Origin of the sequence: Pandoraea sp. E26, from assembly GCF_000681415.1 — a bacterium.
In the GTDB taxonomy this organism is placed as follows: domain Bacteria; phylum Pseudomonadota; class Gammaproteobacteria; order Burkholderiales; family Burkholderiaceae; genus Pandoraea; species Pandoraea pnomenusa.
The window spans coordinates 112902-222724 of sequence record NZ_AYXJ01000015.1; the positions used below are offsets into that span (position 1 = coordinate 112902).

Sequence of the window (109823 nt, forward strand, 5' to 3'; positions counted from 1 at the left end):
GGCCGCCGGCACGCCGGCCCAGCGGCTGGTGTTCGTGGGTACGGCCGCGAGCAACTGGGACGTGGCCGACGTGCCCGCAGACACGCTCGTCATTCACGGTGAAGTGGACGACACCGTGCCGCTGCAGTCGGTGCTCGACTGGGCGCGGCCGCAGAAGCTGCCCATCGTGGTCATCCCGGGCGGCGAGCACTTTTTCCACGGTCTGTTGCCCCTGCTGAAACAGATCGTGGTCGACGCGTGGCGTCATTGATACATCGCCGGCGAATTTTGCCGGATTTGGGGCGCCCGGGCGGTTGGCGCTGGGGTGTCGAAATCATGGCGGGTATAATTCGCCCCTGAACCTTGTCATGTCCCTCGGGGTCTATGTCCCCGACAGGCATGGCACCGGCACTTCGGTGTCGCTGTCTTCGTCGCCGTATCGCAGGCCCGCCGGAATGCCGGTGCAATGCCAACGCAATGCCAACGATGCGGCGCTTCTTCAAGCGCAGATGCTCCTGAGTCTCACTTCGTCCTCCTCTTCGCCCATGAAATTCAACGCTTCGCTGTCCCGTGCCGCCGCCGCTGCGGCGCTTGTCGTTTGCGGCTCGCTTGCAACGCTTCCCGCCCGTGCCCAACAGATCCCGCCGCCGCCGATGACGGCCAAGGCGTGGACGATCGTCGACGTGACCAGCGGTCAGGTGCTCGCGGCCGGAGACGCGGAGGCTCGCGTGGAACCGGCATCGCTCACGAAGATCATGACCTCGTACCTGATCTTCGAAGCCTTGCGCGACAAGCGCATTTCGATGGACCAGACGGTGATTCCAGGGGAGTCGGTCCGCAAGGTCGGTCGTGACGAATCGCGCACCTTCATCGAAGCCGGCAAGCCGGTCACGGTGCACGATCTGGTCTACGGCATGATCATCCAGTCGGGTAACGACGCCTCGATCGCGCTGGCCGAACTCGTCGGCGGCTCGCAGCCGGGCTTCGTCGAACTGATGAACCGTGCCGCGCAGCGCATGGGCCTGAAGAACACCCATTACACCAACGTCGACGGTCTGACCGACCCGCAGCACTACACGACCGTGGCCGACATTGCCACGCTGTCGACGCGTCTGATCCAGGACTTCCCCGAGTACTACAAGATTTACTCGGAGAAGAGCTTCACGTACAACAACATCCGCCAGCCGAACCGTAACCGTCTGCTGTATCTCGATCCGACCGTCGATGGTCTGAAGACCGGCCACACGAAGGAAGCCGGCTACTGCCTCGTGTCGACGGCGTCGCGTCCGATGCCCGGTGCCGCCGGCGTGAACCGCCGCGTGCTCTCGGTCGTCGTGGGTGAGCCCACCGAGCGTGCGCGCGTGCAGGACAGCCTCTCGGCGCTGAACTACGGCTATCAGAACTTCGACACGCTGCGCGTGTACGCCGCGAATCAGGTCGTGGCCACGCCCAAGGTGTGGAAGGGCAAGGAAAGCGAGCTGAAGATCGGTGTGAAGAAGGACACCTTCATTACCGTGCCCAAGGGCATGGCCGACAAGATCAAGCCGCAGCTCGAACTGCGCGAACCGCTGATCGCTCCGCTGGCGAACGGCGCGCAGGTGGGCACCGTCAAGGTCATGGCCGACGGCAAGCAACTGGCCGAGTTCCCGGTCGTGGCGCTGGCCGACGTGCCTCAGGCCAGTTTCATTGGCCGCGCATGGGATGCGCTGCGCTTGATGTTCGTGAAAAAGTAAGCCCCATGGACAACCCCACTGTCTGGCTCAACGGCGAGCTGATCGCGCTCGCCGATGCGAAGATTTCCGTACTCGATCGCGGTTTCCTGTTCGGCGACGGCATTTACGAAGTCGTGCCGGTCTATCACGGCAAGCCGTTCCGTCTTGCGCAGCACCTCGACCGGCTCGAGCGCAGCCTCGCGGAGATTCGCATCGCCAACCCGTACACGCGCGCCGAATGGGAGGCTTTGTTCGCGCGCCTGTCGGCCACGTGCGCCGCCGACCCGCACAGCATCTACGTTCAGGTTACGCGGGGCGTGGCACCGCGTCAGCATACGTTTCCAAAGGACATCGCTCCGACCGTGTTCGGCATCGCAACGCCGCTCACGCTGCCGGGGCGCGAAAAGGTGGAGCACGGCGTGGGGGCGGTCACGCACGAGGATCGCCGCTGGCTGAACTGCCACATCAAGTCGACCTCGCTGTTGGGGAACGTGCTGATGGCGCAGTACGCCGCCGATCACGAAGTGCAGGAAACGATCCAGTTCCGCGACGGCAATCTGACCGAGGCGTCGTCGAGCAACGTGTGGGTCGTCAAGGGCGGTGAAATGTTCGCCCCGCCGCGCGATAATCGAATCCTCGAGGGCATCCGTTACGGTGCGCTCGAGACGTTTGCGCGCGAGTGCGGCATTGCGTTCCATGAGCGTCCGGTCAGCGAGGCGGAAGTGCGTGACGCCGACGAACTGCTCATCACGTCGGCCACGAAGGAAGTGCTCGCCGTGGTCACGCTCGACGGCAAACCGGTGGGCGACGGCAAGCCGGGCCCCGTTTTCCGCGCGCTCTACGCGGCCTATCAGCGGGCCAAGGAGGCACTATGACGACGGAAAAGAAGGAAAGCCTGCTCGAATTTCCGTGCGACTTCCCGATCAAGGTCATGGGCGCGACGCAGGACGGTTTCGCCGACGCCATCGTGGCGCTGCTGCGCGAGTTTGATGCGCAGTTCGATTCCGCCACCGTGGAAATGCGTCCGTCGAGCTCGGGCAAGTACCTCGGCCTGACGGTCACGGTGCGCGCGCACTCGAAGGCGCATCTCGACGACATTTATCGTGCACTTACCGGCCATCCGATGGTCAAGGTCGTGCTGTAAGCGGCGTGGTCAGGGCGAGCCCGGCGCGTATGCGGGGCTCGCGCATCGGGATGTTGCGCCCGTGGCGCCTCGTGCGCGCAAGGTACCTTGGGTGCCTGCGGCGCCTGGGGTGTCTAATGTCCTCGCCGCGCCTGATGCGCCGATAAGCACTTCACGCGTGTGTGGGTGCGCCGTCGTCGGGCGGCAACGCGGGGGCGGCGTCGAGGCCCATTCGCCCGCCCGCCGTGGCGGCAATGTCGGCCGCCAGCGCCGCGGGAGTCGGCTGCGTCGGACGGCGCTGCATGTGCTTCACCGATTCGAACGCCGCCAATTCCTCCAGAAACCACGTCCGGAACGCCTGGACGCGCTGCGTTTCCAGCACCGCTGGCGGGCAGACGAAGTAGTAATCCCACTCGCACGGCGTGTCCACGTCGGAGAGCCGCACGAGCCGGCCCGCCATGATGTCGCCCACGGCGAGAGAGCGACGTACGAGCGCCACGCCCTGACCGACGATCGCCGCCTGCGACAACATCCCCGAGTCTTCGTACATCATGCCTTGCGTCGGTTCGGGCAGCTCGAACCCGGCGGCCGCGAACCAGGGCGCCCAGGGCTCTCCCTCGGAGCGAAGCAGTGTGCTGCGCCGGAACTCCTCGGCGGTGTGCGGCAACTGCCCCCCGTTGTAGACCGGGCTGCAAGCCGGAAAGAACACGTCGTCGAGCACCTTCTCGATGTGCAAGCCGGGCCAGTTGCCCTTGCCCATGCGCAGCGCGACGTCCACGTCGTCGCGTTCGAAGTCGATCAGGTGCGCGCTGCAACGCAATTCCACTTCCAGCTCGGGATGACGATCGATGAAGCGCCCGATGCGCGGCGTGAGCCATCGACTGGCGAACGACGGCATGGTCGTGAGCACCAGGCGCCGCTCGCTGCGCGTGCCCGCCTGCAATTTGCGCGTGGCTTGCGCGATATCGTCGAGCGCGGCGCGGATCGACGTGGCGTACTGGCGTCCCGCTGGCGTGATGCTGATGCGCTTGCCGTTGCGTGCGAAGAGCGTGGTGCCGAGCTCCTGCTCCAGCGCGCGGATCTGGTGGCTGATGGCGCCGTGTGTGACGAACAGCTCCTCCGCGGCGCGGGAGAAACTCTCCAGGCGGGCAGCCGCCTCGAAGGCGCGCAAGGCGCTCAGGTTGGGAAGTCTCCGAAGGTCCATGTGAGCCCTATTCGCAAGGCCGTGAAAATATGTCGTTTGGTACGGCGCTTGGCAGTCCCTATGATTCAGTCATTGTCTCGCACTGAGTGGGGGTCGTAAAATGCAAAACAATTTGACAAAGGTGCAGTACTTCTACGGTATTCGTCCGGGGGAAGTCATCGCCCTCGACCTGCACCACGAGCATACGCTGGTTGCGCGCGGATCGGCGGTTTGGGTCACTCGGGCAGGCGATCCGCGCGATTATTGGCTGATGCCCGGTCAGCGGCTTGCCGTCGAGCCCGGGCGCCGCTACTGGATCTCCGCCGATGCCGACGCCGAAGCGGCGCTCGAGCGCGAGGTAGCGCACCGCTTCCCGCTCGTTCGCGTGCTGCGCAAGTGGCTCGCCGGACGGCGTGCGGCGCGTGAGGCGAACTCCTGCACGGCGGCAGCCTGAAGCGTAGCGCACGTCGGTCCGTCGACGCCACGCGCTCCGAGGCGAAATTCGCCGGGGAGCGCGTTTTTCGTCTCAGGCACTGGTGCCGTCACGCCCGATATGTCAATCGAATTCACAACAAGGCGCGCAATAATCCGTTCGAAAGCCGTCTATAGCACGTCAAAATCAGAGAAGTCCCTGCCTGATGACCCGAGCTTCATCTCCCGCCCCCATGTCGTGCCCACCGCAGACCGACACGCCGTCCCGTCACGTTCAGGCCGACGAGCGCCTTGGCCGCCTTTTGATGATTGCCGCCATGGTGATCTCGGGGACGATCGGTTACTTCGTGCTGATGTCGGGGCAACCGGCGCTCAACGTCGTGTTTTTCCGGTGCCTGATCGGGGCGACCAGCCTGTGCGCCTGGTGCGCCTGGCGTGGCTACTGGCGCGGCCTGCGCATGGCGCGCTGGCAAATCGTGAATGTGACCCTGGGCGCCATTACGCTCGTGTCGAACTGGTATTTCCTGTTCACGGCGTACCGGCTGACCTCGGTCGGCATCACGACGGTCGTCTATAACGTCCAGCCGTTCCTGCTCGTGCTCGCGAGCGTGGTCGTGACCCGCGAGCGCCCGTCGATGGCGACCCTGGGATGTCTGGGCGTGGCGTTTGCCGGGCTGGTGATTCTGGCGGAGCCCGGCGGCGCGCACGGTCAGGGTTACCTGCTCGGCGTGGCCAGCGCGCTCGCCGCGGCGTCGCTTTATGCGGCGACCACGCTGTTTACCAAGAAACTGGCGGGCACGATCCGCCCGGAGATCATCGCGGCGCTGCATATGGTCATTGGCGCGGTCGTTTTCGTCTGGATGGCCGATTTCCGCCATCTGCCTTCGGCACCGCGCGAGATCGGGGCTATCGTGACGCTGGGGCTTTTCCACACGACCTTTATGTATTTGCTGCTCTACGGGGCGTTTCAGAAGGCGTCGACATCGAGTCTCGCGGTCTTCGGCTTCGTTTATCCGGTCGTGGCGGTGGCGGTCGACTTCCTGGCGTTCGGCATTGTGTTGCATCCGACGCAGTGGCTGGGCGGCGTGATGATTCTGCTCGCCGCCGGCGGATACGCTCGGGGGATCGGCGCGCCTGCGGTGCGAAAGGTCGCCTGACGGCGCGCGGAGCACGCCATCGGCCAGCGGGAAGGCCAATCGGCGCAAACGGGGCGGTGGACACCGTTGCGCCCGGGCAACACCGGCCGCGGACGCCCTTGTGGCGGGGCTGCGAGCAAGACTGTGCCGGTTTCGATAAAATTGCGGGCATGACCTCCCCGATCGAAGTGTGCTGGCGCGGCACCGAAGACTACGCCACATCGTTCGACGCCATGCGTGCCTACACCGACACGCGCGGCCCGCACGGCCCCGACCAGTTCTGGATCGTCCAGCATCCGCCGGTCTACACGCTCGGACTGGCCGGCGATCCGGCCCATCTGCTCGTCGCCGACACCGGCATTCCGCTCGTCAAAGTCGACCGTGGCGGCCAGATCACATATCACGGCCCCGGTCAGGTCGTTGTCTACCTGCTCGTGGACTTGCGTCGGCGCAAGCTCGGTGTGCGCGAAATGGTGCGTTTGATCGAGCAGGCAGTGATCGACACCCTCGGAGCGTATAATCTCGAGGTTGAGCGCCGGGCCGGCGCACCGGGCATCTATGTAAGTCCCGGTGACGGCACCGCAGCGCATGCCGGTGCGAAAATCGCCGCGCTTGGATTGAAGATCCGCAACGGATGCAGCTATCACGGCGTGTCGCTCAACGTCGCCATGGATCTGCGTCCGTTCGAGTGGATCAACCCGTGCGGCTACGCCGGTCTGCAAACCGTAGACATGGCCACGCTGGGCGTGGCACCCCGCTGGGACGAAGTGGCCGCGCGACTGGCGCAGCAACTCGGTCATCACCTCGAACAGCACACCGCGACGGCCGTCGCCGCGCCGACTTCCGGCGCAAACGCCGCCGCCTGAATGGACGTCTGGAAAGCCCCAACATGACCACCGTGACTCAGAACGACAACGCGAACAAGGAAGTTCGCACGATCGACGGCGAATACGACGCCACCGCCAAGCAGAAGTCGCAAGCCAAGACGGCGCGCATCCCGATCAAGATCGTGCCGGTCGAGCGTCTGAAGAAGCCGGAATGGATTCGTGTGAAGGCGGCCACGCATACGTCGCGCTTTTACGAAATCAAGCAGATCCTGCGCGAGCACAACCTTCACACGGTGTGCGAAGAGGCGAGCTGCCCGAACATCGGCGAGTGCTTCGGCAAGGGCACGGCCACGTTCATGATCATGGGCGACAAGTGCACGCGCCGCTGCCCGTTCTGCGACGTCGGCCATGGCCGCCCCGATCCGCTCGACGCCGATGAACCGCTGAACCTGGCGAAGACCATCGCGGCCATGCGTCTGAAATACGTGGTGATCACGAGCGTGGATCGCGACGATCTGCGCGACGGCGGCGCCCAGCATTTCGTCGACTGCATCCGCCACGTGCGAGAGCTCTCGCCGCAAACCCGCATCGAGATTCTGACGCCGGACTTCCGCGCCCGCCTCGATCGCGCGCTCGGCATTCTCAATGCCGCACCGCCCGATGTGATGAACCACAACCTCGAAACGGTGCCGCGCCTATACAAAGAAGCGCGTCCGGGTTCGGACTACCAGCATTCGCTCACGCTTCTGAAGGAATTCAAGGCGAAGCATCCCGACGTCTCGACCAAGTCGGGCCTCATGGTCGGCCTGGGCGAAACGGACGAAGAGATCCTCGACGTGATGCGCGATCTGCGTGCACACAACGTCGACATGCTGACCATCGGTCAATACCTCCAGCCGTCCGAGCACCATCTGCCGGTGCGCCGCTACGTCACGCCGGACACGTTCAAGATGTTCGAGGAAGAAGCCTACAAGATGGGCTTCACGCACGCAGCCGTGGGCGCGATGGTGCGTTCGAGCTATCACGCGGACGTGCAGGCACACGAAGCCGGGGTGGCCGACGCCATTTGAGCGGGCGCGCGGCCTGCTCGTTATTCGATCTTGCCCAGATCGGCCATCGTGAAGTCGCGCGATTCACCGTCCCAGTTTCGAAGATCGATGAATCCGAGCCCACCGGGCACCACGCCAAAATCCGGATGTTCGGTGTAGTGTGCGCCGCCATTGGTGTGGATGATCGTAGGCTTGCCCGGGGCGCTGATGCCCACGCCCTGTTGTAAAAGGACGTACTGACGCGACCTCACGGCTTGGATGAGTCGATCCTGATTTGCGCCCTCAATGGTCGGCATGAACATCAACGTCGGTCGGATTTCGTTGCCTTCGCCATGCACGAGTGGGCCGGCCGAAGTCAGTTGAAAGTACGCACCGAGCCCGACTCGATACTCGGTGGTCCAGAGGAGATTGATCCAGCGCTGGAAGCCTGGAACGCCGCTGAGCGTCTCCTCCAGAGCGGCGCCTGGCGGAATGCGCAGCCCCATGCGCTCGTACGAAAAGATCACGCGGTAGTCGTTATTGACGAGGTATTCCGGATACTTCTCAAAGAGACTTTTCGCGACCGCGATGGTCTTCTCGGCGCTCGCGCTCAGCATCGTCATCTCCAACGTCGCGCCCCAAAGACCTGGTGACAGTTCACTGACGTTCATCGACCCTTCGACGAACGATCCGGCAAACCGCGGCTCGTGTATCAGCTTCGCATTGTCATCCTCGATACCCGCCTTCGGTGGCGGACGTCCGGTCGACCGCGGAAACGAGAGATCCACAAGTGAGATCGCATTCGAAGTGCTGTGCATGGTCATGACGTTCTCCTGTTCGTGTGCGCCAGATCGGCGCGATGTGGTTCGAATCTATATGCCGAAGTCATATTGCGCACCTGTATACGTTGACAGGCACGTTGGCCCGGGCTCGGACTGCCATCTAAGCCCGGCGCTGCCTGCCGGTGGGTCAGTTGGTTTACGTGGCGTCACACGCCGCGCCCGCTTCATGACGTGATACGCGCCACGATGACATGGGTGCGAGGGCAAAAGCGTTTCAAATTGCCGCCATCTGCCGTGAACGCCGCGTAAATTTCGTTTCGCCGCCGACATCCCCGGCTTCGCGCTCCCGAAATATGTTGTAACAAGCCGTGCCTTGTCGATGCCTGCTGGTTGTTTCAAAATATTCGAACCTTGTTTTGCTTGGCAAAACAATGGGCTCGCCACGGGCTTCCGGCGAGGGGAAGTCACGGATGCACGCAAGGAGAGGGCATGTCCCGTCAGGTCACCGAGGGCCGGTATTTTGTGGAAGCACCGCAAAGGGGCTCGGCGGGCTGCGGAAAAGACCTGCCGCTGGTGATCGACGCGCCGCACAGCGGTCACGTGTTTCCACCGGATTTCGACACCATCGCGCCGACCGCGGCGATTCTCGCGTGTGGGGACGCCCACGTGGACGAACTGTGGTCGGTCGCCACCCATCACGGCGCGACGCTTGTCGCCGCCCTGTTTCCCCGGGCGTACATCGACCCGAATCGCGCCGAGCACGACATCGATCCCGAATTGCTCGCGAGCCTGTGGCCGCACGACGCGCGTCCGCAAGCCTACAGCGAACGCGGCGTCGGACTGCTGCACCGCTTCGCCGCACCCAATGTGCCGCTGTACGACCGGCGGCTGACGGTGGCCGAAGTCGAGCGCCGCATCCATGACTACTACCTGCCGTATCGACACGCGCTGCGCGATGCCCTTGATGCGGCCTGGCAGCGCCACGGCGTGGTCTGGCATCTGGACTGTCATTCGATGAGCTCGCGCGGCGGCGCGCTGGACCCTGACGCCGGCATGTCGCGCCCCGACATCGTGGTGAGCGACGGCGACGGCACCACGGCCGACCCGGCGTTCTCGCGCTGGGTCATTGCCGCATTGACGCGCCTGGGCTATCGGGTGGCCTACAACACGCCCTATCGCGGTGGCGATCTGGTGCGCCACTTCGGGCGCCCGGCCGAGCGGCGCCACAGTGTGCAGATCGAACTGAGCCAGGCGCTTTACCTGAACGAATCGCACGGCGAGAAGCATGACGGTTTCTCGACGCTGCAATCGCAACTGGGCCAATTCGCGGCGGCACTCGCCGCCTATGCCGAACAACATAGCGAGGAAGTTTGATGGACTACACAGTCGCTTCGGTCGACACGGCGCTCACGCTGCTGTCGCTGGTCGGGGAATGCCCCGGCCTGGGTGTGACGGAACTGGCGCAGCGCGCCGGTCTCAACAAATCACGGGCGTTTCGTCTGTTGGCGACGCTGGAACAACACCGCTGGGTGGTGCGCGAGGGGAGTCCGGTGACCTATGTGCTCGGCGCGCAGGCGCTGGTGCTCGGCGTGGCCGGGCACGAGCAGGTGAATCTCGTGAAGGTGGCGCATCGTCACCTCCAGTCCCTTAACCGGGCGCTCAACGAAAACATCCAACTGCGCGTGCGCGATGGCCTCGAATCGCTGTGCGTGGCGCGCGTCGAATCGACGCACGAACTGCGCGTGCACGGCGTGGTCGGCAATCGCCGACCGCTGTACGTCGGCGCCTCGGGACGCGTGTTGCTTGCGTTCGCCTCGGATGACGTGCGTGCGCAGGTGCTCGGCCGACCCCGCAAGCGATTCACGGCCGGCACGCTCATCGAGCGAGACGAACTGGCGGCCGAGTTGCTCAATGTGCGACGTCAGGATTGCGCCGTGAGCTTCGGCGAACTCGCCCCCGAGGCAGTGTCCGTGGCCGTGCCCGTGCGCGACGCCTCTGGTGAGGTCATCGCCTCCCTGTCGGCTTCGGGACCTTCGTCGCGCATGACGCGTGCCCTGCTGCCCGATATCTCGTCGCGCCTGTCGGCATGCGCCGCCGAAATCTCCGCTGCCCTCGGTTACCAGACGCCGGTGCCGGAAGCCCTTTCGGCCTGACGCCGGCAGCACGCCGCGTTACCGCGACACACCCCGGCCGCCGCCGGGGGGGGGGCTCCTCGTCGCGTCGCCCGATTTTCCGGAAATCCAGAATGACTGTCCGCCGGTTTTCTGGATTTCCGTATTGCTGACTATCGGGTTTTCCTCAGTTTGACACTTTAAAATCAATGACTTGTGTCATTGGCATAGGTTTTGCTTTATTGGTCGTGTGCTGCCGCGTTGTCCGGGGTGCCAACGGAAATCCGGAAAAATCAGGCAAGCCGATCCAATAAGAGAGGAGACCCTATGTTCAAGCAATGTCTTGCCGCCGCAGCGCTGTGCGCGGCCTCGCTACACGCTTTCGCCGCCGACGATCTGGTGCGTCTGGGCAACCTGAAGTTCGCTCACTACGGTGCGGTGTCGTACATGAAGGTGATCGGACCCAAGTACGGTCTGAAGATCGAGGAGCGCATGTTCGCCAAGGGCGTGGACATCATGCCGGCGATCGTGGCGGGGCAAATCGACGTGTCGGCAAGTGCGCTTGACGCCGCCATCGCGGGTCGTGCACAGGGCGCGCCGATCTATGCCGTGGCCGGCTTCGCGAAGGGCGGTGTGCGCCTCGTCGCGAAGAAGGGCGAATCGATCACCAAGGTGGCCGACCTCAAGGGCAAGAAGGTGGGCGTGGCCCGTGGCGGCGCTCAGGAACTGATTCTCTACGCCGAGCTGGCCAAGGCCGGTCTCACGTGGTCGGATCAGCCCGGCAAGGACGTGCAGATCATGTTCATGGCGTTCGCCGACCTGAACCAGGCGCTCGCCGCCGGCAGCATCGACGCCATGTGCCAGTCCGAGCCGCAAGCCTCGCAAGCCATCAACAAGGGCTTCGGTGTGGAAGTGCTCAAGCCGTACGACACGCCGATCGGCGAGCCGGTGCGCGCGCTCGTGATCACCGAGAAGCTCTACAAGGAAAAGCCGGACGTCGCCCAGCGCCTGATGTACGCGTTCGTGGAGGCGACCGACTACTTCATCAAGAATCCGCAAGCGGCCGAGAAGTACGTGCGTGAGGACATGTTCAAGAACCAGATCACGTCGCAGGATTTCACCGACGCGATCGGCAACTCGCCGTATAGCTACGACCTGAGCCTCTCGCATGTGCAGCTCACGACCGACCTCATGAAGAAGTACGGCGTGGGCAAGCTGCAGGATCCGGTGCCGAAGGCCAGCGACTGGGTCAAGCTCGACCTGCTCGCCAAGGCCAAGGCCAAGCTCAACATCAAGTAAGGCGGGGCGCACGGATGGCCGCTGTCCTTGCTAATTCGGGCGTCTCGCGCGCCACGCGAATCCTGCGTGGCGTGCTGATTCCGCTCGCGGTCCTGGCGCTCTGGCAGATCGTCACGGGCCTCGGGTGGATCAACCCGATCATTCTTCCGTCACCCCTGGCCGTGGTGGCCAAATGGTGGCAATACCTCAAACCGACCGTGACGATGGCCGAGGGCTTCGGCGCGTGGCTGCAATCGAGCGAGTTGCTCATGGACGCCACGCACAGCCTGTACCGCGTCGTCATGGGCTTTCTCGCGGGCACCGTGATCGCATTGCCGCTGGGGCTGCTCATGGGCACGAGCACGCGCGTCTACGGCTTGTTCAATCCGCTGGTGCAGGTGGTGCGGCCGATCCCGCCGATCGCCTACATTCCGCTGGCCATTCTCTGGTTCGGCCTGGGCAACCCGCCCGCGTTCTTCCTCATCGCGCTCGGGGCGTTCTTCCCGGTGCTGATGAACACGATCGCCGGCGTGCGTCATGTCGACGGCATCTACCTGCGTGCCGCGCGCAACCTCGGTGCGAACCAGTTCACGATCTTTCGCCGCGTGATCATGCCGGCGGCCACGCCTTACATTCTGTCGGGTGTTCGGATCGGCATCGGCACGGCTTTCATCGTCGTGATCGTGGCCGAGATGATCGCCGTGAACAACGGCCTGGGCTACCGCATTCTGGAAGCGCGCGAGTACATGTGGTCGGACAAGATCATCGCCGGCATGCTCACCATCGGTCTGCTCGGCCTGGTCATCGATCTGGGCATGGATCGCCTCAACAACCACCTGCTCAAGTGGCACCGTGGTCTCGAAACCAAGTGAGGCGAACGACATGCTCATCGAAATCGAACACGTCAACAAGCAGTTCCCCATTCCCGGCGGCGTCGTCGACGCGCTCAAGGACATCGACCTGAATATCGCCGCGGGCGAGTTCGTCTGCCTGCTTGGCCCCTCGGGTTGCGGCAAGTCGACGCTGCTCAACGCGCTGGCAGGCTTCGTGCAGCCGAGCTCGGGCACGATCCGCATCGACGGGCGCGCCGGTGCGGCCGCCGAGCCGGGCCCGGATCGCGGCATGGTGTTCCAGGAGTACGCGCTGTTCCCGTGGATGACCGTGGCGCAGAACATCGCGTTCGGGCTGGAGATCAAGGGCATGAAGCGCGCCGAGATCAACGAGCGCGTGGACCTGCTGCTGGGCAAGCTCAACCTGCGCGAATTCCGCGACCGGTTTCCGCGCGATCTGTCCGGCGGCATGCGCCAGCGCGTGGCGATTGCGCGCGTGCTCGCGCTCGACAGCCCGATCCTGCTCATGGACGAGCCGTTCGGTGCGCTCGACGCGCTCACGCGCCGCACGCTGCAGGACGAGCTGCTGCGCATCTGGGAGGAGTTCAGGAAGACGATCATTTTCGTCACGCACAGCATCGAGGAGTCGATCTATCTGGCCGACCGGGTCGTCGTCATGACGTACCGGCCGGGCACGGTCAAGCAAGACGTGGTCATCGAACTACCCCGTCCGCGCGACACGGCGGGCAGCGAATTCAACGAACTGAAGAAGACGTTGGCCCAGATGGTGATGGAGGAGCAAATGCGCTTTGCGCAAAGCGAGATTCGCGGCGTCACCGCGGATTGATAACAAGGGCGGTGGCTTGCCCCGCCGCCTGAAGAGGAAACGACATGCAAACCCAGACCAAGAAACCCTTTTACCGCATCCTGTACGTGCAGGTGCTCATCGCCATCGTCATCGGCGTGCTGCTTGGGCACTTCAAGCCCGACCTTGCCGTGCAGATGAAGCCGCTCGGCGATGCGTTCATCAAACTGATCAAGATGATCATCGGTCCGGTGATCTTCTGTACCGTCGTGACCGGCATCGCCGGCATGGAAGACATGAAGAAGGTCGGCCGCGTCGGCGGCAAGGCCCTGATCTACTTCGAGATCGTCTCGACGCTCGCGCTGATCATCGGTCTGGCCGCGACTCACATCCTTAAGCCGGGTGCGGGCTTCAACGTCGACATCAACTCGCTCGATCCGAAGGCGATCGCCGGCTATGCCGCGAAGGCGGCACATGGCGAGACGTTCGTCGACTTCCTGCTTCACCTGATTCCGAGCACGATCACCGACGCGTTCGCCAAGGGTGAAATTCTGCAGATCCTCGTGATCGCGATTCTGTTCGGCGCCGCGCTGGGCGCGATCGGCGAGCGTGGCCGCGTGGTCACGAACTGGATCGACAGCGTGTCGGGCGTGCTCTTCCGCGTGGTGCACATCATCACCAAGGTGGCGCCGCTGGGCGCCTTCGGTGCGATGGCCTTCACGATCGGCAAGTACGGTATCGCCTCGCTGGTGCCGCTGGCCAAGCTCATGGGCACGTTCTACCTCACGGCGTTCCTGTTCGTGATCGTGGTGCTCGGGCTGATTGCCAAGTTCACCGGCTTCTCGATCTTCCGCTACCTCGCTTATATCAAGGAGGAACTGTTGATCGTGCTGGGGACCAGCTCGTCGGAAGCCGCACTCCCGCACCTCATGGAAAAGATGGAGAAGGCCGGTTGCTCGAAGTCGGTGGTCGGTCTGGTGATTCCGACCGGCTACTCGTTCAACCTCGACGGCACGAACATCTACATGACGATGGCGGTGCTGTTCATCGCGCAGGCCACCAACATCGACCTGACCTGGGGCCAGCAGCTCACGCTGCTCGCCGTGGCGATGCTGACCTCGAAGGGCGCCTCGGGCGTGACCGGCGCCGGCTTCATCACGCTGGCCGCCACGCTCGCCGTGATTCCGACGATCCCGGTGGCCGGTATGGTGCTGATTCTCGGTATCGACCGCTTCATGAGCGAATGCCGCGCGCTGACGAACCTCGTCGGCAACGGCGTGGCCACGATCGTCGTGTCGGCCTGGGAGAAGGAGCTCGATCGCAAGAAGCTGGCCGACGCGATGGCTGGCAAGCAAGGTCCGGAGCTGGCCTGACGGCCGGCGGCAGCGGCGGCCAGTGCGGTGCGCGACTCGGTTCGCGCGCCGGCGCCGGCCGGACATGAAACCCGCTGCCACACCCACGTTCGCCACCGGGCGGCGCGGCACAGGCACAATAGCGCCTGAGCTTCGCCGCCCGGTGGTCCTTCGGTACCCAGCGCCCCAATGGCCACCCTGTACGACACCCTGATCCGCGCATGCCGCCGCGACTCGCCCGCGAGTGCCGCCGACGCGCGCGCGAGGTCACCGGATCGCCGGCGCGACGAAGTCCCCATCGAACTCGAGAGGACCGTGCCGATGCGCCGTTGGTCGTGGATCGTCGTCATGCTGTTGGCGAGCGTCCTGTTCTGCTGGTTGACTTACGCCCTGAGCTGGCAGCGCGGCGTGGCCGATCTGCGCGTGAATGCCGGCGCGCGCGTCGAGCGCTATGCCGGAAGCCTGCGCAGCACCGTCGACCGCTACGAATTCCTGCCCTACCTGTTGTCGCTGCACCCCTATGTGCACGATCTGCTGCGCAATCCCAAAGACCGCGCGGTCGTGCAACGCGCCAACGATTATCTGTTCGATGTGAACCACCGCGCCAAGGCCTCGGCCGCCTACGTGATCGATGCCAATGGCCTCGCCCTGGCAGCGAGCAACTGGCGCGAGAAGGCCACATTCGTCGGACAGGAGTACCGCTTCCGCCCGTATTTCATCGACGCTATCAAGGGCGCGCTCGGCCGGTTCTACGGCGTGGGCACCACCTCAGGCGAGCCGGGCTATTTCGTTTCCCAGCCGATCCTGGTGGATGGCGCGATTCGCGGCGTGGTCGTCGTCAAGTTGAATCTGGAATGGTTCCAGCGCGCGGGCGCCGACGCCTCCGAGCCGGTCGTGGTCGCCGACGATCACGGCGTGGTGTTCCTGTCGTCGGAGCCGCGCTGGCAGTACCGCTCGCTTGCACCGCTCTCTCCCGAGGTGACTGCGGCGCTCAACAGCACGCGCCAGTATTACAACCAGCACATCACGCCGCTGGCATGGCACGAGGATGAGCGGCTCGACGCCGACGGCGAGGTGGTGACCGTGCGCGACGGTCGCGGCGCGGGCAGAAGCCGGCGCTTTCTCGCCGTGCAGCGCAAGCTGGGAGAGCCGAACTGGACGCTCATGTACTTCGCCCCGCTCGATCAGGTGATCGCCAATGCACGGATCGCGGCGGTGGCCGCGGCGTGCCTGGCGGCGTTCACGTGCTTGCTGGGCGTGGCTTGGAATCAGCGTCGCCAGCGGGTGCGCGACATGCTCAAGAGCCGGGAACTGCTCCAGGCCGCGTACGCCGAGCTGGGCGAGCGGGTGGCCGAGCGCACGGCGGACCTGCAATCCGCGAACGAGCGATTGCAGACCGAAGTGCAGGAACGCTCGCGCACGGAGCACGAATTGCGCGAGGCGCAGAGCGAACTCGTGCAGGCGTCGAAACTCGTGGCGCTCGGACAGATGGCCGCCGGCATCACACACGAGCTCAACCAGCCGCTCTCGGCACTGCGCAGCTTCTCCGACAATACGCGCGTGCTGCTCGAGCGCGGTGAACACGACGCGGCGCGCGAGAACCTCGAGGCCATCGCGTCGCTGACCGATCGCATGGGCAAGATCACGGGACAACTGCGGCTGTTCGCCGGACGCGCGCGGCGCGGCGACTCGGAGGCATCGGTGCGGCGCGCGCTGGAAAATTCGCTGATGTTGCTGCGCGGGCGGCTGGCCGGCATCCAGGTCGCCACCATGTTCGCCGACGGTCTCGACGACGTGCAGGTCGCCTGTGAAGGCTTGCGTCTGGAGCAGGTGCTCATCAATTTGGTGGGCAATGCCATCGACGCCGTGCTGAGCGTGTCGGGCACGCATGCGCCGCCGTCGATCTGGATCGATGTCGACGCCGACGCGCAATGGGTGCGCATTTACGTGCGCGACAATGGGCCGGGCATTTCGGAGGCACATATGCCGCGTCTTTTCGAACCGTTTTTCAGTACCAAGGAGGGCGGGCAGGGCATGGGGCTCGGACTCGCCATTTCATCGTCCATCGCGCAGGAGAACGGCGGCCAGCTGGTGGCGCGCAATGTTCCCGGCGGCGGTGCCGAATTCCTCGTGACGCTGCGCCGCGTACAGCGCAGCACCAGTGCAACCCTCGCATGATGTACAAGAACCTCCAGATCCTTTTTGTCGAAGACGACGAACTCGTGCGGCGCGCCACGCTGCAAAGCCTGCAACTCGCCGGCCTCGACGCCTTCGGGCTCGCATCGGCCGAGGCGGCGCGCGAGCGCATCACGCCGGACTTCGCCGGTATCGTCGTGTCCGACATTCGCCTGATCGGCATGAGCGGGCTGGAGCTGCTCGCGCACCTGCGGCAGCACGCGCCGGAAGTGCCGGTGATCCTCGTGACGGGCCATGGCGACATTTCGATGGCGGTGCAGGCCATTCGCGACGGCGCGTACGACTTCATCGAAAAGCCCTTCGCGCCGGATCGTCTGATCGAGTCGGCCAAGCGCGCGCTCGAAACCCGCAAGCTGATGCTGGAGAACCAGGCCCTGCGTCGCGAACTGGCCGAGCAGGGCGGACGGGCGTCGCGCATCATCGGCCGCAGCCCGTCGATCGAGACGCTGCGCACGTTGATTGCCAATGTGGCGATGACCGACGCGCCGGTGCTCATCAACGGCGACACCGGAACCGGCAAGGAGCTGGTGGCGCGCAGCCTGCATGAATTGTCGCGTCGACGCGATGCGCCGTTCGTCGCACTCAACTGCGGGGCGTTGCCCGAAGCCATTTTCGAGAGCGAGATGTTCGGCCACGAGGTCGGCGCGTTCACCGGCGCGGCCAAGCGTCGTATTGGCAAGCTGGAGCATGCCTCGGGCGGCACGCTGTTTCTCGACGAGATCGAGAGCATGCCCGCCGCGTTGCAGGTCAAGCTGCTGCGCGTGCTGCAGGACGGCGTGCTGGAGCGACTCGGGTCGAATCAGTCGATTCGCGTCGACTGCCGCATCGTGGCGGCAGCCAAGGGCGACATGGAGGCGCTCGTGCGCGCGGGCACGTTCCGCCGCGACCTGTACTATCGGCTGAACGTGGTCACGCTCGCCTTGCCGCCGCTGCGCGAGCGCCGCGAGGACATCCTGCCGCTGTTCGAACACTTCCTGCTCGACGCCGCCGTGCGTTACGGCCGCCCCGCGCCGGTGGTCTCGGACCGGATGCGTCAGGAGTTGATGCAGGCGGACTGGCCCGGTAACGTGCGCGAGCTTCGCAATGCGGCCGACCGTCTCGTGCTGGGGGTGGCGAGCGCGCCCGAGGGCGATTCGCTCGCACCCTTGCCGCTCAAGGAGCAGGTGGAACGCTTCGAGCGTGCGGTGCTGCAAGAAGCGCTGGAACACAGCAAGGGAAATGTGGCCGCCACGGCCGAGGCGCTGCACGTTCCCAAGGCCACGCTCTACGAAAAGCTCAAGCGCTACGGGCTGCAAACGCGCGGGCAGGGCGACGGGAGCGAGGGCGTGCGCTGAGGCGCCCAAAACGAAAAAGCGCCCCGAAGGGCGCTATCTTTTCATGCTCGGTGACCTGACCGTGCGCGGGGCGTCAGGCCTGTTTGGCCAGCGCCTTCTCGATAAGCTTGTCGAGTTCCGCGTATTCCGGCTCGCCAACGTACTGCTTGAGCACCTTGCCGTCACGGTCCACCACGAAGGTCGTGGGCGTGAGCTGTACGTTCCCGTACTGCTTTGCCACGCTGCCGTCCGAGTCCATGGCGACCTTGAACGGCAACTGACGCGATTGCGCGTAATTCACCACATACATCGGCGGGTCGTAACTCATGGCCACCGCCACGAACTCCAGACCCCGGCCCTTGTACTTCTCGTACGTCTGCACCATCGTGGGCATTTCCTTCATGCAGGTCGTGCAGCTCGTCGCCCAGAAATTGACGAGGTAGACCTTGCCCTTGAGTTGCTCGGTGCCGAGCTTCTGGCCCGAGAGCAGCGTGAAGGTGGCGTCCGGGGCGCGCTTCTGACCGGCGAACGTGAAGTAGGCGGCAATCGCGACGACGGCGACGATCGCCACAGCGACGATCTTGCCAAGCGGAGACTTGCGGGAGGTCGAGGTGCTCATGACACAGCCGTTGGGATGAGGTTGTTCATTGGGTGACGTCGATTCTACTCTGATTCTCTGGGATCAATCTCGACGCGTAGCAGCGCCGGAATACCCATTTCCCCCGTGAAGGCGGGCTCGGCCGCGCGCGATGGCGTCGTCGAGGTAGGCGCCGTAGAAATCGGGCAGGCCAGCGCCGATCAAAGGCTCGGCAACGGGCCGTCCGTTCGTATCGAGGAACAAAACCGTCGGCGACACCTTGGCCCCGTGCGCGCGCGCCCAGGCAATACCGGTGGTGGTCGAGCCATCGAAGTCGCGCACCGCCGCCGTGCTGTCCATGCCGATCTCGCGCACTTCGTACTTGCCGCTGCGCACCAGCGGCGCGAGCTCACGTTGGCGGATGGGCCCGCAGTAGACGCAGTCGCGCAGCGACACCAGCACGATCAGCGGCACGTCGAGTGACTTGGCACGTTGTGCGTGTGCGGCGAAGTCCGTCGCCAGCGGCACAGCGGCGGACTCGCGCGCGGGCGCTTTGACGTCGCGCGAAAGGGGCGACGCGGGCGAAGCAGTCGAAGCAGTCGAAGCGGAAGACGACGAGACTGCGCGCGGAAACGTCACGCCGCCCAGCTGCGCCGATTCTCGCCCGGACGTGACCGAACGCAGGTCGTCGCCGGGAGTGGAGGCGGCGTTTGCCGCACCCGGGACACCGCCGAGCATCGACAGCACCGCGAGTGCCTTCGCCGCCAGGGTGACGGCCGGCATCAGACGCCCGGTGCGTGCGGCAAGGCCCGCACGGGCCGTATGGGCCTCATGGTCCTCATGGGCCGTATGGGTTGCATCGGCCGCACGTGGGGCGCGTGAGGCCGGAACGGCGTATCGAGGCCATGGCGTCCGCGTGGTCCCGGGGACGGGGCGAGCGGGAGCGAATGCGTTTTTCATGTCGCCGATGATACCGGGAACGGTGTGTATGCGTGAGCGCCTCAAGGCGCGATAGTGACGCGACATGACGGATAATGGCCGTTTCCCGGTCCTTCGAAAGTCTCCCGTCCATGAACCGTGTTGTCCGTGTCTGCGTGATGCTCGCCTCAGCGGTGGTACTCGCCGCCTGTTCCCCTCGCTACGACTGGCGTGAGGTGCACGACACGGACGGCGGCTATGCCGTGACGTATCCCGCCAAGCCGACGCAGGACGCCCGCGAAGTCAAATTCGCATCGGGTGCGTTGCCCATGCGCATGCAGGCCGCCCGTGTGGACGCCGCCTTGTTCGCCGTGGGCGTGGTGACATTGCCGTCCGACGACGCCACGTTGCGACAGACGGTGCTTGCCGAATTGCAGCAAGGATTGCTCGCTAACGTCAACGAAGCCGCGGCCAAACCGGCGCAGGTGATGGTGCGCCAGGCGGGCGACGCGCCGGCCGTGCCCGGACTGGCCGTCGCCGCGCAGGGCGTGGCAAGCGACAAGACACCGCGCTACGTCGCCGCCCGGTTTGTCGGGCGCGGCAATCACGTCTATCAGGTCGTGGTCCTCGCGACGAAAGCGCCCACACAGGACCAGGTCGACCAATTTCTCGACTCGTTCACTCTGGAGTGACGCCGTCCGGTCGCCGCCGTGTCGTCATGCGGTCAACTGGGGGCCTCTCGATATTGCACAGCTTCGGCGACGTGATGGGCATCGATGGCTTGGCATTGCGCAAGATCCGCGACGGTGCGCGCCACACGCAGCACGCGATGATAGGTGCGAGCCGACCAGTGGTGCTGCGCCACGGCCCGATGCAGGACCGCTTCGGCGTCGCGCGACAATGCGCATTGCATCTCCAGGGCCCGTCCGGACAGCGCGCAGTTCAATTGCCCCTGACGCGACAACTGCCACTCCCGCGCCTGCCTGACGCGCGATGCGACAACCTCACTCCGCTCGCCGTCGGCCTGGGCGGCGAACGTCTCGGCGCTCAGCGCCGGCACTTCCACGTGCAGGTCGATGCGATCGAGCAGCGGCCCTGAGAGCCGGTTGCGGTAGCGCGCCACCGCGTCGGCCGTGCAGCGACAGCGTCGCGACGGGTGCCCCAGATCGCCGCAGGGACACGGGTTCATTGCGGCGACCAACTGGAACGCGGCGGGGAACGTGGCATGTCCGCCGGCACGGGAGATGGTCACATGCCCCTGCTCGAGTGGTTCGCGCAGAACTTCGAGCACACGCCGCTGGAATTCGGGCAATTCGTCGAGAAAGAGCACCCCGCGATGGGCCAGGCTGATTTCGCCAGGGCGCGGCGTGCTGCCGCCGCCCACGAGTGCGGCAGCCGATGCCGTGTGATGCGGGGTGCGAACGGGGCGGCGTCCCCAGTGGCGCAAGTCGAACCCCTGCGCGCTGAGGCTCGCGAGCGTGGCGGATTCCACGGCATGTGCCTTGCTTAACGCGGGAAGCAGACCGGCGAGCCGCGTCGCCAGCATCGACTTGCCCGTGCCCGGCGGCCCATAGAAGAGAATGTGATGTCCGCCCGCGGCCGCCACTTCCAGTGCCCGTTTAGCCGGGGCCTGCCCCTTGATGTCCGACAGATCGGGCGCATCGGCCACCGGATCCGTGGGGATCGGCCGCTCGCCGGTGCAGGGCGACAACGCTGCGCCGTCCTGCCGCATCGACCCACCCGGCACGGTGGCACGCGGCAACGGCGTCGCAACGTCGGGTTCGGCAAGATGCGCACAGACATCGAGCAACGTGCGTGCGCCGAAGACGGTGGCGTCTTCGACCAGGGCCGCCTCCTGAGCGCTGTCCACGGGAAGCACCAGCGCGCGCGTCGACGCCTCGGCGGCGATGGCGCCCGCCATGGCGAGCCCCCCACGCACGCGGCGCAGCTCGCCCGTGAGCGACAATTCGCCCGCGAACTCGTGCGTCCGCAGTCCCGCCTCGGGCAACTGGCCACTGGCCGCGAGAATGCCGAGCGCAATCGGCAGGTCGAAACAACCGGATGCCTTCGGCAGGTCAGCGGGCGCCAGATTGACCGTGATGCGCCGCGTCGGAAATTCGAACCGGCTGTTCTGCAATGCCGAGCGTACCCGCTCCCGGCTTTCCTTGACTTCGGTGTCGGGCAGACCCACCAGCGACAGGCCAGGGAGCCCGTTCGCAAGATGGACTTCGACCGTCACCGGGCGCGCTGCCATGCCCGTAATCGCCCGGCTGCTCACGATGGCCAATGTCATGCCTTCCCCCCTTCGAACGTTGCGAAGCATCGCCTGAGCATCGATCGTCGGCCCGGAGCGCGGCGGGCGCAATGGCCGCACCGCGCAAATGTGGCCTGGGGGGCGGTTTTCGGAGAAGGGGTGCGGGGGTGTCGGAAGCGTCAGTGTCGAACCTAGGACGATTCCGACCGTCGAGGCGCAATTTCGGCGAATGTCCGGGGGGGCACCCGGCGGGAGCAGAGGCAGAGGCAGGGACGCGCAAACCGCTGGCCGACGCCTTGGCGCCGGGCCAGAAACGACAAGGGGCGCCGCAGCGCCCCGTTTCGGGTCGTCAGTCCTGCGCTTCGCCGCGCAGGCTTTCGAGTTCGGCCACGCGCTTCTCGAGCGCTTCGAGTTTCTCGCGCGTGCGCGCGAGCACCTGCGCCTGAACGTCGAACTCCTCCCGAGTCACCAGATCGAGACGGTTGAAGCCCTGATTGAGAAGGCTTTTGACGTTGCGCTCGATATCCTTCGCGGGCGATTGCCTGAGCAGGTCGCTCACCTTGGCTTGCATGTCTTGCAGGATCTCGTTCGGTTTCATAAGCCTTCCTCTCTCCATTTGTTCGCACCAACGTGGTGCCTGCACCGTCAGTGTGCTGCGTCGTGCCGGTCTGACCGGTGCAAGGTGGTGCATCGGAGACGGTCCATAACGCTGGCGCAACTCTAACACCGTTTATCGCGGCCAGCCAACGCAGCTGAGGCGTCCGATCGTTGCCCGGCAAGGGTTCGACACGATACCCCGCGCGGGGTTGCGGCAGGTGACGACATGGCCAAAGTGCGCTTCGCCGTGCGGACGGCACTGCAATTTTGCCCTTTTTTTATCCCGAAATTCGTATCTTGCGCGTCGCAGCAAACGCAGACGACGGATCTGGCACGGGAGTTGCTCTACCCAATCCGGAACCTGCCGCACGCTGTACCAAGACTTCAATACTCAACTTAGGGGAAAGTGATGAAAAAAGTGTCGACTGCGATGGCTGGCGTTGTGTTCTTCGGGGCGATGGCGGGATCCACGGGCGCTTTCGCGCAGGCAAGCGGCGACGCGTCCGCCGCCGGTGCGGCGCCGGCCGCCGCAGCTGCGGCTGAACCGTTCACCGTGACCGCCAACATCGGGTTGTTCTCGGACTACCGTTTCCGTGGCATCTCGCAAACGGCGAAGCGTCCGGCGGTCCAGGGCGGCTTCGACCTCGCGCATGAGTCCGGCCTCTACGCCGGCGTATGGGCATCGAACATCAGCTGGATTTCGGACGGAAATTCCGCGGTGAGCGCGCCCATCGAAATGGACTTCTACGGCGGCTGGAAGAAGGAAATCGTTCCGGACTGGACCATCGACTTCGGTGGCCTGCAGTACTACTACCCGGGCAGCTATCCGTCCGGCGCCTATTTCCCGCGTCCGCATACCTTCGAACTGTATGCCGCCGTGGGCTGGAAAACCATCACGCTGAAGTATTCGCACTCGCTGACCCGCCTGTTCGGCCTGGTGAGTCCGGACGGCCAGGACACGACCAACAGCGGCTACCTCGACCTGACGGGCACCTACGACATCGGCTTCTGGGGCTTGTCCGCCGTGGGTCACGTGGGTCACCAATGGGTGCACAACTTCAGTGCGGCAAGCTACACCGACTGGAAGATCGGCCTGCAGAAGGATCTTGGCAAGAACTTCACCGTGTCGGTCGCCTACATCGATACGAACGCAGACGAGAAGTACTACACGGCCGGGAACTCGGGCAAGGTACTCTCCAAGGCGACGGTCGTCGTAGGGTTGTCAAAGACATTCTAAGGAGCGACTCATCATGAAGCTGATTACCGCCATTGTGAAACCCTTCAAGCTCGACGAGGTGCGTGAAGCCCTCTCGAACATCGGTGTGGCAGGCATTACGGTGACCGAAGTCAAGGGCTTCGGTCGCCAAAAGGGGCACACCGAGTTGTATCGGGGTGCGGAATACGTCGTCGACTTCCTGCCGAAGGTGAAGATCGAGGCGGTCATCGGCGACGCGCTGCTCGATCAGGCGATCGACGCCATCGAGCAGGCGGCCCGCACCGGCAAGATCGGCGACGGCAAGATTTTTGTGTCGAACGTTGAGCATGTGGTCCGAATCCGTACGGGAGAGACCGGCGAAGACGCGCTGTAAAGGTCCTACATAAGAGACATCCATCATGAAAAAACTGTTTGCCAAACTCTTGCTCGCCGCCGCCTTCCTGGGCGTGACGGGTGCTGTCGGACTGGGTTCCGGCGCCGCATTCGCACAGGATGCGTCGGCTCCCGCCGCCGCCTCGGAAGCTGCCGCACCCGCGGCCGCCGCCGCGGCAGCACCTGCGGCATCCGCCGCCCCGGCAGCCCAGGCGGCCGCACCCGCGCCCGCCGCCGCAGCGACGCCCGTGCCGCCCAACAAGGGCGACACCGCGTGGCTGCTCACCTGCACCGCGCTCGTCATTCTCATGACGTTGCCTGGCCTGGGCCTGTTCTACGGCGGTCTCGTGCGCTCGAAGAACATGCTCTCGGTGCTGATGCAGTGCTTCATCATCTTCGCGTTGATCGTGGTGCTCTGGTCCATCTACGGATACAGCATTGCCTTTACCGAGGGCGGGGCGTTCTTCGGGGGCTTCGACCGCCTGTTCCTGAAGGGCATGACGCCGGATTCGGTGGCCGCGACCTTCAGCAAGGGCGTCAACGTGCCGGAGTACGCCTACATGGCCTTCCAGGCAGCGTTTGCCGCCATTACCTGCGCGCTGATCGTCGGCGCCTTCGCCGAGCGTGCCAAGTTCTCGGCCGTGCTGCTCTTCACCGTGATCTGGTTCACGTTCTCGTACCTGCCGATGGCGCACATGGTCTGGTTCTGGGCCGGTCCTGACGCGTACACCGATGCCGCCGCCGCGGACGCCGCCACGGCACACGCCGGCTGGCTGTTCCAGAAGGGCGCGCTCGATTACGCGGGCGGCACGGTGGTGCACATCAACGCGGCCATCGCGGGTCTGGTCGGCTCGTACATGGTCGGCAAGCGCGTGGGCTTCGGCAAGGAAGCCTTCAAGCCGCACTCGCTCACCATGACGATGATCGGCGCATCGCTGCTCTGGTTCGGCTGGTTCGGTTTCAACGCCGGGTCGGGTCTGGAAGCCAACGGCGGCGCGGCGCTCGCTTTCGTGAACACGCTGCTCGCCACGGCCGCCGCTACGCTGTCGTGGACGGCGGGTGAGTGGATCGGCAAGGGCAAGCCGTCGATGCTCGGCGGCGCCTCGGGTGCGGTGGCCGGCCTGGTGGCAGTGACTCCGGCGGCCGGCTTTGTCGGTCCGATGGGCTCGATCGTGCTCGGCCTGATTGCCGGTGTGGTCTGCCTGTGGGGCGTGAATGGCCTGAAGCGCCTGCTCAAGGCGGACGACGCGCTCGACGTGTTCGGCGTGCACGGCGTGGGCGGCATGCTCGGGGCGATTCTGACGGGCGTGTTCGCTGCGCCGTCGCTTGGCGGCACGGGTATCTACGACTACGTTGCCAACAAGGTCGCGCCGGACTATTCGATCGCCGGTCAGGTCTGGATTCAGTTCCAGGGCGTGGTGACCACGCTCGTGTGGTCGGGGGTGGTGGCGTTCATCGCCTTCAAGATCGCCGACATCGTGCTGGGACTGCGCGTGCCGGAGGACGAGGAGCGCGAGGGTCTGGATATCACGTCGCACGGCGAATCGGCCTATCACAACTGATCGCAGGCATTGCTGAGAGGCGTTTGGCTTTGACCCACGCGGGTTGAGCGAGAAGCGTCGCCGGTGTACCGGTCGGACAGCCGGTCCCGGCATTGTGCGGGCACCCCAGCGGGTGCCCGCTTTTTTTTCGATCCCGTTCGGCGCGACGCGGCGCCGTCGTGGCGGCGTGGCGTCGTGGCGTCGTGGCGTCGTGGCGGCGCGCAGGCGTGTCCCGCTTGTGATCCGCGGTTTTGCCCCCACCTTCGCTCATCGCGGCATTGCGCCACCCCACTCGATCGCACCACGCCCGGGCCTGACGGCAGGCGTCGCCTGGACCGCCGCCCGGCGCGGAGCCCCTTCCGGGGGCATGGCGAACGGCAAAGGGGCCGGGCGTATGCTCTACAATCGATATTCCATCTGGATATGAGAGAAGCATGGTTCCGCATCTCGTCACGGCCCTGAAAGGCCCCCTGCTCGACCTGGAAAAGAAGATCCTCGATGCGACGCCCGCCATCGAGCGCTGGTTCCGGCTCGAGTGGCAGGAACATACGCCGCCGTTCTATTGTTCGGTCGATCTGCGAAATGCCGGCTTCAAGCTTGCCCCCGTCGACACCAACCTCTTTCCGGGCGGCTTCAACAATCTCGCGCCGGAAGTGCTTCCCCTTGCCGTGCAGGCCGCCATGGCCGCCATCGAGAAGATCTGCCCCGACGCGAAGAATCTGCTCCTTATCCCCGAGCGGCACACGCGCAACTCGTTCTACCTGCAAAACATCGCGCGCCTGTCGACGATCATGCGTCATGCCGGACTGAACGTGCGGCTGGGCTCGCTCTCGGACGACATCAGCGAACCGACGACCATCGAGTTGCCCGACGGCCAGCACGTGGTGATCGAACCGCTCGAGCGCACGCCGCGCCGGCTGGGGCTCAAGAACTTCGATCCGTGCTCGATCCTGCTCAACAACGACCTGTCGGCGGGCATTCCGCCGATTCTGGAAGGCCTGCACGAGCAATACCTGTTGCCGCCGCTGCACGCGGGATGGGCCGTGCGCCGCAAGAGCCAGCACTTCTCTGCCTATGACGACATCGTCAAGAAGTTCGCCAAGATGATCGACGTCGACCAGTGGATGCTCAATCCGTACTTCGCGAAGTGCGAGGGCATCGACTTCGACGAACGCGTCGGGGAGGAGAAACTGGCGGACACCGTCGACGCGGTGCTCAAGAAGATCAACAAGAAGTATCGCGAGTACGGCATCACGGAGAAGCCGTTCGTCGTGATCAAGGCCGATGCCGGCACCTACGGCATGGGCGTGATGATGGTGCACGACGCCGCGGAGATCAAAAGCCTGAACCGGCGCGAACGCACCAAGATGAGCGTGGTCAAGGAAGGCCTCGAAGTGCACGACGTGATCGTGCAGGAGGGGGTGTACACGTTCGAGCGCATCAATGAGGCGGTAGCCGAACCGGTCGTATACATGATCGACCGGTACGTGGTGGGCGGGTTCTATCGCGTGCATACGGGACGCGGCACCGACGAGAATCTGAACGCCCCCGGCATGCACTTCGTTCCGCTGGCGTTCGAACACACCGCCTTGCCGGATGTCCACGCCAAGCCGGGCGCCGCGCCGCCCAACCGGTTCTACATGTACGGGGTGGTGGCGCGTCTGGCGCTCCTGGCCGCCTCCGTCGAACTCGAGCGCACGGACCCGGACCCGGAAACGTATTGACGACGAACGGTCAACGAATGAGAGACGAGTGAGCGAGTGACATCGACTCGCGCACTATCGGCCTCTGCGTCTGCTTGAGAAGATTCTGAATTCGTTATGAAGCCGAATCCGCGCGGCGGTGGCTTCGCGCGCGTCCGGTGCAGGTCGGCGCAAAGAAAAAGACGCCCGGCTGGCCCCCCGACTAGCCGGGCGTCACATTTACCGGCCGCCTCATGCAACGGCCGGAAATCGGGGCTTCCCTGAGCGAGTCCCCCCGCAAACTGGTTTTCCTGCGTTCCCCCTCGTCTGACGGATCGTGTACTTTTCCGGTCCGCCTTACGGTTCGTGTCAGCAGTAAGTGGATGATGCGACGGTTCGGCAAACCGGACATCCCCCGAATGGGGGATGGCGGTTCGTGACACAGCGGATTAAGAAATTTCCTTGGGACTGGCGGGGAGCTACATGGGAATGCATGGCGAGTTGCGGGCGTGCCTTCGTCAAATCCACCAATTGCCGGTGCCCACCCTCGGTTACCTGTCGCTATGGTTGGAGACCTTGCGCACCGGGCTGGCGGCCGACGGGGTGGTGGCGCTATGGTGTGAAGGGGGGGAGGTCGACGCGGCAGAAGATTCGACGTTTGCGCAGGCGAGCGGTGTCACCGAATGGTATGCCCCGCAGACTTCGCTTCTGGCGTGCGAGCAAATGGCGGTGAGCGGTGGGCCCGCCATGCCGGCCGCCGCCATATGGCCCCGCTCGCCCTCGCGCGACCGCCTGCTGCGCGCCCATGCGCGACGCGCCAGGGGCAAGGGTGCGGCGCAGGAGGCGATCTCGCTGCCTCGTCCCGCCGCGCTGGACCGCTGTTTGCCGGACGGCGACTTGCTCGACGTCTGTGTGCGGCCGGTCGCGGCGCCGCCAGCCGCGATGTTCGACGCGCCGTCTGCGAAGCCGATCGGCGCGCTCCGGCTGCTCGTCGGCCGCCATCGGTCGAAGCCGCGCTTCAACGCGCGGGACGTGACGACATTCGAGGCAGCGGCCTCTGAGTTCGCGGCGCCGCCCGGGCGTCCACTTTTCCCGCCGCTTCCGTCTTCTTCATCGCCCTCGTCGCCCTCGTCCGCTGCGACGCTCTCATCCTTCTCGGCCCTCCCGTTGCTTTCATCTGTCCCATCGCCCATGCCGGCTCCGCCGGCCATGCCGTCGACCTCGCGACCGGCGGCTTGGTGGGCCGTTGACGACGATGTCACGGGCACGCTCGTCTGGCATCGACACCAGCCAGAGTGGGCCGACCCGTCGGCGCTCGCCCTCATGCGCCGGGTTTGGCGGCCCGCGCCCGGCGGCGCATGGCCCGATGCCTGTGCCGTGGTGGACGTCTGCCGGTCGCTCGCGAATGCCCTGATGCTGCAACCGCCGATCGAGACCGGGGCGGGCCGCCAGGCGAGTCGTGCGGTGCTCGTTCCCGGAGGCACGCTGCATCTGCATGCCACGCATCTTTGCGGGATGGGAGGGCGCGCCACGGAGCGCGTGCGCATCGCGCTGCACCTTGCCGTGCCGCCGTCCATCCGATTGTTGCAACGCCTTCGTGCCACGGCGCTTACGCCAGTGCAACGCGAGATCGCGATGCGACTGCTCGCGGGCCAGTCCCGCGCGCAGACGCGCGAAGCCTGTGCGATCGGCGTGCAGACGCTCAAGACGCATCTGTCGCTCATGCGAGCGCGGCTGGATCCGGTGCGCGACGCGCCGCTGCTGGCGGGGTTGGGGCGGGCAGGGGCGGCATGCCGGTGCGAAGCGGCAAAATGACGGCTCGGCTAGAATAGTTGCCTGTCGCCGCTTGCCGCGGTGTTTGCATCCGAACCCCCTAAGACTCCCGCCGATCGATGCAGATTCTCTTTATCGCCGACCCGCTCGACCAGTTCAAGATCTACAAGGACACCACGTTCTCGATGATGCGCGAAGCCGCGCGTCGCGGGCACCGTATCTTCGCGTGCGAACCCCATGAGATGGCATGGCAGGGCGCCTCCGTCGACGCGCGCGTGCGCGAGATCCGCATGACGGGCGACGCGCAGGTCTGGTACGACGTGGTGGACACGCGCGTGGCCGCACTCACGGAGTTCGACGCCGTGCTCATGCGCAAGGATCCGCCGTTCGACATGGAATACATCAATTCCACGTGGCTGCTGGAGATCGCCGAGCGTGCGGGCGCGCGCGTGTTCAACAAGCCCGGCGCGATCCGCGATCATTCCGAAAAACTGGCCATTGCCGAGTTCGGGCAGTTCGTGGCGCCGACCCTGGTCACGCGCGACGCAGCGCGACTGCGGGCGTTCCACGCCGAGCACGGCGACGTGATCTACAAGCCGCTCGACGGCATGGGCGGCACGGGCGTGTTCCGCATCGGCCCGGACGGACGCAACCTGGGATCGGTTATCGAAATGCTCGGGGAAAACGGGGCGCGCTCGGTCATGGCGCAGCGCTTCATCCCGGACATCAAGCTGGGCGACAAGCGGGTGCTTGTCATCGGTGGCAAGGTCGTGCCGCATTCGCTCGCGCGTATCCCGCAAGGCAATGAAGTGCGCGGCAATCTCGCTGCGGGTGGACTGGGCGAAGCGCGCGACCTGTCCGCGCGCGACCGCGAGATCGCCGAGGCGCTCGCCCCGGTGCTCTGGCAGCGCGGCCTGCTGCTCGTGGGCCTGGACGTCATTGGCGATTACCTGACGGAAGTCAACGTCACGAGTCCGACGTGCTTCCAGGAAATCACCGACCAGACCGGTTTCGACGTGCCGAAGATGTTTATCGACGCGCTGGAACAGGCGGTCTGAAGCTCGACGGGAGCGTGCCAGGCATCGCTTGGGGTAGACGCTAAGACCATGAAAATTCGGGGTTTTTGCGCGCCTGCTAAAATAGGAATCCCAAAATCGACAGGCGCGCGTCCGTCGTTGTGTTTGTATCCCGAACACGCGCGGCGCATGGCGTGCCTAGCATCATGGCTGGAATTCTGATCATTGCCCATGCACCGCTCGCCTCCGCGCTGCGCGAGTGTGTTTCGCATATCTACGGGGGCTGCCCGTCGCGCATCGGCGCGATCGACGTCGTTCCCGACCAGGACACGGCGGCGCTCGTCGAAACGGCGCGCGAACGTCTGGTTGACCTGCACGAAGAGAATGGTGTGCTCGTGCTGACCGACTTGTTCGGCGCGACGCCGTCGAACGTGGCGGCGCAACTTGTCGGCCCCAAAGTGCGCGTGCTCGCCGGGGTGAACCTGTCGATGTTGATCAAGGCGGTGTGCTATCGCTCCGTGCCGCTCGACACGTTGGCGGAGAAGGTGCTTTCGGGCGGATCTAAAGGTATTCTGGAAGTCGGCGCGGGTGCGCCGGCCACACACACTACGTCACACTGAAACATGCTTCGACAAGAAACGACGATCGTAAATAAATTGGGCTTGCACGCCCGGGCATCCGCAAAGCTGACGCAACTGGCAGCGAAATTTCAGAGTGAGGTCTGGCTGACCCGGAACGGTCGGCGAATCAACGCAAAGAGCATCATGGGTGTCATGATGCTGGCGGCCGGGATCGGCTCGACGATCGAAGTCGAAACGGAAGGCGAGGACGAGCAGCAGGCCATGGACGAAATCCTGGCGCTCATCGCGAACAAGTTCGGCGAAGGGGAATAACACGCCATTGCGGCGATCGCGGTAAGTCACGGCGCTTTGCAGGCGCGCCGCCGCGCGCGGGGACATGGAAGCACACGTCGCCCCCGTTGCCGCCTACCGGGATACGGGCTCGATCCACGCGCAAAACACGCGCGAGACAGGCGCCGGATATGCCCCCAAAACGCCCCCGAAACGTAAAATAAACACAGAATACGGTCGTATCACCCGCCTCTGAACTGGGGAGACTTCCTTGTCTTTCACCCTGCACGGTATTCCCGTTTCCCGCGGCATCGCCATCGGGCGAGCGTATTTGCTCGCGCCCGCCACGCTCGATGTCCCGCATTATCTGCTCGATCCTTCGCAGATCGACGACGAAATTGCACGCTTTCACAGCGCGCAGGCGACGGTCCAGCACGAACTCGACACGCTCAAGGCCGAACTGCCCGACGACGCACCCGGCGAGATGGGCGCGTTCCTCGACGTTCACTCGCTGATTCTCAACGACACGCTGCTGGCCGACGCCGTCCTCAAGCTCATTCGTGAACGACGCTACAACGCGGAATGGGCGCTGACGACGCAACTCGAGGTCCTCGTCGCACGCTTCGAGGACATCGACGACGAGTACCTGCGCGAGCGCCGTGCCGACATCGAACAGGTGACGGAACGGGTGCTCAAGGCGCTCGCCGGCGCGCCCGGCATTCGACATGTGGTCGCCGAGACGCCGCGCGACGACATGATCGTCGTGGCCCGCGACATCGCGCCGGCCGACATGCTGCAATTCAAGTCGCAGACCTTCAAGGGCTTTGTCACGGACCTGGGCGGCAAGACGTCGCACACGGCCATCGTCGCCCGCAGTCTGGGCATTCCGGCGGCCGTTGGCGTGGCGCAGGCCAGTCTGCTCGTCAAGCAGGACGACGTGATCATCATCGATGGTGACAACGGCGTCGTCATCGTCGATCCGGCCCCGATCGTGCTCGAAGAGTACAGCTACCGACAGAGCGAACGCGCACTGGAAGAGCGTCGCCTGCAACGGTTGAAGCACTCCCCCGCCCAGACCATCGACGGCACGCCCATTGCCTTGCTGGCCAACATCGAATTGCCCGAAGATGCCAAGACGGCGGTCGAGGCGGGCGCCGTCGGTGTGGGACTGTTCCGCACGGAGTTCCTCTTCATGAACGAGGAGGAAGCGCCGGAGGAGGAAGCGCAGTTCGAAGCGTACAAGCGCGCCGTGGAAGCGATGCATGGGTTGCCGCTCACGATCCGCACCATCGACGTCGGGGCCGACAAACCGCTCGACAGTCACGAGACATACGAGACCGCACCGAACCCGGCGCTTGGCCTGCGGGCCATCCGCTGGAGCCTGTCGGAGCCACGCATGTTCCTCACGCAACTGCGGGCGATCCTGCGGGCCTCGGCATTCGGCAAGGTGCAGATTCTGTTCCCGATGCTCGCGCATGCGCAGGAAATCGATCAAACGCTCGAACTCGTGCGCGAGGCCAAGTCGCAGCTCGACGCCGCCGGCCTGCTCTATGACCCCGGCGTGAAGCTCGGCGCGATGATCGAGGTGCCCGCGGCGGCACTGACCGTGCCGATGTTCCTGAAACGGCTCGATTTCCTGTCCATCGGCACGAACGACCTGATCCAATACACGCTCGCAATCGACCGCGCGGACAACGCCGTGGCGCATCTGTACGACCCGCTGCATCCAGCCGTGCTGCGCCTGATTGCCATGACGATTCGCGAGGCGCACGCATTCGGCGTGCCGGTGGCGGTTTGCGGCGAAATGGCGGGCGATCCGACGGCAACGCGCTTGCTGCTGGGAATGGGATTGCGGGAGTTCTCCATGCATCCGAGCCAGTTGCTTCAGGTCAAGCAGGAGATCCTTCGGGCGCACCTGCCGGATCTGGAACGGCCCGTGCAGGAAATGCTGGCCGCCACCGAACCCGAGGAAATGCAGGCCGCGTTGGCGCGGCTGGCTATCGCCTGACAACGGCGGCCCTGCGTCGAGCGTCGACGGACGCATGAAAAAAGCGGACCCCGGTAAATGGGTGTCCGCTTTTTTTGCGTTCAGTCTCGCGTTTTGGCGTCGGTCCGACACGTGGGCGCCGGGGGCCTTCAGTGACGCTGCGCGCAGACCTTGCATTCCGGATTGCGCGCGCAGTGCATGGTGTGCCAGCTCATCCTGCGTCCGTCGAGCATCTGGAGGCGACCGACCAGTGGCGTGCCGATGCCCGTGATGATCTTGATCGCTTCGGCGGCCTGCATGCTGCCGATGATGCCCACGAGCGGCGCGAGTACGCCCATGGTGGCGCACGCCTGCTCCGGGAACGGCTCGTCAGCCGGAAAGATGCACTCGTAGCAGGGCGATGCGTCATTGCGGACGTCGAATACGCTGATCTGGCCGTCGAAGCGCAACGCGGCGCCCGAAACCAGCGGCACCCCTGCCGCCACGCAGGCGCGGTTCACCGCATGGCGCGTGGCGAAGTTGTCCGAGCCGTCAAGGACGACGCTGGCCTCGCGGGCCAGCGCCGTGAGCCGCGCTTCGTCAACGCGTTCGTTGACCACATCGACCACGACCCCCGGATTGATCCGAGCGATACGTTCGCGCCCGGAAATCACTTTGGGACGCCCTACACTCTGCGTGTCGTGAAGGATCTGGCGCTGCAGGTTGGTGAGATCGACCTCGTCGTCGTCGATCAAGGTGATGCGTCCGACGCCCGATGCCGCCAGATACAGTGCGGCCGGCGAGCCGAGACCGCCGGCGCCCACGATCACGGCGTGGGCGGCGAGCAAGCGCTCCTGCCCCTCGATACCGAGCTCGTCGAGCAGAATATGGCGGGAGTAGCGCAGCAACTGATCGTCGTTCATTGCAAAACGGGGATACGGAAAAGGAATAAAAAAACCGTGCCGGCTTTCGCTGGCACGGTTTGTAGTGTAAGGCCGAAGCTTACTTCTTGTCCGACGGCTTGGCCGGTGCGGCCGCAGCCGGCTTCGCATCGTTCCTGGCGCCGGCGGCGGAAGGCTTCGAGGCGTCGTTCGGCATCGGACCGGCGTTGGCTTCCAGGCGCGACTTCGTGCGCTGGACCGGCTCGCCCTTGAGCTGGTGGACGGCCTGCTGGAGCATGAAGTCGTCCGGGCTGCCCAGATCCGGCAGGCGCTGCTCGCGTTCCTTCTTGCGCTCTTCCGGCGTCTTCTTCGCGTTCTCTTCCTCGAGGCGGCGGAGCTCTTCGAGGCGACGGGCCTCGCGGGCGTCGATTTCCTTCTGCTCGTCAGGCGTTTGCGTGTTGTGCAGATGGTTCTGGTAATCGATTTCGCGCGTGACCAGCACGTCGTCCGGATCGCCCTTCGGATTCTGGTCGACCGGCACGTCCGGCTTGATGCCGATGGATTGGATCGAGCGACCGCTCGGCGTGTAGTAGTACGCCGTGGTCAGGCGCAGCGCCGTATCCGGCGAGAGCTGCTGCACCGTTTGCACCGAACCCTTGCCGAACGTCGTCTTGCCCATGATGAGCGCGCGCTTCGAATCCTGCAGCGCGCCGGCCACGATTTCCGAGGCCGAGGCGGAGTAGGCGTTCACCAGCACGACCATCGGTACCGTCTTCCAGATCGCGGCTTCACCCTTGAGCGGATCGTCCGGGCTGGCCGACAGGCGGTAGTTGTCGAACGTTGCCGTGTACTTCTGCTTGGCGTCTTCGATCTGACCGTTGGTCGTCACGACCGTGGCGCCTTCCTTCAGGAATGCAGCGGAAACGCCCACTGCGGACTGGAGAATACCGCCACCGTTGTTACGCAGGTCCAGGATGAGGCCCTTGACCGGTTGATCCTTGGCCAGCTCCTGGAGCTTCTTGGCCAGATCCGGCACGGTGCGTTCCTGGAAGCTCGTGATACGCACGTAGGCGATGCCCGAGTCGAGCATCTTGCCCTTTATGCTCTGCACCCGGATTTCGGCGCGAACGATCGTCACGGGGAAGGTGCGCTCTTCCGACTTGCGGAAGATCGTCAGCGTGACCTTGCTGCCGGGGGCGCCGCGCATGCGCTTGACCGCCTGGTCGAGCGTCATGCCGCGCACGGGCTTGTCGTCGATACGGGTGATGAGGTCGCCAGGCTTGAGACCAGCCTTGAACGCCGGGCTGTCCTCGATCGGCGAGATGACCTTCACGAGTCCGTCTTCCTGGGAGATCTCGATGCCCAGGCCCGCGAAGCGGCCGCGGGTCTGTTCCTGCAGTTCCTTGTACTCGTCCTTGTCGAGGTACGACGAGTGCGGGTCGAGGCTCGACACCATGCCCTTGATGGCCGCGGTCAGCAGCTTCTTGTCGTCGACCGGCTGCACGTACTCGCGCTTGATGCGGCCGAACACTTCGGCCAGCAGACGAAGCTGCTCGAGCGGCAGCGGCGTGGTAGCGCTTTGGGCGGAGGCCTGCGAGAACGCGAGGGTGGCCGCCGCACCGGTCGCGAGGCCCAGCACGATCAGGCCGATGTGTTTGAGGGTTTGGCGCATATAGGCGTGGAAATTCCGGGATTTTCGGGGCGCTAGCCAATGGGCGCGCGCGCTTTGGCGAAGTATAACCGTTTGCCCGCAGGCGGGACATTGCCCATTCGACAGGGACTTTTCCGGAGTGGTTCTACGAAAAGTGCCGTTTAAATCGCGCTCGGGACGGTTTTTTTGCCGGATGCCCCCTGGCGGGGGGGGACTTTTGCAGGCAAATCACGCGCCGGATGGGCGGGCATACGTGAGATGGGGTACGCAAAAGACGCCGGGCGTCGATTACCGCGTATTACCGGGCCCGGGGTGGGAGGGCGTTGCACGCCGCAAGGGTGCGACGTGCGACCCGAGGTCTCGGCGCCCGGCCGGATGGACCGGCGGGGTTCCGAGGCGCGAAAGCCTTACTTCGATTTGCCTTGTGCGGCCACGGCGGCCAGCGCGCCGGCGATCTTCTCCTGATCGCCCAGGTAGTAATGGCGGATCGGCTTGAGTTCGGCGTCGAGTTCATACACGAGCGGCGTGCCGTTCGGAATGTTCAGGCCAGCGATGTCGTCATCGGAGATGTTGTCGAGGTGCTTGATGAGGGCGCGAAGCGAATTGCCGTGTGCGGCGATGAGCACCTGCTTGCCGGCGCGCACCGTCGGCGCGATCGATTCGTTCCACAACGGCAGCACACGCGCCACCGTGTCCTTGAGGCACTCGGTCAGCGGAATTTCCTCGGGCTTGAGCTTCGCGTAGCGCGGATCGTTGAACGAGCTGCGCTCGTCGTCGGTGCTCAGCGGCGGCGGCGGGGTGTCGTAGCTGCGGCGCCAGACGTGCACCTGTTCGTCACCGTACTTGGCGGCGGTTTCGGCCTTGTTCAGGCCGGCGAGCGCGCCGTAGTGGCGCTCGTTCAGTCGCCAGCTGTGCACCACGGGGATCCACATGAGGTCCATGGCGTCCTGCACGTGCCAGAGGGTGCGGATCGCACGCTTGAGCACCGACGTGTAGGCGAGGTCGAACTTGAATCCCGCTTGCGCGAGCAACTCGCCGGCCTGGGCGGCTTCGGCAACGCCCTTCTCCGTGAGGTCGACGTCGACCCAGCCGGTGAAGCGATTTTCCTTGTTCCACGTCGATTCGCCGTGGCGGATGAGAACGAGCTTGTACATGAGCAGACTTCAAACAGAGTTGGAAAGCGGGGGCAGCCAAAGGGGGCGTCCGGTCGCTGCTGCCTCGCGCAGCCGCGCCCGGCAAGGGTTTGCGGCTGTCGTCGAGGGACGTCGGGGAGGGCGGCGAACAGGCCGCCGGCGTCCGGCGCAGCGATCGGCAACGAGACCCGTCGGCGCAATCACGGAATATTTTATAATGATCGGATTCTTTTGACCTTTTTCAGGTGGTTTGTGAAGTTCTTTGCCGATTACACCAACCTCGCGCTGATCGCCATCGCGCTCGTCTCCGGCGGCATGCTCGCATGGCCGGTCTTCAAGCGCGGCGGTCGCGGTCTGTCGACCACGGAAGCGACCCAGCTCATTAACCGCAAGGGCGCCGTGGTGCTCGACGTGCGAACCGGCGAGGAATTCGCCGCGGGCCACCTGCCGTCGGCGCGCAACGTGCCGCTCGACGACGTGGAACAAAAGGTCGCACAGGTCATCAAGAACAAGGCGGCGCCGGTGCTTATCGTGTGCAAGAGCGGCCAACGCTCGGCGCGCGCCCAGACGCTGCTTCGCAATCTTGGCTATGCTGAGGCGTTCAGCCTCCAGGGTGGCATTGCCGCCTGGCAGGAAGCCGGCCTGCCGGTCGTGAAGTAATCGAGGAGTTGCAAGTCATGCCGAAGATCGTGATGTACAGCACGCAAGTGTGTCCCTACTGCCAGATGGCGGAACGTCTGCTGCGCCAGCGTGGCGTCCAGGAAATCGAGAAGATCCTGATCGACAAGGAACCCGCCCGCCGCGAGGAAATGATGACGCGCACGGGGCGCCGCACCGTGCCGCAAATCTACATCGACGAACGCCACATTGGCGGTTACGACGATCTTTCGGCGCTGGATCGTGCCGGCGGCCTGGTGCCGCTCTTGCAAGCGGCCTGATACCGCCCGCAAAATAGTCGTTCGGCCGCGTGTCTGCGCGGCCGTCTCATACCCAAGGAAACGAACAAATGTCCGACCAGAATCAGCCGTTTTTCAGCATCCAGCGCGCTTACCTGAAAGATCTGTCGCTCGAGCAGCCGAATTCGCCCGCGATTTTCCTCGAGCAGGAGATGCCGACCGTCGAAGTGCAACTGGATGTCGCGGCGGAGCGTCTGAACGAGCACGTCTTCGAAGTGGCGGTGATCGCCACCGTGACGGCCAAGATCCAGGACAAGGTCGCGTTCCTGGTCGAAGGCAAGCAAGCCGGCATTTTCGAAATCCGCAACGTGCCGGTCGAGCAACTCGACCCGCTTATCGGCATCGCCTGCCCGACGATCGTCTACCCGTACCTGCGCGCGAACGTGGCCGACGCCATCAGCCGAGCCGGTTTCCAGCCGATCCATCTGGCCGAAGTGAACTTCCAGGCGCTGTACGAGCAACGTCTGGCCCAACTGGCCGAGCAGCAGGCGGCCAACGGCGAGACGCCGGCCCCGGGTATCGTGATGCCCGACGGCTCGTCCGCCCAGACCCACTAAGCGCTCGCGCTCCGTCGACGCGTCGGTCCGTCTGCCTCGGACCCGCGCGTCGGGGTCCATCTCATGAAGATTGCCGTATTCGGTGCGGGTGCCTGGGGCACCGCAATGGCGAGTCACATGGCGGCACGCCATGACGTTGTCCTGTGGGCGCGCGACGCGGCGCTGCTCCGGCAACTCGCCAGCGCCCACGAGAATTCCACTTATCTCCCCGGTTGTCCGCTGTCCCCACGCCTGCGATTCGAAGCCGATTTCGCGACGGCGCTGGCCCATGGTACGGGCGAGCGTGCGCTATGCGTGGCCGCTGTCCCGGTGGCCGGCCTGCGCGCGCTGGCGGGGCATATGGCACAGGCCGCCGACGCGCCGAAGCATCTGATCTGGCTGTGCAAGGGCTTCGAGGCCGATTCCGGACTGTTGCCGCACCAGATCGTGGCCGAGGTATTCCCCAAGGTCGCGGGTGGAGCGCTGTCGGGGCCGAGTTTCGCCCGAGAAGTCGCACAGGGCCTTCCGGCGGCGCTGACGATCGCGAGTGCGGTGCCGTCACTCTGCGAACTGACGATCGCCGCGTGTCATTTCGGCGCATTGCGCATCTATTCGAGCGACGACGTGGTCGGCGTGGAAGTGGGCGGCGCCGTCAAGAACGTACTGGCGATCGCCACGGGCGTGAGTGATGGGCTAGGCCTCGGCCTGAACGCGCGCGCCGCCTTGGTCACGCGAGGACTGGCCGAGATGACGCGTCTGGGCGTCGCGCTGGGCGGCAAACCCGAGACGTTCATGGGGCTGGCCGGCATGGGCGATTTGATTCTGACGGCGACCGGCGATCTGTCGCGCAACCGTACCGTGGGACTGCAACTCGCGTCGGGCAAATCGCTCGACGAGGTGCTGGCATCGCTCGGCCATGTGGCGGAAGGCGTACGATGTGCACGTGCGGTGCGCGATCTGGCGCATGCCCACGGCGTTCAGATGCCGATTACCGAAGCCGTGTGCGCGACGTTGTTCGATGGTTTGCCCGCCCGTGCCGCGGTGGAGGCGTTGTTGCGGCGCGACGCCCGCGCCGAGCGCGAGGACGACAGTCACTCAGGCTGACGTTTTCCGCGCCGAATCGCAAGGTTCGCCGGCGGTCCCCATGGATTGTCGGCACTTTGCTTCCCCGGCGACGGCATCCCGTCGCCGACACTCGCTGCAAGGGAGTCCCGCCCATGTCGCAAGTTGTCCATCTTCACGCTTCTCAAGGCGATATCACGCAATCTCCGGTCGACGCTATCGTGAATGCAGCGAACGAATCGCTGCTGGGCGGTGGCGGCGTCGACGGCGCCATTCGCCGTGCTGCCGGACCGGAGCTCGTCGACGCCTGTCGCAAGCTGCATGGCTGTCCGACAGGCCAGGCCAAGCTCACACCGGGATTTCACCTGAAGGCCAGGTACGTGATTCATGCAGTCGGCCCGATCTGGCATGGCGGCGCCAACGACGAGCCCGCGCTGCTCGCGAGTTGCTACCGCGAGAGCCTGCGCCTGGCGTCGGAACACGGATGTCGCAGTGTGGCGTTTCCCGCGATCAGTTGCGGCGTCTTCGGCTACCCCGCCGAGTTGGCGGTGCCTTTGGCGGTATTTACGGTGCGCGACGCGGTGGCACATTTCCCGACGATCCAACACGTGGAGTTCGTTTGCTTCGACAAGGCGATGCTCGCGCTTTATCGGAAGGAACTCGCCAGTCAGGACCCGCCCGCGTAGCCTTGCTGACGCCAGGCTTCGAAGACGACCACGGCCACCGTATTCGACAGGTTGAGGCTGCGATTGCCGGGGCGCATCGGCAGGCGCACGCGCTGCGCGGTCGCAAACGTGTCGAGTAACGCCGGGGCGAGGCCGCGGGTTTCCGAACCAAAAATGAACCAGTCGCCCGGCGCGAACGACAGTTCGCCGAAAGGGCGCGAGCCGCGGGTCGTGAGCGCGAACATGCGCGAGGGGTCGGGGGTTTCGGCGGCCAGAAACGCAGCCCAGTCCTTGTGCACCTTCATTTGCGCATACTCGTGATAGTCCAGGCCTGCGCGGCGCATGCGCGCATCGTCGAGCGGGAAGCCCAGCGGCTCGATCAGATGCAGCCGGGCGCCGGTGTTGGCGCACAGGCGGATCACATTCCCGGTGTTGGGCGGAATTTCGGGGCAGACGAGAACGACGTTGAACATGGTCTTGGGGGCAGGGTTATCGGGAAGGCGGCGTACGCAAGGCGACCGCGGCGAGCACATGCGTGGCACCCGCCAGTTTGAGCGCGGCTGCGGCCGCATCGCAAGTGGCGCCGGTCGTCATTACATCGTCGACCAGCACGACGCGACGTCCGCGAACGAGTGCGCTTGCCGTGAAGGCGTTGCGCAGGTTGCGTTGCCGCGCGTCACGCGTAAGTCGGCGCTGTGCGGTGGTCGTTCGTTCGCGATGCAGCGCACGGGCGCTGGCCGGCAGGCGCGCGCGCCGGGCGGCGACACGTGCGAGCTCCCACGCCTGATTGAAGCCGCGCGCCGCCAGCCGCGACGGTGCCAGCGGCACCGGCACCACCAGCGGAGCCTCGTCCCCAGCCTGCTCGAGAAGGGCGTCGCCGAGACGTTGTCCGAACTCGCGGGCGAACGGCAGGGCGCCATGGTATTTCAGACGAATCATTAGCGTGTCGAGTGGCGCCACGTAGTCCGCGAGGGTGATCGTCGCGTCGAAGGCCGGCCGGTACCGGAGGCATTGTCCGCAGATGACGTTTGGCATGGTGCGACAAATTGTCGCATGTGCGGGCGCGTCGGCGTCCGGATGGGGGTCGCGTGCCGTCGGCAGCGCGACGGCACATCGGGCGCAGCGTCGCGGCGGATCGCTGCGGTGGACGTCGAAGACGTTCGCGCAATCCGCGCAGAGCTGTCGCGCGGCGCGGCGATGGCAGAACGCGCAGTGATCGGGCAGTGCCAAGTGCAGCAGTGTCCCGGCAAACCCGGCAAGCGTCGATAGGGTGGCGCGAACGATGGTCACGGCGATAGCGGGAGTCAGTGGTGTGGCTGGTGTGGCTGGTGTGGCTGGTGTGGCTGGTGTGGCTGGTGTGGCGCGGCGGGGCGCTGTGCGGGAATTGCCGATCGACGCCGGTCGACGGAAGGCCGGACTTCGCCGTGGGCGAGCTTGCACAGGCGCCCACGCCCCGTGGCCGGGTGTGTTCGGCACGACGGGGCGCGGCGGTGCCCAATGCGCTCGGGCAGCAGCGAGTATACTGCCGACTCGCCTTTTCGCCTGTCCCATGAAGCCTTCTGCCGCCCCCCAAAATCCGTCTTCCGCGTTCAGCGCACGCTTCCTGCGCACCGCGTTCGATCGCCGTGCACCGAACTGGTCGGACGCCGATTTCCTCATGCGGGAGGTGGCGTCTCGACTCGCGAGCCGGCTTGACTACATCAAGCTCAACCCCGGGCGCGTGCTCGATGCCGGCTGCGGCACGGGCGGCGATCTGCTGGGTTTCGGCGAGCGCTATCCGGACGCCTATCGCGTGGGACTCGATGCTTCCTTCGCCATGGCGCGATCGGCCGCCGCAGCCGGTGCGGCGACAGGATGGCGGCGTTTGCTGCGCAGCGCGCCTCCGTACGGCGTGGTGCAGGCCGACTTTTCCGCATTGCCGTTCGCGGCGCGCTCGTTCGATCTGGTCTGGTCGAATCTGGCGCTGCACTGGTATCGCGAGCCGCATCGCGTCATTCCGGAATGGCACCGAGTGCTGAGTACCGACGGCTTGCTGATGTTCTCGGCCTACGGTCCCGATACGTTGCGCGAGCTGCGTGCCGCGTGGGCGGAGGTCGACGATCTGCCGCACGCGCTCGAACCGACGGACATGCACGATCTTGGCGACATGATGGTCGCCAGCGGCTTCGATACGCCGGTCACCGACATGGAGCGCCTCACGCTTACATTCGAGTCGCCGGACACGCTGTTGCGCGACGTGCGGCTGCTGGGGGTGAACCCCCGGCCGGAGCGCCGCACGGGCCTTACCGGACGCGGTCGTCTGGCCGCGTTGCGTGCGGCCCTGGATCGCCAGCGTGGCGCCGACGGCACGATCGCGCTGACGTTCGAACTCGTCTATGGTCACGCCTGGAAGATTCCGGAAAAGACGGACGCGGCGGGCAATGCCGTGGTTCGCATTCAGGATATCGGACGCGGCGGCCGACCGCGCTGAACGCGTTTGCGTTCACAACGTTTCCCCCACCAGGTTTCCCCCTTCCATCAAGTTTTCTGCCCGGCGGTGCCGGGCCGGCTAGTTCACCGCATCCTGCGTCCTACACGACCATGCAGGTGGCCGGCGCGCGTCTCGTTCGCTTAAATGACGCTTCACGGCGTGCATGAGCACGGCGCGTTCGGGAGCATCATTCCGCGATGCCGGCGCCATCCGGCTGCGGATTCCCTGCACTCGAATCGCTCGCGTCAGCATGTCATTGCGTCGCCTTCGGGCGCGATTTCGGGAGGTGATCCGTGGGGTATCAGCACGAAACGACGGCGACCGCTGCCATGGGTGCCAGTTCGCGAGACGGACTGACGCTTCACGTGAACGGCGCGTTTCTCCAGCCGTCGCTGCCGGCGTTTGCGAGCATCGACGGATTGTGTCGGGCCACCGTCCATCTCAAGCTAGAGGGCTTGAACGCGGCCGGGTCGATCAAGCTCAAGACGGCGCTGCAACTGATCGAAGAACTGGAGGCGACGGACCGACTTCGCGCCGATACGCAGATCGTCGAATCGTCTTCCGGCAACCTGGGCGTGGCGCTTGCGCTGATCTGCGCCAATCGCGGCTATCGCTTCACTTGCGTGACAGATCCCAATACTTCGCGCCAGGCGACCCGGGCGATGCAGGCCGCGGGCGCCCGGATCGTGCGTGTGGCGCGGCGCGATGCACAGGGCGGCTACCTCGGCACACGTATCGCCTGGATCCGCGAGACCGTGGCGCGCGATGCGCGATGGGTGTGGCTCAACCAATACGCGAATCCGGGAAACTGGCGCGCGCACTACCGGTGGACAGCGCCCGAGATCTTTGCAGCGCTGCCCCGCGTCGATCATCTGTTCGTGGGTGCGGGGACCACCGGCACATTGACGGGGTGCTTGCGATACGTGCGAGAGCATCGTCTGGCCACGCGCGTCGTGGCTGTCGACGCGACCGGTTCTGTCACGTTCGGCGGTTCGCCGGGGCCGCGGCGCATTCCCGGGCTGGGGGCCAGCTGCCGTCCGGCGCTGAGGGAGGGGCCGAATGCCGAACGGCCGGACGCCATCGTCCATGTCGACGAGCCGGACACGCTACGCATGTGCCATGCCCTTGCGCGGCGCGGGTTGCTCGCGGGCGGATCGACCGGCAGCGTGCTGCATGCCGTGCGAATGTCGGCTGCCGATATTGCCGCCGGCGACGCGGTCGTGGCACTCGCGCCCGACATGGGCGACAAGTATCTCGAAACGGTGTACGACCCCGATTGGGCCGCGTCATGTATCGATGGCAATGAAGAGGGACGCCGGCCCGTGTTTGATCCGGTGGACGTCGCGAGCTCGTCGCTGTCATGAACGCGCTTCCATCCCCGCCGCCATCGCCTCAATTTCGCGTGTTCACCGGCGAGCAGGTCGACGCTGCCATTCGCGCAGGCATGCCCGACATCCTGGCCGCGGTCGAGGCGGCGTACCGCGCGCACCACGCCGGGCGTACCGTGATTCCGCAAAGCCAGTTTCTCCGTTTCCCGGATGAGCGGTCCAACCGGATCATCGCGCTGCCCGCGCATATTCGCAATGGTGAAGGCGACGGCAAGGGCGTGACGGGAATCAAATGGATATCCAGCTTTCCCGGCAACGTCGAGCGGGGCATGCCGCGCGCGTCGGCGGTGCTCATTCTCAACGACGCGTCGACCGGTTATCCGATGGCTTGCATGGAGGCGAGCATCGTCAGCGCCGCGCGCACCGCGGCGAGCGCGATCAGCGCGCTGCGCCGTCTTGGCGCCAATCGAACGCCGGTCCGCGCTGGCGGTGTGCGCGTAGCACTTATCGGCGCGGGGGTGATTTCGCGCCATGTGGCGCAATGCCTGCCGCTTGGCGCCACGCCGATCGAGCGGGTGATCGTGCACGATCTGCGTCCCGATTCCGCGAAAGCGCTGGCCACGCACGTCGAAACGAAACTCGGCTACCCCGCGCATGGGGAGCCATCGCTCGAACGCGCTGTGCGGCACGCCGACGTGATTGTGTTCGCGACGACGGCGGCGGCGCCGTATGTCGACGATGTCGCGTGGTTTTCTCACTGCCCGCTCGTGCTTCACCTGTCGTTGCGCGATCTCGCGCCCGAGATCGTACGGGCGTCGTGCAACGTCGTCGACGATATCGATCATTGCCTGCGTGCTCAGACATCGCTGCACCTCGCCGAAATGGCGACCGGCCACCGCCGCTTCGTCACAACATCGCTGCCTCACCTGCTAAGTGGCGGCGAGCCTCCGACGTACGATCGTCCGGTCGTATTTTCCCCGTTCGGTCTCGGCATTCTGGACGTCGCCGTCGGCCACTGGGTCTACGAACGGCTGGCGGCTCGGCAAGCACCTGTCCCCCGTTTCTTCCTTGATATGCAACGCGCATGACCTCCGCAACCTGTAACACTGTCTCCCGCTGTTCCAACCACGCATCCAAGTGCGCAGCAGGCTATGCCGACGTCCTGGTCGGCCTGCAATATGGCGACGAAGGCAAAGCAAAAATCATCGACGCCCTGGCGCCGGACTACGACGTGATCGGCCGCTTCAATGGTGGCGCCAATGCGGGACACACCATCGACACGCCGTTCGGCAAGATTGCCCTGAAGCAATTGCCGTCCGGCGTGTTCCACCCGCATGCCGAGCTCTACATCGGCTCGGGCTGCGCCATCAATCCCTGGAAGCTGGCTGACGAAATCGAGCAGTTGCACGACATGGGGATCTCGCTGGAGGGACGGCTGCACATCAGTGCGAGAGCTGCGCTGGTTCAGCCTCATCACATTGCGCATGACCGTCGCGGCAGCGACACCATCGGCACGACCGGCAACGGTATCGGCCCGTGCTACGCCGATCGCGCCTTGCGCGTGCGCAACGATACGCGCGTCAATCTGATGTTCGGAGATTTGCTAGAACGGGAGGCGCAGACGGTGATGGCCATGCGCCGGGTGCTCACGGGCATGATCAACGCGGAGGGCGGCGCGTGCCCCTGGATGGCGGAGCTGTCGGACTTGTTGTTGAGCCTGCCGAAGGTCGCTCACACCCTGCGTCCCTATCTCGAGCCGGATCGGAGCTGGCTCACCCGTCGCGTGATGGCCGGCGGGCGCGTGTTGTTCGAAGGCGCCCAGTCGGTGTTGCTCGACGTCGTCGACGGCACGCAGCCCTTCGTCACGTCGAGTCACACGGTGCCGGCCTATGCGTATGTGGGCGGCGACCTGCCGCCGAAATTCCACCGCCGAACCATTGGGGTGGCCAAGGCCATCATGTCGCGCGTCGGGCGTGGTCCGTTCCCGTCGGAACTCGGCGGCGAGCGTTCCGCGCAGTATTGCCATGAGGCGTCGCAATCGCGGGTGGGGATCATTGAAGAGGCGCAACGTCATTCTCCCGACATGCTGTTGCGGTCCCAGGATCCGCTTGATGTCGGCACTGCGCTTCGCATGCTCACTGGCGAATATGGCACGGGCACGGGGCGGCCACGCCGTATCGGCATCCTGGATCTCGCCGCGCTGAACGACGTCGTCAGGATGCACGCCGTCGACTGTGTCTACCTCAACAAGGTGGACTGTCTGACGCACTATTTTCAGTCGACCTACCAAGGTGTGCCCGTCAGGGTGCAACGCGACGCCCTGTCCGGCGGTGGGGCGTCCGAACTGAAGATCTACACGGGGTTGACGGAAAGCGCCATCGCGCGCAGCAGAAACGGAACACTGGACACTGCCATGCGTGGCTTCATCGAGTTCGTCGAACGACATATCGGTGCGCCGCTGGCGGGTATCGGCCTCGGTCCCGAGCGCGCCGGTCTGGTGTCCCTTGCGTCGCATCCGCCAACACCAGCTCCAGTGGGGGAGGCGCATGGCTGATCCATCATCGATCGACGCCCCCGGATGCCGCCCCGAGCTGCGACCGTGGCGCGAGGTCGCGGCCGTCACGCGCTGCGCAACGGAGACGCCGTTCCCCGCGCTTCGGCCTGACGATCTGCTGTTCAACGTGTCGCTCATGCCGTATGCCATGCATCCGCTGGTGTGCGCGCGGGGACAAGCAACGCGACAACATCTGAGTGCGTTGCGTCTGGCCGATTATCTGAACCGGACGGAGCGCGTCGAGCTGCATATCGTCAATCGCGCCGTTGAACAAATGCTCGACATCCCGGGCATCCGGTCGGTGACCCGCGACGATCTCCTCGCCATCTATACAGATGAGGGATTTCATACGTGGATGATGGAGCGCTTTCGCCGCCATTGCCATGTGGCCACCGGATATGCGCTGACGCAATGTTCGTCGCTCAGCGTCACGCGGGTGATGGCGTTGTGCGAAGCCGCCCCCTTACCCTCTCGGGCGACGGCCGTCGTGGCAGCGGCGGCGATCACCGAGACGCTGATTACCGGCACGCTGCGTGAGGCGGGCGCAGGCGACAGCGTCTACGCGCCGGTGCGCACGTTGCTGGCCGAACATGGCGCGGACGAGATGCGACATCAAGCGGCCTTCGTGCGCTTCGTCGGCGAGTGGGTGCCCCTGCTGTCGCCGGATGAGCGCGCTTTTCTCGACGCGATCGTGCCGGAGTTGATGATGGCCTTTCTCGCGCCCGAGCTTCCCACGTGGCACGCGCATCTGTGTGCCGTGGGAGTGACGTCGCGCGATGCGGATCGGATTCTCCGGGACAGCGTCGATCCGCTGCAGGTCGGCGTGCAGATGATGGAGGCGGCATTGGTGCCGAGGCGCCTGTTCGAGCGGCTCGGCATGTCGTGCACGCAGCGGTTTGCGCATCGCGTGGGTCGCTGGCGGCCCCCCGAATGATGAGGATGAGGAGGCACCTGTGACTTGCCATTGGCTGGCGCCCGACATGACCATGCGCGCGGCGGACTATTGCGCGTTGCTTGAAGCCGCGCTTTCGTTCAAGCGACGCTATCCGATTCACACGGAAGCGGTGTTGCATGGCCGTACGATCTACTTCCTCTTCCACAACGCGTCGTTGCGTACGCGAAGCAGCTTCCAGACCGGGTTGTCGCGAATGGGTGGGCACGCGGTGGTGCTCGATCCGCGTCACGGCATCTATACGCCGGCGCTTCCGGACGCCGAAATTCCCTACGCGACGGAGCGCATCGCCGACGTCGCCCGAGTCCTCTCGTCGTACGGCGATGCCATCGCGATTCGCATGTACGGCGAGCCCGCAGGATGGGTATACGGCGCGGCGCATCGTCATCTCGAGGCGTTCGCGCAGTGGAGCGACGTGCCGCTCATCAATATGGAATGCGATCGATTTCATCCATGTCAGGCGCTGGCGGATGTGATGACGATGCGCGAAGCGCTGGGCGAACTCCCGGGCCGACGGCTATGCATTAGTTGGGCGTACTCGGGAAGCTGGCACAAGCCGGTGGCGGTGCCGCAGAGTTTGTTGCTCGCAGCGGTCAAAACGGGGATGGATGTGACGCTGGCGCACCCCCCCGCTTTCGCGCTCGATCCTCACGTAATGCAGGCGGCGGCGCAGATTGCCGGGCAGACCGGCGCATCCGTTCGCGTCACGCACGAATTGCCGGCCGGCGTGGACGGTGCGCATGTCGTCTACGCGAAGTCGTGGTGCAGTCTTGCGCATCTCCCGAAGCGACCTGGGGAATCCGTCGATGAAGCCGCGATGCGCGATGTCTTCGAGCGCCACCGCGACTGGCGCATCGATGCGCGGGTGATGCAAGGCGCGGCGCCGAGTGCGGGCTACATGCATTGCCTGCCGGCCGACCGCGGGCAGGAAGTCTCGGAAGACGTGATCGATGGGCTCTCGTCCTGGGTCTTCGCGCAGGCGGCGAATCGGCTTCATGCGCAGAACGCCGTGATGGCCCATTTGCTTAACCCGGGGTGTCTGGCATGACTTGCGCGTTTTCCTACCACTATGTCTGTGTGCGATGCGCGACGCCGCAACCGTGGGATGGCATTCGGTATCGTTGTCATGTGTGCGGCCAGAACCTGCGGGTCGAACGCAAAGCCGACAGCCATTCGCCCGCCGCGGCGGATCTTGTCCGTGCGTTCCGTGGCCAGGGCATGTGGCGCTACGCGGCTCTCTTGCCTGTCGAAGCCCGCTGGCGCAGCCGGTTGGCCGTTGGCGGAACGCCGCTGGTCGACTGCGGTGTCGAGCGCGGCGTGCACCTTTGGGTCAAGGACGAGGCGCGCAACCCGAGCGGTTCGCTCAAGGACCGGGCGACGGAGCTGGTGCTCGCCGCGGCGAGACGATCGGGATGCACGCGAGTCGTCACGGCGTCGACCGGCAACGCCGGTGCATCGCTCGCTTGCATCGCAGCGTCGCATGCCATGGGTGCGACCGTATTGGTGCCCGCCACGGCGCCGTCGGCGAAACTGGCGCAGATCCGCGCATATGGCGCGACGGTTCGATTGGTGGAGGGCGGGTATGACACCGCGTTCGATATTGCGGAGCGGATGGCCGACGACGCGCGGGTCTGCTGCCGAAACACCGGCGTCAATCCGTTCACTCGAGAGGGAAAGAAGACGTGTGCATTCGAAATTGCGGAGTCGCTCGATTGGCAAGTACCGGATTGGGTAATCGTCCCGACGGGAGACGGTAACCTGCTATCCGGGATCGCAACGGGATTCTTCGATCTGTTCTCCCTTGGCATCACGTCGTCCGTCCCCCGATTGCTCGCCGCGCAAGCCGAGCGCTCGAACAGCATTGCGCGAGACTGGCGGGTGCACGGGAGACACCGCGACATCGACCTGCCGGACGCGCCGGTTGCGGTGCATCCCGATTCGGTGGCCGACAGCCTCTGTGTCGAGCGTCCGCGCGATCACTTCGCTGCATTGAGCGCATTGCGGGCGACGCGTGGCGATTGCGTTGTGATCAGCGACGCACAGATCATGACGGCCTCGCGCGCCCTCGCGCAGCAGTTTGGCCTCTGGTTCGAGCCATCTTCGGCGGCAGGCTACGCCGCGCTGCGCGATTGTCTGGCAAGCGGGCTGATCGCACCGGGAGCGCGCGTGGTGGTGCTCGGCACGGGCAGCGGGCTCAAATCCGCACAGGCGTCGGAACACGCGCCATTGGATGGCGCCCCCGACATCCTGGACGTCGGGCCACACCATACGCAAGACAACCGGCGGCTCGCCGGGAAGGCGGATGCGCGACCATGACGCGTCGTCGACAGGTCGTCGTGCTCGGCGCAGGCGTCAGCGGACTGACCAGTGCCGTAGCGCTTTGCCTGGCAGGATGTGATGTCGAGGTGCATGCCGCCGAGGGGCCGTCGCAGACGACCTCGGCACTTGCCGCCGCGATCTGGCATCCGTTCTATCAGGCGCCGGACTTTGTTTATCTGGCTCGCGCCGGAAAAACCTACGCAACGATGGCCCGGCTCGCTGAGGATGCGTCATCGGGTATCCGCATGCGAGCGTTGACCGAGTACTTTCGTCACGACGCGGGAGCGCCATGGTGGGCCGAATGCGCTCGCCGCCTCAGCCGGGTCGCACCGCACAACGTTCCCGAAGGATTTGCATGTGCGTACCGGATGGACGTGCCCGTTGCCGACGCCGCCGTTTATCTGCGCTATCTCATGAATACCTTTCTCGACGCCGGCGGCCGGTGCGTGCTGACACGGGTCGACGACCCCATACCTCTGCTCGATCAGGCGGATTGGGTGGTGAATTGCTGTGGTTACGGCAGCCGACGTTTCGGCGACGACGACCTAGCGTTGTCGCGAGCCGTGGTGCTGCGCGCGGCGAGTGACCCGTGCGTGAAGGGCTGCTTCATCGACGATTCCGACCCGGTCGCACCATCCTATATCGTCGATCGCGGGCATGACGTCATTCTCGGTGGAACGGCCGACGCGGAACTCACATCGACGCTCGTTGGCAACGCGCGAATCGACGACATTGTCGAGCGTTGCTCGCGGTTGTGCGAGGGGGTGGCGCGACTTCGCGTCATCGAAGCGCGGGTCGGTTTCCGGCCCGTGCGGCGGACGGTGCGCGTGGCGCGCGACTCGCGGCATGCGAGGTTGCTCCACAACTACGGACACGGCGGCGGTGGATTCACGTTGTCATGGGGATGCGCCGACGATGTCGTGCGCATGGTCGAGGAGGATGGTTGACGGATTCACGTCGCTCAAACCCGTGCTCCTGACGGCCCGGAAACATCCGACACCTCAGACAGCGCAGATGTCTCGTTCACCACGAGCGTGCGAGCGCAGCAATCGTCCCTATCAATCGGCGCGATGCGCCAACCGGAGCGGCGACATGGAATTGGACCCAACTACCCTCGACGAGTCGAGTATCTACAACTTCATGATGAGCACGATCCTGCCGCGCCCCATTGCGTGGGTGAGTACGGTCGACGCCGAAGGGCGTCTGAATCTTGCGCCGTACGCATACTTCATGGGGGTGTGCTGTGTGCCGATGACCGTGTTGTTCTGCCCGGTGGTGCCGCCCCCGCCGAAGCGAAAGAAAGACACGCTCCGCAACATCGAGGCCGTGCCGGAGTTCGTTGTGAACGTGGCCAGCGCGTCGAATATCGACGCCGTGAATCTCTCCGCCGCGCCGTTGCCCCCGGGGGAGTCGGAGTTCGATCTGGCCGGTGTGACACCCGTCGCGTCGTCGCGCGTCCGGCCGCCGCGTGTTCGGGAGGCGGCCGTTGCATATGAGTGCCGGGTGCGCGACGTGATCGAAATCAGCGCGTCGCCCGGCGGCGGGTGGGTCGTGCTCGGGACCGTGCTGGCGGCGCACGTCGATGCTGCACTGCTCGATCCGGTCTCGCATCAAGTCGATCTTGCCGGGCTTCGCCCGATCGGACGGTTGGGCGGAGGATCGTTCGTGAATGCCGCAAGCGACACGTTCACGTTGACGCGGTACAGGACGCTCGCGGATCTGGCCACCCGAAAGTGACAAGCGACAGCGGGGGAGCGAGCGCCTGGACTTGCATGGACGGTGCCTCGGGCGGTGCGGCGGATGGCGCGCATGGCGAAGACCGCGAATGTGGCGAGGAAGACGAAGAGGGCGAAGAGGGCGAGGAGGGCGAGGAGGGCGAAGAGGGCGAGGGCGGCGAGGAGCGGCCCGGATCGTGTGACGACACGGTGGCCGGCCCGTCATCGAGCAGGCCGTAATCGCTGGCGAGCCTTGCCGCCCGATGTCGGCTCGAGACGTTGAATTTGCGCATGACACTGCGCAAATGGAAAACGACGCCGTGTTCGGAAATGGTGAGGATGCGCCCGATTTCCCACGACGTCTTGCCGCGTGCGACCCATTGCAGGCATTCGCGCTCCCGCGGCGTTAGAACCGGTGCATGCGCGCGCAGGGCGTCGCGTTGCACGATGCGCCAGACAGCTTCGTGCACGTGCATGGCCAGCATGGCACCCGCATGCAACACCCAGGCGTGGGGGCCGCTTGCACGAAGGCGTCGCGCCGGCGCATGAGGCGACGACAGACTCAACGTGCCGGATGCCCCGGAAGGGGTAAACACGGGGTACGTGATTCCAGCGCGCAAACCCGCGGCGCGCTGCTCTCGCAGCAGCTCACGCGCCTGAGGCGAGACATAGAGCGCGGGCGTCCATTCCACGGGCGTGAGTTGACGAGCGGCGAGCGCAAGCACCGGGTCGATCGCGGCGTATCGCCGCCGCTCGTATTGTGCCTCCCACGTTCGGGGCAGATTGCCGAGTCGTGGCAAGGCCACGCCATCGCCCGGCAATGGGAAATGGCCGCGATAGCTGAAGTAGCGTTGCCTGAGCGCGCGACACAGCGGCACCAGCGCGGCGCGTACGCCATCGACGTCGCTGGCCGCGTGCAGTGCGCTCAGATGGTCGGTGAACGAACGGGGTGTGGTGCAGCGCGTGGCACGCATGGCATGGCGATGTAGGGACGATGTTCGCTTGTAGCATGCGGATAAGGGATGCGCGTACGGCGTGTCGCCGCAGGTCGCGACATTGGGGGCGCATGGCGTCGACGGCTCACCGCCAGCAGGCGCGACATAACGTCGCATGTGAAATCGGGCGCAGCGTCTACTGTTGATGGATATCGGACGAATCCCGCATTGCAGCGACGCCGGCTCGACGGGATCGCGTCTCGCGCATTTGTGCGAGACGTGAATGCCGGAACGGGGGACACCGGCGATTACCGGTCGTCATGCGTGACTGTGGGCGCGCATCGCGGTGGACCGAAGGGTATTCAGGACACCGCAACGAGTGATTCCGTGCTGCATTGTGTCAAACGCGGGGCACATAGGGAGTATCCCGTAGATGCGTGGCAGCGATGTTTTTCTGCTAGGGGAATTACCGGATTTCCCTTTTGCATCAATGAGTTCAGGAGAATGCTATGGCGCGCCAAATACTCGGTATCAATGTTGTCGCTTCGAGAAGGCGCGTTCTATAATGCGGCAGTTTGTCGCGGCCCGGACGCAGTTGGTTCCCGGCCGTCGGACATGAAAGACCCAAAATGCCCCACGGGTGACGGCGATGCTCGCAGCCTCTTCTTCCGACGCCGGATCGGTGACGAAGGAATGGACGCACAAGCGCAACTGCGCGATATCGCCGCGCCAGTTTGTCCTGTTCTACCTGTCGTTGGCCGCCGTGTCGCTGGGTGTTGCCTTGATTGCGGCGTGGCGCGGTGGGTGGTTGGTCTTGCCGTTCACAGGCCTGGACTTGCTCGTGGTGGGCGTTGCGTTCGTCATTCATGCCCGGCATGCCACAGATTACGAGGTCATTCGGTTGTCGCCCATGAGCCTTGTGGTCGAGCAACGTTCAGCACAGAGGTTGACGCAGTACGAGTTCAATCCCCGCTGGGTACGCATCGACGTCGAGACACCGCCGCGCACGCGCATCGTATTGCGCTCGGGCGGCCGCTCGATCACCGTCGGCGCCTATCTTGCGCCGCATCGCCGCGAAACGTTTGCGCGCGAGCTGCGCCGTTGTCTTGCCCAACAGGCCTGAGAGAGATGGAGACGATCTCGGGCGACCGCCAGGGAGGATTTGGATGGTAATTTTGGGTAAGGAAGCTATGAAAACAACGAAACACGCCTTGGCGGCTTTCCTTGCGGGCGCCTCACTGCTCGCCGGCGCTCCCTCACTGGCGCTGGCGGCGGTCACGGATATGCCGGGGGGGCCGGCCGTCAACGAACTCAACTTCCAGCCGCCGGTCACGAAACTCGCGGAAGAGCTTCACAGCCTCCACACCATGATGCTGATCATCTGCCTGGTGATCTTCATCGGCGTGTTCGGCGTGATGTTCTACTCGATCTTCAAGCACCGCAAATCCAAGGGCCATCAACCCGCGAATTTCCATGAAAGCACCACGGTCGAGGTGATCTGGACGGTCGTGCCGTTCATCATCGTGATTCTCATGGCGCTGCCCGCCACGAAGACCGTGGTGGCAATGAAGGACACCTCCAATGCCGATCTGACGATCAAGGTCACCGGTTATCAGTGGAAATGGGGCTACGACTACCTGAAGGGCGAAGGCGAGGGCATCAAGTTCCTCTCCACGCTCGCCACGCCGCGCAGCCAGATCGACGGCCAGGAAGCGAAGGGCAACACGTACCTTCAGGAGGTCGACAACCCGCTCGTGGTGCCGGTCAACAAGAAGGTGCGCCTGATCACCACCGCCAATGACGTGATCCACTCGTTCTACGTGCCGGCGTTCGGCATCAAGCAGGACGCCATTCCGGGCTTCGTGCGCGATACGTGGTTCAAGGCCGAGAAGGTCGGTGAGTACCGTGGCTTCTGCACCGAGTTGTGCGGCAAGGAGCATGCGTTCATGCCGGTCGTGGTGAAGGTCGTCTCGGAAGAGGATTACAACAAGTGGGTCGACACGCAGAAAAAGCAGATGGCCGCTTCCGCAGACGACCCGAACAAGACATACACCGTGCAGGAACTGATGGAGCGCGGTCAGAAGGTCTACGCCGCGAACTGCGCCGTGTGCCACCAGCCGAATGGCAAGGGGGGCGGCGCGTTCCCTGCGCTCGACGGATCGAAGATCGCGACGGGTCCGGTGGCCGACCACATCAGCATCGTGCTGCACGGCAAGAACGCGATGCCCAACTGGTCGCATCTGAACGATGTGGAGCTTGCGTCCGTCATCACGTTCGAGCGCAACTCGTGGAGCAACAAGACCGGCGACGTGGTTCAGCCGGCGCAGGTGCGCGATGCACGCGGCAACAAGTCGGCGAATGCCGCAGGGGCCGCCGCAGACGCAGCGAAGAACAGTTAAGTCGTTCGACCAGTTCGAAGCAAGGAGATTGGGTATGAGTTCCATCGCTCACGATCACGTGGCGGGTCACGACGATCACGCGCACGACCATCCGCACGGATGGCGTCGCTGGCTGTTCGCGACGAATCACAAGGACATCGGCACGATGTACATGATCTTCTCGTTCGTCATGCTGCTCTCGGGCGGTGTGATGGCGCTGATGATCCGTGCGGAATTGTTCGAGCCGGGCCTGCAGTTCATTCGTCCGGAGTTCTTCAACCAGCTCACCACCATGCACGGGCTGGTGATGATTTTCGGTGCAATCATGCCGGCGTTCGTAGGCTTCGCGAACTGGATGATTCCGCTGCAGATCGGTGCGTCCGACATGGCGTTCGCGCGCATGAACAACTTCAGCTTCTGGCTGCTGCCGGTCGGCGGCCTGCTGCTGATCTCGTCGTTCCTCGTGCCGGGCGGCGCCACGGCGGCTGGCTGGACGATGTATGCGCCGCTGTCGGTGCAGATGGGCCCGGGACAGGATCTGGCGATCTTCGGCGCGCACATTCTGGGTGCCTCGTCGATCATGGGCGCGATCAACATCATCGTGACCATTCTGAACATGCGCGCGCCGGGCATGACGCTCATGAAGATGCCGATGTTCGTGTGGACGTGGCTGATCACCGCCTATCTGCTCATCGCCGTGATGCCGGTGCTCGCGGGCGCCATCACGATGCTGCTCACGGACCGTCACTTCGGCACGTCGTTCTTCAACGCGGCAGGCGGGGGCGACCCGGTGATGTACCAGCACATCTTCTGGTTCTTCGGACACCCGGAGGTGTACATCATGATTCTGCCGGCGTTCGGGATCGTGTCGCAGGTGATCCCGGCGTTCTCGCGCAAGCCGCTGTTCGGCTATAGCTCGATGGTGTACGCCACGGCGTCGATCGCGATCCTGTCGTTCATGGTGTGGGCGCACCACATGTTCGTGACGGGCATGCCGGTCACGGGGCAGCTCTTCTTCATGTACGCCACGATGCTGATCTCGGTGCCGACCGGCGTGAAGGTGTTCAACTGGGTTGCCACGATGTGGAAGGGCTCGCTCACGTTCGAGACCCCGATGCTCTTCGCCGTCGGCTTCCTGTTCGTGTTCACGATGGGTGGCTTCACCGGCCTGATGCTCTCGCTGGCGCCGCTCGACATTCAGATGCACGGCACTTACTACGTGGTGGCGCACTTCCACTACGTACTGGTGGCCGGTTCACTCTTCGCGTTGTTCTCGGGGTTCTACTACTGGGTGCCGAAGTGGACAGGTCACATGTACAACGAGTGGCGTGGCAAGTTCCACTTCTGGGGCTCGCTGATCACGTTCAACGTGACGTTCTTCCCGATGCACTTCCTGGGACTCGCCGGCATGCCGCGTCGCTATGCCGACTACCCGGCACAGTTCACCGACTTCAATCAGATCGCCACGATCGGTGCGTTCGGTTTCGGCCTGATGCAGGTGTACTTCCTGTTCTTCGTTGCGCTGCCGACATGGCGTGGCGGCCCCGCCGCCGAAGCCAAGCCGTGGGACGGTGCGGAAGGACTCGAGTGGACCGTGCCGAGCCCGGCGCCGTTCCATACGTTCGAGACCCCGCCGAAGGTGCAATGAACATGACGGCAAGTCGCGAACAGCGAACGAAGAACCTGCGCACCGGGCTGATTCTCGCCTCCGTTGTGCTGGTCTTCTTCTTCGGTGTGATGATCAAGACCAAGCTGATGGGCGGTATCTGATCCCTGCGTCCCGCCCGGGCGGGACACAGGGTGGCCCCGGCGGTCGCGGCAGCAACGAGGTGTCTTCACGGCGGTCTTCAAGGCGGATATGGGCGGTTTGCGACGAATCAATGTGCGTACCTTCAGCAAGTTGCTGCTGCTGGTCGCGGTGATGTTCGGTTTCGGCTACGCGATGGTGCCGTTCTACCGGGCGTTCTGCGATCTCGTCGGTATCAACCAGTTGGGCGATCGCGCCACGGAGATTACCGCCCGTAATACGCAGGTGGACAAGAGCCGTACGATCACGGTCGAGTTCGATGCCAACGCGCAGGGACCTTTGCGGTTCAAGCCGGCGAAGAGCAGCCTGACGGTACATCCGGGCGAGATCGCGACCATCGAGTACGAAGTGGCGAACCAGCAGCAGCACGAGGTGCGTGCCCAGGCGATCCCGAGCTACGCCCCCGCGCAGGCCGCGAGCTACTTCAAGAAGATCGAGTGCTTCTGCTTCACGCAGCAAACGCTCAAGGCCGGTGAGGCCAAGGAATTTCCGGTGGTGTTCGTGGTGGACACGAAGCTGCCCAAGGATGTGAACACGATCACGCTGTCCTATACTTTTTTCGATCTCGGCAAGAACGATGCCAGCCAGCGCGCGGACGTTTCGACGAGCGCGCCGGCGGGTGGGGTCAACGCAGGAGCGACAGGAGGAGGCAAGGGCGGCAATGGATGACCTGAAGGAGGCGACCCGGCGCAAGCTGTCTTTCGTCCAGACCGTCAAGGCGGTGTTCTGGTCGTTTTTCGGTGTGCGCAAGGGGCGCGATCATGACCGCGACATGGCGCAGCTCAACCCTGTGCATCTGATCGCGGCGGGACTGATCGGGGGCATCCTGTTCGTCGTGGCGCTGGTGATGCTGGCGAAGCTCGCCATCCGGCTCGCGACGTCGTAATCGGCATAGACAAAGAGAACCAAGCCTGGAGAGATAAGAATGAGTGGTCAACACCAAACGGCGCCTTACTACTTCGTGCCGGCCCCCTCGCGCCATCCGGTGAGCTGCAGTGTCGGCCTGCTGGTGGTGCTGGCGTCGGCCGCGGCGTGGGTGAACGGTCAATCGTGGGCCCCGTGGACGGCGCTCGTCGGCCTGCTGTGGGTATTGTGGGTGCTTCGCGGCTGGTTCGGCGACTCGATCGCCGAGTCGGAGGGTGGTCTGTACGGCAAGCGCATCGACGTGTCGTACCGCTGGGGGATGAGCTGGTTCATCTTCTCCGAAGTGATGTTCTTCGCCGCGTTCTTCGGCGCCCTGTTCTATGCCCGCACGCTGGCCATGCCGTGGCTCGGCGATCTCGACAACAAGCTGCTCTGGCCTGACTTCACCGCCGTGTGGCCGAACACTGGTCCCGCCGGCGTGATCGATGCGTTCGAGACCATGGGCCCGTGGCCGATTCCGACGCTCAACACGGCGTTGCTGCTGACTTCAGGCGTCACGCTCACGATCTCGCACCACGCCCTGCGCGCCAACCATCGGGCGAGCGCGATCTTCTGGCTGTTCGCCACCGTGGTGCTCGGTTTCGTGTTCCTCGGCTTCCAGGCCTACGAATACCATCACGCCTACACCGAACTGAACCTGAAGCTGACCTCGGGCGTATATGGCTCGACGTTCTTCCTGCTCACCGGTTTTCACGGCTTTCACGTGATGATGGGGGCGATCATGCTCTCCGTCATGCTGGTTCGCCTGATGAAGGGACACTTCACGCCCGAGCACCATTTCGGCTTCGAGGGCGCGGCCTGGTACTGGCACTTTGTCGACGTGGTGTGGCTGGGCCTGTACGTCGTGGTCTACTGGCTCTGACGTCGGGGCGCCCTGTCGCTGTCGGAACGCCGCCGGATTCCGGCGGCGTTTCCATTTGCGCGAGATGAGCGCATGGCGGAAGGCGATATGGCCACACGCCAGTAGGGGTATTCATTCAGGCGGCCGGCGGGGCGGTGCGAAATGCGGCTTTATGTCGCAGCGCTCGCGAAACGGCCTGGACGCTGGCGACAATTTGCCGGGACCGACCTGAAGTGCACCGCCTTGAGCGGTGGCCGGCGGTATCGTCGGGCATGATCCGGCATGACCCGGCGCGATATGGCGCGATATGGCGCGATATGGCGACGCCGGCGGGACGACGTGGGTGCGGTGCGGCGATTTGCCGCAGGTGAGGGGCGCGAGACTCAGTATCGTATGCCCGTGCTGTGGATCCACCCCATCCAGTTGGCGAACAGGATGAGCAGGAACAGCGTCACCGACAGGCCGACGCGCACCATGAGCGAATGCACGGTGCGATTCGATCGGCCCTTGTCCCGCATCATGAAGAATAATGCGGACGCCAGACTGCCGAGAATCAGGACGAAGGCGATGGCAACGATGATGCGCATGATTTGTCCGATGACGGGAATGCGTCATTATCGGGCAACGGGCACAGGCTGGCACGCTGCAATGCAGTGTGCGGTGCGAGTGTCCGGCGCGCTCGAACGGCGGTCAGACAAGGAATTCAAGTGTTGAGAACCCTCTTGCGGGGCATGCGCCCGGTACCGGCGCTGCTGATTCTGTTGGGCGTGCTGCTTACGGCGGCGCTCGGCGTGTGGCAATACCAGCGCGCGCAAATGCGCCTGGCGCGACAGGCGCAGATCGAGCAGGCCGAGCGGGCGCCCGTGATCACGCTGGGCGCGCAGTCGTATCGCCTGGCGGACGTGGGCAACCGGCGCGTCCGCGTAACCGGCCGTTTTCTGCAGAATCGCGTGGTGTACCTGGACAATCGTCCGCGCAACGAGTTGCCTGGCTTTTACGTGGTGATGGCGTTGCAGATCTCGCCGAATCAGGTGGTGCTCGTCAATCGCGGGTGGTTGCCGCGCGATTTGCGCGACCGCACGTCGATCATGCCCTATGCAACCCCGGCGGGCGACGTCACGATCGAGGGCCTCGCGCAGCCCGACCCGTCGCGGGCCTTCGAGTTGGGGCATGGCGGTTCGGCGCCGGGATTGAGCATCCGCCAGAATCTGGATGTCGCGGACTATGCGCGCGAGACGTCGCTGCCGCTGCAGCCTTTCGTGATCATGCAGACGAACGACACGGGCGATCACCTGCTGCGCGACTGGCCCGCGCCGGCGAGCGGCGCGGATCGCAATTATGGATATATGGCGCAGTGGTTCGGCATGTCGCTGATCCTTGCGCTACTGGGGCTGCGTCTGGCGTATCGACGCGGCCGCCGCCTCGGGGCGGCCACCGACAACTTCAAGCGGGCATGAGGCAAGCATGAGTGCAGATGTGAGTTCCGGACGCCCGGGACGAGTCGACCCGACCGACCCGGTGCAGCGCCGTCGCGCGCGACGCATGTTGGTTTTGCTGTTTGTGGTGTGCGCCGCACCGGCAATCGCGGCTTACCTGATGTATTACGTGTTCAAGCCCGCAGGCGGTACGTCGGCGTACGGCAAGCTGATCGAACCGCAGCGTCCGCTGCCGTCGCTGATGGTGCGCGACGACGAGACGGGGGAGTCGCTCGCGCTGTCGTCGCTCAAGGGCAAGTGGCTGATGATCAGCGCCGATACTGCCGCATGCGACGAAAATTGCGTGAGCAAGCTCTTCTATATGCGGCAGATCCGCGTATTGCAGGGCAACGAGCGCACGCGCGTGGAAACGCTGTGGCTGCTGACGGATGGCGCCGCGGTGCCGGAGACGATCGACACCGCGTATCCCGACACCCGCCGCCTGCGCGCCGACCCGATCGCGCTCGCGTCGTGGTTGCCGACGCAGGAGGGCACTGGCCTGCGCGACCATATCTATCTTGTCGACCCGCTGGGCAACCTGATGATGGCGTTTCCGAAGAACGCCGATCCGGGCAAGATCAAGCGTGACCTGGCGCGACTGCTCAAATGGTCGGGCACGGGTTGAGGGGCGATGCCGCCGGCGAGAACGAGACTGGCGCCACGCGCCGGAAATAACGAAGAACTGACGTAAAACCGATGCTTTACCTTCTTGAACTGGGCTTCATCGGCCTGTGTATCGCCGTACTGCCGTTGGGTTGGGTGCTGTTGCGCCGCGACCCGAGCAAGTACCGCAAGCTGGCCTGGGTGACGACCTTTCTTACGCTCGACCTGATCATGTTCGGCGGATTCACGCGCCTGACGGATTCGGGACTCGGTTGCCCCGACTGGCCGGGCTGCTACGGCACGTCGTCGCCGTTCGCGGCGCATGCCGACATCCATGCCGCCCAGGTGCTGCTGCCGAGCGGGCCGGTGACATTCGTCAAGGCGTGGATCGAGATGATCCACCGCTACTTCGCCATGTCGGTGGGGGTGCTCATCATCGTGCTGATGGTGATGGCGTGGGTCAAGCGACGCGAACTGAAGCAATCCCCGTGGCTCGCGACCTGGCTGTTCGTCCTCGTATGCGTGCAGGGGGCCTTCGGCGCATGGACCGTGACGATGAAGCTCCAGCCGGTGATCGTCACGACGCACCTGATGTTGGCCCTCACTTTGCTCGGATCGCTTGCCTGGCTGGCGTCGCGTCAGATGCCGCTCACCCAGGTGGCGGCAGACCCCGAGGCCCTGCGCTGGCGCTGGGCGGCGCTCGCCGGGCTGGCGTTGCTCGTCTTCCAGATCGCCCTCGGTGGGTGGGTGAGCACCAACTATGCGGTACTGGCCTGCACCGACTTCCCGACCTGTCAGGGCCAGTGGGTGCCGCCGATGGATTTCCACAACGGTTTCCGGCTGTGGCGCGAGCTGGGCAAGACGGCCGGCGGTGAGGTCATTCCGATGCAGGCGCTCGTGGCGATTCACTGGGTGCACCGGACGTTTGCCGTGGTGGTGGTCGCCTACCTGGCGTGGCTGGCAACCCGCTTGCGGCGTCACGCGGCGCTCAAGACGCCGGCGACGCTGATGTTGGGACTGGTGGTCGTGCAATTCGCGACCGGGCTGTCCAACATCGTCTTCCAGTGGCCGCTGCTCAACGCCATCGCCCACAACGGCGGGGCGGCGATCCTGTTGCTTTTGCTCGTCATGTTAAACTACCGCATTCGCGCCGCCCGCCATGTCGAGGCGGCGCCCGTTGCGGCCAGCCTGGCTCAGGCAGACCTTTCGGCCCGCCAGAAGCCCCTCCCGTCAGCGGAACCGGCCGCCGCGCCCATTGCCGGCACCCCGACCGGCTCGGCGTAGCGCATTGCCTCTGAACGTATGAAAAGCACGACCCTTCCCCATCCGCCGGCTAGCCGTATCGCGCAGTACTGGGCGCTGACCAAGCCCCGGGTGACGCAGCTCGCCGTCTTCTGTGCCGTGATCGGCATGTTCCTGTCCACGCGCGGTATGGTGCCGTGGCAGGTGCTGATCGGCGGCACCATCGGTATCTGGCTGCTCGCCGGATCCGCTTTCGCGGTGAACTGCCTGATCGAGCAACGCGTCGATGCGCTCATGCGCCGCACTGCCTGGCGTCCGTCGGCGCGCGGCGAGATTGCGCCGTGGCAGATCATCGTGTTCTCGACGATCCTCGGCGCTGCCGGCATGGCAGTGCTTTACACGTTCACGAATGCGCTCACGATGTGGCTCACGCTCGCCACGTTCGTGGGCTATGCGCTCATCTACACCATCATCCTCAAGCCTTCCACGCCGCAGAACATCGTGATCGGCGGCGCTTCCGGCGCGATGCCGCCGGCGCTGGGCTGGGCGACCGTGACCGGTGCGGTGCCGGCCGATGCGTGGATTCTGGTGCTCATCATCTTTGTCTGGACGCCGCCGCACTTCTGGGCGCTCGCGCTCTACCGCCGACAGGACTATGTGAACTCTGGTCTGCCGATGTTGCCGATCACGCATGGCGAAAAGTACACGCGCCTGCAGATACTGCTCTACAGCGTGGTGCTCTTTGCCGTGTCGCTGCTGCCGTTCGCGCATCGCATGAGCGGATACCTGTATCTCGTGTCGGCCGTGGTGCTCTCGGGCATCTTCCTCGGTTACGCGGTCAAGCTCTGGCGCAACTATTCCGATGCGCTCTCGCGCTCCATGTTCCGCTACTCGATCGTCTATCTGTCGCTGTTGTTCGCGGCCCTGCTGGTCGATCACTACGTCCAGATCTTCCTGTTGGGCTGACACGACGTCTGCCTTGTATCGACGGCGGGCCCGCCCGCGGCGATGCGAGTCACGAAGACAGGCGCGTCACGGTATCCTTGCCGTCGCGCCTGTTGTCTTTTCGGAAGGTACTTTTTCCATACGTTCTGGGGTCATTCGTTCATGAATCTTGCGCTTATCTGGTCGCGTCGCGCGTTGTTGCTGCTGGGGCTCTCCGTGCTGCTCGCTGCGTGCGGCAAGGAAGGTCCGACGTTCCAAAGTCTCGATATCACCGGCAACAAGGAGTTCGCGCAGGACTTCTCGTTGCAGGACCCGCAGGGAAAGACGCGCACGCTCGCCGACTACAAGGGGCGCGCGGTGGTCATGTTCTTCGGCTACACGCATTGCCCGGACGTTTGCCCGACCACGATGGCCGAGCTCAACCAGGTGATGCAGAAGCTCGGCCCGGACGATGCCAAGCGCGTGCAGGTGATTTTCGTGACCGTCGACCCGCAGCGCGACACGCCCGAGCTGATGGGCCAGTATGTGCCGGCATTCAATCCGGCGTTCGTGGGTTTGCGTCCGGCGGACGACGCTGCGCTCAAGGCACTCACCAAGTCGTTCCGCGTGGTGGTCAACAAGGTCGAGGGTTCCACCCCGACGAACTACACCATCGATCACACCGCCGGCATCTATGTGTTCGATCCGAATGGCCAGTTGCGCCTGTTCATGCGTCCGGACGAACCCGTCGACGCGATGGCCAAGGATCTGAAGACGCTTTTGAGCTGATCGTGAACCGCGGCGCGTCCGAGCGCGCCACACACAAAAAACGCGCCCCACGGGCGCGTTTTTCGTTCTCGCCGAGATCGCCGGCGGCGTCAGTTGCCTTCCTGCGAGCGGCGCTCGAGGTCATCGTGCGCTTCGAACCACATCACGTTGATGATGCCGAAGGCGAGTGCGAGGCCGAGGCCAAGAATCCAAGAGAAGTACCACATGTCGCGACTCCTTGATCAGTACATCGTGTGCGGGTTGTCGTTGACCGTCTCGATCGTCACGCGGCCACGGATCACGCGGTACACCCAACCGGTGTAGAGCAGGATGATGGGCAGGAAGACGATCACGGCGATCAGCATGATCTGCAGCGTGAGCTGGCTCGACGTGGCATCCCAGACCGTGAGGCTGCTGCCCGGCGCGGTGGCCGAGGGCATCACGAACGGGAACATCGAGAAGCCGGCGGTCAGGATGATGCCGGCCATCATCAGGCCGGTGACGACGAACGTCCAGGCGTAGGCGCGGCTGGTGGCGAGCAGCGCGGCGAGCAGCGCGCACAGGCAGGCGACGACCGGCGCGGCGATCATCCACGGATACGTGTGGTAGTTCGCGAGCCACAGTCCCGGGCCGGTGGTGACCTGCTTGAGCAGCGGGTTCGCCGGTGCATCGGTAGCGCCCATCTGCGTGATGGCGAAGCCGTCGACGTGCGTGGCGACGAGCACCCCCGCCACAAGGAACAGCACGAGCGTGCCGAGCGCCGTGAGACGCATGATGCGACCGGCGCGCTCGGCCACCAGCGGGTCTGCCCTCATGCGCAGATGCGCGGCGCCGTGCGTGAGCAGCATCAGCAGGCTCACCAGGCCGCACAGCAGCGCGAACGGGTTGAGCAACGCCCAGAACGAACCGGTGTACGTGGAGCGCAGCGTGTTGTCGAACGAGAACGGCAGGCCAAGCAGCAGGTTGCCAAACGCCACGCCGAAGACCAGCGACGGCACCGTGCTGCCCACGAACAGCGCCCAGTCCCACGAATTGCGCCAGCGCGCGCTCGGCAGCTTGTTGCGGTAGTCGAAGCCCACGGGGCGCAGGAACAGCGCGAAGAGCACGAGCAGCAGCGCCCAGTACAACCCCGAGAACGCCGCGGCGTAGACGAGCGGCCACGCGGCGAACATGGCACCGCCGGCCGTCACGAACCATACCTGGTTGCCTTCCCATGTGGGGGCCACGGTGTTGATGATGACGCGGCGTTCCGCGTCGGTCTTGCCGAGGAAGGGCAGCAGCGTGCCGGTGCCCATGTCGAAGCCGTCGAAGAAGGCGAAGCCGATCAGCAGCACGCCGACGAGCACCCACCAGATCAGCTTGAGTACGGTGTAATCGATCATCATGATGTCGTGTCTCCCTGACGATCAGGCCGAGGCCGCGCGGTCGGTGCCGTTCGCGCCTTCGGTCTCGAAGTGGTAGCGGCCGGTGTGCAGCGACGACGGGCCGAGCTTGACGTACTTCACCATCAGGAACATTTCAATGACGAGCAGCGCGGTGTAGAAGACGATGAAACCCGCGAGGCTCAGATAAAGGTCGGTGGCCGAGAGCGACGACGTCGAGAGATGCGTCGGCAAAATGCCGGCAATGGTCCACGGCTGACGACCCACTTCCGCGACGATCCAGCCGAATTCGGCGGCGAGCCACGGCAGCGGAATCGCCCATACGGTCCAGCGCAGGAACCAGGCCGAGCGCGGCTTGAGCAGACGACGACGTGCGCACAGCCAGAACGCCCACAGGAACGTGAAGAGGAACAGGAAGCCCAGGCCGACCATGATGCGGAACGACCAGAACACCGGCGCGACCGGCGGGATCGTGTCGTTGGCGGCCATGAGGATCTGCTCGGGCGTGGCGTCGACCACGTTGGGCGTGTACTTCTTGAGCAGAAGGCCGTAACCGAGATCGTCCTTGTACTTTTCGAACTCGGCCTTCACTTCCGGCGACGTGTCGCCGCCGCGCAGCTTTTCAAGCGCCGCGAAGGCAAGCATGCCGCGCTTGATGTTGTCCTTGTGCTCGTCGCGCAGCTGCGTCAGACCGATCACCGGCGTGTCGATCGAGCGCGTGGCGATCAGGCCCATGGCCCAGGGAATCTTCACCGCGTAATCGGTGCGCTCTTCCTTCTGGTTCGGGAACCCGAACAGCGTGAACGATGCGGGCGGCTTGGCCGTTTCCCACTCGGCTTCGATCGCGGCGAGCTTGACCTTCTGCACTTCGCCGGTGGTGTAGCCCGATTCGTCGCCCAGCACGATGACCGAGAGCGTTGATGCGAGACCGAAGCCCGCAGCCACGGCGAACGAGCGCAGCGCGAAGGGCACGTCGCGACGCTTGAGCAGATACCACGCGGAGATGCCGAGCACGAACATGGCGGCGGTCACGTAACCGGCCGAGAGCGTGTGCACGAACTTCACCTGGGCGACCGGGTTGAAGATCACCTCCCAGATGCTGTTGAGCTCCATGCGCATGGTCTCGTAGTTGAAGTGCGCGCCGACCGGATTGTTCATCCAGCCGTTGGCCACGAGAATCCAGAGCGCCGAGAGGTTCGAGCCGAGCGCCACCGCGAACGTGGTCGCCAGGTGACCGATGCGCGAGAGCTTGTTCCAGCCGAAGAAGAACAGGCCGACGAACGTGGCTTCGAGGAAGAACGCCATCAGTCCTTCGATGGCGAGCGGCACGCCGAAGATGTCGCCAACATAGTGCGAGTAATACGCCCAGTTGGTGCCGAACTGAAATTCGAGCGTGAGACCCGTGGTCACGCCCATCGCGAAGTTGATCAGGAAGAGCTTGCCCCAGAACTGGGTCATGTCCTTGTAGATCTGCTTGCCGGTCATCACATAGACCGACTCCATGATGACAAGCAGCCACGACAGGCCGAGCGTGAGCGGGACGAACAGGAAGTGATACAGCGCCGTAGCGGCGAACTGCAAGCGCGAGAGGTCAACGACTTCGCTACTGATCATGGCGGACACCTTGACTTGGGGTGGGGGACTGCGCTTCTACTGCCTGCGGCCCGATCAGGGCGCGGGCCACGACGTCCGGCGGCAATTGCATGTGCTTGGCCATCGGTGCGTCGAAGAACGCATGTTTCAGAATGAACAGGAGTACGACCTTGATCGCGAGAACGATCAGGATTTCGAACATGAAACGGGAAGGGCGGTTGCGCCAGCGCCTGACGCACCAGGCGAGGACGCCGGAGGCAACGGGGCGCGGCGCGACTGCGGGCGCGGCCGTGGCGGGAGGCTTCAGACTGCTAGGAGAGTGGGTGTCCATCCGTGACGGCTCCTGGCGTCGAAAGTCGTGATGTCGGAAACAGCGTCGACTTCCGGCGCATTGTGCCTTAACGCTTGAAAATGTCAAACCGCGGAGCGCGGGGGCGGATGACACGCAGATGACGCTGGTTCGATGCGGATCTGCCGCCGTGACGCACGGCAGATGGGAAGCGGATTCGAGACAAGGGTCCGGCGCGCCGAACGGCCCCCGGGCCGTCCTTCGCACGCAGCATGGCCACGTACGATCCGATTCTATCGGTGCGCCGCGCCGGCGACCTTGCGATGCATCAAGTCCTGAGCGAATGGGCGATGAGCTTTCGAAGTCCAATAAAAAAGCCCCGTGGATCTCACGGGGCTTGATGGCCGGCGGCAGGGGCGCTGCGGCGCGGTCGACTTATGCGTAGGCCTGAAGCGCGCCTTTCATCTTCTTCATTGCGGCGACCTCGATCTGGCGAATGCGCTCGGCGGACACGCCGAATTCTTCCGCCAGTTCGTGAAGCGTGGCGCCGCCACTGCCGTCGTCGGCCACCGACAGCCAGCGGGCCTCGATGATGCGACGGCTGCGCGGGTCGAGTCGGCCGAGCGCGGTTTGCAGCCCGTCGCTTTGCAGGTGGTCGCGCTCGCGTGCGGCGATGACGGCGGTCGGCTCCTGATGCGAGTCGGCCAGGTACGCGATCGGAGCGAAGCTGGCGCTCTCGCCGTCGTCGCTGTGACCTTCGAGGGCGATATCGCCGCCCGACATGCGCGTTTCCATCTCGATGACGTCTTCGCGCTTGACGTTCAGATCGCGGGCGACCTGATCGATCTCTTCCGGCGTGAACGCTTGCAGGCCTTGCTTCTGGCTGCGCAGGTTGAAGAACAGCTTGCGCTGGGCCTTGGTCGTGGCAACCTTCACGGTGCGCCAGTTCTTCAGCACATATTCGTGAATCTCGGCCTTGATCCAATGCATGGCGTAGGACACGAGCCGAACGCCCTGGGCGGGGTCGAAGCGCTTCACGGCCTTCATCAGGCCGATATTGCCCTCCTGGATCAGATCCGCGTGCGGCAGACCGTAGCCGAGGTAGTTACGCGCGATGGACACCACCAGACGCAGGTGCGAGAGCACCAACTGGCGGGCGGCTTCCAGATCATCGTTCTCGCGCAGACGCTTGGCGAGCGACTGCTCTTCCTCGGCGGAAAGCAGGGGAATGCGGTTGACAGCCTGAATGTAGCTGTCGATATTGCCCAGACTGCCCGGCAGCATCAACGCGGACGGGGCAAGCGCAAGGGCACGCGAAGTCGGCGCCGTGCCGGTGGCCGGCGTCGTCGGATGCAAAGTGGCGGCAGTACTCAAGTGGTGGACTCCTGGTTAGCCTCTGGGAAAACATTTTAGCACTCTCTTTCGGTGAGTGCTAAACACGTTAGAACCCTTACCGGACGGGAAGTTTCCGGCGTCTCGGGGTTTTCCAGCACCCTCCGTCAAACGGGAGAAGTCACTGGCGCAAACGTCACGTGGATGGTGTAAATTGCAACCCAAGCCGCGAGCGTTTAATGGTGGCGAAGATGGGAGGACAGCATGGCCGGAAAGCACATTGACGCGGTACGGGAACTCGAATCGGCGCGCTTCGACGCGATGGTCGAGTGCGACGTCGAACAACTGGATGCCTTGCTGGCAAGCGATCTTCATTACGTTCATTCAAACGGCAAACGAGAAACCAAACGCGAGTTTCTCGACGCGCTCAGTTCCGGGCGCCGGCGTTACATCGACATCGACGTCAAGGCGCAGGAATTGCGCCAGTTCGGCGACACCGTGGTCGTGACAGGCAAACTCCGCGTGGAGCTGGAGACCGCGACCGGCTCGCTCGAATCGCAGATGACCTACACGGCGGTCCATGTGCTGGAAGCGGACGCCTGGCATCTCATCTCCTGGCAGGCGACGCGCATGGCGTCGGCCGATTGACGCCATGCGCTCAGTCCGGCCCTCGCCGGACGCACGTCTCAATACGTAATCTTTGACGAATTTCGGAATAAAACGTTCCGAGAAAAATGGAATTCGTGTTTGGCTGCAAGCGATTGTTGCGTTTATCGGGCGCAATGCATCGAATTGCGCTCAAATGATGCGCCAATGCCGGCGTATCCGGCGTATCCGGCTATCCGGCAGGGGATGGCGGGTAGCCGGGTGCATCAGGGACACATGCCCGAGCGGGTGCGGGCGCCCCCGAAGCGCGTGTGTGGTCGCTCAGGTCCGCGACCCGGGCGTGTCGAGCCGCAACGCCAGACGGATCACCGCGACCTGCCGGGCGATGGGCGCGGGAATCGGAACGTCACCCGCCAGCACCGCTTCGATCCACCGGGCGGTCGCGGGGGCGTCCGCGGCAGGAAGCGCCGGCGGGGTGCCGGTAGCGCCTTCTTCGGCGGCCTGCCACAACGTAAGCACGCCGTCGCAAAAGCCCTCGATGGCCGCCTGGCGGCGGGCATCGGCGACCGGTTCGCCTTCCGTGCCGCGCGCGAGCAGCACGCCGGGGGCGGGGCTATTCGCCGGATCGGAGAACAGTTCGCCGAGCGTTTCACGATACTCGGGATGGGTGTAGTTCACCAGGCGCAGCGCCGGACCGGCAAACGGCTGAAGCAACTTCACCACCGTATGCCCGGAATTGCGCACGCCGAGCACGGCCCGCATCTCCAGCAAACGCTCCAGCGCGGGCGACAGCGCCGCGATCGGCAGATAGGCGACGCGTCGGTCGCGCAGCGCCGTTTGCGCATCCATCGCCGAGCCGCATGCGGCGTGCCCCAACTCGGCAAGGATGGCTTGAGTGCCAACGCGATTCGCGCCGCTGTGATGCTGACCGTGCACCAGCACCGGAATGCCGTCGCGGGCGAGCAGCAGCGCAAGCAGCGGCGTCAGGTTGGGCTGCTTGCGCGCGCCGTTGTAGCTTGGCAGCAGAACGGGCGGCGGCGCGTCGGCGGGGGCGACGAGCGGGGGGAAGGTGGCGTGAGCGGCGTCGAGCATGGCGCGCAGCTCGACCGGTGTCTCGCCCTTGATGCGGTACGCGATCAGCACGCCGCCCAGCTCCGCCGGGGCCACGCGCCCGGCGAGAATGGCGTCGAAGAGTTCTCGCGTCTCGTTGGCGGTGAGCGCGCGCGCGCCCTTGGCGCCCCGGGCGATGGTCTTGAGCAGCGGCGCGCAGGCGAAGGGAGCGAGTGGGACGGCGGTCATGGCACTTCGGTGTTGTGTCGTACTGGGCAGACCGGGGCGACGAGGCACGCTCCGGAGGGAGATTGTCCGCTCATGATACGCACTTGGGGGTGCCCGGTGCCAGTGCTTGAAGTACCATTTCGGGTTCGGGCGCGGCGCACGCACACAGTTGCTGGCGGCCGTCGCCTTTCCCCCATTCCCCTCCGAGGTCTTGCCATGTCCACGCTGTACAGCTATTTCCGCAGTTCCGCCGCGTATCGCGTGCGGATCGCCCTGAATCTGAAGGGGCTCGATTACGAGATCGTGCCGGTGCATCTGGTGCGCGATGGCGGCGAGCAGCGCAAACCGGCGTACCGTGCGTTGAACGTCAACGGGCTGGTGCCGACGTTCGTCGACGGCGAGGTCAACATTCATCAATCGTTGGCCATCATCGAATATCTGGAGGACGTGCATCCGACGCCGGCGCTTCTGCCCGCCGATCCGGTCGCGCGGGCGCAGGTGCGGGCGCTGGCGCTCGACATCGCGGCCGACATTCATCCGATCGACAACCTGCGCGTGTTGCGCTATCTCAAGCACGACCTGGGGGTGAGCGAGGAGCAGAAGAACGCGTGGTACGTCCACTGGGTCGTGGAGGGCTTCACGGCGCTCGAAGCGCGCCTGGCGGCCCAGCGCTCGCCCGGAAAATTCGTCTTCGGCGACACGCCGACCCTGGCCGATTGCTGTCTCGTGCCGCAGGTCTACAACGCCAATCGATTCAAGGTGGACATGGCTTCGTTCCCGCGCATCGCCGCCATCGACGCGCACTGCCAGACGCTCGACGCCTTCCGTCGCGCTGCCCCGGAAGCGCAACCGGACGCCGAGTAAGCGCCGCATGTTCGATCCGGCTTTCTGGCGGGGCATGGCCCTTGGCGCCAGTCTCATCATTGCCATCGGTGCGCAGAACGCGTTCGTGTTGCGCCAGGGCATCCTCAAGCGGCATGTCGGCTTGGTCGTGGCCGTGTGCGCCGTTTGCGACATGGTGCTGATCGCGGCAGGCGTGGCGGGCATGGGCGGGCTCATCGACGCATATCCGCGTTTCCTGACCGCCGTGACGTGGGGCGGCGCCGCTTTCCTTTTCTGGTATGGACTGCGGGCCTGGCGCGCGGCGTTTCGCGGCACCGGCGCGCTGCAGGCGGATGGCAGCCGCGCGGCGACGCAGGACATGACCTGGCAACGCGCATTCGTGCTCGTGCTGATGCTCTCGGTGCTCAACCCGCACGTTTATCTCGACACAGTGATCCTGCTTGGCGGCATTGGCGCGCGCGAGGCCGCGCCCGGCAATGTCTGGTTCGCGGCGGGAGCGATGACGGCGTCCGTCCTGTGGTTCACGCTGCTCGGCTACGGTGCGCGTCTGCTCGCCCCGCTGTTCTCGCGGGCAAGAGCCTGGCAGGTACTCGACGGCCTCGTGGGCACGATGATGTGGGGGCTATGCGCGGGACTCGTCGCGCAACAGTTGTAACGGGCTGACCGGCGGCGCTGTCGGTGGCCGTCGGTTGTGCTGCCCCGAGAGACAAACGGCCCGCACACGAGACGTGGCGGGCCGTCGGTTCGTCTGACGCCGGCGGGCGGCGTCGTTCGGCAGCGCGATTCGCGCGTCTTACCCGAGCAGGGCGTCGGCGAACTCTCGCGCCGAGAACGGTTGCAGGTCCTCGACCTTTTCGCCCACGCCGATGAAGTACACCGGCACGGGACGCTGGCGGGCGATCGCGGCGAGGATGCCGCCCTTGGCGGTGCCGTCGAGCTTGGTCACGATGAGGCCGGTGAGCTGCAGGGCGTCGTCGAACGCCTTGACCTGCGCGAGTGCGTTTTGACCGGTATTGGCATCGATCACGAGCAGCACTTCGTGCGGCGCGCCGTCGGCGGCCTTGCCCAGCACGCGCTTGATCTTCTTGAGTTCTTCCATCAGATGCAGCTGCGTGGGCAGGCGACCGGCCGTATCGGCCATCACGATGTCGATCTTGCGGGCGCGGGCGGCGTTGACCGCGTCGAACACGACGGCGGCCGGATCGCCGCTCTCCTGCGAGACGACCGCCACGTTGTTGCGCTCGCCCCAGATCGTGAGCTGCTCGCGGGCGGCCGCGCGGAACGTGTCGCCGGCGGCAAGGAGAACCGACTGACCGTAGTGCTGGAAGTGCTTGGCAAGCTTGCCGATGCTGGTCGTCTTGCCCGCGCCGTTCACGCCCGCGATCATCACGACCAGCGGCGCTTCGCGGCCCAGCACGAGGCTTTGCTCGAGCGGTTGCAGCAGTTCGACGAGCAGGTCGTGCAATGCGCGCTTGACCTGTTCGCCGTCGGTCAGCCGTTCGGCCTTGACCTTTTTGCGCAGGGCATCGAGCAGGAACGTGGTGGCTTCCACGCCGGCGTCGCTCATCAGAAGTGCGCTCTCGAGTTCCTCGAACAGGTTCTCGTCGACCTTCACACCGACGAAGATGCCCGTGAGGCCGGCGCTCGTCTTCGACAGGCCCGCCTTGAGCCGCGTGAGCCACGAGCGCTTGGCGGCCGGGGCGGGGGCCGGCGCGGACACGATCTCGCCGATGGCTTCGCCGCTGGCATCCTTCACGACGACCGGCGCGGCCGATGCCGACGCTTCAGACGATGCGAGCGATTCGGGTGATTCGGGCGATTCGAGCCATTCGGATGTCTCGGAGGCGTCGGACGTTGGGACATTCGCCATCGCCGGCTCGGACGCCGCCGCGTTTTCGGCAGCCGGGGCATGACGGACGGGCTCGCTCACGCGGGCGTCGGTGACGTGCGGCGCCGTGGGGCTGGCCGGCGTGCTCGGGGCGGTAGCGCCCGAGGGCGCCGCCGACACATTCGGTACGTCGTTCGGCACGTTCGGCGTGAGCGGCACGCCCACGGGCGGGGCTTCGGGCTCCGGGCCGATGTCTGTCCTGGTGTCGTTGCCCTGCGGCGGCACCGCGGGAGCGGTGGGGGCGGTGGGGGCTGTGGAGGCGGCAGAGGGGCGGGCCGCCTCGTGCGACGCATCGGACTCGGGCAATCCGGGAGATTCGGTCGGTGCGGGACTCGTCTCGGCGGCCTTGTTGCCGCCCGACTTGAAGCGCTTGAAGAAGCTGAACATGGGGTGAAGAACTCGACGTGGGGACGCGCAAGCGGCGTGCGACTGTGATTTGTCCTGCGATTCGCGTGGCACAAAACCCCCTACAATGGGCGGGTCGTTGTTTCCGACGCGGGAAATGCGACGTATTTTATCAGACGCGAATCGACGTCCACGACGGGCGAAAGGGGATCCATGACGGTAACCATGCGCTGGCGCCACGCCTTGGTCGGATTGACCGTGGCGGGTTTGATGAGCCTGAGCCATGCGGCCGACACGACGGGCAGCAAAACGACCGACAACACATCGGAATTCACGCTATCGAATGGCCTGCGGCTGATCGTGCGCGAAGATCACCGGGCGCCGACGGTGGCGCACGTGGTCTGGTACCGCGCCGGTTCGCTCGACGAGTTCAATGGCACCACTGGCGTCGCCCATGCGCTCGAGCACATGATGTTCAAGGGCACCAAGTCGGTCGGGCCAGGCCAGTTCTCTCGTCAGGTCGCCGCGCTCGGCGGCCGGGAGAACGCCTTCACCAGCAAGGACTACACGGGCTATTTCGAGCAGACGGAGAAGTCGCGCCTGCCGGAGATGATGCGCCTGGAAGCCGACCGGATGGCCAACCTGACCTTGTCGGCGGACGAGTTCGCCAAGGAAATCCAGGTTGTCATGGAGGAGCGTCGCCTGCGCACGGACGATCAGCCGCGCGCCTTGCTCTACGAGCAGTTGATGGCCACCGCGCTCGTCGCCAACCCCTATCGCCGTCCGATCGTCGGCTGGATGGACGATCTCGAGCACATGACGGTGCAGGACGCGCGCGACTGGTACGAGCGCTGGTACGCCCCGAACAATGCCGTGGTGGTCGTGAGCGGCGACGTGGACCCCGGACAGGTCAGGCAGCTCGCCGAGAAGTATTACGGGCCGCTCAAGTCGCACGCGCTGCCGGACCGGCGTCCGCAGAACGAACCGGCGCAACTCGGCGTGCGGCGTGTCTTCGTGAAGGCGCCGGCGGAGAATCCGAACGTGATGCTCGCGTGGCGGGCGCCGCGTCTGACCGATGTCGAGAAGGATGACGACGTTTATGCGCTGCAAGTGCTCGCGGCCGTGCTCGACGGATATGGCAATGCGCGCCTGACGAGTCGGCTGGTGCGCGAACAGCGCGTTGCGAACGACGTCGGCGCCAGCTACGACGGCGTCGGCCGCGGGCCGCAGTTCTTCATCCTCGACGGCACGCCCGCTCAGGGCAAGACGCCCGATCAGATGGAGAAGGCGTTGCGCGCACAGGTCGCCGACATTGCCGCGCACGGCGTGACGCAGGCCGAACTCAAGCGCGTGAAGGCGCAGGTAATTGCCGGGCAGATCTACAAGCGCGACTCGGTCTTCGGACAGGCGATGGAGATCGGCCTGAACGAAATGTCGGGTATCTCCTGGCGCCAGATCGATCGCATGCTCGAGAAGGTGAAGGCCGTCACGCCCGAACAGGTGCAGGCGGTGGCCGGCAAGTACTTCGGTGACGAAACGTTGACGGTGGCGACGCTGGTGCCGCAGCCGATCGACGAAGCGACACGCAAGCGCCGCGCCCAAGGGGCGGAAGACCTGAAGAACATGCGCTGAGAGGGCCACACGATGATGAAGATTTCCGCACTGTTGCGTGCGTTTGGCGCGCCTGCGCGCTCGGGGTTGATGGCCTCGGTCGCCGCCGGCGCCGTGGCGGTAGTCATGCCGCTGTCGGCACAGGCGGCGCTGCCGATCCAGAGCTGGATCGCCCCGTCGGGGGCGAAGGTGATGTTCGTCGAGAGCCGCTCGATTCCGATGATCGACCTGAACATCGACTTCGATGCCGGCAGCCGCTACGATCCGCCGGGCAAGTCCGGGCTGGCGCTGCTGACCGCGGGCCTGCTCGATGCCGGCGCGGCCGCGGCGACGGGCCGTCCGGGCCTCACCGAGGCACAGATCGCCGATCGCTTCGCAGATGTCGGCGCGATGGAGGCGACGAGCGCCGGGCGCGACGCCGCGACCGTGACCATGCGCACACTGTCGTCGGCCGCCGAGCGGGACGCGGCCGTCAATACGGTGGCGCAGTTCCTCCAGCATCCCACATTCCCCGACGCGGTGCTCAAGCGCGAAGCGGCACGACTGTCTTCGGCGATCGCCGAATCCGATACGAAGCCGGAGGCGATTGCGGAGAAGGCCTTCCGCCATGCCATCTACGGCAGCCATCCCTACGGCGTAAGTCCCACGGTGGCGAGCGTCAATGCCATCAAGCGTGAGGATCTGCTGCGCTTCTATCGTGACATGTACAGTCCCAAGCGGGCGGTCGTGACGATCGTGGGCGATATCGATCGTGCGCAGGCGGAGAAGCTCGTGGCGTCGCTCACCGACGCGATGCCGGCGGGCGTGACGCCGCCCGCAATGCCCGCTGTCGCGCCGCTGCGCAGCGCCGTGCAGATCGATCTGCCGCATCCGGCCGAGCAGGCGCATATCGTGACGGGGCAGGCGTCCGTGGCGCGCAGCGATCCGGACTACTTTCCGCTGCTCGTGGGCAACTACGTGCTCGGTGGTGGCGGGTTCGTCTCGCGGCTCACGGCCGAGGTGCGCGAGAAGCGCGGTCTGACGTATGGCGTGTCGAGCAGCTTTTCGCCGCAATTGCAGGAGGGGCCCTTCGAGATCAGCCTGCAAACGCGTCGTGAGCAGGCGCAGCAGGCGCTGCGCGTGGTGCGCGACACGCTCGCGGCATTCGTGCAGGAGGGACCGACCGACGCGGAGATGCAGGCCGCCAGGGACAATCTCACCAACGGGTTCCCGCTGCGACTCGACAGCAACCGCAAGCTGCTGGCGAATGTGGCGGCCATCGGGTTCTACAATCTGCCGCTGGACTATCTCGACACCTGGACGAGCAAGGTGCAAGCGGTGACGGCCGCGCAGGTGAAAGCCGCGTTTGCGCGTCATGTGCAACCGGAGCGGCTTGCGACCGTCGTGGTCGGGCCGCGTGATGTGTTCGGTGCGGCGAGCGCCGGCGCGGCGACGCCGGGGGCGGCACGGCCGGTCGGCAACGGGAAGGCGGAGTAAGGCAGGGCCCGCATGGCGCGCCGCGATTTGCTGCGGCGCGAATGACGTCGGAATGCGGAACGATAACGGCACCGGAACGATTCCGGTGCCGTTTTTTTGTGGCACTTCAGCGCAGAACCCGGCGGCGCAGAAGTATCAAGGCCACGGCAAACCCGGCGATCGCATAGACGAGCAGCGCGCCGACATGCAGCCAGGGCTGGTCGAGGGTGCGCCCGAGCATTGCCGGACGTATGAGAGCGACGGCGTGCGCGAGCGGCAGCCATTCGGTCACGTGGCGGGCGGCCGCCGGCAATTGCGACAACGGGAAGAACACGCCGGAGAGCAACAGCATCGGCGTCATCACTAGCGTTTGGTAGAACATGAAGAAATCGTAGCTCGGCGCGAGCGCCGTCATGATCATCGCCAGACTCGCGAATGCCAGACCGGCGAGCAGAACCGCGGGCAGTACCACAGGCAGGGCGTCAAGGCGCGCATAGCCGAGCACGCTCGCCACCAGCAGAATGGCAACGCCCGAGAGCACGGCTTTGCTGGCTGCCCACACGACCTCGCCCAGGACCACGTCGCCGAGCGTCAGCGGTGTGTGCATGAGCGCCTCCCACGTACGCTGCACGTGCATGCGCGAAAAGCCGGAATACATCGACTCGAAACTTGCCGAAAACATGACGCTCGACCCGACCGTGCCCGCGGCGAGAAATGCGATGTATGACGTGCCATCGACCTCGCCGACCATTATCCCGAGACCGAAGCCGAGTCCGAACAGATAGATCATGGGGTCGGCCAGATTGCCGAACATCGAGGCGATGGCGAGTTTGCGCCATACGAGGAAATTGCGTCGCCAGACACCTGTCCATGCCGACGCGCCCGGCAGGTAGCGTGGCGATGCGGGAGGTGTCGCCGGATGCGGGCCGTGCGCGATTCGTGCGGCCCGCGTCGGTTCGGATTCCGTTGTGCGCGCGTTGACGGTGACGTTGGCGTGGGTGTTGGCACGCGCGTTCGCGCCGGCGTCGGTGTCGGCGTTGTGACGCGGGCCGGGGGCATGGCGGTCGGGTTCACTCATCGCGCATCTCCCGCCCGGTGAGTTTGAGAAAGACGTCTTCGAGGTTGGCGCGGCGGTGCAGATAGCGCACGCCGGGCTGGTCCTGCAGGGCGCCGACCAGCGGGGCCGCGTCGCGCACGTAGCAGAAATGCGTCTCGCCGCTAGTCTCGATGCGTTCCGCGAGAGGCGCCAGTCGCGCGAGCAGCGAGTGCGGCACGTCGCCGAAGACTTCGACGACATCGCAGCCGATCTCGCGAGCGATCAGCTCAGGCGGCGTGCCTTGCGCGATCTTGCGCCCGGCATCGATCACGCACAGGCGGTGGCAAAGACGTTCCGCCTCCTCCATGAAGTGCGTGGTGAGCAGAATGGTCTTGCCCTCGTTCATCAGCGATTTGAGGCGTTCCCAGATCAGATGTCGCGCCTGCGGATCGAGGCCCGTCGTGGGCTCGTCGAGGATGAGCAGATCCGGATTGTTGACGAGCGCACGCGCGAGCGTGAGGCGTCGTTTCATGCCGCCCGAGAGCTGGCCCACGCGTGCATCGGCCTTCGATTCCAGGCGGGCGAAGGCGAGCAGGGCGGGCACACGTTCGCGGATGTCGGCGCGGGAGAGTCCGAAATAGCGGCCGAAGACCGCCAGGTTTTCGCGTACGGTGAAGTCGGGGTCCAGGTTGTCGAACTGGGGAACGACGCCGACGCGACGCCGCGCTTCGGGCGCCAGACGTGGCACCGGCAGGCCGCCGAGGCGAATGTTGCCGGCATCGGGCGTGACGAGTCCGAGCAGCATGCGCAATGTCGTGGTCTTGCCCGCCCCGTTGGGGCCCAGCAGGCCGAAGCACTCGCCCGGCGCCACATGCAGCGACAGGTGATCGACGACGGGGCGGCCCTCATAGGCCTTGCATAGCTCAACTACCTCGATGGCGGCATCGGTCATGGTGGATCGGGCGCTCTCCTGTTGGGCGGCAGGCGCATCCAGGGGCCCGGTGGCGAACGAGAGACATGCGCTCGCGCCGCGCTGGCCGGCCGGGATGGGCGCCTTGCAGGGTTCGACTTGACCCCGATGGGGCCGGGGCACGGACGATGTGGTATGTTTCGCCTCAACAATGTAGCGTGAATTGTCATGATTTTGGATTCCCTGCGTGCGCCGCGGTGCGCGCGATCTCTTTCTGGCGTCGGCATCGGCGCATCCGGCAACGCAATGCGGCGGGGGGCGGCATGAAGTCCGGCGCAGGCAATGTCGCGCGCGGCGCTCCCCAACAGGTGCGCATCATCGGCGGTCAATGGAAACGCACGCCGCTGCCGGTGCCCCCTGGCGATGGCTTGCGGCCGACACCGGACCGCGTGCGGGAAACGCTCTTCAATTGGCTCGGGCAGGACCTGAGCGGCGTGCAATGCCTGGACGCGTTCGCCGGCAGCGGGGCGCTCGGGTTCGAGGCCGCATCGCGCGGCGCCGTGCGGGTGCTGATGATCGAGCAGGCCGCGCCGGCCGTGCGTCAGCTTCGCGCCAATCAGGCCAAGCTGGGCGCCGATCAGATCGAGGTCGTGCAGGCCGATGCGCGACGCCTGATAACCACACTGGCGCCCGGGGCTTTCGACGTGGTGTTTCTCGACCCGCCATTTGCCAGCGGGTGGCTGCAGGATCTGTTGGCGCCTGCGGCACGTCTGCTGGCGCCGGGCGGCGTGATCTACGCCGAATCCGACATCGCGCTGGAAGACGATGCGCTTGCCGCGCTTGGCCTTGCGTGCGTGCGCCGGGCGAAAGCCGGAGCGGTGCATTATCATTTGCTTGAATCGATTCCGAAAACCCAGAGACCACAATGAAAAAGTACGCAGCACCGGTCCCCAGCCGCGAGGAGACGTTGGCATGGTAGTGGCGATTTATCCGGGGACTTTCGACCCGCTTACCCGAGGACACGAGGATCTGGTTCGCCGCGCGGCGGGCATCTTCGACAAGCTCGTCGTCGGCGTGGCGGACAGCAAGAACAAGAAGCCGTTCTTCACGCTGGAAGAGCGCATCGACATCGCGCGCGAGGTGCTGGGCCACTATCCGAACGTGAGCGTCGAAGGGTTTTCCGGGCTGCTCAAGGATTTTGTGCGCAAGCATCAGGCACGCGTGATCGTACGTGGTCTGCGCGCCGTGTCGGACTTTGAGTACGAGTTCCAGATGGCGGGGATGAACCGCTACCTGTTGCCCGATGTGGAAACGATGTTCATGACGCCGTCCGATCAATACCAGTTCATCTCGGGCACGATCGTGCGCGAGATCGCGCAACTGGGCGGCGACGTCAGCAAGTTCGTGTTCCCCTCCGTCGAGAAGTGGCTGGTGACGAAAGTCGGCGGCCAGGCGTCGCAGGGATAAGTATCGTGCGCGCCGGGTGATCCGGCGCGGCGATACGGCTGGAGGTGCCGTATGGCCTTGATGATTACCGATGAATGCATCAATTGCGACGTGTGTGAGCCGGAGTGCCCGAACGACGCAATTTCGATGGGGGTCGAGATTTACGAGATCGATCCGAACAAGTGCACCGAGTGTGTGGGGCACTTCGACGAACCGCAGTGCGTGCAGGTGTGTCCGGTGGAGTGCATTCCGGTCAATCCCGAGCACGTCGAGACGCCCGAGCAGTTGCTCGAGAAGTACACCCATCTGCAAGAGGCCAAGTCGGCCTGAGCGAGGCTCGCGCGTGTCCTGCCCGGCGAGACACGCGGCTTCGTCGCGATCGGCCCGAGCGTTGCGCGGCGGCACCTCGGGCAATGAGATGAGCGGCCTGCGAGCCGCTCATTTTCGTTTCCGGCCTACTTTCCCGGCGTGGCGTGCGGCGTGGCGTGCAGCCGCATCATCGCCTTTTCCATGTCACCCTTGACGACCAGATCGACGATGTCGAGCGAGCGCGACATGGCGTCGTCGATTTGTGCCTGTTCTTCCTTGCGTGGCGGCTTGAGTACGAAGTCCACCACTTGCTGCTGGCTGCCGGCGGGCTGAAGCGTGCGGGGGTGACCGATCCCAAGGCGCAGGCGCCAGAACTCCGGCGTGGTGAGGTGCGCGGCGATGTCCTTCAGACCATTGTGACCGCCGCTGCCACCGCCGCGCTTGAGCTTCACGGTGCCGGGCAGCAGATCGAGTTCGTCGTGTACCACGAGAATTTCGTCAGGTAGGATCTTGTAGAAGCGAGCGAGCGCGACGACCGATTGACCGGATCGGTTCATGAAGGTCTGCGGCTCGAGCAGCCACACTTCCTGACCGGCGATGCGTGCGCGCGCGGCGAATCCATGGAAGTTCTTCTGGTTGGACAGCGATGCACCGCATTGCTGCGCCAGCGCGTCGACGAACCAGAAGCCGGCGTTGTGACGCGTTGCTGTATATTCGGCGCCCGGATTGCCGAGCCCTACGATCAGCTTGATCATTTCGGTGTCAGGATCTTGGCGCGCGCCGATTCGGCGTGCGCGCCGACATAAAAAAACCCGCCGGACATGATGTCGCGGCGGGTCTTGCGTCCAGCGTCGCCGCTGAAGGCCAACACGCGTGGCTTAGGCAGCCGGCGTTTCGCCTTCGGCAGCCGGGGCGGCCGCTTCGTCAGCAGCAGCGCCAGCCGGTTGAACGGCTTGCGCCACCACCGGGTTTTCCTGCTCGACGTGCAGCGTGAGCGTCACGCCGGCGGGCAGCTTGACGTCCTTCGCATGCACGGTCTTGCCGGCTTCCAGCGTCGACAGATCGACTTCCAGGAATTCCGGCAGCTTGCCCGGCAGGCAGCTGACGTCGAGTTCGTTCACGGTGTGGCTGATCACGTTCGAAGCCAGCTTCACAGCCGGGGCGTTCTCGGCACCCAGGAAGTGCAGGGGCACCTTCACGTGGATCGGCTTGTTCGGGTCGACACGTTGGAAATCCACGTGCAGGACCAGTTGCTTGAACGGGTGATACTGCACATCGCGCAGCAGCACTTGTTCGGACTTGCCAGCCACTTCCAGATCGAGGATCGACGAGTGGAAGGCTTCCTTGCGGAGGGCGTGCCACAGTGCATTGTGATCCAGTTCGATCAGTTTCGGATCGACGTTACCACCATACACGATGCCCGTGGTCTTACCGGCATTGCGCAGGCGGCGGCTCGCACCCGTACCTTGCTGAGTACGCTCAAAAGCGACGACTTTCATAACAACTCCTTGGACTGCCCGCGACCAGGCAGCGATTTCTTCCCGAATATCCCGCAAAAAAAGCGAGCTTCAGGAACGACAAAGGCAGGGAGATGCTCCCTGCCGACATAACAACGGCGCCACACAGGCGCCGTCGCAAAACTTTACCGAACGCTTACTCCGCGAACAGCGACATCACCGAGTCGCCGCGACGGATACGCGAGAACGTCTCGGCAAGCAGATTGGCGCAGCTCAACTGGCGAATCTTGCCACCCTTCGAGTCATCGCGCAGCGGAATCGTGTCCGTCACGACGACCTCGTCGAGTTCCGAGGCATTGATACGGGCTGCCGCGCCGCCGGAGAGCACCGGGTGCGTGCAGTACGCATAAACCTTTTTCGCGCCGCGCTCCTTGAGCACCTGGGCAGCCTTGCAAAGCGTGCCGGCGGTATCGACCATGTCGTCCATGATGACGCAGGTGCGGCCTTCGACTTCACCGATGATGTTCATCACTTCGGCCACGTTGGCCTTCGGACGACGCTTGTCGATGATGGCCAGATCGCAATGCAGTTGCTTGGCCAGCGCGCGGGCGCGCACCACGCCGCCGACGTCCGGCGAAACCACGAGGAGGTTGTCGTGGTTCTGCTCGCGCACATCGGCCAGCAGCAACGGCGACGCGTAAATGTTGTCGACCGGGATATCGAAGAAGCCCTGAATCTGGTCGGCGTGCAGGTCCATCGTGATGATGCGTTCGACGCCCGCGATCTGCAGCATGTTGGCCACGACCTTCGCCGAGATCGCCACGCGCGCCGAGCGGGGGCGACGATCCTGACGGGCATAGCCGAAATACGGAATGGCAGCGGTGATGCGGCCGGCCGAAGCACGCTTGAGCGCGTCGACCATGATCATCAGTTCCATCAGGTTGTCGTTGGTCGGCGCGCACGTCGATTGCAGGACGAAGACGTCCTTGCCGCGCACGTTTTCCTGAATTTCAACCTGGATTTCACCATCCGAGAATCGGCTCGCCATGGCCTTGCCAAGCGGGATTCCCAGGGTGTCGACGACCGCTTGGGCCAGGGCGGGATTGGCGTTCCCGGTGAATACCATTAGGTTATCACTACTCATCTGGCTACCTGCGGGACGTATGGATGCTGAGACTGCACGACAGAGAAATTGGCAGGGGAGGAAGGACTCGAACCCTCGTATGCCGGAATCAAAATCCGGTGCCTTAACCAACTTGGCGACTCCCCTACACTAACCGTTGCCTTTGCTGCGCCGTAGGAAACGCAACAAAGTAAAACTTTTTCACGCGAAGGCGAACATCGGATGTTCGGCCAGACTGGTGGCCACCTGGCCGATCCAGCGCTCTGGCAATCGCTTGCATGCGTCTTCCGCTTCCGCCTTCGTGTCGAATACTGCAAACACGCTGGCGCCGGATCCTGTCATGCGTGCCGGGGTGAAGGTTCTGAACCAGTCAATCACAGCAGCGACTTCCGCGTATTCTCGAGTGACTGCCGCCTGCATGTCGTTACGGAAGATTTCATCCGTTTCGAACACGTTTTTGTTGGCGTGCTCAAGAAAGAACGCCATTGTGACGATCTTCGTATCCCTTGTCAACAGGGGATCGCGAAATATTTTGTCCGTCGCGACGTGTACGCGCGGGTTCACCACGAGGAAGTGTCGTTGCGGCAATTCCACGGCCCGCAACACCTCGCCGAGCCCCTCGGCAAATGCATTGCGACCGAAGACGAAAAACGGCACGTCGGCACCGAGTTCGAGGGCAAGCGTCTGAAGGGTTTCGCGGGGCAGGTTCAACTGCCACATGCGGTTGAGCGCGAGCAGCGTGGTGGCCGCGTCGGAACTGCCGCCGCCGATGCCGCCGCCTGCCGGCAATCGTTTCTCGATGCCGATGTCCACGCCGAAGCGTACGCCGCAATGCGCCTGGAGCAGACGGGCGGCACGCACCGTCAGGTCGGTCTCGGGCGGCACGCCCGGCAGCGGATTCGTGTGCACGACCTGTCCGTCGCCGCGGCGCTCGAAATGCAGTGTGTCCGCCCAGTCGATCAGTTGGAAGACGGTTTGCAGTTCGTGATAGCCGTTCGGCCGGCGACCCACGATATGCAGGAAGAGATTGAGCTTGGCCGGTGCGGGGCAGTCACGCAGGATTTCGTACATGGCAATGCGAACGAAGACTTATGGGATGCCGCGGTCATCGACAGACGACACCGGCGGCCGGATACGGGGGGACATTGCCCGTGCGGCGTCCCAGATGCCGGCGCGGGCGGTGCCAAGCATAGCACCGCCCGAGCGAGGGCGTTCGGGAGCGGGCGCGCCGCGTACCGCGAACGAGGCGGGGAACGCGTGCAGCAGAGGGGATGTGGAGGCTTACTCGTCGATCACCAGACGCACGGCGAGCGGCGAGCCGTCGAGATCGCGCGAGAGGTCGAGACGTTTGACCCGCAACGGCGTGCCGTCGAAAAACGCCTGATAGTCGATCGTCCATCCATCCTGCTTCAGATGCGACGGGCGCTGCGTCTGCGGATCGGTTTCGATGCTTGCCTGCGAGCCGGGCGCGCTGCGCATGCGCAGCCAGTAGCGCAGCCCGCCGACCGGGAGTGCGAATCCCAGCGCATCGTGCATCACGTCTTCGAGGCGCGGCCCGGTCAGCGGCGCCTTGCCCGGCAATTCGAGCGAAGCGCTGCGCGGACTTTCACGCACGATTGCCTGCGTCTGCCCGAGCGGATCGAGCAACTGGACGGTCGCGTTCTCGCCGTTTTGCTGCCAGTCGAAGTTGCCGTAGGTATTGCGCGTCTCGCCGTTTTGCTCATAGCGCACGGCGAAGCGGCCGCGATAGTGCTCGACACTCGCTCCGGGCGCCTGTTCGACGGCGGCCGGCGGCGCGAGACTTGCGCAGCCGGTCGCGAATACGGCGGCCGAGCACGCCAGCGCCAGTGCCGCGCCGCGCATGACACGAAACCAACGACCGTCGCGCGACGGGGGCCGCGCGATCGCGCGCGCCATGTCCTGCATCAACCCCTTCGTCAAACCATGCATCCTTCGTACCTGATCCATTACGGTGCCACGTTGTAGCGCTTCATCGTCGAGCGCAGCGTGTCGTCGTCGCCGTCAAGCTTGAGCGCTTCGCGCCATGTCTTGCGCGCTTCGTCCTGCTGGCCCGTTTCCCACAGCACCTCGCCGAGGTGCGCGCCGATTTCCGCTTGCGCCTGAATGCCGTAGGCGCGACGCAGCAGTTCGAGCGCCTGCTGCTTGTCGCCGAGGCGATACTTCAACCAGCCCAGGCTGTCCATGATGTACGGATCCTCGGGCGCGAGCGCCGATGCCTTCTGCAGCAGCTTGAGGGCTTCAGGCAGACGCGTATTGCGCTCCGTGAGCGAGTAGCCGAGCGCGTTGTAGGCCTGCGCGTTATCCGGTTGCGCCGTCATGACACGGCGCATCGCCTTTTCCATGACGTCGTAGTGCTGGTTGAGTTCGGCCACCATGCCGTACTGATACAGCAGGTCCGCGTCGTCCGGATGGTTTTTCACTTCGACGGACAGCAGCTTCTCGGCGTCGTCGTAGCGCTTGGCCTTGACGAGCAGATCCGACTCGGCGCGCTTGAGCGCGAGCTGCTCACGCGGGTCGCTCGACTTGATACCGTGCAGCAGCGCACGGCCTTCGTCGACCCTGCCCTGGTCGGCGAGCAATTGCGCGCGTCCGATTTGCGCGGGCAGATACGCGTTGCTGTCCTCGCGAATCTTCGAGAGCCATTTGTCGGCGGCCGGGTAGTCCTTGCGATCCTGCGCGATCTGCGCCAGATAGATGTAGGCTTGCGCGCCGTCGGTGTTCTGCGCTTCGGCTTCGCTGGCGTACTTCTGCAGATATTGCTCGGCGATCTCCGGATGCTTGGCGTGCAGATTGAGCAACGCGAGCGCCATGAGCGTCGAGAGTTCATGCGGATAACGCTTCTCCAGCGTCTCGAACTGCTTCTGCGCGGCGTCGAGCTGGTTGTCCGCGAGCAGGAGTTTGGCGTAGGCGAAGCGCGCTTCTTTCGCGTTGGGGTTGCGATCGAGGAAGGCCTTCAGTCCGGCGATCGCGCTGGTGCGCTCGGCGGGGCCCATCTGACCGTACAGCAGCGCGGCGGCTTCATAGTCGGGCTTGAGCTTGAGGGCGGCTTCGAGCGACGCGCGGGCGCCGGCGGTGTCGCCTGCGTCGAGCTGCGAGCGGGCGATGGCGAGTTGCGCCTCGGGGCGCTGCATGTCGTTGGCCAGCATGCGCTTGAGCGACTCGATGCCCGTGGCGCGTTCCGGACTGCGAGCGATCATCTGCTGGAGTTCGAGAATGGCCTGGCCGCGGCGTGCTTCGGGCACCTTGTTCAATTCGTCGACGAGCAGGGGCTCGGCTTCCGCGAGATGGCCGGTGCCGACCTCGAGGCTCGCGAGCAACTGCGTGCCCGGACGCCACGTCGGATCGAGCTGGTGCCACAGCCGGGCCGCGACGAGTGCGTCGCCAAGCTGGCGCGCGCCGAGCGCGATCTCCACGGCGCGGCGTGCCATGCGCGGGTCCTTCGTGCGATTGGCCAGGGCGATGTAGGTATTGAAGGCCGGCGCGAGGTTGCCTTGCTGCAGGCTCAGCTCCGCGGCCATCACTTCGAAGACGATCTCGCTGGTCAACGTGACGTTCGGGAGCTTTTCATGCGGCACGCTCGCATTCGGCGGCACGTCCTCGCTGTCGGCATCGGTCCTGGCATCGCCGGCCGCGCCCGCGCCGTTGGCCTTGCCCGGCGCGACGGCCGGTGCGGCAGGGGCTTTCGGCGCCGATTGTGCGGCGGGGCCGCTCTGGGCGAAAGCGCTCGTCGACGGCAGGAACGCCATGACGGCGCTCGCGCAGCCCACGCCAAGCGCCGCCGCGCCGGCCCAGGCCCCGCGTGCCAGGGCGCCGCGCAGGCGCAAAACCACAGGTGCCGCCGGGTTGGCAACGGCGGAATCGGACTGGAATCGGGTGTTCGGCATAGGGATCCACGGCAGGTTTCGAGCGATTGTAGCGCGCCCGATACAATAGAGTCTAAATCCTCAGCAAACGTTCGCAGGCATGCCTGAACTCCCAGAAGTCGAAGTCACCCGCCGCGGTATCGCGCCGCATGTGGCGGGCACGCGTGTCGCACGCATCGACGTGCGCAACGCCTCGCTGCGCTGGCCGGTACCCGACGGGCTGGACGCACGCCTGCGCGGCGAGACGCTCATTGGCGTGACCCGTCGCGGCAAGTACCTGCTGCTTGAATATGCACCCGGATGGCTGCTCGTGCATTTGGGCATGACCGGGACGTTGCGTGTCATGCCCGAGCCGCACGCATTGCCAGCGGCCGGCGTGCACGACCACATCGATCTGGTCTTCGAGCACTGTGCACTGCGTTATCGCGACCCCCGGCGCTTCGGCGCCGTGCTGTTTCATCCGCGCACCTCGGGCGATGTGCTTCTGCACCCGCTGCTCGCCAGTCTGGGAGTCGAGCCGCTTACCGACGCTTTCGATGGCGCCTGGCTGCATGCCGGCACGCGGGGGCGAACGGTCTCCATCAAGCAGGCGCTGCTCGCGGGTAGCATCGTGGTGGGTGTGGGCAACATCTACGCTTCGGAGAGCCTGTTTCGCGCGCGCATTCATCCGCGCATGCCGGCGGGCAAGCTCACGCGCCCGCGCGCCGGGAAACTCGCCGCGGCCGTCAAGGAAGTGCTCGCCGCCGCCATCGAGAAGGGCGGCAGTACCTTGCGGGACTTCGTCGGCAGCGACGGCAAAAGCGGCTATTTCCAGCAGGAATATTTCGTCTACGATCGCGCCGGCCTGCCGTGCCGGGTGTGCGGCACGCCGATCCGGCAGATCGTGCAGGGGCAGCGCTCCACGTTCTTCTGCCCCCATTGCCAGAAATAGCGCAGCGCGCGGCGCGCGGCGCCCTACGCACGATATCCGACATTCCCCCCGAATCGCTTATGACAGAATCCCCCGAAAACGCAGGCACCGACGCGCTGGCGGCCACGTTTGCCGAGCGCCTGATCGCGTGGCAGGCCGAGCACGGGCGTCACGACCTGCCGTGGCAGAACACCCGCGACGCCTATCGCATCTGGCTCTCGGAGATCATGCTCCAGCAGACGCAGGTCGCCACCGTCATTCCGTATTACACGAAATTTCTTGAACGCTTTCCCGACGTGACGGCATTGGCCAATGCGCCGCAGGACGACGTCATGGCGCTGTGGAGCGGGCTTGGCTACTACTCGCGGGCGCGCAATCTGCATCGTTGCGCCCAGGTCGTGGTGGCCGAGCACGGGGCCCGCTTCCCGTCCGATCCGCAGGTCCTCGCCGCGTTGCCGGGCATTGGTCGTTCGACGGCCGCCGCCATCGCGGCGTTTGCGTATGACGCGCACGCGGCCATTCTCGACGGCAACGTCAAACGCGTGCTCGCGAGAGTGTTTGGCATCGAAGGATTTCCCGGCACGCCGAAGATCGAGCGCGAGATGTGGGCGCTGGCCGAGTCGCTGCTGCCCCAACGGGATCTGCCGGCCTATACGCAGGGGATGATGGATCTCGGTGCGACGCTTTGCGGGCGGGGCAAGCCGCGTTGCGGAGAGTGTCCGTTCGACGGCGATTGCGTGGCGCACGCCACGGGCCGCGAGCGCACGTTGCCGACGGCCAAGCCGAAGAAGGCGCAGCCGCAGCGCTATGTCGATGTGCTCGTCATTCGTGCGGCCGACCGCGTGCTGTTCGAGCGGCGTCCGGACAGCGGCATCTGGGGCGGACTGTGGAGTCTGCCGGAACTCACGCCGCCGACGGATGCCTGCGCGCTGGACGATGCCGCCTTGCGCGCGCGCCTGACGGCGCTTGCGGTGACACTTGCCCAGGGCGCGGAGAACGGCCTGGGCGCGCAGGAAGTGGCGCCGTCGATCGTGCCGCTGCAGGGGCTGACGCACGTTTTCACGCACTTCAAGCTATTCCTGCGGCCGTGGCTCGTGACGCTGCCATCAGCGTCGGCAGCCGGTTCGCGTCACGCGTGGCTCGACGCGCCGGGCATGGCCGCCGCCGGCTTGCCGTCGCCGATTCGCAAGATCGCCGACGCGCTCTCGCTCACCGTGCAGGACGACGGCCAACTACGGTTGCCTGCGTGAATCCCTGCGCGTCCCGACAATATCGCCAGGCCCTCAGGCCGACTCGCCAGGCGTGAGTTCGCGATGCCGCACCAGCACGCTCGCTTCGGTGCGGAAGCGCTCGCCGAGCGTCTCGGCGATGAACACGGAGCGGTGCTGGCCGCCGGTGCAGCCGATGGCCACCGTCAGATAGCTGCGGTTATCGCGCATGTAGCTCGGGAGCCACTTCTGCAGATAATTGCCGATATCGTTGATCATCTCGTCGACTTCGGGAATCGCCGAGAGAAAGTCGATCACGGGCTGATCGCGGCCGGTAAGCGGGCGCAATTGCGAGTCGTAATACGGATTGGGTAGCGAACGGACATCGAACACGAGGTCGGCGTCGAGCGGCACGCCGTGCTTGAAGCCAAAGGACTCGAACATCAGCGTGAGTCCGGTGTGATCGTGCTGCACGAATTCGCGAATCCAGCGGCGCAGGGCGCTCGCGCGCAAATTGCTCGTATCGATCTGGTGACCGAGTTCGGTCACGCTGTTGAGCATTTCGCGCTCTTTCTCGATCGCCTCGACGAGCGAGCCGTTGGCCGAAACGGTATCGTCCCCGCCCACCGACAGTGGATGGCGGCGACGCGTCTCGGAATAGCGCTGCACCAGCGTTTGCGTGTTGGCGTTCAGGAACAGTACGCGCACGTCGTGGCCGAAGCGGCGCAGCCCGCCGATGATCGGCGGAAGATCGGCGAGGGCGCCGCCGCTGCGCGCGTCGATGGCAACGGCCAGGCGTGTGTAGTTCTGTGTTTCGAGGTACTCGGCGAGTTCAGGCAGGAAGCGTGACGGCAGATTGTCGACACAGTAGTAGCCCGCGTCTTCGAGGACATTCAGCGCGAGCGACTTGCCGGAGCCCGAAACGCCAGTAATCAATACGATCTTCATGACATTTCCCGGATACAACCCTCATGGTAAGCGATTGTGTCTTACGGGTGTCGAGCAGCGGAACGCGATAATGTTCCGCACACGTCGCGCTTTGTCGCGCGAATTCGCGCCAGTTCAACAAAAACGGCGCCGCAAGGGGCGCCGTCTGGCGGAAATCGCTGGGTCCTGGATCTCGGCGGATCAGCCTGCCGGCTTGTTCGACAGGCACGACTTCATGAACGCCTTGCGCTCGTCGCCTTTCTTGTCGCCGGCCTGGGCGTTGCACGCCTTCATCTTTTCCTGCTGCGTCTGCTTGGCTGCCGGGGCCGGCTTGTTCGACAGGCACGACTTCATGAACGCCTTGCGCTCATCGCCCTTCTTGTCGCCGGCCTGGGCATTGCAGGCGCTCATCTTGCTTTGTTGCGAGTTGGACGCCTTGGGCGCGGGGGCCGGCGCGGCCGTCTGGGCAAACACGGGCGATGCGAGCAGCGGGGATACCAGGAGCAATGCAGCAAGTGCTTTCTTCATGATCGTCTCTCCATAAGGTCGACACGCACGGGGATGGGCCGCGTGGCGATTACAACATGAAAGAAAACGCGCCGCAATCGCGCGGCGTTGACAGAAAATCGCAAAAATTGCGGTAAACCCGGGGAAAAAGGGGACGACGACGCGTCGCGCCGCTCAGAGAAGCTTGCCCTGCATCCCGTCCGGGTCCTGCATGGCCTGGCGCTGGCGCTCCATGAAGTCCTTGAGCGTATCGATGCCGCGCAATTGCAGAATCGTGTTGCGCACGGCGGCTTCCACGAGCACGGCAAGGTTTCGCCCGGCGGCCACTTGCAGAATGACCTTGTTGATCGGCAGCCCCAGCACGTCGACCGTCTGCGCCTCGAGCGGCAGGCGCTGGAATTCGCCGTCGGGGCGGCGCACCAGTTGCACGATCAGCTTGAGCTTCATCTTCCGGCGCACGGCCGTTTCGCCGAAGATCGTCTTGATGTCGAGCAGGCCCAGACCGCGCACTTCGAGCAGGTTCTGCAACAAGGGCGGACAGCGGCCTTCCACGAAGTCCGGGCCGAGACGTACGAAATCGACGGCATCGTCGGCCACCAGCCCGTGACCCCGGCTGATCAGTTCCAGGCCGAGCTCGCTCTTGCCCAGGCCGGAGTCGCCGGTCAGCAGCACCCCCATGCCCAGAATGTCGATAAATACGCCGTGCATCGTGCATCGCGGGGCGAACACGCGCGAAATGTACAGCCGCAGGCTGTCGATGACAGCTGCCGTCGACATCGGTGTGGTGAACAGCGGGGTCGAGGAACGGGTGCAGCGCAGCACCAGGTCGGGCGGCGCTTCGAGGCCGTCCGCGACCACCAGGAACGGCGGTTCCAGGGCGATGACTTCGCCCATGTGACGTTTGCGGTTCTCGTCGGTCAGGCGCTGGTAATAGCGCAGTTCGGCCTCGCCAAGCACCTGGATCCGGTTCGGGTGAATGAGGTTCAGGTGACCCACGAGGTCCGCGCTGGAGGTTGCGGTAGCCACGCTTTCAGGCGTGAAACCGCGCTCCCATCCCTCATGGCCGGTCAGCCACGACAGGCGCAGCGTGGCTGCGTTGTCGTCGAATATGCTCTGCGCGTTGATGCCGGTCAGTTCCACCGCGTCGCCTCGTTCGGTTGGGTGTGGGAGCTACGGAATTCGTCAGTCTTTGCGGCGATACCCGTGAATATCGGCGGAAATCGGCGAGCCCCCGCGGGCTCAGGGCTGCCAGTTCGCGAGCGCGGCGTGAATGACTTCGGCGTCGGGCGCCGTGGTCAATGTCTCGCGCATCGAGCGATCGGAGAGCAACTGGGCAATTTCGGACAGAATCTCGAGATGTTGCTGGGTCGCCTGTTCCGGAACCAGCAGGAAGAACAGCAGGGAGACGGGCTGGCCGTCGGGCGCTTCGAAGGGAATCGGGTCGGCCAGGCGCACGAAGGCGGCCATCGGATGTTTCAGACCCTTGATCCGGCCGTGCGGAATCGCCACGCCTTCCCCCAGCCCGGTCGAGCCCAGACGCTCGCGCGCAAACAGATTGTCGGTGACAAGCGCGCGCGTGAGCCCGGCATTGCTCTCGAAGAGCAGCCCGGCTTGCTCGAAGACGCGCTTCTTGCTGGTGACGGACAGTCCAAGCAGGATGTTGGACGCAGGTAAGAGTTTGACTAAACGATTCATCTTGTAATGCGGGCGAACGCGTAGTCGCCCTCCAACCCCCGATTGACCTCGCATTATAGACCACCCGTCGCTGCGCCCGCGCCAACGCGCGGAACTCGTCGGGACCATACAAAAGGGGCCGTTCAACGGCCCCGCGGTGGGTGATGCCAGACTTATGACAGACGTGGGTTCGCGCGTGAGGTTCCGTGCGGCTTCGCGTCAGTGTCGGTCAATGCGACGACCTCTCCCGGATGGACTTATTGCAGCGGTTCCGCCTCTGGAGGTTGCTGGTGCTTGAGTGCCTCGCGGCCGTGATCCTGAACCTTGTCCTTGTATTGCATTACCTTGCGGTCGAGCATATCGATCAGCTTGTCGATGGCAGCGTACATATTTTCGTCACACTTCTCGACGAAAATCTCCTTACCCTTGAGATACACCGTGATGCTGGCGATCTGGCGCCCGGTCTTCTCCTTGGTCTTGTCGACAGAGAGGATCACCTCGGCGCCGATGAGCTGATCGAAGTGCCTCAACACGCGTTCGAGCTTGTTGACGACGAATTCGCGCAGCGACGGCGTGAGTTCGAGATGATGTCCACTGATCTTCAGATTCATAGCTGCTCTCCTTGCTGAAATGCCGAAGTGCAGGCCGCGTCACGAGCGGCGCCGGCTGACGAGAGCCATTGGCGTGACGCAATGTCGCACTGCGGCGTAATGCCCCAGCGAGCCAACATGGCGCACCAGGACCGTACTACAAAGATTTGCGCAAGTTGACTGCGGGGATTCGCATGGCCTCGCGGTACTTCGCGACAGTGCGCCGCGCAACCACGAACCCTTGCTCTGCCAGCAGTTCCGCGATACGGCTGTCGGAAAGGGGGCTCTGCGGGTCTTCTGCTCCTATGAGTTGCTTGATGAGTGCGCGGATGGCCGTCGATGACGCTGCGCCGCCCGCCTCCGTGGCCACGTGCGAACCAAAGAAGTACTTGAGCTCGAAAGTCCCGAATGGAGTGAGCATGTACTTACTGGTTGTCACCCGTGAAATCGTGGATTCATGTAAACCCAGCGTATCAGCAATCTCGCGTAAAACCAAGGGCCGCATGCCGATTTCGCCGTGCGTGAAGAAGTTCTTCTGACGCTCGACGATCGCCTGTGCGACACGCAGGATCGTGTCGAACCGTTGCTGGATGTTCTTGATCAGCCAGCGGGCTTCCTGGAGCTGTTGCTGCAGATTGCCGGTGCCCGGATCGTTGCGGTTGTTTCGCAGAATTCGCGCGTACATCTCGTTGATGCGCAGCCGCGGCATGACCTCGGGGTTGAGTTCGGCGATCCAGTTGCTGCCCTGCTTGCGCACCAGCACGTCGGGCACCACGTAATCGGCCTGCGGCGAGCCGTAGGCCGCGCCGGGGAAAGGGTCGAGGGAGCGAATCAGGTGATGCGCCGCGCGCAGGCTGTCTTCGCTCACGCCGAGCAGGCGACGCAAACGCGTGTAATCGCGCGCGGCGAGCAGTTCCAGGTGATCCGAGACGATGCGCAGCGAGAGCGTGCGCACATTGCTCGGGGGCAGGCGCTGCAACTGAAGGCGCAGGCATTCGGACGGCGTACGGGCACCCACCCCGGCCGGATCGAAGCTCTGCAGGAGCGCGAGCGCCGCGTTGATCTCCTCGGTCTCGAGCGCCAGCTCTTCAGGCATATCCGCCTGGATTTCGTCGAGCATGGTGCCGAGGTAGCCGTCTTCGTCGAGCGATTCGATCAGGAATTCGACAAGCGCGCGATCGCGCGGCCCCGCCTTGGTCAGGCGCAGCTGCGCGAGCAGGTGTTCGCGAAGGTTGGGGTGATCGACGTGCAACTGCGGGCGCGCGTTGTCGTCGTCGTCCGAGGCGCTGCCCGAACGGGCGAAATCGTTAAGACTCCAATCGCTGCCGCTGTCCTGGTTGCTGTCGTCGAAGCGGGTCTGGCCGTCGAGCTCGCGGGTTTCGTCATGGCCGTTGGCGGACTCATGGCCCTCGCTGGCGCTGCTCGCCGACGTGCTGCGCTCGTTGCGAAGCGACCCGTCCGTGCCGACACGTACCGAGCCCGCGAGCCAGTCGTCCTCGCGCTCGAGCATCGGGTTCTGGGTGAGGGCGTGCTCGACTTCCTGCTGAAGTTCGAGCGTCGACAGTTGCAACAACCGGATGGATTGCTGCAACTGCGGCGTGAGGGTCAGGTGCTGCGAGGTGCGGAGTTGAAGAGTCGGTTTCATAGCGTGTCTCGCCTTCATTGTAGAGGCTTTGTCACGCCAGCGGAACCGGCCCGGCGCCCTATCGGAGGCAGGGTTTACATGCGAAAAATTTGCTTTACATCCGGAAATTCTCGCCCAGATAGACGCGCCGGACGCTCTCGTCGGCCACGATCTGGTCGGGGGTGCCCGCGGCGAGCACCGAGCCTTCGCTGATGATGTAGGCGTGATCGCAGATGCCGAGCGTTTCCCGCACGTTGTGGTCGGTGATGAGGACACCGATGCCCCGATCTTTCAGAAAACGCACGATTCGCTGGATTTCCAGCACGGCGATCGGATCGACGCCGGCAAACGGCTCGTCGAGCAGGATGAAGCGCGGTTGCGTCGCCAGCGCCCGGGCGATTTCCACGCGGCGGCGCTCGCCGCCGGAGAGCGACATGGCCGGATTCTCGCGCAGATGGCTCACCTGGAGCTCGTCGAGCAGGGCTTCGATGCGTCGCTCGATCTCGTCGCGCTTGAGCGGCTTGCCCTGGGCGTCGACCTGCAGTTCGAGCACGGCGCGAATATTGTCCTCGACCGTGAGCTTGCGAAACACCGATGCTTCCTGCGGCAGGTACGAGACGCCCATGCGGGCGCGTTCGTGAATCGGCAATTCGCTGATCAGGTTGCCGTCGAGCTGGATTTCGCCGTCGTCGGCGGGCACGAGTCCCACGATCATGTAGAACGAGGTCGTCTTGCCGGCACCATTGGGGCCGAGCAATCCCACGACTTCGCCGCTTTTCACGTCCAGCGACACGTCCTTCACGACGGTGCGCGCGCCGTATTGCTTCTTGAGCGAGCGCACGACGAGCGCGCTCGGCTTGCCCGACGGCCCGGCGCCCGGGTTGATGGTCGAGGCGTTGTTGGCAGAATTACTCACGCGGATTCCCGATGCTTTTGGAGGGAGACAGCGGCGGCAGATCGCCCTTGGGGGCTGCGGCCGGCTTGCTGCCCGGGCCGCCGGCCGCGGGTGCGGCACCCGTCGCATTGCGCGGCGCGAGCGTGGCGCGTACACGGCCGTTCGGATTGTTGGCGTTGACCTGGTCGGCCCCGCTGTTCGCGGTATAGACCTCGTTGTAGGTGTCGTAAGTGATCACGCTGCCATGGATTTCGTCGAGCACGCGCGTGCCGCCGGCCAGGCGCTTGAGCGTGGCCTGCGTGGTGAGCGTGGCGACTTCCGTCTTGCCGTTGTAGTAGATCGTCTGGCCCCAGCCGTCGATGTACTCGTCGAGGCCATCGCGCTTCTGGCGCATGTAGGCGAGGGGGCCGCCCGGCTTGTAGTAGGCCGTGGCGTACTGGTAGCCCTCCGGATCCTGGGTCACTTCGACGCGATCGGCCTTGAGGAGGATGGTCCCCTTGGTCATCGTCACGTTGCCCGTGAAGATGTTGACCTGCTTGAGGTCGTCGTAGCTCATGTGATCCGACTCGATGTTGAGCGGCTTGTCGCGGTCGGCGCGTTCGGCATGGGCGAGCGGCGACGCCAGGGCGCCGAGCACGGCGAAGGCGGCGGCCAGCGCGCGCAGGGCACGCAGCGAAAGGGATGCGGGTCGCGGATTGCGGCGATCGGTCATGGGGTCTTGGAGCCCTGTTTGGTCTGGGATGGCGCGCCGGGCGTGGCGGGCGGTGCCGGGGACTTGTTGCCCAGTTCCGCCGGCTGGATCGTGCCGTGCACGTTGCCGAGCAATTGTACGGCGCGCGTGATGTTATTGAAAATCATGCCATCGCCGTACATCACGGACATCCCGCGATACAGCTGGACGGGTTTTTCCGTGCGGACGATGTCTTCGTTCACCAGCACCTGGAAATGTTCCGAGAGTGCGCGCATTTCCGGGTCGCGCGGGCCGGCCTGGCGCACCACGACGGCGTCGTCGTACAGGTCCACCACCGACATGTCGGCATTGAGCGTGCCGCGCTTGCTGGTGGCCGTCACTTCCGGCTGATCCGGGGTGAACGCGCGCACGGCGGGCATCGTCATCGCGGTGGTCTGGTCGTCTTCGAAGTGCGTCATGTGAACGGCGTTGACGCGATATTGCGTCATGCCGCTTGCCGAGAGCATGGAGATCACCATGTCGTCGGCATAGTAATCGGGAATGTGCTGTTTGACGTACGGCGCGCGATCGGCGTCCGAGGGCAGCGTGCGCTGCACCAGCCAGTACGTGCCGGCGGCAAGTCCGGCGAGCACGGCAATTGCGATCAGCGAAGCGGGCGAGACGCGTTGCATGGCCATGGGGGGATGGGCTCCTTCGGCGCGTCAGGCGAGGGCTTCGGCGAGCAGGGCGTCGTAACGCCCCTGTGCGCGCAGGACGAAGTCGCACAGTTCGCGCACGGCGCCGTCGCCGCCGCGCGTGGCGGCGATCCAGTGGCTGCGCGCTTTCACTTCCGCATGTGCGTTGGCCGGGCAGGCAGCGAAGCCCACGCGCGTGAGCACCGGCAGGTCCGGCCAGTCGTCGCCGATGTGGCCGCAGACGTCGGCCGTCACGGACAATTTGCCGCACAGGTCCTCGAACGCCTCGCGCTTGTCGCGCACGCCCTGGTAGACGTGTTCGACACGCAGGTCCGAGGCGCGTTTGGCAACGATGTCGGACTGGCGACCGGTGATGATGGCGGTGACGATGCCGGCTTCGGCCAGCAGCTTCATGCCATGGCCGTCGAGCGAGTCGAAGGTCTTGATGAGTTCGCCGGCCGGGCCGTAGCGCAGGCCGCCGTCGGTGAGTACACCGTCGACGTCGAACACCATCACGCGCACGCGGGCGGCGCGCCGGACGGCGGCGGCCTCGTCGAATGCGGCGAATGGCGCGAGTGGGGCGGTACTGGCGGTACTGGGTCGATTCATGGGCAACGGACTCACACGACCTTGGCGGCGAACAGATCGTGGACGTTCAGCGCACCGGCGAGGCGGCCGTTCTCGGTCACGAGCAACTGCGTGATGCCGAAGCGCTCCATGAGCTCGGCGGCTTCCGCGGCGAGCTGATCCGGCCCGATGGTACGCGGGTCGGCCTTCATGACGTCGGCGAGCTTGAGCGTGCTGAAGTCGAGCGTGCGCTTGAACAGGCGGCGCAGGTCGCCGTCGGTGAAGATGCCCACGACGCGATCGTCGGCATCGACGATGGCCGTCATGCCGAGACCCTTGGCGGTCATCTCGAGCAGGGCTTCGGACAGGCTTGCGTCGGCGCGCACGCTCGGAATGCGCTCGCCGGTGCGCATGACGTCGCGCACGAAAGTGAGCAGGCGCCGCCCGAGGGCGCCGCCCGGATGCGAGCGGGCGAAATCTTCGGCGCCGAAGCCGCGGGCGTCGAGGAGCGTCACGGCCAGGGCGTCGCCGAGCGCGAGCGCGGCGGTGGTGCTGGCCGTGGGCGCCAGGCCCAGCGGGCAGGCTTCGCGGTCCACGTGCGCGTCGAGGTGGACGTCGGACAGACGGCCGAGGCTCGACGCGGCGTTGCCGGTCATGGCGATGAGCTTTGCGCCGAGGCGCTTTATCATCGGAAGAATACTGACGAGTTCTCCCGTTTCGCCGGAGTTCGACAGGGCGACGACGACGTCGTCGGCCGTGATCATGCCCAAATCGCCGTGGCTGGCTTCGGCGGGGTGAACGAAAAAGGCGGGCGTGCCAGTGCTGGCGAACGTGGCGGCCAGTTTGCGGCCGATGTGCCCCGATTTGCCCATGCCTGTCACGACGACGCGACCGCGACACGCGAGCAGCAGCGAAACCGCTTCGAAGAAGCTGTCGTCGAGGTGCGAAGAGACTCGTTCGATGGCGTCGGCTTCGGTGCGCAACACCTCCCGGGCGACCTCGAGTGCCCGGTCTGGATTGATTTTCGCTATCATGCGCGGAGTATATCAAAATGGACGCCGCGCCGAGGACAGCCGCACCACGCCTGGGCTTGCGCGATTCGGGAGACGTCCCGAACCGTTCCGGTTTCTGCCTCGCCCCTGCCGTCCGGGTGCAATCTGGCACGGCGCTTGCATGAGAAGTGCCGGGCGCCTTCCAACTGACTCAGGAAACCGACCCCAGCCGATGGCTTCGCCTCTCGAACTCACTCTTGTCCTGCTGTTCGCCGCCTGCATCGGGGTGGTGCTGTTCCGCATGCTCCATCTGCCGCCGATGCTCGGTTATCTGAGTGTCGGCATCGTGATCGGCCCGCACGCGCTCGGTGTGGCGGCCGACTCGCAGCGCGTGCAGTACCTCGCCGAGTTCGGCGTCGTCTTCCTGATGTTTTCCATCGGCATCGAATTCTCGCTACCCAAGCTCAAGAGCATGCGCCGGGTGGTGCTCGGACTGGGGGTGTCCCAGGTGCTGGGCACGCTGCTCGTGGCGGTGGGCCTGGGCGCGATCGTCAATCTGTTCTGGTCGTTCTCGTGGCAGGCGTCGGTGGCGCTGGGCGGTGCGCTGGCGATGTCGTCGACGGCGATCGTCACCAAGATGCTCGCCGAGCGGCTGGAGCTGGAAACGGAGCATGGCCGCAACATCATGGGTGTGCTGCTGTTCCAGGATCTGGCGGTGGTGCCGCTGCTCATCGTGATCTCGGCGCTTGGCGGCAACTCGAAGGCGCTCGTGCTCGCGCTGACGCTCGCGGCGCTAAAGATCACCGGGGCCCTTGCGCTGTTGCTGTGGGTCGGACAGAAGCTGGTGGGGCGCTGGTTTCACATCGTGGCCGCGCGGCGCTCGCAAGAGCTCTTCATGCTCAATCTGCTGCTGCTCACGCTCGGTCTGGCGTACGTCACCGAACATCTGGGCCTGTCGATGGCGCTGGGCGCATTCATCGCCGGCATGCTGATTGCCGAGACGCCGTTCCGGCATCAGGTGGAAGACGACATCAAGCCGTTTCGCGACGTGCTGCTCGGTCTGTTCTTCATCACCACGGGCATGTTGCTCGATCCGGCCATCCTGCTGAAGCAGCCATTGCTCGTGCTGTTGTTCTTCGTTGGCCCGCTGGTCGTTAAATTCACGCTCATCGCTGGCCTGGCGCGTCTGTTCGGCAGCTCGCCCGGCACGGCGATCCGCACGGGGCTCGGTCTCGCGCAGGCGGGCGAATTCGGTTTCGTGCTGCTCAATCTGGTGATCGATCGGCACTTGCTCGATGCGTCGCTCTCGCAGGCGGTGCTCGCGGGCATGCTGCTGTCGATGTTGTGCGCGCCGTTTCTCATCATCAACGCCGACCGCATCGCGCTGCGTTTCGTCGCCAACGAATGGATGATGCAGTCGTTGCAGATGACGAAGATCGCCACGCAGAGCATCAAGACGTCGGGGCACGTGATCATCTGCGGCTACGGCCGGTGCGGCCAGAACCTCGCGCGCATGCTCGAACAGGAGGGCATCGGCTACGTGGCGCTCGATCTCGACCCCGACCGCGTGATGGAGGCGGCCCGTTCCGGCGAGACCGTCGTGTTCGGTGACGCTGCCCGGCGCGAGGCGCTCGTTGCCGCGGGCATTCACCGCGCCGCGGGCATTGTGGTGACGTACGACAGCACCCCGGCGGCGTTGAAGGTGCTCGCGCAGGTGCAGGCGCTGGAGCCCACGCTGCCCGTGGTCGTGCGCACGGTCGATGAAACGCACATCGACGACCTGATCGCGGCGGGCGCCACGGAAGTCGTGCCCGAGATCGTGGAGGGCAGCCTGATGCTCGCGTCGCACGCCCTCGTGCTCCTGGGCGTGCCGATGCGCCGCGTGTTGCGTCGCGTGGCGCAGGCGCGCAATGAGCGTTACAGCTTGCTGCGCGGCTATTTCCACGGCCTCGACGACGAGGACGAGGGGGGCGAGCGCGAGCAGGTCCGGCTGCAGTCCGTACCGCTACCGCTCAATGCCGACGCCGTGGGCCGCACGCTGGGCGAGCTTCGTCTCGACCGGCTGGGCGTGACGGTCACGGCCATCCGGCGCCACGGCATTCGCGGCGTGGAGCCTGTGTCGGAGACTCGCCTGATGGCCGAGGACATCGTGGTGCTGCGGGGGTTGCCCGAGAAACTCGTGGCCGCGCAGGAGCGTTTGTTGGGCCGCGAGGGCGAGCGGCGGCGCTGAGGCGGCGCGGGCGGGCGTCCCACGGGCGCCGCATGGCGAGCCGACCGTCATGGGACCGTCGGGTCCTTTTTGGCATAATGTGGCATGTTCCCCGTCAGTCCCCCATCAAGGATCCCCGTGCAGATCGACGAGTCCCCTGCCGCCTATATCAAGAGCCAGATTCGCACCGTGCCCGACTGGCCCGCGCCCGGCGTGCAATTCCGCGACATTACGCCGTTGCTCAAGAACCCGCGTACGTTGCGTGTGCTCATCGACGTGTTCGTGCATCGCTACATGGCGCAGCGCCCCGATTACATCGCCGGCCTCGATGCGCGCGGCTTCATTCTCGGATCGATCCTGGCCTACGAGCTGAACATCGGCTTCATCCCCATCCGCAAGAAGGGCAAGCTGCCCTATCAGACCGTGGCCGAAGAATATGAACTGGAGTACGGCAGCGCGACGGTCGAGATTCATGCCGACGCCTGCGGGCCGGGCGATCGCGTGCTGCTCATCGACGATCTGGTCGCGACCGGCGGCACGATGCTTGCGGGCAAGAAGCTGCTCGAGCGTCTCGGCGCGACGGTCATCGAAGGCGCGGCGATCGTCGACCTGCCCGAGCTGGGAGGGTCGCGCCTGATTCGCGATGCCGGCCTGCCGCTGTTCCTGTTGTGTTCGTTCGAGGGCCACTGAGGCGGCCTTCCCGCTTCGCCTGCTGAACCTGACTGCGCCCACCCCGCCAACTACGCCCCGGATCTTCCGATGCCCAATCTCTGGCTGTTTCTGCTGACCTCGGTGGCGATCACGCTCGCGCCGGGCCCGGACAACATGCAGGTCATCGCGCGAGGGATTGCGCAGGGCCGTCGTGCCGGCCTGGCGGCCGCTGCGGGGTTCACATTCGGCTGCCTGTTTCACACGACTGTCGCGGCCGTGGGGTTGGCTGCCGTGCTGCGCTCGTCGCCGTGGGCATTCGAGGCGATCAAGCTCGCGGGGGCGGCCTATCTCGTCTGGATCGGCATCAAGGCACTGCGTGCGCGCGGCGCCATGACCCTGGCCGGCGGCGCGGCCCCGCAGCCGCTCGGCGCGGTGTTTCGCCAGAGCGTGTTCGCGAACATGCTCAATCCGAAGGTCACCCTGTTTTTCCTCGTCTTCCTGCCACAGTTCGTGAGCGCCGACGCGGCGCATCCCGGCTGGCAGATGCTGGTGCTGGGTCTCGTGTTCATGGCGCAGACCATCGTCGTCTTCAGCGCATATGGCTGGTTCGCCGGGGTGCTGGGCGGGTGGCTCAAGCGTCGCCCGGGCGCGGGACGCTGGCTCGATCGTGTGGCCGGGGCCATCTTCATCGGCCTGGGGCTGCGCGTCGCGTTGCAGGGATAGCGGGTTCCCGACCCGTCGTCCGTCACGCCATCAAGATTTCGTAGTCCAACCGACATTGCCCGATCATGCTTGCCGAACAACGCCAACAATACGTGCTCGAACAACTTGCCAGGACCGGAGCGCTCGCGATCAGCGACCTCGTGCGCGAGTTGGGTGTCTCGCGAGAGACCGTGCGGCGCGACCTCAATACGCTGGCCGCCCGCGGGCTGTTGCTCATGACGCACGGTGGCGCGCTGGCCGCCGATCGCAGCGAGCCGGACTGGACATTGCGCGAGAACGTCAATGCGGTGGGCAAGCGGGCCATCGGCGTGCGTGCGGCGGAACTGGTGCCCGACGGCGCCTCGGTCATCATCGATTACGGCACGACCACGCGCGCGGTGGCGCAGGCGCTGCTCTCCAAGCATCGGCTGCGCGTCTACACGAACGACTGGCAGATCGCCCGGCTCCTCGGGCGTCACCATGACAACCGCGTGACGCTGCTCGGCGGCGAGCTGCAGGACAATGAAGACGCCGTGCAGGGCTGGGACGCCATCAACCAGATCGCGCAGTATCACGCCGATTTCGCCTTCATCGGGGTAGGCGGCGTGACCGAAGATGGCGGCATCACCGACTTCAATCGTGCGGCGGCCGAATTGCGTGCGCGCATGTTGCTATGTGCGAACGTCGCCGCCGTGGTGGCGGATCACACGAAGTTCGGGCGCGTCACGCCGGTACGGATTCGCCACTTCGAGGCCGCGCGCTATCTCATCAGCGACGCCGCGCCTCACAAGAGCATGCTCGCGCAATTGCGCGCCCGCGGCCCGGAGCTGCTGATCGCCTGATGCGCGCAGCGTGTGGAGCGACCCGGTCGCGGCATCGCTCGTCGCCTGGAAGAACGTGTAGACAAAATCGCCCCTCGACGCATCGGATGTCGGCGCAGCCGTGCGTCCGACGCGACTGTGACGCCCGTGAGGCAGCCCTTCCCATGCGCCTGCAAGCGCTCCCAAATCATTGACCTGATAAGGGTTTTCGACGTCCACGAAAAAGCTGGTCGATTGTCACCGTGGTGTCATCGACGCTTTTTAGACTGCGTTCACTTTTGGCACAAATTGCCACAAAACAGCTAGTCGGAGGCGCTGGGGATGCATCCCTTCGGGGGGGGGCGTGCATTCCTCACGGGGCGCACTGCCCGGCAGGCGAACTGAATGACAGGTGAACCGTGGACGAAGCGATTCGAATCGAGCGACTGACCAAGACTTTCGGAAGCGGCCGACGCGCGCTCGACGAGGTGGCGCTCAAAGTCATGCCGGGCGAGATGATTGCCCTCATCGGCGCCTCGGGCTCGGGCAAGTCGACGCTGATGCGTCACATTGCCGGCTTCGTCGCTGCCGACCCGCAGCCGGGCTGTATCGAAGTCCTGGGACGCCCCATCCAGCGGGATGGCCGCATCGTGCGCGAAGTGCGCCAGATCCGTCGCGACATCGGCTTCGTGTTCCAGCAGTTCAACCTTGTGGGGCGTCTGCCCGTGATCACCAACGTGCTCACCGGGCTGCTTGCCCGCGTGCCGCTGTGGCGCAGCCTGCTGTTCCGTTTCACGTCGGCCGAGCGTCAGGCGGCGATCGCGGCGCTGGCTGAAGTGGGCATCGCCGATCTGGCATTTCAGCGCGCGAGCACGCTCTCCGGCGGCCAGCAGCAACGTGCGGCGCTGGCGCGCACGCTGGTGCAGGGCGCGAAGGTCATTCTTGCCGACGAGCCGATCGCCTCGCTCGACCCCGAGTCCGCGCGCAAGGTCATGGACATGCTCGCGCGCATGAACCGCGATCACAAGTTGACGGTCGTCGTCTCGCTGCACCAGGTGGATGTGGCCATGCGCTATTGCGTGCGCACCGTGGCGCTGCATCAGGGGCGCGTGGTGTACGACGGTCCGTCCGCGGCACTCACGCCCGACCTGCTGCGCCGCCTCTACGGCGTGCAGGCGGGCGAGCTGCTCAACGAATCCGCCGATAGCCCGGAAAGCACGGGCGTCGGCACGCACGCCGAGCCTGCCGACGAGCAGGCGCCCTTTCTCACTTCGATGTCCCTAAGCCTGAACTGACCAGGAGCTTGCTCTCATGAAACTGTGGAAAACCCTGCTGGCCGGCGCGGCCATGATCGCCTCGGTAGCGGCGGCACACGCGCAGGAAATCAACTTCGGCATTATCTCGACGGACTCCAGCGCGGCGTTGCGCCAGCGCTGGCAGCCGCTGATCGACGATATGGAGAAGCAAACGGGTCTGAAGGTGACGCCGTTCTTCGCGACGGACTACGCCGGCGTGATCGAAGGCATGCGCTTCAACAAGGTGCAGCTCGCATGGATGGGCAACAAGGGCGCAATGGAGGCCGTGGACCGCTCGCAGGGCGAAGTCTTCGCGAAGATCCAGTACGCCGACGGCACCGAAGGCTACTACTCGCTGCTGATCTCGAACGCGTCGAGCCCGTACAAGACGCTCGACGACGTGATCAGGAACGGCAAGAAGATCAACTTCGGCCTGGGCGATCCGACCTCGACGTCGGGCACGCTGGTGCCGGGTTATTACGTGTTCGCCAAGAACAACATCGACCCGCGCACGTACTTCAAGACCGCACGCAGCTCGAACCATGGCGCGAACCTCATGGCCGTGATCAACAATCAGGTCGACGTGGCCACGAACAATACCGAAGAGCTCAACAAGCTCGAAGCCACGCAGCCGGAGAAGGCCAAGCTGGTGCACGTGATCTGGAAGTCGCCGCTGATCCCGTCGGACCCGCTGCTGTGGCGCAAGGACCTGCCGGACGCGACCAAGAAGAAGATTCGTGACTTCTTCCTCGCCTACGGCAAGGATGCGCACGAGAAGGAAGTGCTCAAGAACATCTACAACTACGGCGGTTTCCGCGCGTCGTCCGATGCCCAACTCCTGCCGATCCGCCAGCTCGAGCTTTTCAAGCAGAGAACGCAGCTCGAAGCCGATACGAGCGTGGACGCGGCGAAGAAGAAGGCGCAACTGGCCGACATCGACAGCAAGCTTGCTGCGCTCGATCAGCAAATCGCCAAGACGAAGTAAGTCATACGACGTCAGCGGCATGCGTCTCGCAAATGCATCGATGCAGACGCAATTCGACGTTGTCTCGCAGGGCGGCGCCTGCTGCCCTGCCATCGAAGCCGGCGGGCCCGTGGATCGTGTGGTACGGCCCGCCGGCGTCGATGCCGAACGAAATTTCGCCGGTGGCGTCGCACGGCGCGGCGACCGGTACGACCTGTGGTACTCGACATGAACACCAGCGTTCCCCTCACTGCAAATGGCCGTCTGCCGGGCGAGCCGCCCAAGCGTTCGTGGTTGTCCCTGATCGGCTGGGGGGCGTTCTTTCTGATTCTGGTGTGGTCCTGGGGGGGCGCGGACATGCGTCCACTCGATCTGTTTCGCGATTCCGGCAACATGAGCCAGTTCGCGCATGATTTCTTCCCGCCGGACTTCAAGGACTGGCGCGTCTACGTTCACGAAATGCTCGTGACGATTCACATCGCGGTGTGGGGCACGGCGCTGGCGGTGGTGTGCTCGATTCCGATGGGGTTGCTCTCCGCGTCCAACATGGTGCCTGCGTGGGTGTATCAGCCGGTGCGCCGGGTGATGGATGCGTGCCGCGCGATCAACGAGATGGTCTTTGCCATGCTCTTCATCGTGGCCGTGGGACTGGGGCCGTTCGCGGGCGTGCTCGCGCTATGGGTGCACACGACGGGTACGCTCTCGAAGCTCTTCGCCGAGGCGGTGGAGGCCATCGATCCGCGTCCGGTCGAGGGCGTTCGCGCGACCGGTGCGCGGGCCATCGACGAAATCCTGTACGGCGTGCTGCCGCAGGTCATGCCGCTGTGGATCTCGTACACGCTGTACCGCTTCGAGTCGAACGTGCGTTCGGCGTCGGTGGTGGGCATGGTGGGTGCGGGCGGCATTGGCGTGGTGCTCTACGAAGTGATCCGCAGCTTCCAGTACGCACAGACATGCGCCGTGATGCTGATCATGATCGTCGTGGTCACCTGCATCGACGTGTTCTCGGCGCGCGTGCGAAAGATGGTGATCTGACATCGCGGCACCCGGCCGGGCCAGGGAATGGAACAAAGGGCGCTTCGGCGCCCTTTGATTTTTTTGTCGCGCGGACTCCCGTTCGCGATTGGATTCACGACGCCAGTGCGCGGGCTTGGGACTTGACATTTCGATGCGTGAAAAAATAACATGTCCTCTGTCCATGGACAGTGGACGAAACATGGAGGGCCAACTTGAAAAGTCAAGACATATTTCTGCTTCTCAAGCTTGTATCGCTATCCCGGCGTTCGGTTCGCGGTGACGAGCTGAGCGACCCGGGGAACCCCGTGCTCGATTCCAGCGCGCATGTCGAAGACGAGCGGCATGACTGGTCCGACGAGAAGTCCGGGAGTGTTTCCCGGTCTCGTGCTCATGCAATCTCCCTGCATGAACAGTACAGTGTTCGCTCGCTGGCAGTGGCGACCGGTATCAGCAAATCAGAGATTAGCAACATTCTTCAGCGGTGCTACCGATCAGGGCTTGCGAAACTCTCCGTGGAAGCCGGTCATCCGGTCGTCAACACGAAAGCACTCTGTGAGTTCATTACGTTCGGTATCCGGTACGTTTTCCCCGCTTCCATGGGCGAGATGACCCGGGGGATCGCCACCGGATTGACGGCGCCTATTTTCGGCGGCGCGTTGCGTGCCGGCACGGATTTCGTCCCGGTATGGCCTGACCCAAAGGGCGATACTTCCGGGCTGGCCGTCGAGCCGCTTTTCCGGACCGTTCCAAGAGCGGTTCGCGTCGACGCCGATCTCTATGCCATGTTGGCGTTGGTCGATTCCATTCGAATCGGACAACCGCGGGAAAAGAAATTGGCCGCATCGAAACTGGAAGCTCTGTTACGAGGGTGAGCATGGCTACTTACGAAGATCATCTCGGCATGATCAGCGCAGTCGCATCCGCAATGGGGCAGCCGATATGCGATGAGGTTGCTTTCGTCGGAGGATGCACAACGGCATTGCTTCTGACAGACGACTTCACTAAACAGCAGGTGCGTCATACCGACGATGTGGATCTGATCGTTCACGTCATCAGCACCGCGGGTTGGCACGCGATGGTGGATCGCTTGAGGGGGGCGGGATTTCGGGAGCGGATGGACGAGGACGGGCCGATTTGCGCAATGTTTCTTGACGATCTGCGTGTGGATTTCATGCCGGACGATCCAGATATTCTGGGATTCTCGAATCAATGGTATGCAAGCGCACATCGAACTTCGTCTCAACGCTGGCGTTGCCGAACGGATTGAGCATCAAGCTCGTGGCACCAGCATACTTCGTGGCCACGAAGATCGAAGCGTACCTATCCCGAGGCAAGGGAGACCCACTGATGAGCCAGGATATCGAGGACATCCTGACGCTGATTGATGGGCGAGCGGAACTCCTTGACGAACTTCTCGCTGCGCCAACCGATTTGAGAGTCTATGTCTCGACCCAGTTGCGAGCACTGACGGGACACCGGGACTTCGAATACGCGATCGCAGCGGCCGCCAATGGAGATGATGGTCGCGAGCGCGAGATCGCCGGGAGAGTCGCACGCATTATTTCCTTGAACGGCCTGACATGAACTCGCCGTGCACGCTGGGTATGCGTTGGTGCAGCCGACGAGGCATGTCCAAAATGGAAAATCGTGACGCGTGCGGGATGTTTCGCTCGAGCGAGTATATGTTGGTCGTCGTGATGGACGCGACGGACCACGGCGCATTGGGCGTTGAGTTCAATGGCGCCTGGCTGACGAGCATTGCCGGCTTGCTGTCGCAAGAGGCACCGTCAGCGGACGATGTTGTGTCGGCGATGCGCGAAGCCCATGGCGGGTTGGATGTCAGGCGCTACCTTCATGAACGCGCATGCTATGCGGCTCTGCTTTTGGACGGTGAAGGCAACGCCACAACGCTGACCTGTGGCGACTGCCGTGTCGGGCTGCAGCTCGCGTCAGGGAGGGTCCTTTGGGTATCGCGACCGCATACATATTCTGAAAGTGGCGTTTTTCGCTATGGCGACCAACGCCCAGTGTCTCGGCATATCGTCACCAGAACGCTCCGCGCACGGCGCGGATTCGAATCTCCGGAAATGTCGCGGCTCAAGATCGAAGGGGATGCGCAATGGATCGTGGCGACTGATGGATATTGGGCAAACGTTGCGTCGGCCGAACAAAGCCGAGACGATGACGCAAGCCACGCCATCATCGCACCGCACGCTGGCGTTGAACTGGACACGGATTGCGCCAACTATATCTTGAAGGACTACGTGCGCGACACCGCTCCGACAGACGTGAGCCTCATGCGATACGTTGCCCCATGAGATACGTCGCGCGCGGCACCGGCGGCATGCCGGGACGCACGGCCACGCGCACCATGTCCGCGCGCAGGCCGGGCACGATGCCGCCGCGATCGGCCAGGCCCGCTGAGCGCGCGGGATTCCACGACACCGTGCGCATTGCCTTCGACAACGTCCAGCCGATGTCGGTGTGCAACTGGAAGGCCGCTTGCAGCAGGCTCGACGGGACATAGTCCGACGACAGTATGTCGAGCACGTCTTCGCGCGCGAGATCGGCCGCCGCTACGTTGCCCGAGTGCGAACCGCCGCGCACGATGTTCGGTGCGCCCATGATCACACCGATCGCGTGGGCGTGCGCGCCGCGCGCGGCGTCCAGCGTCGTCGGGAATTCCGAGAGCGCCACGCCGTCGCGCACCGCTTCGGCCACGTGGTCGAGCGACGTGTCGTCGTGGCTCGCCAGCGGCAGCCCGCGCGCACGGCTCATCTCCACGATCCGACGGCGGTGCGGCTGCGCGAACGCCTCCTGCTGCGCGATGAGCTCCGCGAGCATGGCCCGCCAGTGTTCGTCCGACACCTTGCCGTTGCGCTCGTGGTACTGCCGGTACATCGCCGGGTCGTGCCACTGGCGCTGCCCCGGTGTGTGATCCATCACCGAGACCAGGCGCAGCAGCGGGTGCTCGCACATTTCGGCGAAGGCGTCGGCGGCGTCGCGCGTGGCGACTTCGCAGCGCAGATGCAGGAAGTGCTCGGCACGAAACAGACCGGCCGCGGCCGTGTCGAGCAGTGCCTGGCCGCACGCGTTCTGCACCTTGCGGCTGCGTAGACCGAAAGCGTCGCGCTCGCCGAGCACGAGCGAGTCGAACACGGTCGTAATGCCGGCCGCCGCAACCTGCGCGTCGTGAATGGCAAACGCGGCGTGCGTGTTCCAGATCACCCCGGGGCGCGGCGCGAGATGCTTCTCCAGATTGTCGGTGTGCAGCTCGACCAGTCCGGGTAGCAGATGATCGCCCTCCCAGTCGACGGCGCCGGGCACCTGCGTGGTGCCTTCCTCCACGCCGTGAATGCGACCCTCGCGCACCTCGACCACACCGATGAAGGTGGTCTCCGGTGTGACGATGCGGGCGTTCTTGATGAGCATGAACAAACTCCGGAAATCAATGAGCGGGACGCAGCACGGGACGCATGGCCAGCGTGCGCGTGGCCACTTCGTCGCGGGTTGCCTCGTCGTGAAAAATGCCGACGATCGCGCTGCCGGCCGCGCGCGCTTCGACGATCAGTTGCGCGACCACGGCGCGGTTGGACGCGTCGAGCGATGCCGTGGGTTCGTCGAGTAGCAGCACGGGGGGGACGGCGATGAGACCGCGCGCGATGTTGATGCGCTGCTGCTCGCCGCCGGAGAACGTGGCCGGAGCGAGCGACCAGAGCCGCTCGGGAATGTTCAGGCGATCGAGCAGATGACATGCGCGCTGCGCGGCGTCGCGGTCGTCGCAGCCGAGGCGGCGCAGCGGCTCGGCCACGATGTCGAGCGCGCTCACGCGCGGAATCACGCGCAGGAACTGGCTGACGTAGCCGAGCGTGGTGCGGCGCACCGAGAGCACCTCGCGCGCGTTCGCCGTGCTCAGGTCCACCCAGCGCTGCGCACTGCCGTCGTCATGTCGAATCTCGATGCGGCCCTCGCCGACGAGATAGTTGCCATAGAGGCAGCGCAGCAGCGTGCTCTTGCCCGCGCCCGAGGGGCCGACGAGCGCGACGCATTCGCCACGCCTCACGGCAAGGTCCACGCCGTCGAGCGCCGGAATGGTCGCGCCGCCCTGGGCGTGCAGCACGAACGCCTTGCGCAGGCCCTTCGCACGAAGCATCACGTCGTGCTCGTGCATGGCGAGCCCAACGGATGCCTGGGGCGTCGTTGTGTCGTTCGAGGAAAGCATGCGCGTCATACGGGAAGTACCGAGGAGACCAGCAGTTGCGTGTAGGGATGTTGCGGGTCGTCGAGCACCTGATCGGTGAGGCCCGCCTCGACCACGCGGCCCGCCTGCATCACCATCAGGCGGTGTGCGATGAGGCGTGCAACGCCGATATCGTGCGTCACGATGATGGCGGCAAGATGAAGGCGCTCCACGAGCGAGCGCAGCAGATCGAGCAGGCGTGCCTGCACCGACACGTCGAGCCCGGCGGTCGGCTCGTCCATGAACACGAGGCGTGGCTCGGTCACGAGATTGCGCGCGATTTGCAGACGTTGCTGCATGCCGCCGGAGAACGCGCCGGGCATGTCGTCGACGCGGGCCGGGTCGAGCTCGACCTGCGCCATCCAGTGGCGGGCCTTGGCGCGGATGTCGCCGAAGTGGCGTGCGCCCACCGCCATCAGCCGGTCGCCGATATTGCCGCCCGCGGAGACATTCATGCGCAGCCCGTCGCGTGGGTTCTGCTCCACGAAGCCCCACTCGGTGCGCAGCAGATGGCGCTTGCGCGCCTCGTCGAGCGTTCCCAGGTCGTGCAGCGCACCGTCGGCGTCGCGATAGTGCAGCGAACCGGTATCGATCGCATGGCGCAGCGCCAGCGCATCGAGGAGAGTGGACTTACCCGAACCCGATTCTCCCACCACGCACACCACTTCACCCGGCCACAGGTCGAATGTCACGTCCGCGCAGCCGATGCGATCGCCGTACCGTTTCCCGAGCCCCGCCACGCGCAGCAGGGGTGCCTGCGTCGGCATCGCATCGTGCCGTTCGACCTGCCGCAATGGATTCGTCGACGGCGTCATGCGGCCTCCCTGTCGTTCGTGCGGCGCCCGCAGTAGTCGCTGTCGGAGCAGACGTGCATGCGTGTGCCCGCGTCGTCGGTAATGACTTCGTCCAGGAAACTGTCGGTGGCGCCGC

At 64.9% G+C, this 109823-nt stretch carries 116 protein-coding genes, 1 tRNA gene and 1 pseudogene (2 of these 118 cut by a window edge); 74 read left to right on the top strand and 44 right to left on the bottom strand.

Annotated features, from left to right (window positions below; translation table 11 throughout):
* The 4 genes from W930_RS0111380 to W930_RS0111395 form a co-directional block, all read left to right on the top strand.
* Positions 1 to 250, top strand: partial view of an alpha/beta hydrolase gene (locus W930_RS0111380; protein ID WP_023597855.1) — the end only. It extends 380 nt beyond the left edge of the window; only the last 250 of its 630 coding nucleotides appear in the window; the start codon falls outside the window, past its left edge; the stop codon is at positions 248 to 250.
* A gap of 274 nt (positions 251 to 524) precedes the next feature.
* Positions 525 to 1712: a D-alanyl-D-alanine carboxypeptidase family protein gene (locus W930_RS0111385; RefSeq protein WP_029754405.1), complete on the top strand. Its 1188-nt coding sequence runs from the start codon at positions 525 to 527 to the stop codon at positions 1710 to 1712.
* Positions 1713 to 1717: 5 nt separating this feature from the next.
* The gene (locus W930_RS0111390; protein WP_023872938.1) at positions 1718 to 2566 is read left to right on the top strand and encodes a D-amino acid aminotransferase; all 849 of its coding nucleotides are present in this window, start codon (positions 1718 to 1720) and stop codon (positions 2564 to 2566) included.
* Positions 2563 to 2835, top strand: a complete 273-nt coding sequence (locus W930_RS0111395; protein ID WP_024788789.1) for a DUF493 family protein — start codon at positions 2563 to 2565, stop codon at positions 2833 to 2835. The genes W930_RS0111390 and W930_RS0111395 overlap by 4 nt, the downstream gene beginning before the upstream one ends.
* A gap of 151 nt (positions 2836 to 2986) precedes the next feature.
* Here the strand turns inward: W930_RS0111395 and W930_RS0111400 are convergent, their stop codons facing one another.
* Entirely contained in the window at positions 2987 to 4018 is a 1032-nt protein-coding gene (locus W930_RS0111400; protein WP_023872940.1) for a transcriptional regulator GcvA, read from the bottom strand.
* Between the two features lie 100 nt (positions 4019 to 4118).
* Between W930_RS0111400 and W930_RS29155 the strand changes: the two genes are divergently transcribed.
* The 4 genes from W930_RS29155 to lipA all read left to right on the top strand — a co-directional run bounded on the left by W930_RS29155 (position 4119) and on the right by lipA (position 7462).
* Complete coding sequence (locus tag W930_RS29155) at positions 4119 to 4451, top strand: DUF2917 domain-containing protein (protein ID WP_023597850.1); 333 nt, start codon at positions 4119 to 4121, stop codon at positions 4449 to 4451.
* Between the two features lie 184 nt (positions 4452 to 4635).
* On the top strand, positions 4636 to 5586 hold the full coding sequence (locus W930_RS0111410; RefSeq protein WP_080685277.1) for a DMT family transporter: 951 nt from the start codon (positions 4636 to 4638) through the stop codon (positions 5584 to 5586).
* Between the two features lie 149 nt (positions 5587 to 5735).
* A complete protein-coding gene (gene lipB / locus W930_RS0111415; protein WP_023872942.1) occupies positions 5736 to 6431 on the top strand; it encodes a lipoyl(octanoyl) transferase LipB in 696 nt (231 codons plus the stop codon).
* A 23-nt stretch (positions 6432 to 6454) separates the two neighbouring features.
* Positions 6455 to 7462, top strand: a complete 1008-nt coding sequence (gene lipA / locus W930_RS0111420; RefSeq protein ID WP_023597847.1) for a lipoyl synthase — start codon at positions 6455 to 6457, stop codon at positions 7460 to 7462.
* A 20-nt stretch (positions 7463 to 7482) separates the two neighbouring features.
* On the opposite strand, the gene W930_RS0111425 is transcribed toward lipA, so the two are convergent.
* Positions 7483 to 8244, bottom strand: a complete 762-nt coding sequence (locus tag W930_RS0111425) for a hypothetical protein (RefSeq protein WP_023597846.1) — start codon at positions 8242 to 8244, stop codon at positions 7483 to 7485.
* Between the two features lie 447 nt (positions 8245 to 8691).
* On the opposite strand from W930_RS0111425, the gene W930_RS0111430 reads away from it, so the two are divergent.
* From W930_RS0111430 to W930_RS0111465, 8 genes are all read left to right on the top strand, one after another.
* Positions 8692 to 9576 carry an N-formylglutamate amidohydrolase gene (locus W930_RS0111430; protein ID WP_023597845.1) on the top strand — a complete coding sequence of 295 codons (885 nt, stop codon included), beginning with the start codon at positions 8692 to 8694 and terminating at the stop codon, positions 9574 to 9576.
* Positions 9576 to 10355, top strand: coding sequence for an IclR family transcriptional regulator (locus W930_RS0111435; protein WP_023597844.1), 780 nt, complete (start codon positions 9576 to 9578; stop codon positions 10353 to 10355). Before W930_RS0111430 ends, W930_RS0111435 begins: the two co-directional genes overlap by 1 nt.
* A 285-nt stretch (positions 10356 to 10640) precedes the next feature.
* The gene (locus W930_RS0111440) at positions 10641 to 11612 is read left to right on the top strand and encodes an ABC transporter substrate-binding protein (protein WP_023597843.1); all 972 of its coding nucleotides are present in this window, start codon (positions 10641 to 10643) and stop codon (positions 11610 to 11612) included.
* Between the two features lie 14 nt (positions 11613 to 11626).
* The gene (locus tag W930_RS0111445; RefSeq protein ID WP_023597842.1) at positions 11627 to 12463 is read left to right on the top strand and encodes an ABC transporter permease; all 837 of its coding nucleotides are present in this window, start codon (positions 11627 to 11629) and stop codon (positions 12461 to 12463) included.
* A gap of 10 nt (positions 12464 to 12473) precedes the next feature.
* A complete protein-coding gene (locus tag W930_RS0111450; RefSeq protein ID WP_023597841.1) occupies positions 12474 to 13268 on the top strand; it encodes an ABC transporter ATP-binding protein in 795 nt (264 codons plus the stop codon).
* Between the two features lie 44 nt (positions 13269 to 13312).
* Positions 13313 to 14599, top strand: coding sequence for a dicarboxylate/amino acid:cation symporter (locus W930_RS0111455; RefSeq protein WP_023597840.1), 1287 nt, complete (start codon positions 13313 to 13315; stop codon positions 14597 to 14599).
* Positions 14600 to 14767: 168 nt separating this feature from the next.
* Positions 14768 to 16756, top strand: a complete 1989-nt coding sequence (locus W930_RS0111460) for a sensor histidine kinase (RefSeq protein WP_023872944.1) — start codon at positions 14768 to 14770, stop codon at positions 16754 to 16756.
* Positions 16756 to 18108 carry a sigma-54 dependent transcriptional regulator gene (locus W930_RS0111465; protein WP_023872945.1) on the top strand — a complete coding sequence of 451 codons (1353 nt, stop codon included), beginning with the start codon at positions 16756 to 16758 and terminating at the stop codon, positions 18106 to 18108. Before W930_RS0111460 ends, W930_RS0111465 begins: the two co-directional genes overlap by 1 nt.
* A gap of 73 nt (positions 18109 to 18181) precedes the next feature.
* On the opposite strand, the gene W930_RS0111470 is transcribed toward W930_RS0111465, so the two are convergent.
* Positions 18182 to 18706 carry a TlpA disulfide reductase family protein gene (locus W930_RS0111470; protein ID WP_023597837.1) on the bottom strand — a complete coding sequence of 175 codons (525 nt, stop codon included), beginning with the start codon at positions 18704 to 18706 and terminating at the stop codon, positions 18182 to 18184.
* A 63-nt stretch (positions 18707 to 18769) separates the two neighbouring features.
* Positions 18770 to 19447 carry a hypothetical protein gene (locus W930_RS27105; RefSeq protein ID WP_023872947.1) on the bottom strand — a complete coding sequence of 226 codons (678 nt, stop codon included), beginning with the start codon at positions 19445 to 19447 and terminating at the stop codon, positions 18770 to 18772.
* Positions 19448 to 19734: 287 nt separating this feature from the next.
* Here W930_RS27105 and W930_RS27110 point away from each other — a divergent pair, with 287 nt between their 5' ends.
* Positions 19735 to 20274, top strand: a complete 540-nt coding sequence (locus tag W930_RS27110) for a hypothetical protein (protein ID WP_023597835.1) — start codon at positions 19735 to 19737, stop codon at positions 20272 to 20274.
* A 32-nt stretch (positions 20275 to 20306) separates the two neighbouring features.
* On the opposite strand, the gene W930_RS0111485 is transcribed toward W930_RS27110, so the two are convergent.
* Positions 20307 to 21875, bottom strand: a complete 1569-nt coding sequence (locus W930_RS0111485) for a YifB family Mg chelatase-like AAA ATPase (protein WP_023872949.1) — start codon at positions 21873 to 21875, stop codon at positions 20307 to 20309.
* Positions 21876 to 22185: 310 nt separating this feature from the next.
* Entirely contained in the window at positions 22186 to 22434 is a 249-nt protein-coding gene (locus W930_RS0111490; RefSeq protein WP_024788671.1) for an accessory factor UbiK family protein, read from the bottom strand.
* Between the two features lie 408 nt (positions 22435 to 22842).
* Between W930_RS0111490 and W930_RS0111495 the strand changes: the two genes are divergently transcribed.
* The 9 genes from W930_RS0111495 to ptsP all read left to right on the top strand — a co-directional run bounded on the left by W930_RS0111495 (position 22843) and on the right by ptsP (position 32892).
* Positions 22843 to 23670, top strand: a complete 828-nt coding sequence (locus W930_RS0111495; protein ID WP_023872951.1) for a TorF family putative porin — start codon at positions 22843 to 22845, stop codon at positions 23668 to 23670.
* 13 nt (positions 23671 to 23683) lie between these two features.
* The gene (locus tag W930_RS0111500; protein WP_010804740.1) at positions 23684 to 24022 is read left to right on the top strand and encodes a P-II family nitrogen regulator; all 339 of its coding nucleotides are present in this window, start codon (positions 23684 to 23686) and stop codon (positions 24020 to 24022) included.
* A gap of 25 nt (positions 24023 to 24047) precedes the next feature.
* Entirely contained in the window at positions 24048 to 25583 is a 1536-nt protein-coding gene (gene amt, locus W930_RS0111505; protein WP_023597831.1) for an ammonium transporter, read from the top strand.
* A gap of 413 nt (positions 25584 to 25996) precedes the next feature.
* On the top strand, positions 25997 to 27286 hold the full coding sequence (gene gshA, locus W930_RS0111510; protein WP_023597830.1) for a glutamate--cysteine ligase: 1290 nt from the start codon (positions 25997 to 25999) through the stop codon (positions 27284 to 27286).
* 441 nt (positions 27287 to 27727) lie between these two features.
* Positions 27728 to 29059 (top strand): hypothetical protein, encoded by a 1332-nt coding sequence (locus W930_RS0111515; RefSeq protein ID WP_145929419.1) that lies wholly within the window; start codon positions 27728 to 27730, stop codon positions 29057 to 29059.
* Between the two features lie 77 nt (positions 29060 to 29136).
* Positions 29137 to 30075 carry a glutathione synthase gene (gene gshB / locus W930_RS0111520; protein WP_023872953.1) on the top strand — a complete coding sequence of 313 codons (939 nt, stop codon included), beginning with the start codon at positions 29137 to 29139 and terminating at the stop codon, positions 30073 to 30075.
* Between the two features lie 164 nt (positions 30076 to 30239).
* Positions 30240 to 30653 (top strand): PTS sugar transporter subunit IIA, encoded by a 414-nt coding sequence (locus W930_RS0111525; protein WP_023597827.1) that lies wholly within the window; start codon positions 30240 to 30242, stop codon positions 30651 to 30653.
* Between the two features lie 3 nt (positions 30654 to 30656).
* A complete protein-coding gene (locus W930_RS0111530) occupies positions 30657 to 30926 on the top strand; it encodes an HPr family phosphocarrier protein (RefSeq protein ID WP_023597826.1) in 270 nt (89 codons plus the stop codon).
* A gap of 229 nt (positions 30927 to 31155) precedes the next feature.
* Positions 31156 to 32892 carry a phosphoenolpyruvate--protein phosphotransferase gene (ptsP, locus tag W930_RS0111535; protein WP_023597825.1) on the top strand — a complete coding sequence of 579 codons (1737 nt, stop codon included), beginning with the start codon at positions 31156 to 31158 and terminating at the stop codon, positions 32890 to 32892.
* Between the two features lie 128 nt (positions 32893 to 33020).
* On the opposite strand, the gene W930_RS0111540 is transcribed toward ptsP, so the two are convergent.
* The 3 genes from W930_RS0111540 to gpmA all read right to left on the bottom strand — a co-directional run bounded on the left by W930_RS0111540 (position 33021) and on the right by gpmA (position 36536).
* Positions 33021 to 33773, bottom strand: a complete 753-nt coding sequence (locus W930_RS0111540; RefSeq protein ID WP_023597824.1) for a molybdopterin-synthase adenylyltransferase MoeB — start codon at positions 33771 to 33773, stop codon at positions 33021 to 33023.
* 79 nt (positions 33774 to 33852) lie between these two features.
* Positions 33853 to 35403, bottom strand: coding sequence for a S41 family peptidase (locus W930_RS0111545; protein WP_023597823.1), 1551 nt, complete (start codon positions 35401 to 35403; stop codon positions 33853 to 33855).
* A 386-nt stretch (positions 35404 to 35789) separates the two neighbouring features.
* Complete coding sequence (gene gpmA, locus W930_RS0111550) at positions 35790 to 36536, bottom strand: 2,3-diphosphoglycerate-dependent phosphoglycerate mutase (protein ID WP_023597822.1); 747 nt, start codon at positions 36534 to 36536, stop codon at positions 35790 to 35792.
* A 231-nt stretch (positions 36537 to 36767) separates the two neighbouring features.
* Between gpmA and W930_RS0111555 the strand changes: the two genes are divergently transcribed.
* The 5 genes from W930_RS0111555 to W930_RS0111575 all read left to right on the top strand — a co-directional run bounded on the left by W930_RS0111555 (position 36768) and on the right by W930_RS0111575 (position 39755).
* Complete coding sequence (locus W930_RS0111555) at positions 36768 to 37175, top strand: rhodanese-like domain-containing protein (protein ID WP_023872955.1); 408 nt, start codon at positions 36768 to 36770, stop codon at positions 37173 to 37175.
* A gap of 17 nt (positions 37176 to 37192) precedes the next feature.
* Positions 37193 to 37453 carry a glutaredoxin 3 gene (grxC, locus tag W930_RS0111560; RefSeq protein WP_023597820.1) on the top strand — a complete coding sequence of 87 codons (261 nt, stop codon included), beginning with the start codon at positions 37193 to 37195 and terminating at the stop codon, positions 37451 to 37453.
* Between the two features lie 68 nt (positions 37454 to 37521).
* A complete protein-coding gene (gene secB / locus W930_RS0111565; RefSeq protein ID WP_023597819.1) occupies positions 37522 to 38028 on the top strand; it encodes a protein-export chaperone SecB in 507 nt (168 codons plus the stop codon).
* A gap of 63 nt (positions 38029 to 38091) precedes the next feature.
* On the top strand, positions 38092 to 39111 hold the full coding sequence (locus W930_RS0111570; RefSeq protein ID WP_023597818.1) for an NAD(P)H-dependent glycerol-3-phosphate dehydrogenase: 1020 nt from the start codon (positions 38092 to 38094) through the stop codon (positions 39109 to 39111).
* Positions 39112 to 39224: 113 nt separating this feature from the next.
* The gene (locus W930_RS0111575) at positions 39225 to 39755 is read left to right on the top strand and encodes an O-acetyl-ADP-ribose deacetylase (RefSeq protein ID WP_023597817.1); all 531 of its coding nucleotides are present in this window, start codon (positions 39225 to 39227) and stop codon (positions 39753 to 39755) included.
* Here W930_RS0111575 and trmL read toward each other — a convergent pair.
* The gene (gene trmL, locus W930_RS0111580; RefSeq protein ID WP_023597816.1) at positions 39737 to 40207 is read right to left on the bottom strand and encodes a tRNA (uridine(34)/cytosine(34)/5-carboxymethylaminomethyluridine(34)-2'-O)-methyltransferase TrmL; all 471 of its coding nucleotides are present in this window, start codon (positions 40205 to 40207) and stop codon (positions 39737 to 39739) included. The two genes, W930_RS0111575 and trmL, sit on opposite strands and share 19 nt — an antisense overlap.
* A gap of 16 nt (positions 40208 to 40223) precedes the next feature.
* Positions 40224 to 40769, bottom strand: coding sequence for a ComF family protein (locus tag W930_RS30090; protein WP_145929420.1), 546 nt, complete (start codon positions 40767 to 40769; stop codon positions 40224 to 40226).
* A gap of 514 nt (positions 40770 to 41283) precedes the next feature.
* Here W930_RS30090 and W930_RS0111590 point away from each other — a divergent pair.
* From W930_RS0111590 to W930_RS0111630, 9 genes are all read left to right on the top strand, one after another.
* Positions 41284 to 42204 (top strand): methyltransferase domain-containing protein, encoded by a 921-nt coding sequence (locus tag W930_RS0111590; protein ID WP_023872957.1) that lies wholly within the window; start codon positions 41284 to 41286, stop codon positions 42202 to 42204.
* 329 nt (positions 42205 to 42533) lie between these two features.
* Positions 42534 to 43568 (top strand): 2,3-diaminopropionate biosynthesis protein SbnA, encoded by a 1035-nt coding sequence (gene sbnA, locus W930_RS27120; RefSeq protein ID WP_023872958.1) that lies wholly within the window; start codon positions 42534 to 42536, stop codon positions 43566 to 43568.
* Positions 43565 to 44620, top strand: coding sequence for a 2,3-diaminopropionate biosynthesis protein SbnB (sbnB, locus tag W930_RS0111600; RefSeq protein ID WP_024788673.1), 1056 nt, complete (start codon positions 43565 to 43567; stop codon positions 44618 to 44620). The genes sbnA and sbnB overlap by 4 nt, the downstream gene beginning before the upstream one ends.
* The gene (locus W930_RS0111605; RefSeq protein WP_023872960.1) at positions 44617 to 46086 is read left to right on the top strand and encodes an adenylosuccinate synthetase; all 1470 of its coding nucleotides are present in this window, start codon (positions 44617 to 44619) and stop codon (positions 46084 to 46086) included. The genes sbnB and W930_RS0111605 overlap by 4 nt, the downstream gene beginning before the upstream one ends.
* On the top strand, positions 46079 to 47020 hold the full coding sequence (locus tag W930_RS0111610; protein WP_023872961.1) for a diiron oxygenase: 942 nt from the start codon (positions 46079 to 46081) through the stop codon (positions 47018 to 47020). The genes W930_RS0111605 and W930_RS0111610 overlap by 8 nt, the downstream gene beginning before the upstream one ends.
* A 19-nt stretch (positions 47021 to 47039) precedes the next feature.
* Entirely contained in the window at positions 47040 to 48086 is a 1047-nt protein-coding gene (locus tag W930_RS27125) for an ornithine carbamoyltransferase (protein ID WP_028730995.1), read from the top strand.
* 191 nt (positions 48087 to 48277) lie between these two features.
* The gene (locus W930_RS27130) at positions 48278 to 49354 is read left to right on the top strand and encodes a pyridoxal-phosphate dependent enzyme (protein WP_158516326.1); all 1077 of its coding nucleotides are present in this window, start codon (positions 48278 to 48280) and stop codon (positions 49352 to 49354) included.
* Positions 49351 to 50304, top strand: a complete 954-nt coding sequence (locus W930_RS0111625; RefSeq protein ID WP_023597809.1) for an FAD-dependent oxidoreductase — start codon at positions 49351 to 49353, stop codon at positions 50302 to 50304. The genes W930_RS27130 and W930_RS0111625 overlap by 4 nt, the downstream gene beginning before the upstream one ends.
* A gap of 145 nt (positions 50305 to 50449) precedes the next feature.
* Positions 50450 to 51094 carry a flavin reductase family protein gene (locus W930_RS0111630; protein ID WP_023597808.1) on the top strand — a complete coding sequence of 215 codons (645 nt, stop codon included), beginning with the start codon at positions 50450 to 50452 and terminating at the stop codon, positions 51092 to 51094.
* On the opposite strand, the gene W930_RS29595 is transcribed toward W930_RS0111630, so the two are convergent.
* Complete coding sequence (locus tag W930_RS29595; protein WP_072619076.1) at positions 51045 to 52046, bottom strand: LuxR family transcriptional regulator; 1002 nt, start codon at positions 52044 to 52046, stop codon at positions 51045 to 51047. The two genes, W930_RS0111630 and W930_RS29595, sit on opposite strands and share 50 nt — an antisense overlap.
* 610 nt (positions 52047 to 52656) lie before the next feature.
* Between W930_RS29595 and W930_RS0111645 the strand changes: the two genes are divergently transcribed.
* The 7 genes and pseudogenes from W930_RS0111645 (at position 52657) to W930_RS0111675 (ending at position 57978) form a co-directional block, all read left to right on the top strand.
* Positions 52657 to 53130 (top strand): DUF2244 domain-containing protein, encoded by a 474-nt coding sequence (locus W930_RS0111645; protein WP_023597806.1) that lies wholly within the window; start codon positions 52657 to 52659, stop codon positions 53128 to 53130.
* Between the two features lie 43 nt (positions 53131 to 53173).
* Positions 53174 to 54394: pseudogene (gene coxB, locus W930_RS27140) on the top strand (cytochrome c oxidase subunit II); the annotation flags it as partial.
* Positions 54395 to 54440: 46 nt separating this feature from the next.
* Complete coding sequence (gene ctaD, locus W930_RS0111655) at positions 54441 to 56033, top strand: cytochrome c oxidase subunit I (protein ID WP_023597804.1); 1593 nt, start codon at positions 54441 to 54443, stop codon at positions 56031 to 56033.
* Between the two features lie 2 nt (positions 56034 to 56035).
* Complete coding sequence (locus tag W930_RS30815; RefSeq protein WP_218026215.1) at positions 56036 to 56155, top strand: cytochrome oxidase small assembly protein; 120 nt, start codon at positions 56036 to 56038, stop codon at positions 56153 to 56155.
* Positions 56156 to 56243: 88 nt separating this feature from the next.
* Positions 56244 to 56861: a cytochrome c oxidase assembly protein gene (locus W930_RS0111665; protein ID WP_023872967.1), complete on the top strand. Its 618-nt coding sequence runs from the start codon at positions 56244 to 56246 to the stop codon at positions 56859 to 56861.
* Positions 56854 to 57078, top strand: a complete 225-nt coding sequence (locus W930_RS0111670; RefSeq protein ID WP_023597801.1) for a DUF2970 domain-containing protein — start codon at positions 56854 to 56856, stop codon at positions 57076 to 57078. The genes W930_RS0111665 and W930_RS0111670 overlap by 8 nt, the downstream gene beginning before the upstream one ends.
* Positions 57079 to 57117: 39 nt before the next feature.
* Positions 57118 to 57978 carry a cytochrome c oxidase subunit 3 gene (locus W930_RS0111675; RefSeq protein ID WP_023597800.1) on the top strand — a complete coding sequence of 287 codons (861 nt, stop codon included), beginning with the start codon at positions 57118 to 57120 and terminating at the stop codon, positions 57976 to 57978.
* 362 nt (positions 57979 to 58340) lie between these two features.
* On the opposite strand, the gene W930_RS0111680 is transcribed toward W930_RS0111675, so the two are convergent.
* Positions 58341 to 58544, bottom strand: a complete 204-nt coding sequence (locus W930_RS0111680; RefSeq protein WP_023597799.1) for a twin transmembrane helix small protein — start codon at positions 58542 to 58544, stop codon at positions 58341 to 58343.
* 144 nt (positions 58545 to 58688) lie between these two features.
* Here W930_RS0111680 and W930_RS0111685 point away from each other — a divergent pair, with 144 nt between their 5' ends.
* The 5 genes from W930_RS0111685 (at position 58689) to W930_RS0111705 (ending at position 62990) form a co-directional block, all read left to right on the top strand.
* Entirely contained in the window at positions 58689 to 59414 is a 726-nt protein-coding gene (locus tag W930_RS0111685; protein ID WP_023872968.1) for an SURF1 family protein, read from the top strand.
* A gap of 7 nt (positions 59415 to 59421) precedes the next feature.
* Positions 59422 to 60057: a hypothetical protein gene (locus tag W930_RS0111690; protein ID WP_023597797.1), complete on the top strand. Its 636-nt coding sequence runs from the start codon at positions 59422 to 59424 to the stop codon at positions 60055 to 60057.
* Positions 60058 to 60128: 71 nt separating this feature from the next.
* Positions 60129 to 61319, top strand: a complete 1191-nt coding sequence (locus tag W930_RS0111695) for a heme A synthase (RefSeq protein ID WP_023872969.1) — start codon at positions 60129 to 60131, stop codon at positions 61317 to 61319.
* 18 nt (positions 61320 to 61337) lie between these two features.
* A complete protein-coding gene (cyoE, locus tag W930_RS0111700) occupies positions 61338 to 62243 on the top strand; it encodes a heme o synthase (protein WP_023872970.1) in 906 nt (301 codons plus the stop codon).
* Between the two features lie 141 nt (positions 62244 to 62384).
* The gene (locus W930_RS0111705; RefSeq protein ID WP_023597794.1) at positions 62385 to 62990 is read left to right on the top strand and encodes an SCO family protein; all 606 of its coding nucleotides are present in this window, start codon (positions 62385 to 62387) and stop codon (positions 62988 to 62990) included.
* Positions 62991 to 63079: 89 nt separating this feature from the next.
* On the opposite strand, the gene cydX is transcribed toward W930_RS0111705, so the two are convergent.
* From cydX to rpoH, 5 genes are all read right to left on the bottom strand, one after another.
* Complete coding sequence (gene cydX, locus W930_RS29600; RefSeq protein WP_023597792.1) at positions 63080 to 63196, bottom strand: cytochrome bd-I oxidase subunit CydX; 117 nt, start codon at positions 63194 to 63196, stop codon at positions 63080 to 63082.
* A 15-nt stretch (positions 63197 to 63211) separates the two neighbouring features.
* Positions 63212 to 64348 (bottom strand): cytochrome d ubiquinol oxidase subunit II, encoded by a 1137-nt coding sequence (cydB, locus tag W930_RS0111715; protein ID WP_023872971.1) that lies wholly within the window; start codon positions 64346 to 64348, stop codon positions 63212 to 63214.
* Positions 64349 to 64375: 27 nt separating this feature from the next.
* Positions 64376 to 65965 (bottom strand): cytochrome ubiquinol oxidase subunit I, encoded by a 1590-nt coding sequence (locus W930_RS0111720; protein ID WP_023597790.1) that lies wholly within the window; start codon positions 65963 to 65965, stop codon positions 64376 to 64378.
* Complete coding sequence (cydP, locus tag W930_RS30095; RefSeq protein WP_141570707.1) at positions 65955 to 66275, bottom strand: cytochrome oxidase putative small subunit CydP; 321 nt, start codon at positions 66273 to 66275, stop codon at positions 65955 to 65957. Before cydP ends, W930_RS0111720 begins: the two co-directional genes overlap by 11 nt.
* 393 nt (positions 66276 to 66668) lie before the next feature.
* Positions 66669 to 67607, bottom strand: coding sequence for an RNA polymerase sigma factor RpoH (gene rpoH / locus W930_RS0111730; RefSeq protein WP_023872972.1), 939 nt, complete (start codon positions 67605 to 67607; stop codon positions 66669 to 66671).
* A 222-nt stretch (positions 67608 to 67829) separates the two neighbouring features.
* Here rpoH and W930_RS0111735 point away from each other — a divergent pair, with 222 nt between their 5' ends.
* Positions 67830 to 68213 (top strand): nuclear transport factor 2 family protein, encoded by a 384-nt coding sequence (locus W930_RS0111735; RefSeq protein ID WP_023597787.1) that lies wholly within the window; start codon positions 67830 to 67832, stop codon positions 68211 to 68213.
* Between the two features lie 279 nt (positions 68214 to 68492).
* Here the strand turns inward: W930_RS0111735 and ybiB are convergent, their stop codons facing one another.
* Complete coding sequence (gene ybiB / locus W930_RS0111740) at positions 68493 to 69470, bottom strand: DNA-binding protein YbiB (protein WP_023597786.1); 978 nt, start codon at positions 69468 to 69470, stop codon at positions 68493 to 68495.
* A 195-nt stretch (positions 69471 to 69665) separates the two neighbouring features.
* Between ybiB and maiA the strand changes: the two genes are divergently transcribed.
* Both maiA and W930_RS0111750 read left to right on the top strand, forming a co-directional pair.
* On the top strand, positions 69666 to 70313 hold the full coding sequence (gene maiA, locus W930_RS0111745) for a maleylacetoacetate isomerase (protein WP_024788675.1): 648 nt from the start codon (positions 69666 to 69668) through the stop codon (positions 70311 to 70313).
* A 7-nt stretch (positions 70314 to 70320) separates the two neighbouring features.
* Positions 70321 to 70947, top strand: a complete 627-nt coding sequence (locus tag W930_RS0111750) for a LysE/ArgO family amino acid transporter (RefSeq protein WP_023872974.1) — start codon at positions 70321 to 70323, stop codon at positions 70945 to 70947.
* Positions 70948 to 71085: 138 nt separating this feature from the next.
* On the opposite strand, the gene ftsY is transcribed toward W930_RS0111750, so the two are convergent.
* Positions 71086 to 72567: a signal recognition particle-docking protein FtsY gene (gene ftsY / locus W930_RS0111755; RefSeq protein WP_023872975.1), complete on the bottom strand. Its 1482-nt coding sequence runs from the start codon at positions 72565 to 72567 to the stop codon at positions 71086 to 71088.
* Positions 72568 to 72795: 228 nt separating this feature from the next.
* Between ftsY and W930_RS0111760 the strand changes: the two genes are divergently transcribed.
* Entirely contained in the window at positions 72796 to 74157 is a 1362-nt protein-coding gene (locus W930_RS0111760) for a pitrilysin family protein (protein WP_235195536.1), read from the top strand.
* A 12-nt stretch (positions 74158 to 74169) separates the two neighbouring features.
* A complete protein-coding gene (locus W930_RS27150; RefSeq protein ID WP_024788676.1) occupies positions 74170 to 75612 on the top strand; it encodes a pitrilysin family protein in 1443 nt (480 codons plus the stop codon).
* Positions 75613 to 75718: 106 nt separating this feature from the next.
* Here the strand turns inward: W930_RS27150 and W930_RS0111770 are convergent, their stop codons facing one another.
* Positions 75719 to 76669, bottom strand: a complete 951-nt coding sequence (locus W930_RS0111770; RefSeq protein ID WP_023872980.1) for an ABC transporter permease — start codon at positions 76667 to 76669, stop codon at positions 75719 to 75721.
* Positions 76662 to 77579, bottom strand: coding sequence for a nodulation factor ABC transporter ATP-binding protein NodI (gene nodI / locus W930_RS0111775; RefSeq protein ID WP_023597779.1), 918 nt, complete (start codon positions 77577 to 77579; stop codon positions 76662 to 76664). The genes W930_RS0111770 and nodI overlap by 8 nt, the downstream gene beginning before the upstream one ends.
* 281 nt (positions 77580 to 77860) lie before the next feature.
* Here nodI and rsmD point away from each other — a divergent pair, with 281 nt between their 5' ends.
* Genes rsmD through W930_RS0111790 form a run of 3 tightly spaced genes read left to right on the top strand, consistent with a single transcriptional unit; the run spans position 77861 to position 79313 of the window.
* Positions 77861 to 78466 carry a 16S rRNA (guanine(966)-N(2))-methyltransferase RsmD gene (rsmD, locus tag W930_RS0111780; protein WP_023872981.1) on the top strand — a complete coding sequence of 202 codons (606 nt, stop codon included), beginning with the start codon at positions 77861 to 77863 and terminating at the stop codon, positions 78464 to 78466.
* Between the two features lie 43 nt (positions 78467 to 78509).
* On the top strand, positions 78510 to 79004 hold the full coding sequence (gene coaD / locus W930_RS0111785) for a pantetheine-phosphate adenylyltransferase (RefSeq protein ID WP_023597777.1): 495 nt from the start codon (positions 78510 to 78512) through the stop codon (positions 79002 to 79004).
* 51 nt (positions 79005 to 79055) lie between these two features.
* Positions 79056 to 79313, top strand: coding sequence for a YfhL family 4Fe-4S dicluster ferredoxin (locus tag W930_RS0111790; RefSeq protein ID WP_023872982.1), 258 nt, complete (start codon positions 79056 to 79058; stop codon positions 79311 to 79313).
* A gap of 125 nt (positions 79314 to 79438) precedes the next feature.
* Here the strand turns inward: W930_RS0111790 and pth are convergent, their stop codons facing one another.
* From pth to W930_RS0111830, 7 genes are all read right to left on the bottom strand, one after another.
* Positions 79439 to 80047 carry an aminoacyl-tRNA hydrolase gene (pth, locus tag W930_RS0111795; RefSeq protein WP_023597775.1) on the bottom strand — a complete coding sequence of 203 codons (609 nt, stop codon included), beginning with the start codon at positions 80045 to 80047 and terminating at the stop codon, positions 79439 to 79441.
* 123 nt (positions 80048 to 80170) lie between these two features.
* Positions 80171 to 80791: a 50S ribosomal protein L25/general stress protein Ctc gene (locus tag W930_RS0111805; protein WP_023597773.1), complete on the bottom strand. Its 621-nt coding sequence runs from the start codon at positions 80789 to 80791 to the stop codon at positions 80171 to 80173.
* A 154-nt stretch (positions 80792 to 80945) separates the two neighbouring features.
* Complete coding sequence (locus W930_RS0111810) at positions 80946 to 81893, bottom strand: ribose-phosphate pyrophosphokinase (protein WP_023872983.1); 948 nt, start codon at positions 81891 to 81893, stop codon at positions 80946 to 80948.
* Between the two features lie 49 nt (positions 81894 to 81942).
* Positions 81943 to 82019: transfer RNA gene (locus W930_RS0111815), tRNA-Gln, on the bottom strand.
* A 54-nt stretch (positions 82020 to 82073) separates the two neighbouring features.
* The gene (gene ispE, locus W930_RS0111820; protein WP_023597771.1) at positions 82074 to 82943 is read right to left on the bottom strand and encodes a 4-(cytidine 5'-diphospho)-2-C-methyl-D-erythritol kinase; all 870 of its coding nucleotides are present in this window, start codon (positions 82941 to 82943) and stop codon (positions 82074 to 82076) included.
* Between the two features lie 210 nt (positions 82944 to 83153).
* Entirely contained in the window at positions 83154 to 83822 is a 669-nt protein-coding gene (locus W930_RS0111825; protein WP_023872985.1) for a lipoprotein insertase outer membrane protein LolB, read from the bottom strand.
* 17 nt (positions 83823 to 83839) lie between these two features.
* Positions 83840 to 85777, bottom strand: coding sequence for a tetratricopeptide repeat protein (locus W930_RS0111830; RefSeq protein WP_023872986.1), 1938 nt, complete (start codon positions 85775 to 85777; stop codon positions 83840 to 83842).
* Between the two features lie 79 nt (positions 85778 to 85856).
* On the opposite strand from W930_RS0111830, the gene mutM reads away from it, so the two are divergent.
* On the top strand, positions 85857 to 86687 hold the full coding sequence (mutM, locus tag W930_RS0111835; protein ID WP_023872987.1) for a bifunctional DNA-formamidopyrimidine glycosylase/DNA-(apurinic or apyrimidinic site) lyase: 831 nt from the start codon (positions 85857 to 85859) through the stop codon (positions 86685 to 86687).
* Positions 86688 to 86746: 59 nt separating this feature from the next.
* Entirely contained in the window at positions 86747 to 87916 is a 1170-nt protein-coding gene (gene mutY / locus W930_RS0111840) for an A/G-specific adenine glycosylase (RefSeq protein ID WP_024788677.1), read from the top strand.
* Between the two features lie 33 nt (positions 87917 to 87949).
* Here mutY and rapZ read toward each other — a convergent pair whose 3' ends face one another.
* The 11 genes from rapZ to W930_RS0111895 form a co-directional block, all read right to left on the bottom strand.
* On the bottom strand, positions 87950 to 88822 hold the full coding sequence (gene rapZ / locus W930_RS0111845; RefSeq protein WP_023872989.1) for an RNase adapter RapZ: 873 nt from the start codon (positions 88820 to 88822) through the stop codon (positions 87950 to 87952).
* A gap of 180 nt (positions 88823 to 89002) precedes the next feature.
* Complete coding sequence (locus W930_RS0111850) at positions 89003 to 89329, bottom strand: PsiF family protein (RefSeq protein WP_023597765.1); 327 nt, start codon at positions 89327 to 89329, stop codon at positions 89003 to 89005.
* A gap of 153 nt (positions 89330 to 89482) precedes the next feature.
* Positions 89483 to 90448: an HPr(Ser) kinase/phosphatase gene (gene hprK / locus W930_RS0111855; protein ID WP_023597764.1), complete on the bottom strand. Its 966-nt coding sequence runs from the start codon at positions 90446 to 90448 to the stop codon at positions 89483 to 89485.
* 99 nt (positions 90449 to 90547) lie between these two features.
* Entirely contained in the window at positions 90548 to 91003 is a 456-nt protein-coding gene (ptsN, locus tag W930_RS0111860; protein ID WP_023597763.1) for a PTS IIA-like nitrogen regulatory protein PtsN, read from the bottom strand.
* Between the two features lie 236 nt (positions 91004 to 91239).
* Entirely contained in the window at positions 91240 to 91593 is a 354-nt protein-coding gene (hpf, locus tag W930_RS0111865; protein ID WP_023597762.1) for a ribosome hibernation-promoting factor, HPF/YfiA family, read from the bottom strand.
* Between the two features lie 136 nt (positions 91594 to 91729).
* Complete coding sequence (locus W930_RS0111870; RefSeq protein ID WP_369798653.1) at positions 91730 to 93235, bottom strand: RNA polymerase factor sigma-54; 1506 nt, start codon at positions 93233 to 93235, stop codon at positions 91730 to 91732.
* Positions 93236 to 93311: 76 nt separating this feature from the next.
* On the bottom strand, positions 93312 to 94082 hold the full coding sequence (gene lptB, locus W930_RS0111875) for an LPS export ABC transporter ATP-binding protein (RefSeq protein ID WP_028731000.1): 771 nt from the start codon (positions 94080 to 94082) through the stop codon (positions 93312 to 93314).
* Positions 94083 to 94104: 22 nt separating this feature from the next.
* On the bottom strand, positions 94105 to 94803 hold the full coding sequence (gene lptA, locus W930_RS27155) for a lipopolysaccharide transport periplasmic protein LptA (RefSeq protein ID WP_023597759.1): 699 nt from the start codon (positions 94801 to 94803) through the stop codon (positions 94105 to 94107).
* Complete coding sequence (gene lptC, locus W930_RS0111885; protein ID WP_023597758.1) at positions 94800 to 95459, bottom strand: LPS export ABC transporter periplasmic protein LptC; 660 nt, start codon at positions 95457 to 95459, stop codon at positions 94800 to 94802. Before lptC ends, lptA begins: the two co-directional genes overlap by 4 nt.
* Positions 95460 to 95483: 24 nt before the next feature.
* A complete protein-coding gene (locus W930_RS0111890; RefSeq protein ID WP_048806815.1) occupies positions 95484 to 95969 on the bottom strand; it encodes an HAD family hydrolase in 486 nt (161 codons plus the stop codon).
* Positions 95970 to 96076: 107 nt separating this feature from the next.
* A complete protein-coding gene (locus W930_RS0111895; RefSeq protein WP_023597756.1) occupies positions 96077 to 97057 on the bottom strand; it encodes an SIS domain-containing protein in 981 nt (326 codons plus the stop codon).
* Between the two features lie 190 nt (positions 97058 to 97247).
* Between W930_RS0111895 and W930_RS0111900 the strand changes: the two genes are divergently transcribed.
* The 12 genes from W930_RS0111900 to W930_RS0111950 all read left to right on the top strand — a co-directional run bounded on the left by W930_RS0111900 (position 97248) and on the right by W930_RS0111950 (position 106971).
* Positions 97248 to 99245: a monovalent cation:proton antiporter family protein gene (locus W930_RS0111900; RefSeq protein ID WP_023597755.1), complete on the top strand. Its 1998-nt coding sequence runs from the start codon at positions 97248 to 97250 to the stop codon at positions 99243 to 99245.
* Positions 99246 to 99329: 84 nt separating this feature from the next.
* Entirely contained in the window at positions 99330 to 99914 is a 585-nt protein-coding gene (locus W930_RS0111905) for an adenine phosphoribosyltransferase (protein WP_051399233.1), read from the top strand.
* Positions 99915 to 99983: 69 nt separating this feature from the next.
* On the top strand, positions 99984 to 100598 hold the full coding sequence (locus W930_RS0111910) for a LysE family translocator (RefSeq protein WP_023597753.1): 615 nt from the start codon (positions 99984 to 99986) through the stop codon (positions 100596 to 100598).
* 65 nt (positions 100599 to 100663) lie between these two features.
* The gene (locus W930_RS0111915) at positions 100664 to 101419 is read left to right on the top strand and encodes a DeoR/GlpR family DNA-binding transcription regulator (protein ID WP_023597752.1); all 756 of its coding nucleotides are present in this window, start codon (positions 100664 to 100666) and stop codon (positions 101417 to 101419) included.
* Positions 101420 to 101796: 377 nt separating this feature from the next.
* Positions 101797 to 102672 carry a phosphonate ABC transporter ATP-binding protein gene (phnC, locus tag W930_RS0111920; RefSeq protein ID WP_023597751.1) on the top strand — a complete coding sequence of 292 codons (876 nt, stop codon included), beginning with the start codon at positions 101797 to 101799 and terminating at the stop codon, positions 102670 to 102672.
* A gap of 16 nt (positions 102673 to 102688) precedes the next feature.
* The gene (phnD, locus tag W930_RS0111925) at positions 102689 to 103657 is read left to right on the top strand and encodes a phosphonate ABC transporter substrate-binding protein (protein WP_023597750.1); all 969 of its coding nucleotides are present in this window, start codon (positions 102689 to 102691) and stop codon (positions 103655 to 103657) included.
* Positions 103658 to 103676: 19 nt separating this feature from the next.
* Entirely contained in the window at positions 103677 to 103868 is a 192-nt protein-coding gene (locus W930_RS0111930) for a hypothetical protein (RefSeq protein ID WP_023597749.1), read from the top strand.
* The gene (phnE, locus tag W930_RS0111935) at positions 103865 to 104671 is read left to right on the top strand and encodes a phosphonate ABC transporter, permease protein PhnE (protein WP_023597748.1); all 807 of its coding nucleotides are present in this window, start codon (positions 103865 to 103867) and stop codon (positions 104669 to 104671) included. The genes W930_RS0111930 and phnE overlap by 4 nt, the downstream gene beginning before the upstream one ends.
* A gap of 194 nt (positions 104672 to 104865) precedes the next feature.
* Positions 104866 to 105525 (top strand): MarR family transcriptional regulator, encoded by a 660-nt coding sequence (locus W930_RS0111940; protein WP_023597747.1) that lies wholly within the window; start codon positions 104866 to 104868, stop codon positions 105523 to 105525.
* Between the two features lie 2 nt (positions 105526 to 105527).
* Positions 105528 to 105920, top strand: a complete 393-nt coding sequence (locus tag W930_RS30665; protein WP_200873092.1) for a hypothetical protein — start codon at positions 105528 to 105530, stop codon at positions 105918 to 105920.
* An 80-nt stretch (positions 105921 to 106000) separates the two neighbouring features.
* A complete protein-coding gene (locus W930_RS30670; protein ID WP_200873093.1) occupies positions 106001 to 106237 on the top strand; it encodes a hypothetical protein in 237 nt (78 codons plus the stop codon).
* Positions 106238 to 106281: 44 nt separating this feature from the next.
* Positions 106282 to 106971 (top strand): hypothetical protein, encoded by a 690-nt coding sequence (locus W930_RS0111950; protein ID WP_145929421.1) that lies wholly within the window; start codon positions 106282 to 106284, stop codon positions 106969 to 106971.
* Here the strand turns inward: W930_RS0111950 and W930_RS0111955 are convergent.
* The 4 genes in view from W930_RS0111955 to W930_RS27165 are tightly spaced (at most 56 nt apart) and all read right to left on the bottom strand, a layout consistent with a single transcriptional unit that may run on beyond the window.
* Positions 106949 to 108085, bottom strand: a complete 1137-nt coding sequence (locus W930_RS0111955) for an alpha-D-ribose 1-methylphosphonate 5-triphosphate diphosphatase (RefSeq protein WP_023872992.1) — start codon at positions 108083 to 108085, stop codon at positions 106949 to 106951. The genes W930_RS0111950 and W930_RS0111955 overlap by 23 nt on opposite strands.
* Before the next feature lie 16 nt (positions 108086 to 108101).
* Positions 108102 to 108824: a phosphonate C-P lyase system protein PhnL gene (gene phnL, locus W930_RS0111960; RefSeq protein WP_028731001.1), complete on the bottom strand. Its 723-nt coding sequence runs from the start codon at positions 108822 to 108824 to the stop codon at positions 108102 to 108104.
* Positions 108825 to 108880: 56 nt separating this feature from the next.
* Positions 108881 to 109660, bottom strand: coding sequence for a phosphonate C-P lyase system protein PhnK (gene phnK / locus W930_RS0111965; protein ID WP_036641368.1), 780 nt, complete (start codon positions 109658 to 109660; stop codon positions 108881 to 108883).
* A gap of 44 nt (positions 109661 to 109704) precedes the next feature.
* Positions 109705 to 109823: the final stretch of an alpha-D-ribose 1-methylphosphonate 5-phosphate C-P-lyase PhnJ gene (locus tag W930_RS27165; RefSeq protein WP_023872995.1), read on the bottom strand. 754 nt of this gene lie beyond the right edge of the window; only the last 119 of its 873 coding nucleotides appear in the window; its start codon lies beyond the right edge, outside the window — the gene reads right to left on this strand; the stop codon is at positions 109705 to 109707.

What these genes read in the sequence shown, in the direction of transcription:
- W930_RS0111385 (WP_029754405.1), top strand. Translation starts at nt 525, where the DNA reads ATGAAATTCAACGCTTCGCTGTCCCGTGCCGCCGCCGCTGCGGCGCTT.
- W930_RS0111390 (WP_023872938.1), top strand. Translation starts at nt 1,718, where the DNA reads ATGGACAACCCCACTGTCTGGCTCAACGGCGAGCTGATCGCGCTCGCC.
- W930_RS0111395 (WP_024788789.1), top strand. Translation starts at nt 2,563, where the DNA reads ATGACGACGGAAAAGAAGGAAAGCCTGCTCGAATTTCCGTGCGACTTC.
- W930_RS0111400 (WP_023872940.1), bottom strand. Translation starts at nt 4,018, where the DNA reads ATGGACCTTCGGAGACTTCCCAACCTGAGCGCCTTGCGCGCCTTCGAG.
- W930_RS29155 (WP_023597850.1), top strand. Translation starts at nt 4,119, where the DNA reads ATGCAAAACAATTTGACAAAGGTGCAGTACTTCTACGGTATTCGTCCG.
- W930_RS0111410 (WP_080685277.1), top strand. Translation starts at nt 4,636, where the DNA reads ATGACCCGAGCTTCATCTCCCGCCCCCATGTCGTGCCCACCGCAGACC.
- lipB (WP_023872942.1), top strand. Translation starts at nt 5,736, where the DNA reads ATGACCTCCCCGATCGAAGTGTGCTGGCGCGGCACCGAAGACTACGCC.
- lipA (WP_023597847.1), top strand. Translation starts at nt 6,455, where the DNA reads ATGACCACCGTGACTCAGAACGACAACGCGAACAAGGAAGTTCGCACG.
- W930_RS0111425 (WP_023597846.1), bottom strand. Translation starts at nt 8,244, where the DNA reads ATGACCATGCACAGCACTTCGAATGCGATCTCACTTGTGGATCTCTCG.
- W930_RS0111430 (WP_023597845.1), top strand. Translation starts at nt 8,692, where the DNA reads ATGTCCCGTCAGGTCACCGAGGGCCGGTATTTTGTGGAAGCACCGCAA.
- W930_RS0111435 (WP_023597844.1), top strand. Translation starts at nt 9,576, where the DNA reads ATGGACTACACAGTCGCTTCGGTCGACACGGCGCTCACGCTGCTGTCG.
- W930_RS0111440 (WP_023597843.1), top strand. Translation starts at nt 10,641, where the DNA reads ATGTTCAAGCAATGTCTTGCCGCCGCAGCGCTGTGCGCGGCCTCGCTA.
- W930_RS0111445 (WP_023597842.1), top strand. Translation starts at nt 11,627, where the DNA reads ATGGCCGCTGTCCTTGCTAATTCGGGCGTCTCGCGCGCCACGCGAATC.
- W930_RS0111450 (WP_023597841.1), top strand. Translation starts at nt 12,474, where the DNA reads ATGCTCATCGAAATCGAACACGTCAACAAGCAGTTCCCCATTCCCGGC.
- W930_RS0111455 (WP_023597840.1), top strand. Translation starts at nt 13,313, where the DNA reads ATGCAAACCCAGACCAAGAAACCCTTTTACCGCATCCTGTACGTGCAG.
- W930_RS0111460 (WP_023872944.1), top strand. Translation starts at nt 14,768, where the DNA reads ATGGCCACCCTGTACGACACCCTGATCCGCGCATGCCGCCGCGACTCG.
- W930_RS0111465 (WP_023872945.1), top strand. Translation starts at nt 16,756, where the DNA reads ATGTACAAGAACCTCCAGATCCTTTTTGTCGAAGACGACGAACTCGTG.
- W930_RS0111470 (WP_023597837.1), bottom strand. Translation starts at nt 18,706, where the DNA reads ATGAGCACCTCGACCTCCCGCAAGTCTCCGCTTGGCAAGATCGTCGCT.
- W930_RS27105 (WP_023872947.1), bottom strand. Translation starts at nt 19,447, where the DNA reads ATGCCGGCCGTCACCCTGGCGGCGAAGGCACTCGCGGTGCTGTCGATG.
- W930_RS27110 (WP_023597835.1), top strand. Translation starts at nt 19,735, where the DNA reads ATGAACCGTGTTGTCCGTGTCTGCGTGATGCTCGCCTCAGCGGTGGTA.
- W930_RS0111485 (WP_023872949.1), bottom strand. Translation starts at nt 21,875, where the DNA reads ATGACATTGGCCATCGTGAGCAGCCGGGCGATTACGGGCATGGCAGCG.
- W930_RS0111490 (WP_024788671.1), bottom strand. Translation starts at nt 22,434, where the DNA reads ATGAAACCGAACGAGATCCTGCAAGACATGCAAGCCAAGGTGAGCGAC.
- W930_RS0111495 (WP_023872951.1), top strand. Translation starts at nt 22,843, where the DNA reads ATGAAAAAAGTGTCGACTGCGATGGCTGGCGTTGTGTTCTTCGGGGCG.
- W930_RS0111500 (WP_010804740.1), top strand. Translation starts at nt 23,684, where the DNA reads ATGAAGCTGATTACCGCCATTGTGAAACCCTTCAAGCTCGACGAGGTG.
- amt (WP_023597831.1), top strand. Translation starts at nt 24,048, where the DNA reads ATGAAAAAACTGTTTGCCAAACTCTTGCTCGCCGCCGCCTTCCTGGGC.
- gshA (WP_023597830.1), top strand. Translation starts at nt 25,997, where the DNA reads ATGGTTCCGCATCTCGTCACGGCCCTGAAAGGCCCCCTGCTCGACCTG.
- W930_RS0111515 (WP_145929419.1), top strand. Translation starts at nt 27,728, where the DNA reads ATGGGAATGCATGGCGAGTTGCGGGCGTGCCTTCGTCAAATCCACCAA.
- gshB (WP_023872953.1), top strand. Translation starts at nt 29,137, where the DNA reads ATGCAGATTCTCTTTATCGCCGACCCGCTCGACCAGTTCAAGATCTAC.
- W930_RS0111525 (WP_023597827.1), top strand. Translation starts at nt 30,240, where the DNA reads ATGGCTGGAATTCTGATCATTGCCCATGCACCGCTCGCCTCCGCGCTG.
- W930_RS0111530 (WP_023597826.1), top strand. Translation starts at nt 30,657, where the DNA reads ATGCTTCGACAAGAAACGACGATCGTAAATAAATTGGGCTTGCACGCC.
- W930_RS0111540 (WP_023597824.1), bottom strand. Translation starts at nt 33,773, where the DNA reads ATGAACGACGATCAGTTGCTGCGCTACTCCCGCCATATTCTGCTCGAC.
- W930_RS0111545 (WP_023597823.1), bottom strand. Translation starts at nt 35,403, where the DNA reads ATGCGCCAAACCCTCAAACACATCGGCCTGATCGTGCTGGGCCTCGCG.
- gpmA (WP_023597822.1), bottom strand. Translation starts at nt 36,536, where the DNA reads ATGTACAAGCTCGTTCTCATCCGCCACGGCGAATCGACGTGGAACAAG.
- grxC (WP_023597820.1), top strand. Translation starts at nt 37,193, where the DNA reads ATGCCGAAGATCGTGATGTACAGCACGCAAGTGTGTCCCTACTGCCAG.
- secB (WP_023597819.1), top strand. Translation starts at nt 37,522, where the DNA reads ATGTCCGACCAGAATCAGCCGTTTTTCAGCATCCAGCGCGCTTACCTG.
- W930_RS0111570 (WP_023597818.1), top strand. Translation starts at nt 38,092, where the DNA reads ATGAAGATTGCCGTATTCGGTGCGGGTGCCTGGGGCACCGCAATGGCG.
- W930_RS0111575 (WP_023597817.1), top strand. Translation starts at nt 39,225, where the DNA reads ATGTCGCAAGTTGTCCATCTTCACGCTTCTCAAGGCGATATCACGCAA.
- trmL (WP_023597816.1), bottom strand. Translation starts at nt 40,207, where the DNA reads ATGTTCAACGTCGTTCTCGTCTGCCCCGAAATTCCGCCCAACACCGGG.
- W930_RS30090 (WP_145929420.1), bottom strand. Translation starts at nt 40,769, where the DNA reads ATGCCAAACGTCATCTGCGGACAATGCCTCCGGTACCGGCCGGCCTTC.
- W930_RS0111590 (WP_023872957.1), top strand. Translation starts at nt 41,284, where the DNA reads ATGAAGCCTTCTGCCGCCCCCCAAAATCCGTCTTCCGCGTTCAGCGCA.
- sbnA (WP_023872958.1), top strand. Translation starts at nt 42,534, where the DNA reads ATGGGTGCCAGTTCGCGAGACGGACTGACGCTTCACGTGAACGGCGCG.
- sbnB (WP_024788673.1), top strand. Translation starts at nt 43,565, where the DNA reads ATGAACGCGCTTCCATCCCCGCCGCCATCGCCTCAATTTCGCGTGTTC.
- W930_RS0111605 (WP_023872960.1), top strand. Translation starts at nt 44,617, where the DNA reads ATGACCTCCGCAACCTGTAACACTGTCTCCCGCTGTTCCAACCACGCA.
- W930_RS0111610 (WP_023872961.1), top strand. Translation starts at nt 46,079, where the DNA reads ATGGCTGATCCATCATCGATCGACGCCCCCGGATGCCGCCCCGAGCTG.
- W930_RS0111625 (WP_023597809.1), top strand. Translation starts at nt 49,351, where the DNA reads ATGACGCGTCGTCGACAGGTCGTCGTGCTCGGCGCAGGCGTCAGCGGA.
- W930_RS0111630 (WP_023597808.1), top strand. Translation starts at nt 50,450, where the DNA reads ATGGAATTGGACCCAACTACCCTCGACGAGTCGAGTATCTACAACTTC.
- W930_RS29595 (WP_072619076.1), bottom strand. Translation starts at nt 52,046, where the DNA reads ATGCGTGCCACGCGCTGCACCACACCCCGTTCGTTCACCGACCATCTG.
- W930_RS0111645 (WP_023597806.1), top strand. Translation starts at nt 52,657, where the DNA reads ATGCTCGCAGCCTCTTCTTCCGACGCCGGATCGGTGACGAAGGAATGG.
- ctaD (WP_023597804.1), top strand. Translation starts at nt 54,441, where the DNA reads ATGAGTTCCATCGCTCACGATCACGTGGCGGGTCACGACGATCACGCG.
- W930_RS30815 (WP_218026215.1), top strand. Translation starts at nt 56,036, where the DNA reads ATGACGGCAAGTCGCGAACAGCGAACGAAGAACCTGCGCACCGGGCTG.
- W930_RS0111665 (WP_023872967.1), top strand. Translation starts at nt 56,244, where the DNA reads ATGGGCGGTTTGCGACGAATCAATGTGCGTACCTTCAGCAAGTTGCTG.
- W930_RS0111670 (WP_023597801.1), top strand. Translation starts at nt 56,854, where the DNA reads ATGGATGACCTGAAGGAGGCGACCCGGCGCAAGCTGTCTTTCGTCCAG.
- W930_RS0111675 (WP_023597800.1), top strand. Translation starts at nt 57,118, where the DNA reads ATGAGTGGTCAACACCAAACGGCGCCTTACTACTTCGTGCCGGCCCCC.
- W930_RS0111680 (WP_023597799.1), bottom strand. Translation starts at nt 58,544, where the DNA reads ATGCGCATCATCGTTGCCATCGCCTTCGTCCTGATTCTCGGCAGTCTG.
- W930_RS0111685 (WP_023872968.1), top strand. Translation starts at nt 58,689, where the DNA reads ATGCGCCCGGTACCGGCGCTGCTGATTCTGTTGGGCGTGCTGCTTACG.
- W930_RS0111690 (WP_023597797.1), top strand. Translation starts at nt 59,422, where the DNA reads ATGAGTGCAGATGTGAGTTCCGGACGCCCGGGACGAGTCGACCCGACC.
- W930_RS0111695 (WP_023872969.1), top strand. Translation starts at nt 60,129, where the DNA reads ATGCTTTACCTTCTTGAACTGGGCTTCATCGGCCTGTGTATCGCCGTA.
- cyoE (WP_023872970.1), top strand. Translation starts at nt 61,338, where the DNA reads ATGAAAAGCACGACCCTTCCCCATCCGCCGGCTAGCCGTATCGCGCAG.
- W930_RS0111705 (WP_023597794.1), top strand. Translation starts at nt 62,385, where the DNA reads ATGAATCTTGCGCTTATCTGGTCGCGTCGCGCGTTGTTGCTGCTGGGG.
- cydX (WP_023597792.1), bottom strand. Translation starts at nt 63,196, where the DNA reads ATGTGGTACTTCTCTTGGATTCTTGGCCTCGGCCTCGCACTCGCCTTC.
- W930_RS0111720 (WP_023597790.1), bottom strand. Translation starts at nt 65,965, where the DNA reads ATGATCAGTAGCGAAGTCGTTGACCTCTCGCGCTTGCAGTTCGCCGCT.
- cydP (WP_141570707.1), bottom strand. Translation starts at nt 66,275, where the DNA reads ATGGACACCCACTCTCCTAGCAGTCTGAAGCCTCCCGCCACGGCCGCG.
- W930_RS0111735 (WP_023597787.1), top strand. Translation starts at nt 67,830, where the DNA reads ATGGCCGGAAAGCACATTGACGCGGTACGGGAACTCGAATCGGCGCGC.
- ybiB (WP_023597786.1), bottom strand. Translation starts at nt 69,470, where the DNA reads ATGACCGCCGTCCCACTCGCTCCCTTCGCCTGCGCGCCGCTGCTCAAG.
- maiA (WP_024788675.1), top strand. Translation starts at nt 69,666, where the DNA reads ATGTCCACGCTGTACAGCTATTTCCGCAGTTCCGCCGCGTATCGCGTG.
- W930_RS0111750 (WP_023872974.1), top strand. Translation starts at nt 70,321, where the DNA reads ATGTTCGATCCGGCTTTCTGGCGGGGCATGGCCCTTGGCGCCAGTCTC.
- ftsY (WP_023872975.1), bottom strand. Translation starts at nt 72,567, where the DNA reads ATGTTCAGCTTCTTCAAGCGCTTCAAGTCGGGCGGCAACAAGGCCGCC.
- W930_RS0111760 (WP_235195536.1), top strand. Translation starts at nt 72,796, where the DNA reads ATGAGCCTGAGCCATGCGGCCGACACGACGGGCAGCAAAACGACCGAC.
- W930_RS27150 (WP_024788676.1), top strand. Translation starts at nt 74,170, where the DNA reads ATGATGAAGATTTCCGCACTGTTGCGTGCGTTTGGCGCGCCTGCGCGC.
- W930_RS0111770 (WP_023872980.1), bottom strand. Translation starts at nt 76,669, where the DNA reads ATGAGTGAACCCGACCGCCATGCCCCCGGCCCGCGTCACAACGCCGAC.
- nodI (WP_023597779.1), bottom strand. Translation starts at nt 77,579, where the DNA reads ATGACCGATGCCGCCATCGAGGTAGTTGAGCTATGCAAGGCCTATGAG.
- rsmD (WP_023872981.1), top strand. Translation starts at nt 77,861, where the DNA reads ATGAAGTCCGGCGCAGGCAATGTCGCGCGCGGCGCTCCCCAACAGGTG.
- coaD (WP_023597777.1), top strand. Translation starts at nt 78,510, where the DNA reads ATGGTAGTGGCGATTTATCCGGGGACTTTCGACCCGCTTACCCGAGGA.
- W930_RS0111790 (WP_023872982.1), top strand. Translation starts at nt 79,056, where the DNA reads ATGGCCTTGATGATTACCGATGAATGCATCAATTGCGACGTGTGTGAG.
- pth (WP_023597775.1), bottom strand. Translation starts at nt 80,047, where the DNA reads ATGATCAAGCTGATCGTAGGGCTCGGCAATCCGGGCGCCGAATATACA.
- W930_RS0111805 (WP_023597773.1), bottom strand. Translation starts at nt 80,791, where the DNA reads ATGAAAGTCGTCGCTTTTGAGCGTACTCAGCAAGGTACGGGTGCGAGC.
- W930_RS0111810 (WP_023872983.1), bottom strand. Translation starts at nt 81,893, where the DNA reads ATGAGTAGTGATAACCTAATGGTATTCACCGGGAACGCCAATCCCGCC.
- ispE (WP_023597771.1), bottom strand. Translation starts at nt 82,943, where the DNA reads ATGTACGAAATCCTGCGTGACTGCCCCGCACCGGCCAAGCTCAATCTC.
- W930_RS0111825 (WP_023872985.1), bottom strand. Translation starts at nt 83,822, where the DNA reads ATGCATGGTTTGACGAAGGGGTTGATGCAGGACATGGCGCGCGCGATC.
- W930_RS0111830 (WP_023872986.1), bottom strand. Translation starts at nt 85,777, where the DNA reads ATGCCGAACACCCGATTCCAGTCCGATTCCGCCGTTGCCAACCCGGCG.
- mutM (WP_023872987.1), top strand. Translation starts at nt 85,857, where the DNA reads ATGCCTGAACTCCCAGAAGTCGAAGTCACCCGCCGCGGTATCGCGCCG.
- mutY (WP_024788677.1), top strand. Translation starts at nt 86,747, where the DNA reads ATGACAGAATCCCCCGAAAACGCAGGCACCGACGCGCTGGCGGCCACG.
- rapZ (WP_023872989.1), bottom strand. Translation starts at nt 88,822, where the DNA reads ATGAAGATCGTATTGATTACTGGCGTTTCGGGCTCCGGCAAGTCGCTC.
- W930_RS0111850 (WP_023597765.1), bottom strand. Translation starts at nt 89,329, where the DNA reads ATGAAGAAAGCACTTGCTGCATTGCTCCTGGTATCCCCGCTGCTCGCA.
- ptsN (WP_023597763.1), bottom strand. Translation starts at nt 91,003, where the DNA reads ATGAATCGTTTAGTCAAACTCTTACCTGCGTCCAACATCCTGCTTGGA.
- hpf (WP_023597762.1), bottom strand. Translation starts at nt 91,593, where the DNA reads ATGAATCTGAAGATCAGTGGACATCATCTCGAACTCACGCCGTCGCTG.
- W930_RS0111870 (WP_369798653.1), bottom strand. Translation starts at nt 93,235, where the DNA reads ATGAAGGCGAGACACGCTATGAAACCGACTCTTCAACTCCGCACCTCG.
- lptA (WP_023597759.1), bottom strand. Translation starts at nt 94,803, where the DNA reads ATGACCGATCGCCGCAATCCGCGACCCGCATCCCTTTCGCTGCGTGCC.
- lptC (WP_023597758.1), bottom strand. Translation starts at nt 95,459, where the DNA reads ATGGCCATGCAACGCGTCTCGCCCGCTTCGCTGATCGCAATTGCCGTG.
- W930_RS0111890 (WP_048806815.1), bottom strand. Translation starts at nt 95,969, where the DNA reads ATGGTGTTCGACGTCGACGGTGTACTCACCGACGGCGGCCTGCGCTAC.
- W930_RS0111895 (WP_023597756.1), bottom strand. Translation starts at nt 97,057, where the DNA reads ATGATAGCGAAAATCAATCCAGACCGGGCACTCGAGGTCGCCCGGGAG.
- W930_RS0111900 (WP_023597755.1), top strand. Translation starts at nt 97,248, where the DNA reads ATGGCTTCGCCTCTCGAACTCACTCTTGTCCTGCTGTTCGCCGCCTGC.
- W930_RS0111905 (WP_051399233.1), top strand. Translation starts at nt 99,330, where the DNA reads ATGTTCCCCGTCAGTCCCCCATCAAGGATCCCCGTGCAGATCGACGAG.
- W930_RS0111910 (WP_023597753.1), top strand. Translation starts at nt 99,984, where the DNA reads ATGCCCAATCTCTGGCTGTTTCTGCTGACCTCGGTGGCGATCACGCTC.
- W930_RS0111915 (WP_023597752.1), top strand. Translation starts at nt 100,664, where the DNA reads ATGCTTGCCGAACAACGCCAACAATACGTGCTCGAACAACTTGCCAGG.
- phnD (WP_023597750.1), top strand. Translation starts at nt 102,689, where the DNA reads ATGAAACTGTGGAAAACCCTGCTGGCCGGCGCGGCCATGATCGCCTCG.
- W930_RS0111930 (WP_023597749.1), top strand. Translation starts at nt 103,677, where the DNA reads ATGCGTCTCGCAAATGCATCGATGCAGACGCAATTCGACGTTGTCTCG.
- phnE (WP_023597748.1), top strand. Translation starts at nt 103,865, where the DNA reads ATGAACACCAGCGTTCCCCTCACTGCAAATGGCCGTCTGCCGGGCGAG.
- W930_RS30665 (WP_200873092.1), top strand. Translation starts at nt 105,528, where the DNA reads ATGGCTACTTACGAAGATCATCTCGGCATGATCAGCGCAGTCGCATCC.
- W930_RS30670 (WP_200873093.1), top strand. Translation starts at nt 106,001, where the DNA reads ATGAGCCAGGATATCGAGGACATCCTGACGCTGATTGATGGGCGAGCG.
- W930_RS0111950 (WP_145929421.1), top strand. Translation starts at nt 106,282, where the DNA reads ATGTCCAAAATGGAAAATCGTGACGCGTGCGGGATGTTTCGCTCGAGC.
- W930_RS0111955 (WP_023872992.1), bottom strand. Translation starts at nt 108,085, where the DNA reads ATGCTCATCAAGAACGCCCGCATCGTCACACCGGAGACCACCTTCATC.
- phnL (WP_028731001.1), bottom strand. Translation starts at nt 108,824, where the DNA reads ATGCACGAGCACGACGTGATGCTTCGTGCGAAGGGCCTGCGCAAGGCG.
- phnK (WP_036641368.1), bottom strand. Translation starts at nt 109,660, where the DNA reads ATGCCGACGCAGGCACCCCTGCTGCGCGTGGCGGGGCTCGGGAAACGG.